At 62.7% G+C, this 110,158-nt stretch carries 114 protein-coding genes and 1 pseudogene (1 of these 115 cut by a window edge); 58 read left to right on the forward strand and 57 right to left on the reverse strand.

The window, feature by feature from the left end; genetic code table 11:
- Nucleotides 1–537: 537 nt before the first annotated feature.
- Nucleotides 538–1,830 carry an MFS transporter gene (locus tag AC0C6X_RS00005; protein WP_173515970.1) on the forward strand — a complete coding sequence of 431 codons (1,293 nt, stop codon included), beginning with the start codon at nt 538–540 and terminating at the stop codon, nt 1,828–1,830.
- A gap of 34 nt (nt 1,831–1,864) precedes the next feature.
- On the opposite strand, the gene AC0C6X_RS00010 is transcribed toward AC0C6X_RS00005, so the two are convergent.
- Nucleotides 1,865–2,803, reverse strand: coding sequence for a DMT family transporter (locus AC0C6X_RS00010; protein ID WP_472951231.1), 939 nt, complete (start codon nt 2,801–2,803; stop codon nt 1,865–1,867).
- Between the two features lie 428 nt (nt 2,804–3,231).
- Here AC0C6X_RS00010 and pepN point away from each other — a divergent pair, with 428 nt between their 5' ends.
- Nucleotides 3,232–5,880: an aminopeptidase N gene (gene pepN, locus AC0C6X_RS00015; protein ID WP_472951233.1), complete on the forward strand. Its 2,649-nt coding sequence runs from the start codon at nt 3,232–3,234 to the stop codon at nt 5,878–5,880.
- Nucleotides 5,881–6,167: 287 nt separating this feature from the next.
- Nucleotides 6,168–8,498, forward strand: coding sequence for a PAS domain-containing sensor histidine kinase (locus AC0C6X_RS00020; RefSeq protein ID WP_247957907.1), 2,331 nt, complete (start codon nt 6,168–6,170; stop codon nt 8,496–8,498).
- Between the two features lie 9 nt (nt 8,499–8,507).
- Here AC0C6X_RS00020 and AC0C6X_RS00025 read toward each other — a convergent pair whose 3' ends face one another.
- The 12 genes from AC0C6X_RS00025 to AC0C6X_RS00080 form a co-directional block, all read right to left on the reverse strand.
- Nucleotides 8,508–11,462, reverse strand: a complete 2,955-nt coding sequence (locus AC0C6X_RS00025) for a bifunctional [glutamine synthetase] adenylyltransferase/[glutamine synthetase]-adenylyl-L-tyrosine phosphorylase (RefSeq protein WP_247957908.1) — start codon at nt 11,460–11,462, stop codon at nt 8,508–8,510.
- 81 nt (nt 11,463–11,543) lie between these two features.
- The gene (locus tag AC0C6X_RS00030) at nt 11,544–12,950 is read right to left on the reverse strand and encodes a sensor histidine kinase (RefSeq protein ID WP_173515965.1); all 1,407 of its coding nucleotides are present in this window, start codon (nt 12,948–12,950) and stop codon (nt 11,544–11,546) included.
- Nucleotides 12,947–13,645 carry a response regulator transcription factor gene (locus tag AC0C6X_RS00035; protein ID WP_472951236.1) on the reverse strand — a complete coding sequence of 233 codons (699 nt, stop codon included), beginning with the start codon at nt 13,643–13,645 and terminating at the stop codon, nt 12,947–12,949. The genes AC0C6X_RS00030 and AC0C6X_RS00035 overlap by 4 nt, the downstream gene beginning before the upstream one ends.
- 233 nt (nt 13,646–13,878) lie before the next feature.
- Nucleotides 13,879–15,438, reverse strand: coding sequence for a Do family serine endopeptidase (locus tag AC0C6X_RS00040; protein ID WP_472951238.1), 1,560 nt, complete (start codon nt 15,436–15,438; stop codon nt 13,879–13,881).
- Between the two features lie 326 nt (nt 15,439–15,764).
- Entirely contained in the window at nt 15,765–16,220 is a 456-nt protein-coding gene (locus AC0C6X_RS00045; RefSeq protein ID WP_247957911.1) for a cytochrome c-type biogenesis protein, read from the reverse strand.
- Entirely contained in the window at nt 16,217–18,205 is a 1,989-nt protein-coding gene (locus AC0C6X_RS00050; protein WP_247957912.1) for a heme lyase CcmF/NrfE family subunit, read from the reverse strand. Before AC0C6X_RS00050 ends, AC0C6X_RS00045 begins: the two co-directional genes overlap by 4 nt.
- Entirely contained in the window at nt 18,202–18,654 is a 453-nt protein-coding gene (ccmE, locus tag AC0C6X_RS00055) for a cytochrome c maturation protein CcmE (protein ID WP_173515960.1), read from the reverse strand. Before ccmE ends, AC0C6X_RS00050 begins: the two co-directional genes overlap by 4 nt.
- Nucleotides 18,651–19,793, reverse strand: a complete 1,143-nt coding sequence (ccmI, locus tag AC0C6X_RS00060) for a c-type cytochrome biogenesis protein CcmI (RefSeq protein ID WP_247957913.1) — start codon at nt 19,791–19,793, stop codon at nt 18,651–18,653. Before ccmI ends, ccmE begins: the two co-directional genes overlap by 4 nt.
- 128 nt (nt 19,794–19,921) lie before the next feature.
- Nucleotides 19,922–20,365, reverse strand: coding sequence for a hypothetical protein (locus AC0C6X_RS00065; RefSeq protein ID WP_246304272.1), 444 nt, complete (start codon nt 20,363–20,365; stop codon nt 19,922–19,924).
- A 217-nt stretch (nt 20,366–20,582) separates the two neighbouring features.
- The gene (locus tag AC0C6X_RS00070) at nt 20,583–21,968 is read right to left on the reverse strand and encodes a sensor histidine kinase (RefSeq protein WP_173515958.1); all 1,386 of its coding nucleotides are present in this window, start codon (nt 21,966–21,968) and stop codon (nt 20,583–20,585) included.
- The gene (gene feuP, locus AC0C6X_RS00075; protein ID WP_472951241.1) at nt 21,958–22,629 is read right to left on the reverse strand and encodes a two-component system response regulator FeuP; all 672 of its coding nucleotides are present in this window, start codon (nt 22,627–22,629) and stop codon (nt 21,958–21,960) included. The genes AC0C6X_RS00070 and feuP overlap by 11 nt, the downstream gene beginning before the upstream one ends.
- A 139-nt stretch (nt 22,630–22,768) precedes the next feature.
- Entirely contained in the window at nt 22,769–23,023 is a 255-nt protein-coding gene (locus AC0C6X_RS00080) for a hypothetical protein (protein ID WP_472951243.1), read from the reverse strand.
- 833 nt (nt 23,024–23,856) lie between these two features.
- Between AC0C6X_RS00080 and AC0C6X_RS00085 the strand changes: the two genes are divergently transcribed.
- Complete coding sequence (locus tag AC0C6X_RS00085) at nt 23,857–23,997, forward strand: hypothetical protein (RefSeq protein WP_472951245.1); 141 nt, start codon at nt 23,857–23,859, stop codon at nt 23,995–23,997.
- A gap of 219 nt (nt 23,998–24,216) precedes the next feature.
- Nucleotides 24,217–24,555, forward strand: coding sequence for an MmcQ/YjbR family DNA-binding protein (locus AC0C6X_RS00090; protein WP_173518101.1), 339 nt, complete (start codon nt 24,217–24,219; stop codon nt 24,553–24,555).
- 181 nt (nt 24,556–24,736) lie between these two features.
- On the opposite strand, the gene AC0C6X_RS00095 is transcribed toward AC0C6X_RS00090, so the two are convergent.
- The gene (locus AC0C6X_RS00095; protein WP_472951823.1) at nt 24,737–25,204 is read right to left on the reverse strand and encodes a YcgN family cysteine cluster protein; all 468 of its coding nucleotides are present in this window, start codon (nt 25,202–25,204) and stop codon (nt 24,737–24,739) included.
- Between the two features lie 163 nt (nt 25,205–25,367).
- Between AC0C6X_RS00095 and AC0C6X_RS00100 the strand changes: the two genes are divergently transcribed.
- The 3 genes from AC0C6X_RS00100 to AC0C6X_RS00110 all read left to right on the forward strand — a co-directional run bounded on the left by AC0C6X_RS00100 (nt 25,368) and on the right by AC0C6X_RS00110 (nt 28,839).
- Nucleotides 25,368–27,566, forward strand: coding sequence for a transglycosylase domain-containing protein (locus AC0C6X_RS00100; RefSeq protein ID WP_472951247.1), 2,199 nt, complete (start codon nt 25,368–25,370; stop codon nt 27,564–27,566).
- A gap of 147 nt (nt 27,567–27,713) precedes the next feature.
- The gene (locus tag AC0C6X_RS00105; protein ID WP_173515955.1) at nt 27,714–28,301 is read left to right on the forward strand and encodes a DUF1214 domain-containing protein; all 588 of its coding nucleotides are present in this window, start codon (nt 27,714–27,716) and stop codon (nt 28,299–28,301) included.
- On the forward strand, nt 28,294–28,839 hold the full coding sequence (locus AC0C6X_RS00110; protein ID WP_472951249.1) for a DUF1254 domain-containing protein: 546 nt from the start codon (nt 28,294–28,296) through the stop codon (nt 28,837–28,839). Before AC0C6X_RS00105 ends, AC0C6X_RS00110 begins: the two co-directional genes overlap by 8 nt.
- Nucleotides 28,840–29,004: 165 nt before the next feature.
- On the opposite strand, the gene AC0C6X_RS00115 is transcribed toward AC0C6X_RS00110, so the two are convergent.
- The 3 genes from AC0C6X_RS00115 to AC0C6X_RS00125 form a co-directional block, all read right to left on the reverse strand.
- Nucleotides 29,005–29,175 carry a hypothetical protein gene (locus AC0C6X_RS00115; protein ID WP_173515953.1) on the reverse strand — a complete coding sequence of 57 codons (171 nt, stop codon included), beginning with the start codon at nt 29,173–29,175 and terminating at the stop codon, nt 29,005–29,007.
- A 315-nt stretch (nt 29,176–29,490) separates the two neighbouring features.
- The gene (locus AC0C6X_RS00120) at nt 29,491–29,772 is read right to left on the reverse strand and encodes a hypothetical protein (RefSeq protein ID WP_173515952.1); all 282 of its coding nucleotides are present in this window, start codon (nt 29,770–29,772) and stop codon (nt 29,491–29,493) included.
- A 151-nt stretch (nt 29,773–29,923) separates the two neighbouring features.
- A complete protein-coding gene (locus AC0C6X_RS00125) occupies nt 29,924–30,589 on the reverse strand; it encodes an SH3 domain-containing protein (RefSeq protein WP_472951251.1) in 666 nt (221 codons plus the stop codon).
- Nucleotides 30,590–30,886: 297 nt separating this feature from the next.
- Between AC0C6X_RS00125 and AC0C6X_RS00130 the strand changes: the two genes are divergently transcribed.
- Nucleotides 30,887–31,957 (forward strand): DUF2336 domain-containing protein, encoded by a 1,071-nt coding sequence (locus AC0C6X_RS00130; protein ID WP_472951253.1) that lies wholly within the window; start codon nt 30,887–30,889, stop codon nt 31,955–31,957.
- Between the two features lie 120 nt (nt 31,958–32,077).
- On the opposite strand, the gene AC0C6X_RS00135 is transcribed toward AC0C6X_RS00130, so the two are convergent.
- The 3 genes from AC0C6X_RS00135 to AC0C6X_RS00145 form a co-directional block, all read right to left on the reverse strand.
- Nucleotides 32,078–32,437 carry a DUF1491 family protein gene (locus tag AC0C6X_RS00135; RefSeq protein WP_472951255.1) on the reverse strand — a complete coding sequence of 120 codons (360 nt, stop codon included), beginning with the start codon at nt 32,435–32,437 and terminating at the stop codon, nt 32,078–32,080.
- Nucleotides 32,438–32,502: 65 nt separating this feature from the next.
- Nucleotides 32,503–33,474 (reverse strand): peptidoglycan-binding domain-containing protein, encoded by a 972-nt coding sequence (locus tag AC0C6X_RS00140; protein ID WP_472951257.1) that lies wholly within the window; start codon nt 33,472–33,474, stop codon nt 32,503–32,505.
- Nucleotides 33,446–35,014 (reverse strand): sensor histidine kinase, encoded by a 1,569-nt coding sequence (locus tag AC0C6X_RS00145; RefSeq protein ID WP_173518099.1) that lies wholly within the window; start codon nt 35,012–35,014, stop codon nt 33,446–33,448. The genes AC0C6X_RS00140 and AC0C6X_RS00145 overlap by 29 nt, the downstream gene beginning before the upstream one ends.
- Before the next feature lie 641 nt (nt 35,015–35,655).
- Between AC0C6X_RS00145 and AC0C6X_RS00150 the strand changes: the two genes are divergently transcribed.
- The 3 genes from AC0C6X_RS00150 (at nt 35,656) to AC0C6X_RS00160 (ending at nt 37,335) form a co-directional block, all read left to right on the forward strand.
- Nucleotides 35,656–36,123, forward strand: a complete 468-nt coding sequence (locus AC0C6X_RS00150) for a DUF5330 domain-containing protein (RefSeq protein WP_173515947.1) — start codon at nt 35,656–35,658, stop codon at nt 36,121–36,123.
- Between the two features lie 122 nt (nt 36,124–36,245).
- Entirely contained in the window at nt 36,246–36,731 is a 486-nt protein-coding gene (locus AC0C6X_RS00155; RefSeq protein WP_472951259.1) for a hypothetical protein, read from the forward strand.
- 181 nt (nt 36,732–36,912) lie between these two features.
- Nucleotides 36,913–37,335 (forward strand): SufE family protein, encoded by a 423-nt coding sequence (locus AC0C6X_RS00160; RefSeq protein WP_173515945.1) that lies wholly within the window; start codon nt 36,913–36,915, stop codon nt 37,333–37,335.
- A gap of 129 nt (nt 37,336–37,464) precedes the next feature.
- On the opposite strand, the gene mucR is transcribed toward AC0C6X_RS00160, so the two are convergent.
- From mucR to AC0C6X_RS00200, 8 genes are all read right to left on the reverse strand, one after another.
- Nucleotides 37,465–37,896 (reverse strand): exopolysaccharide biosynthesis transcriptional regulator MucR, encoded by a 432-nt coding sequence (gene mucR, locus AC0C6X_RS00165; protein ID WP_043620098.1) that lies wholly within the window; start codon nt 37,894–37,896, stop codon nt 37,465–37,467.
- A 403-nt stretch (nt 37,897–38,299) separates the two neighbouring features.
- Nucleotides 38,300–38,659, reverse strand: a complete 360-nt coding sequence (gene mnhG / locus AC0C6X_RS00170) for a monovalent cation/H(+) antiporter subunit G (RefSeq protein WP_376741622.1) — start codon at nt 38,657–38,659, stop codon at nt 38,300–38,302.
- Nucleotides 38,656–39,021 (reverse strand): cation:proton antiporter, encoded by a 366-nt coding sequence (locus tag AC0C6X_RS00175; protein ID WP_472951262.1) that lies wholly within the window; start codon nt 39,019–39,021, stop codon nt 38,656–38,658. Before AC0C6X_RS00175 ends, mnhG begins: the two co-directional genes overlap by 4 nt.
- The gene (locus AC0C6X_RS00180; protein WP_173515943.1) at nt 39,018–39,494 is read right to left on the reverse strand and encodes a Na+/H+ antiporter subunit E; all 477 of its coding nucleotides are present in this window, start codon (nt 39,492–39,494) and stop codon (nt 39,018–39,020) included. Before AC0C6X_RS00180 ends, AC0C6X_RS00175 begins: the two co-directional genes overlap by 4 nt.
- Nucleotides 39,491–41,053 (reverse strand): Na+/H+ antiporter subunit D, encoded by a 1,563-nt coding sequence (locus AC0C6X_RS00185; RefSeq protein ID WP_472951264.1) that lies wholly within the window; start codon nt 41,051–41,053, stop codon nt 39,491–39,493. The genes AC0C6X_RS00180 and AC0C6X_RS00185 overlap by 4 nt, the downstream gene beginning before the upstream one ends.
- A gap of 7 nt (nt 41,054–41,060) precedes the next feature.
- Entirely contained in the window at nt 41,061–41,438 is a 378-nt protein-coding gene (locus AC0C6X_RS00190) for a Na+/H+ antiporter subunit C (RefSeq protein WP_173515941.1), read from the reverse strand.
- A complete protein-coding gene (locus tag AC0C6X_RS00195) occupies nt 41,438–41,857 on the reverse strand; it encodes a Na(+)/H(+) antiporter subunit B (RefSeq protein ID WP_173515940.1) in 420 nt (139 codons plus the stop codon). The genes AC0C6X_RS00190 and AC0C6X_RS00195 overlap by 1 nt, the downstream gene beginning before the upstream one ends.
- The gene (locus AC0C6X_RS00200; protein ID WP_173515939.1) at nt 41,854–44,214 is read right to left on the reverse strand and encodes a putative monovalent cation/H+ antiporter subunit A; all 2,361 of its coding nucleotides are present in this window, start codon (nt 44,212–44,214) and stop codon (nt 41,854–41,856) included. Before AC0C6X_RS00200 ends, AC0C6X_RS00195 begins: the two co-directional genes overlap by 4 nt.
- A 459-nt stretch (nt 44,215–44,673) precedes the next feature.
- Here AC0C6X_RS00200 and AC0C6X_RS00205 point away from each other — a divergent pair, with 459 nt between their 5' ends.
- The 3 genes from AC0C6X_RS00205 (at nt 44,674) to AC0C6X_RS00215 (ending at nt 47,395) form a co-directional block, all read left to right on the forward strand.
- Entirely contained in the window at nt 44,674–46,266 is a 1,593-nt protein-coding gene (locus tag AC0C6X_RS00205; RefSeq protein ID WP_472951267.1) for an EAL domain-containing protein, read from the forward strand.
- Nucleotides 46,267–46,352: 86 nt separating this feature from the next.
- Nucleotides 46,353–46,760 carry a peptide-methionine (R)-S-oxide reductase MsrB gene (msrB, locus tag AC0C6X_RS00210; protein WP_472951269.1) on the forward strand — a complete coding sequence of 136 codons (408 nt, stop codon included), beginning with the start codon at nt 46,353–46,355 and terminating at the stop codon, nt 46,758–46,760.
- A 110-nt stretch (nt 46,761–46,870) separates the two neighbouring features.
- Nucleotides 46,871–47,395 (forward strand): hypothetical protein, encoded by a 525-nt coding sequence (locus AC0C6X_RS00215; RefSeq protein WP_173515937.1) that lies wholly within the window; start codon nt 46,871–46,873, stop codon nt 47,393–47,395.
- Nucleotides 47,396–47,402: 7 nt separating this feature from the next.
- Here AC0C6X_RS00215 and trhA read toward each other — a convergent pair whose 3' ends face one another.
- Nucleotides 47,403–48,059 carry a PAQR family membrane homeostasis protein TrhA gene (gene trhA / locus AC0C6X_RS00220; RefSeq protein ID WP_173515936.1) on the reverse strand — a complete coding sequence of 219 codons (657 nt, stop codon included), beginning with the start codon at nt 48,057–48,059 and terminating at the stop codon, nt 47,403–47,405.
- Nucleotides 48,060–48,304: 245 nt separating this feature from the next.
- On the opposite strand from trhA, the gene AC0C6X_RS00225 reads away from it, so the two are divergent.
- The gene (locus AC0C6X_RS00225; RefSeq protein ID WP_173515935.1) at nt 48,305–48,760 is read left to right on the forward strand and encodes a GNAT family N-acetyltransferase; all 456 of its coding nucleotides are present in this window, start codon (nt 48,305–48,307) and stop codon (nt 48,758–48,760) included.
- Nucleotides 48,761–48,804: 44 nt separating this feature from the next.
- Here AC0C6X_RS00225 and AC0C6X_RS00230 read toward each other — a convergent pair whose 3' ends face one another.
- Complete coding sequence (locus AC0C6X_RS00230) at nt 48,805–49,149, reverse strand: TraR/DksA family transcriptional regulator (protein WP_173515934.1); 345 nt, start codon at nt 49,147–49,149, stop codon at nt 48,805–48,807.
- Nucleotides 49,150–49,211: 62 nt separating this feature from the next.
- Nucleotides 49,212–49,634: a universal stress protein gene (locus tag AC0C6X_RS00235; RefSeq protein ID WP_173515933.1), complete on the reverse strand. Its 423-nt coding sequence runs from the start codon at nt 49,632–49,634 to the stop codon at nt 49,212–49,214.
- A gap of 337 nt (nt 49,635–49,971) precedes the next feature.
- On the opposite strand from AC0C6X_RS00235, the gene AC0C6X_RS00240 reads away from it, so the two are divergent.
- Nucleotides 49,972–50,802 carry a VOC family protein gene (locus AC0C6X_RS00240; protein WP_472951825.1) on the forward strand — a complete coding sequence of 277 codons (831 nt, stop codon included), beginning with the start codon at nt 49,972–49,974 and terminating at the stop codon, nt 50,800–50,802.
- A gap of 133 nt (nt 50,803–50,935) precedes the next feature.
- On the opposite strand, the gene AC0C6X_RS00245 is transcribed toward AC0C6X_RS00240, so the two are convergent.
- A complete protein-coding gene (locus AC0C6X_RS00245) occupies nt 50,936–51,208 on the reverse strand; it encodes a DUF2798 domain-containing protein (protein WP_472951273.1) in 273 nt (90 codons plus the stop codon).
- A gap of 148 nt (nt 51,209–51,356) precedes the next feature.
- Between AC0C6X_RS00245 and AC0C6X_RS00250 the strand changes: the two genes are divergently transcribed.
- Complete coding sequence (locus AC0C6X_RS00250; protein ID WP_247957929.1) at nt 51,357–52,277, forward strand: LysR family transcriptional regulator; 921 nt, start codon at nt 51,357–51,359, stop codon at nt 52,275–52,277.
- Nucleotides 52,278–52,280: 3 nt separating this feature from the next.
- Here the strand turns inward: AC0C6X_RS00250 and AC0C6X_RS00255 are convergent, their stop codons facing one another.
- Nucleotides 52,281–52,688, reverse strand: a complete 408-nt coding sequence (locus tag AC0C6X_RS00255; protein ID WP_173515929.1) for a winged helix-turn-helix transcriptional regulator — start codon at nt 52,686–52,688, stop codon at nt 52,281–52,283.
- Nucleotides 52,689–52,825: 137 nt separating this feature from the next.
- On the opposite strand from AC0C6X_RS00255, the gene gstA reads away from it, so the two are divergent.
- The 5 genes from gstA to AC0C6X_RS00280 all read left to right on the forward strand — a co-directional run bounded on the left by gstA (nt 52,826) and on the right by AC0C6X_RS00280 (nt 56,909).
- Nucleotides 52,826–53,440: a glutathione transferase GstA gene (gene gstA, locus AC0C6X_RS00260; protein ID WP_173515928.1), complete on the forward strand. Its 615-nt coding sequence runs from the start codon at nt 52,826–52,828 to the stop codon at nt 53,438–53,440.
- Complete coding sequence (locus AC0C6X_RS00265) at nt 53,437–53,832, forward strand: nuclear transport factor 2 family protein (protein ID WP_472951276.1); 396 nt, start codon at nt 53,437–53,439, stop codon at nt 53,830–53,832. Before gstA ends, AC0C6X_RS00265 begins: the two co-directional genes overlap by 4 nt.
- 10 nt (nt 53,833–53,842) lie before the next feature.
- Nucleotides 53,843–54,055 (forward strand): tautomerase family protein, encoded by a 213-nt coding sequence (locus AC0C6X_RS00270; RefSeq protein WP_472951278.1) that lies wholly within the window; start codon nt 53,843–53,845, stop codon nt 54,053–54,055.
- Nucleotides 54,056–54,201: 146 nt separating this feature from the next.
- Nucleotides 54,202–56,310 carry a S9 family peptidase gene (locus tag AC0C6X_RS00275; RefSeq protein WP_472951280.1) on the forward strand — a complete coding sequence of 703 codons (2,109 nt, stop codon included), beginning with the start codon at nt 54,202–54,204 and terminating at the stop codon, nt 56,308–56,310.
- A gap of 80 nt (nt 56,311–56,390) precedes the next feature.
- Entirely contained in the window at nt 56,391–56,909 is a 519-nt protein-coding gene (locus AC0C6X_RS00280) for a DUF1697 domain-containing protein (RefSeq protein WP_247957934.1), read from the forward strand.
- 77 nt (nt 56,910–56,986) lie between these two features.
- Here AC0C6X_RS00280 and AC0C6X_RS00285 read toward each other — a convergent pair whose 3' ends face one another.
- Complete coding sequence (locus AC0C6X_RS00285) at nt 56,987–57,604, reverse strand: TetR/AcrR family transcriptional regulator (protein ID WP_173515923.1); 618 nt, start codon at nt 57,602–57,604, stop codon at nt 56,987–56,989.
- Between the two features lie 238 nt (nt 57,605–57,842).
- On the opposite strand from AC0C6X_RS00285, the gene AC0C6X_RS00290 reads away from it, so the two are divergent.
- From AC0C6X_RS00290 to AC0C6X_RS00320, 7 genes are all read left to right on the forward strand, one after another.
- On the forward strand, nt 57,843–58,799 hold the full coding sequence (locus AC0C6X_RS00290) for a homocysteine S-methyltransferase family protein (protein WP_173515922.1): 957 nt from the start codon (nt 57,843–57,845) through the stop codon (nt 58,797–58,799).
- Between the two features lie 233 nt (nt 58,800–59,032).
- On the forward strand, nt 59,033–60,538 hold the full coding sequence (locus AC0C6X_RS00295) for a protein adenylyltransferase SelO (RefSeq protein WP_472951283.1): 1,506 nt from the start codon (nt 59,033–59,035) through the stop codon (nt 60,536–60,538).
- Nucleotides 60,539–61,047: 509 nt separating this feature from the next.
- Nucleotides 61,048–63,381, forward strand: a complete 2,334-nt coding sequence (locus tag AC0C6X_RS00300) for a glucose/quinate/shikimate family membrane-bound PQQ-dependent dehydrogenase (RefSeq protein WP_210266416.1) — start codon at nt 61,048–61,050, stop codon at nt 63,379–63,381.
- A 104-nt stretch (nt 63,382–63,485) separates the two neighbouring features.
- The gene (locus tag AC0C6X_RS00305) at nt 63,486–63,650 is read left to right on the forward strand and encodes a hypothetical protein (protein WP_173515920.1); all 165 of its coding nucleotides are present in this window, start codon (nt 63,486–63,488) and stop codon (nt 63,648–63,650) included.
- 55 nt (nt 63,651–63,705) lie between these two features.
- On the forward strand, nt 63,706–64,119 hold the full coding sequence (locus AC0C6X_RS00310) for a MerR family transcriptional regulator (protein WP_173515919.1): 414 nt from the start codon (nt 63,706–63,708) through the stop codon (nt 64,117–64,119).
- A 215-nt stretch (nt 64,120–64,334) separates the two neighbouring features.
- Nucleotides 64,335–64,838 (forward strand): GNAT family N-acetyltransferase, encoded by a 504-nt coding sequence (locus AC0C6X_RS00315; protein WP_057250477.1) that lies wholly within the window; start codon nt 64,335–64,337, stop codon nt 64,836–64,838.
- A gap of 10 nt (nt 64,839–64,848) precedes the next feature.
- Nucleotides 64,849–65,436, forward strand: a complete 588-nt coding sequence (locus tag AC0C6X_RS00320) for a DJ-1/PfpI family protein (protein ID WP_472951286.1) — start codon at nt 64,849–64,851, stop codon at nt 65,434–65,436.
- 58 nt (nt 65,437–65,494) lie between these two features.
- Here the strand turns inward: AC0C6X_RS00320 and AC0C6X_RS00325 are convergent, their stop codons facing one another.
- From AC0C6X_RS00325 to AC0C6X_RS00335, 3 genes are all read right to left on the reverse strand, one after another.
- Complete coding sequence (locus AC0C6X_RS00325; protein ID WP_247957939.1) at nt 65,495–66,409, reverse strand: c-type cytochrome; 915 nt, start codon at nt 66,407–66,409, stop codon at nt 65,495–65,497.
- A gap of 205 nt (nt 66,410–66,614) precedes the next feature.
- Nucleotides 66,615–67,061 carry a c-type cytochrome gene (locus tag AC0C6X_RS00330; RefSeq protein WP_173515916.1) on the reverse strand — a complete coding sequence of 149 codons (447 nt, stop codon included), beginning with the start codon at nt 67,059–67,061 and terminating at the stop codon, nt 66,615–66,617.
- 238 nt (nt 67,062–67,299) lie between these two features.
- Nucleotides 67,300–67,932 carry a LysE family translocator gene (locus tag AC0C6X_RS00335; RefSeq protein WP_173515915.1) on the reverse strand — a complete coding sequence of 211 codons (633 nt, stop codon included), beginning with the start codon at nt 67,930–67,932 and terminating at the stop codon, nt 67,300–67,302.
- Nucleotides 67,933–68,063: 131 nt separating this feature from the next.
- Between AC0C6X_RS00335 and AC0C6X_RS00340 the strand changes: the two genes are divergently transcribed.
- Nucleotides 68,064–68,756 carry a helix-turn-helix transcriptional regulator gene (locus AC0C6X_RS00340; RefSeq protein WP_173515914.1) on the forward strand — a complete coding sequence of 231 codons (693 nt, stop codon included), beginning with the start codon at nt 68,064–68,066 and terminating at the stop codon, nt 68,754–68,756.
- 84 nt (nt 68,757–68,840) lie between these two features.
- Here the strand turns inward: AC0C6X_RS00340 and AC0C6X_RS00345 are convergent, their stop codons facing one another.
- Together AC0C6X_RS00345 and AC0C6X_RS00350 are read right to left on the reverse strand one after the other, a co-directional pair.
- Nucleotides 68,841–69,443 (reverse strand): superoxide dismutase, encoded by a 603-nt coding sequence (locus AC0C6X_RS00345; RefSeq protein WP_173515913.1) that lies wholly within the window; start codon nt 69,441–69,443, stop codon nt 68,841–68,843.
- A 320-nt stretch (nt 69,444–69,763) separates the two neighbouring features.
- Nucleotides 69,764–69,919, reverse strand: a pseudogene (locus tag AC0C6X_RS00350) (glycoside hydrolase family 19 protein); the annotation flags it as partial.
- 169 nt (nt 69,920–70,088) lie between these two features.
- On the opposite strand from AC0C6X_RS00350, the gene AC0C6X_RS00355 reads away from it, so the two are divergent.
- A complete protein-coding gene (locus tag AC0C6X_RS00355) occupies nt 70,089–71,324 on the forward strand; it encodes a hypothetical protein (protein ID WP_472951289.1) in 1,236 nt (411 codons plus the stop codon).
- Nucleotides 71,325–71,935: 611 nt separating this feature from the next.
- Here AC0C6X_RS00355 and AC0C6X_RS00360 read toward each other — a convergent pair.
- Complete coding sequence (locus AC0C6X_RS00360; RefSeq protein ID WP_472951291.1) at nt 71,936–72,364, reverse strand: hypothetical protein; 429 nt, start codon at nt 72,362–72,364, stop codon at nt 71,936–71,938.
- Nucleotides 72,365–72,379: 15 nt separating this feature from the next.
- Between AC0C6X_RS00360 and AC0C6X_RS00365 the strand changes: the two genes are divergently transcribed.
- The 3 genes from AC0C6X_RS00365 (at nt 72,380) to AC0C6X_RS00375 (ending at nt 74,189) form a co-directional block, all read left to right on the forward strand.
- Nucleotides 72,380–72,718, forward strand: coding sequence for a hypothetical protein (locus tag AC0C6X_RS00365; RefSeq protein ID WP_472951293.1), 339 nt, complete (start codon nt 72,380–72,382; stop codon nt 72,716–72,718).
- Nucleotides 72,719–72,874: 156 nt separating this feature from the next.
- Nucleotides 72,875–73,462: a TetR/AcrR family transcriptional regulator gene (locus AC0C6X_RS00370; protein WP_173515912.1), complete on the forward strand. Its 588-nt coding sequence runs from the start codon at nt 72,875–72,877 to the stop codon at nt 73,460–73,462.
- Nucleotides 73,463–73,673: 211 nt separating this feature from the next.
- Nucleotides 73,674–74,189 carry a hypothetical protein gene (locus AC0C6X_RS00375; RefSeq protein WP_472951295.1) on the forward strand — a complete coding sequence of 172 codons (516 nt, stop codon included), beginning with the start codon at nt 73,674–73,676 and terminating at the stop codon, nt 74,187–74,189.
- Between the two features lie 93 nt (nt 74,190–74,282).
- Here the strand turns inward: AC0C6X_RS00375 and AC0C6X_RS00380 are convergent, their stop codons facing one another.
- Nucleotides 74,283–75,164: a branched-chain amino acid aminotransferase gene (locus tag AC0C6X_RS00380; RefSeq protein WP_173515910.1), complete on the reverse strand. Its 882-nt coding sequence runs from the start codon at nt 75,162–75,164 to the stop codon at nt 74,283–74,285.
- A gap of 152 nt (nt 75,165–75,316) precedes the next feature.
- Here AC0C6X_RS00380 and AC0C6X_RS00385 point away from each other — a divergent pair, with 152 nt between their 5' ends.
- The 6 genes from AC0C6X_RS00385 to tam all read left to right on the forward strand — a co-directional run bounded on the left by AC0C6X_RS00385 (nt 75,317) and on the right by tam (nt 79,980).
- Nucleotides 75,317–75,850 carry a GNAT family N-acetyltransferase gene (locus AC0C6X_RS00385; protein ID WP_472951297.1) on the forward strand — a complete coding sequence of 178 codons (534 nt, stop codon included), beginning with the start codon at nt 75,317–75,319 and terminating at the stop codon, nt 75,848–75,850.
- Complete coding sequence (locus AC0C6X_RS00390) at nt 75,847–76,887, forward strand: zinc-dependent alcohol dehydrogenase family protein (protein ID WP_173515908.1); 1,041 nt, start codon at nt 75,847–75,849, stop codon at nt 76,885–76,887. The genes AC0C6X_RS00385 and AC0C6X_RS00390 overlap by 4 nt, the downstream gene beginning before the upstream one ends.
- A gap of 111 nt (nt 76,888–76,998) precedes the next feature.
- Complete coding sequence (locus tag AC0C6X_RS00395) at nt 76,999–77,682, forward strand: YoaK family protein (RefSeq protein ID WP_472951299.1); 684 nt, start codon at nt 76,999–77,001, stop codon at nt 77,680–77,682.
- Between the two features lie 101 nt (nt 77,683–77,783).
- Entirely contained in the window at nt 77,784–78,344 is a 561-nt protein-coding gene (locus tag AC0C6X_RS00400; protein WP_472951301.1) for a phosphatase, read from the forward strand.
- A gap of 191 nt (nt 78,345–78,535) precedes the next feature.
- Nucleotides 78,536–79,198 (forward strand): haloacid dehalogenase type II, encoded by a 663-nt coding sequence (locus AC0C6X_RS00405; protein ID WP_173515905.1) that lies wholly within the window; start codon nt 78,536–78,538, stop codon nt 79,196–79,198.
- Between the two features lie 11 nt (nt 79,199–79,209).
- A complete protein-coding gene (gene tam / locus AC0C6X_RS00410) occupies nt 79,210–79,980 on the forward strand; it encodes a trans-aconitate 2-methyltransferase (RefSeq protein ID WP_472951303.1) in 771 nt (256 codons plus the stop codon).
- 12 nt (nt 79,981–79,992) lie between these two features.
- Here tam and AC0C6X_RS00415 read toward each other — a convergent pair whose 3' ends face one another.
- Nucleotides 79,993–80,886, reverse strand: a complete 894-nt coding sequence (locus AC0C6X_RS00415) for a LysR family transcriptional regulator (protein WP_472951305.1) — start codon at nt 80,884–80,886, stop codon at nt 79,993–79,995.
- A gap of 144 nt (nt 80,887–81,030) precedes the next feature.
- On the opposite strand from AC0C6X_RS00415, the gene AC0C6X_RS00420 reads away from it, so the two are divergent.
- Entirely contained in the window at nt 81,031–82,212 is a 1,182-nt protein-coding gene (locus AC0C6X_RS00420; protein WP_472951307.1) for an MFS transporter, read from the forward strand.
- 103 nt (nt 82,213–82,315) lie between these two features.
- Nucleotides 82,316–83,152, forward strand: a complete 837-nt coding sequence (locus AC0C6X_RS00425; RefSeq protein WP_472951309.1) for an aldo/keto reductase — start codon at nt 82,316–82,318, stop codon at nt 83,150–83,152.
- A gap of 126 nt (nt 83,153–83,278) precedes the next feature.
- Here AC0C6X_RS00425 and AC0C6X_RS00430 read toward each other — a convergent pair whose 3' ends face one another.
- Nucleotides 83,279–83,671 (reverse strand): DUF2780 domain-containing protein, encoded by a 393-nt coding sequence (locus tag AC0C6X_RS00430; protein WP_173515900.1) that lies wholly within the window; start codon nt 83,669–83,671, stop codon nt 83,279–83,281.
- 361 nt (nt 83,672–84,032) lie between these two features.
- On the opposite strand from AC0C6X_RS00430, the gene AC0C6X_RS00435 reads away from it, so the two are divergent.
- The gene (locus tag AC0C6X_RS00435; RefSeq protein WP_173515899.1) at nt 84,033–85,604 is read left to right on the forward strand and encodes a helicase HerA-like C-terminal domain-containing protein; all 1,572 of its coding nucleotides are present in this window, start codon (nt 84,033–84,035) and stop codon (nt 85,602–85,604) included.
- 153 nt (nt 85,605–85,757) lie between these two features.
- Here the strand turns inward: AC0C6X_RS00435 and AC0C6X_RS00440 are convergent, their stop codons facing one another.
- A complete protein-coding gene (locus AC0C6X_RS00440; protein WP_173515898.1) occupies nt 85,758–86,180 on the reverse strand; it encodes an organic hydroperoxide resistance protein in 423 nt (140 codons plus the stop codon).
- Nucleotides 86,181–86,295: 115 nt separating this feature from the next.
- Between AC0C6X_RS00440 and AC0C6X_RS00445 the strand changes: the two genes are divergently transcribed.
- Entirely contained in the window at nt 86,296–86,772 is a 477-nt protein-coding gene (locus AC0C6X_RS00445; RefSeq protein ID WP_247957946.1) for a MarR family winged helix-turn-helix transcriptional regulator, read from the forward strand.
- Nucleotides 86,773–86,842: 70 nt separating this feature from the next.
- Here AC0C6X_RS00445 and AC0C6X_RS00450 read toward each other — a convergent pair whose 3' ends face one another.
- On the reverse strand, nt 86,843–87,631 hold the full coding sequence (locus tag AC0C6X_RS00450) for a L,D-transpeptidase family protein (protein ID WP_173515896.1): 789 nt from the start codon (nt 87,629–87,631) through the stop codon (nt 86,843–86,845).
- Nucleotides 87,632–87,776: 145 nt separating this feature from the next.
- The gene (locus AC0C6X_RS00455) at nt 87,777–90,110 is read right to left on the reverse strand and encodes a putative bifunctional diguanylate cyclase/phosphodiesterase (RefSeq protein ID WP_173515895.1); all 2,334 of its coding nucleotides are present in this window, start codon (nt 90,108–90,110) and stop codon (nt 87,777–87,779) included.
- 287 nt (nt 90,111–90,397) lie between these two features.
- Here AC0C6X_RS00455 and AC0C6X_RS00460 point away from each other — a divergent pair, with 287 nt between their 5' ends.
- Nucleotides 90,398–91,057 carry a glutathione S-transferase family protein gene (locus AC0C6X_RS00460; protein WP_472951312.1) on the forward strand — a complete coding sequence of 220 codons (660 nt, stop codon included), beginning with the start codon at nt 90,398–90,400 and terminating at the stop codon, nt 91,055–91,057.
- Between the two features lie 36 nt (nt 91,058–91,093).
- Here AC0C6X_RS00460 and AC0C6X_RS00465 read toward each other — a convergent pair whose 3' ends face one another.
- Nucleotides 91,094–92,032 (reverse strand): LysR substrate-binding domain-containing protein, encoded by a 939-nt coding sequence (locus AC0C6X_RS00465; protein ID WP_472951314.1) that lies wholly within the window; start codon nt 92,030–92,032, stop codon nt 91,094–91,096.
- 89 nt (nt 92,033–92,121) lie between these two features.
- Between AC0C6X_RS00465 and AC0C6X_RS00470 the strand changes: the two genes are divergently transcribed.
- The 3 genes from AC0C6X_RS00470 (at nt 92,122) to AC0C6X_RS00480 (ending at nt 93,841) form a co-directional block, all read left to right on the forward strand.
- The gene (locus tag AC0C6X_RS00470) at nt 92,122–92,331 is read left to right on the forward strand and encodes a hypothetical protein (protein WP_246304271.1); all 210 of its coding nucleotides are present in this window, start codon (nt 92,122–92,124) and stop codon (nt 92,329–92,331) included.
- Between the two features lie 30 nt (nt 92,332–92,361).
- A complete protein-coding gene (locus AC0C6X_RS00475; protein WP_173515892.1) occupies nt 92,362–92,715 on the forward strand; it encodes an MmcQ/YjbR family DNA-binding protein in 354 nt (117 codons plus the stop codon).
- 208 nt (nt 92,716–92,923) lie between these two features.
- Nucleotides 92,924–93,841: a bestrophin family protein gene (locus AC0C6X_RS00480; protein WP_173515891.1), complete on the forward strand. Its 918-nt coding sequence runs from the start codon at nt 92,924–92,926 to the stop codon at nt 93,839–93,841.
- A 70-nt stretch (nt 93,842–93,911) separates the two neighbouring features.
- On the opposite strand, the gene AC0C6X_RS00485 is transcribed toward AC0C6X_RS00480, so the two are convergent.
- Nucleotides 93,912–94,532: a glutathione S-transferase family protein gene (locus AC0C6X_RS00485; RefSeq protein ID WP_173515890.1), complete on the reverse strand. Its 621-nt coding sequence runs from the start codon at nt 94,530–94,532 to the stop codon at nt 93,912–93,914.
- 229 nt (nt 94,533–94,761) lie between these two features.
- Between AC0C6X_RS00485 and AC0C6X_RS00490 the strand changes: the two genes are divergently transcribed.
- A complete protein-coding gene (locus tag AC0C6X_RS00490; RefSeq protein ID WP_472951316.1) occupies nt 94,762–95,493 on the forward strand; it encodes a DUF4198 domain-containing protein in 732 nt (243 codons plus the stop codon).
- A 162-nt stretch (nt 95,494–95,655) separates the two neighbouring features.
- On the opposite strand, the gene AC0C6X_RS00495 is transcribed toward AC0C6X_RS00490, so the two are convergent.
- Nucleotides 95,656–96,027 (reverse strand): DUF4406 domain-containing protein, encoded by a 372-nt coding sequence (locus AC0C6X_RS00495; RefSeq protein ID WP_173515888.1) that lies wholly within the window; start codon nt 96,025–96,027, stop codon nt 95,656–95,658.
- Nucleotides 96,028–96,119: 92 nt separating this feature from the next.
- Between AC0C6X_RS00495 and AC0C6X_RS00500 the strand changes: the two genes are divergently transcribed.
- Nucleotides 96,120–96,872, forward strand: a complete 753-nt coding sequence (locus AC0C6X_RS00500) for a DeoR/GlpR family DNA-binding transcription regulator (RefSeq protein ID WP_472951318.1) — start codon at nt 96,120–96,122, stop codon at nt 96,870–96,872.
- A 64-nt stretch (nt 96,873–96,936) separates the two neighbouring features.
- Here the strand turns inward: AC0C6X_RS00500 and AC0C6X_RS00505 are convergent, their stop codons facing one another.
- The gene (locus tag AC0C6X_RS00505; protein ID WP_247957952.1) at nt 96,937–97,944 is read right to left on the reverse strand and encodes an asparaginase; all 1,008 of its coding nucleotides are present in this window, start codon (nt 97,942–97,944) and stop codon (nt 96,937–96,939) included.
- 71 nt (nt 97,945–98,015) lie between these two features.
- Here AC0C6X_RS00505 and AC0C6X_RS00510 point away from each other — a divergent pair, with 71 nt between their 5' ends.
- Nucleotides 98,016–98,753 (forward strand): DUF3750 domain-containing protein, encoded by a 738-nt coding sequence (locus AC0C6X_RS00510; RefSeq protein WP_472951320.1) that lies wholly within the window; start codon nt 98,016–98,018, stop codon nt 98,751–98,753.
- An 83-nt stretch (nt 98,754–98,836) separates the two neighbouring features.
- Nucleotides 98,837–99,322: an NUDIX hydrolase gene (locus tag AC0C6X_RS00515; protein WP_472951322.1), complete on the forward strand. Its 486-nt coding sequence runs from the start codon at nt 98,837–98,839 to the stop codon at nt 99,320–99,322.
- Nucleotides 99,323–99,692: 370 nt separating this feature from the next.
- Here AC0C6X_RS00515 and AC0C6X_RS00520 read toward each other — a convergent pair whose 3' ends face one another.
- Genes AC0C6X_RS00520 through choX form a run of 3 tightly spaced genes read right to left on the reverse strand, consistent with a single transcriptional unit; the run spans nt 99,693 to nt 102,495 of the window.
- Nucleotides 99,693–100,691, reverse strand: coding sequence for an NAD(P)H-quinone oxidoreductase (locus AC0C6X_RS00520; RefSeq protein ID WP_472951324.1), 999 nt, complete (start codon nt 100,689–100,691; stop codon nt 99,693–99,695).
- 32 nt (nt 100,692–100,723) lie between these two features.
- Nucleotides 100,724–101,584 (reverse strand): alpha/beta fold hydrolase, encoded by an 861-nt coding sequence (locus AC0C6X_RS00525; RefSeq protein WP_472951326.1) that lies wholly within the window; start codon nt 101,582–101,584, stop codon nt 100,724–100,726.
- On the reverse strand, nt 101,581–102,495 hold the full coding sequence (gene choX, locus AC0C6X_RS00530; protein WP_472951827.1) for a choline ABC transporter substrate-binding protein: 915 nt from the start codon (nt 102,493–102,495) through the stop codon (nt 101,581–101,583). Before choX ends, AC0C6X_RS00525 begins: the two co-directional genes overlap by 4 nt.
- 123 nt (nt 102,496–102,618) lie before the next feature.
- Between choX and betI (AC0C6X_RS00535) the strand changes: the two genes are divergently transcribed.
- The gene (gene betI / locus AC0C6X_RS00535) at nt 102,619–103,206 is read left to right on the forward strand and encodes a choline-binding transcriptional repressor BetI (protein WP_173515882.1); all 588 of its coding nucleotides are present in this window, start codon (nt 102,619–102,621) and stop codon (nt 103,204–103,206) included.
- A 122-nt stretch (nt 103,207–103,328) separates the two neighbouring features.
- Here the strand turns inward: betI (AC0C6X_RS00535) and AC0C6X_RS00540 are convergent, their stop codons facing one another.
- The 3 genes from AC0C6X_RS00540 to AC0C6X_RS00550 all read right to left on the reverse strand — a co-directional run bounded on the left by AC0C6X_RS00540 (nt 103,329) and on the right by AC0C6X_RS00550 (nt 106,218).
- On the reverse strand, nt 103,329–105,125 hold the full coding sequence (locus AC0C6X_RS00540) for an EAL domain-containing protein (RefSeq protein WP_472951328.1): 1,797 nt from the start codon (nt 105,123–105,125) through the stop codon (nt 103,329–103,331).
- 205 nt (nt 105,126–105,330) lie between these two features.
- Entirely contained in the window at nt 105,331–105,780 is a 450-nt protein-coding gene (locus tag AC0C6X_RS00545; protein WP_210266414.1) for a DUF3995 domain-containing protein, read from the reverse strand.
- A 36-nt stretch (nt 105,781–105,816) separates the two neighbouring features.
- Entirely contained in the window at nt 105,817–106,218 is a 402-nt protein-coding gene (locus AC0C6X_RS00550; protein WP_173515880.1) for a hypothetical protein, read from the reverse strand.
- Between the two features lie 83 nt (nt 106,219–106,301).
- Between AC0C6X_RS00550 and AC0C6X_RS00555 the strand changes: the two genes are divergently transcribed.
- Nucleotides 106,302–106,883 (forward strand): TetR/AcrR family transcriptional regulator, encoded by a 582-nt coding sequence (locus AC0C6X_RS00555; protein WP_472951330.1) that lies wholly within the window; start codon nt 106,302–106,304, stop codon nt 106,881–106,883.
- A 41-nt stretch (nt 106,884–106,924) separates the two neighbouring features.
- Here the strand turns inward: AC0C6X_RS00555 and AC0C6X_RS00560 are convergent, their stop codons facing one another.
- Nucleotides 106,925–107,473: an HdeD family acid-resistance protein gene (locus AC0C6X_RS00560; RefSeq protein WP_472951331.1), complete on the reverse strand. Its 549-nt coding sequence runs from the start codon at nt 107,471–107,473 to the stop codon at nt 106,925–106,927.
- A 146-nt stretch (nt 107,474–107,619) separates the two neighbouring features.
- Between AC0C6X_RS00560 and betI (AC0C6X_RS00565) the strand changes: the two genes are divergently transcribed.
- The 3 genes in view from betI (AC0C6X_RS00565) to betB are tightly spaced (at most 1 nt apart) and all read left to right on the forward strand, a layout consistent with a single transcriptional unit that may run on beyond the window.
- Nucleotides 107,620–108,237 (forward strand): transcriptional regulator BetI, encoded by a 618-nt coding sequence (gene betI / locus AC0C6X_RS00565; protein ID WP_472951333.1) that lies wholly within the window; start codon nt 107,620–107,622, stop codon nt 108,235–108,237.
- Nucleotides 108,234–109,769: a choline-sulfatase gene (gene betC / locus AC0C6X_RS00570; protein WP_472951335.1), complete on the forward strand. Its 1,536-nt coding sequence runs from the start codon at nt 108,234–108,236 to the stop codon at nt 109,767–109,769. Before betI (AC0C6X_RS00565) ends, betC begins: the two co-directional genes overlap by 4 nt.
- A gap of 1 nt (nt 109,770) precedes the next feature.
- On the forward strand, nt 109,771–110,158 hold the 5' portion of the coding sequence (betB, locus tag AC0C6X_RS00575; RefSeq protein WP_472951337.1) for a betaine-aldehyde dehydrogenase. It continues 1,076 nt past the right edge of the window; the window shows 388 of its 1,464 coding nt (coding positions 1–388); it begins with the start codon at nt 109,771–109,773; its stop codon lies off the right edge, out of view.

Here is a 110,158-nt window from a genome sequence, read left to right on the forward strand (position 1 = left end):
CAAACCGTTCCGATGGACCAAATCGGCAGACGATATCCTCGCCACCATCAAACGCTTTTGCCTGGCAACCCTGCAAATCGCCGATGTGCAAAACAAATCGGCAGAAACTTCTGAATCAGGACACTAGAACGCCGTGCGTTCAGATGAACGCACTAAGGTCGCTCTAGCACCTCGTTTCCAGAGCATCTTTCCGCTTCAAGCGATTCCACTTGAAAAGCGGGATGCTCTAGGTGCTGCCGACAAAGAGGCGTACCGCCTTTTTGCCATCGGCTGTCGCAATCGACAGCGCCCGAAAAACTGGATAGAGCCACACTCGTCCCGACCTGCTGCATGTCTTCGTCCTTAAATCGGCCTCGATTTAAGGACGAAGACATGCAGCAAATCAAAGTGCTACAGCGACCTTCGCGCGTCTGATAAGACGCGCGGCGTTGTAGGAGTGTCAGGCTCATCCGGCCCTTGCCAGACCGTTCCTCGCTCCACCTGCGCTTTGCTCGTCATCGGCTTCGATGGCGAAGTGCCACGTTTTCAGGAGCGCCGATGCTGGCCAGCCTCGCTTCCGTCTTCAGCCTGATGGTATCGACCCTGCTCATGATGGTCGCCTTCGGCCTCCAGAGCTATGTGATCCCCGTGCGCTCCGTCGCCGAGAACTGGTCGACGCTGACCGTCTCGGTCATCGCCACCGGCTATACGGTCGGCTTTACGCTCTCCTGTGTCGTCACCCCGAAATTCGTACTGCGGGTCGGCCATGTACGCGTCTTCACCGCGCTGATCACGCTGCTATCGATCGCGATCCTGCTCTGCGGTCTCATCGTCGACTGGCACGCCTGGATCGTGTTTCGGGCGATCTCCGGCTTCGCCATCTCGGGCAGCTATCTCGTGATCGAGAGTTGGCTCAACGAACGCGTCACCAACGAAAACCGCGGTCTGTTGTTTTCGCTCTACTTGATCACCACGATGGTCGGCACCATAGGCGGCCAATACATGGTGCCGCTCGGCGACCCGACCAATACGTCGCTCTTCATGCTCTGCAGCGTGCTGTTTTCCCTGGCGCTGCTGCCGACGGCGCTCTCCTCCTCGCCGATGCCCGCGCCACCAGCGCAGGCGAAGTTCGATATCCCTGCGCTTTTCCGCCGTTCTCCGGTCGCTGTCGTTGGCGGCTTTCTTGCCGGCGCACTGTCCGGCGCATGGCTCAATCTCGGCGGCGTCTTCACGCAGAAGATCGGTCTTTCCACCGCCGAGGGTGCGACACTGCTCGCCTCGCTCCTGACCGGCAGCGCGATCTCACAGATCCCGATCGGCCGCCTCTCCGACAAGATCGACCGGCGTATCGTCATGGTCGGCTGCGGTATCGTCGGCGTCGTCTCCTGCCTGGTGATGTCGGCGTCGATCGGCAGCCAACCGGCGGTCCTCTACGTCATCGCCGCACTCGTGGGCTCGGTGCTGTTTCCGATCTACGCGCTGAATGTCGCGCATGCGAACGACCTCGCCAAACCGAACGAATATGTCGAGACGTCTTCCGGCCTGATGATCACCTACGGGCTCGGCACGATCTCCGGCCCGCTTATGGTCGGCCCGGTCATGGACCGTTTTGGCCCGGCGGCGCTGTTCCTCGTTCTCGCCGTCTATTTCGCCCTTTATGGCGGCTATGCCGCCTGGCGTATCCTTCAGCGCGAACAGCACAAGGGTCTGGTTGCCAAGACCGATTTCCAGGCAACGAGCGTGGTGCCGACACCCGGGCCTGACGTGACGAGCCCTGTTGCCCAGCAGATGGCGCAGGAACCGCTGATCGATGACGACACGGTTCCGGCCTGGGAGAAACAGCACTCGTAAGGGCCACAGACGGAAGATGAACGCGCGCTTCGCCTCAGCCCTGCGGCGTCATGTGCTTGCGGGCGCCCTGGCGCTCGAGGTCGAGCCGATGTTCGCGGAAGATGATGAAGATGCCGGCTCCGACGACGATGGCGGTGCCGATCAGCATGGTTGCCGTCGGAATATCGTCGAACAGAAAATAGCCGATGATCAGGCCGAGCACGATCGAAGTATATTCGAACGGCGCGATCGTCGACATGTCGGCATGGCGATAGCTCTCGGTCAGAAGAATCTGCGCCACACCGCCACAGAAGCCGGCGACCATCAGGAGCAGAAAGGCCTCGCGCGAGATCGACGGCCAGCCGAAGGGCAGCGTCGCCAGCGAGAAGACCGAGGCCGACAGCGAAAAATAGAGCACGATCGTATGGGTCCGCTCGTTCTTGACGAGTTTGCGCACCAGCACCATCGCAACCGCGCCGAGGGCTGCCGAAATCAGCACCGATGCAGCACCCAGCGCCTCCAGTGAACCGAAGCCGCCTTCGCGGAAAAGGGTCAGCCGCGGCCAGGTGATGATCATCACGCCGACCAGCCCGATGACCACCGCCGACCAGCGATAAAGCCGCACCGTCTCGCCGAGAAACAGCGCAGCGAAGGCAACGGCAATCAGTGGCATGGCGTAGCTGATGGCGATGGCTTCAGGCAGCGGCAGGTGCACGAGCCCATAGAAGCCGAAGCTCATCGCGAGAATGCCGACGAAGCCGCGCGCGATATGGCCGGTGAAATCCGCGGTCTTGAAGGCATCGCGCAACTGTCCGCGGAAGGCGAGATAACCGAGGATCGGCACCATGGCGAAGGCCGAGCGGTAGAAGGTGATCTGGCCGGTGGCGATCTCGTTTCCGGCCGCCTTGATCAGCGTCGACATGCAAACGAAAATGACGACGGAAAGGACCTTGAACAGGATCCCCTTCATCGGGCTTTCGACTTCCGCATCCATTGAGGGCACTTTTCGAACAGCCTCCGCCGGCCAGAGCAGACACGAGGGCTGGTTTGGAGATTTTTCAGCGGAGAACCCCGCCGCAGGACTTCGTCACCTTAGCGACGCTCGGTAACAAAGTCGGATCAAACTTCGTGATGAATGGCGTTTTTTCTTGATCGATTGACGTTTGGCAAAACGACGTCAGGCCTTTCTTTAGCCGCGGCGAAAAAAACCTTTCCAATTCATGTCTTGTTAGTCCCACTTCGATACACGTCAATCCGATAAGGGAGCGGGAAGACCATCGGAAGCCATGCCTTTTCTGTCGAAAGTGCGGTCGCCGGCATCACAATCGTGTGGCATTATCCGACTTTTCGCCCCTTGGCCTTTTCACCATCACAGGCGCCCACTACAAATTCTCCAGTAGAACGGCGCAAGCGGGACTGACCATGCGGACAAATACTGGCCAGATCATTCATCTGGAAGACTATCGGCCGACCGACTTCGTTCTGGAGAGAGTGGATCTGACCTTCGAGCTCGACCCGAAGGAAACCAAGGTCGAAGCCCGATTGATCTTCCATCGTCGCGAAGGTGTCGACGCGTCGGCGCCGCTGCTGCTCGATGGCGACGAACTGAAGATGACCGGCCTGCTGCTGGACCAGGAAGAGCTCGCGACCTCCCTCTACGACGTTACCGACGATACGCTGACCATCCGCGGCCTGCCGGAAGCCGCCCCCTTCGAAATCACCATCACCACGCTGCTTTCGCCCGAGACGAACACGCAGCTGATGGGGCTCTACCGCACCAACGGCATCTACAGCACCCAGTGCGAGGCCGAAGGCTTCCGCCGCATCACCTATTTTCCCGATCGTCCCGACGTGCTTGCCGTCTACACGGTCAACATCATCGCCGACAAGGCATCCGCTCCGCTCCTGCTGTCGAATGGCAATTATCTCGGCGGCGCCGACATGGGCGACGGCCGTCATTTCGCCGCCTGGTTCGATCCGCATCCGAAGCCGAGCTACCTCTTCGCCCTCGTCGCCGGTGATCTCGGCGTCGTCGAAGACACGTTCACGACGATGTCCGGCCGCGAAGTCGCACTGAAGATCTATGTCGAACACGGCAAGGAACCACGCGCGGCCTACGCCATGGACGCGCTCAAGCGCTCGATGAAGTGGGACGAAGACACCTTCGGCCGTGAATACGACCTCGACATCTTCATGATCGTCGCCGTCTCCGACTTCAACATGGGGGCGATGGAGAACAAGGGTCTCAACATCTTCAACGACAAATACGTGCTCGCCGACCCGGAAACGGCGACCGATGCGGACTATGCCAATATCGAGGCGATCATCGCGCACGAATACTTCCACAATTGGACCGGTAACCGCATCACCTGCCGGGATTGGTTCCAGCTCTGCCTCAAGGAAGGCCTGACGGTCTACCGCGACCACGAATTCTCCGCCGACATGCGCTCGCGGGCGGTCAAGAGAATTGCGGAAGTGCGGCACCTGAAGTCGGAGCAGTTCCCGGAGGATGCCGGCCCCCTCGCCCATCCGGTGCGACCGACGAAATACCGCGAAATCAACAACTTCTATACGACGACCGTCTACGAAAAGGGATCGGAAGTCACCCGCATGATCGCCACCATCCTCGGCCGCGATCTGTTCAAGAAGGGCATGGACCTCTATTTCGACCGGCACGACGGCCAGGCCGTGACGATCGAGGATTTCGTCGCCTGCTTCGAAGCGGCAAGCGGTCGCGACCTCCGCCAGTTCGCCCTCTGGTACCATCAGGCGGGAACACCACTCGTCACCGCTTCGGGCGCCTATGACGCCGCCAAGCAGACCTTCACCCTATCGCTCGAGCAGACCGTTCCGGCAACGCCGGGACAGGGTGCCAAGGAGGCGATGCACATTCCACTCAAGATGGGTCTGCTGCTCGAAGGCGGCAGCGAAGCCGACCTTTCCGCGGTCTCCGGCGCCGACATCACCGGCGACGTCCTGCATCTCACGGAGCGCAAGCAGACGGTCGTCTTCTCCGGCATTCCGTCGCGCCCGGTGCCGTCGTTCAACCGCGGCTTTTCCGCGCCGATCAACCTACACATCGAGCAGAGCGACGAGGATCTTGCGCTGATCGCGCATCACGAGAGCGACCTCTTCGCCCGCTGGCAGGCGCTCAACGCCATCGCACTCAGCAATCTGGTCGAGGCGACGGCGAATGTTCGCGCCGGAAAGCCGGTCACCTGCGACAAGGCGCTCATCGACGGCCTGATCCGCGCTGCCGCGGATGAAACGCTGGAGCCCGCTTTCCGCTCCCAGGCCCTGGCACTGCCGAGCGAATCCGACATCGCGCGCGAGATCGGCACCAACAACGATCCGGATGCAATCCACGCCGCGCGTCAGCAAATCCTGACGGCCGTTGCCGCCGCCGGGCGCGACACGTTCCTCAACTTGGCCGACGACCTCGTCTCCACGGCCGCTTTCAGCCCGGACGCCGCAAGCGCCGGTCGCCGGGCACTGCGCAACAGTGCGCTCACCTACCTCGTCCAGGGCGACGAAGGACCGGGGCGCGCCGCCGAGACCTTTGCCGCCGCCAACAACATGACCGATCTCAGCCATGCGCTGGCGCTGCTTGCGCACCGCTTTCCGGATGCCGCCGAGACCGCGGAAGCGCTTGCGGCCTTCCGCGCGCGTTTCGCCGACAACGCACTGGTCATCGACAAGTGGTTTGCCGTTCAGGCGACGATCCCCGGAGCCGGCACACTCGACCGCGTCAAGGCGCTGATGGCGGAACCGCTGTTCAATGGCAACAACCCGAACCGCGTGCGCTCGCTGGTGGGCACCTATGCCTTCGCCAACCCGACCGGCTTCAACCGCGCCGATGGCGAGGGCTATCGCTTTCTCGCGCATCAGATCCTCGACATCGACCCGCGCAACCCGCAGCTTGCGGCGCGTATCCTGACCTCGATGCGCTCCTGGCGCTCGCTCGAGGACAAGCGCGCCGGTCATGCCCGCAAGGCGCTGAAGGAGATTGCCGGAGCGCCGAGGCTTTCGGCCGATGTCGGCGATATCGTGGAGCGCATGCTCAAGGCCTGAAGCCTACTGCATGTTTCCTTAAATCGTCGCCGATTAAAGGACAAAAACATGCAGTACTTCCAAAGTGCTACAGCAACCTTTGCGCGTCTCATAAGACGCGCGGTGCTGTAGAACCCGTTGATTTTCTTCAGGGCCGGGCCGCTTGCGCGGCCCGGCCTATTATTTCCCAACGATAAGAAATGGTTAAGAAATCTTTACCAGCGCCTCTGGACAAGGCGAATCGCCCTGTGATTCATTGAGTCAGATTCGGGCGAGCGGCGCGCCGAATCATCAGAGGGTTTTGAGAATTGGGAAAGATGGCGGACGCGCGACAGGCGAGCGCAGCCGACGGGCGGTTGCGACTCAAGTTTCCGGGGCTTGCCGGCCGCCTGGAGCAAGAGTTCATCTCGCATGCGAAGATCTTTGCCGGACCGACCTCGCGGCGACTGGCAAGCGCAGAGCCGATTCTCAAGCGCTCCATCCCGATCCTCATCATCGCATTCCTGATCATCGTGGCGGTCTCGCGCATGTCCAGCATCATGGACGAGCATGCCCGCATGGAAGAGAGTTCGCGCCAGACGGTCGGGCTTGCGGCGGCAACCGCCGTTGCGGCCTTCCAGACGGACGGCGCTGTCCTTTTTGACCAGAGCCGCCGCTCGGACGTGGAGCAACGCTTCAGCCATTATCTGCCCACCGGCATGCTCGATCCCGGCACGTTCATCCTTGCAGTCCGCAGGGACGGCCGGATCTTCGCCAGCACCCAGGAGGACGGGCCGCTCATCGGTCGGACGCTCGCGGCCGTCGCACCCGACATCGCGACGCTGCAATATTTCGGCGAGCACTCCAGCGTCATGAAGACGCCGATCGTCGGCGTCGACCATATCGTGGCACTGGCGCAATTGCCTGACGCGGCCGGAGTGGTGCTGGCCGCAACGCCGGTGACGCAGCTCGAAACCACCTGGCGCGATGAAGTCTCGCTCAACGTGACGCTCTTTGCCGGCATCTCCGCCATCCTGCTGATGGTGCTCTATGCCTATTACATCCAGGCCAAGCGGGCTCGCGACGCAGACTCGGTCTTTGCCGAATCCAACCTACGCGTCGAGACTGCGCTGTCGCGCGGCCGCTGCGGCCTCTGGGATTTCGACCTCGCCAACCGTCGGCTGTTCTGGTCGCGCTCGATGTACGAAATGCTCGGCATGCCCGGAGAAAACAGCGTGCTCTCCTTCGGTGACGCCGCGCGGCTGATGCATCCGGATGATCGCGGCATCTATGGCGTGGCGCGGACCATAGCGCGTGGCGACGCGCGCCAGATCGACCAGGTTTTCCGCATGCGACATGCGGACGGCCACTATGTGTGGCTGCGTGCCCGCGCGGAAATCATCCGTACCGTTTCCGGGCGGGCGCACCTGATCGGCATCGCCATGGACGTGACCGAGCAGCACCGACTTGCCCAACGTTACGCCGAAGCAGACCAACGGCTCGCCGACGCGATCGAATGTACGTCGGAGGCCTTCGTCCTCTGGGACAAACATGACCGCCTCGTCATGTGCAACACCCACTTCCAGGAAGCCTACAAGCTTCCCGATCACGTGCTCGTTCCGGGCACCGAGCGCATCGCCGTCCAAACGGCCGCGGCGCGGCCGGTGGTGGAACGGCGCATCGCCGATCCCGATCGCAGCAACCAGTCGCAGACGACCGAGGTTCAGCTTGCCGACGAACGCTGGCTGCAGATCAACGAGCGACGCACGCGCGACGGAGGTCTCGTCTCGGTCGGCACCGATATCACCCTCCTGAAGCGGCATCAGGTACGCCTGCGCGAATCCGAGCGGCGGCTGATGGCGACGATCGGCGACCTTTCGGCGTCGCGCATGACGCTGGAGCGACAGAAGACCGAACTGTCGATCGCCAACGCCAACTACCAGGCGGAAAAGGAACGCGCCGAGGCGGCCAACCGCGCCAAGTCGGAATTCCTGGCGAACATGTCGCATGAGCTTCGCACGCCGCTCAACGCCATCCTCGGCTTCTCGGAAATCCTGCAAAACCAGATGTTCGGACCGCTCGGCTCGGAGAAATACAACGAATACTCGCGCGACATCCACGAGAGCGGCAAACATCTCCTCAACGTCATCAACGACATACTCGACATGTCGAAGATCGAGGCCGGGCACATGCGCATCAGCCGCGAGACGATCGATCTGGCGCCGCTGATCGAAGAGACGCTGCGCTTCACCACAATACCGGCCGAACAGAAGAACATCCATGTGGTGCAACAGATCTCGTCGGGTCTCACCATGATTGCCGACCGCCGCGCCATGAAGCAGATATTGCTCAACCTGCTTTCGAATGCGGTGAAGTTCACCAATGAAGGCGGGCGCATTTCGCTTCGTGCCCGCAAGGTGACCGGCGCCGTGACGCTGACGATCGCCGATTCCGGCATCGGCATACCGCGCGACGCGCTTCAGAAGATCGGGCAACCCTTCGAGCAGGTGCAGAGCCAATATGCCAAGAGCAAGGGTGGCTCGGGCCTCGGGCTGGCGATATCGCGCTCGCTCACCCGCTTGCATGGCGGCAGCATGAAAATACACTCGACGGAAAACGTCGGTACGATCATCTCGGTCAGAATCCCCGACCGAGCCTGAGGCACTCCATCACGCCGAAACGACCGATTGGAAGACACGCCGCGCGGACTTCGACAGCCGCCGGATATCTCCCTCCAGTGTCTTCAGGTCGGGATAGTCCCCTGCCCGGCAGACGAGATCGATCAGCCCGGCCGGCGCTTCCTTCGGCTCGAACTCTCCTTCGATGCACAGCCGCACGATCTGCGACAACTCGGTAAAGAGGTGCAGCGCCTCCAGAGCAACATCGAGATCATTGGGGTTCATCAAGGAGTCGCCGAGCAGCTTCAGTGCATCGGCCGTATTCGTGCCTGATGTCAGCGGTTGAATGCCCTTCGCGGGCGCAACGAGCGCCAGGTACTGGCTGATGAACTCGATATCGACGAGACCACCCGGGATCAGCTTGAAATCCCAGATATCGCTCGGCGGCTTCTCGCTGTCGATCATCTCGCGCATGGAGATCACGTCGGCGCTGACCTTGGCAACATCTCGCTTACGGCCGAGGATTTCGGCAAAGATTGCATTGGCCTCGGCGATCAGCCTTTCGTCGCCAGAGATGCAGCGCGCCCGCGTCAGGGCCAGATGCTCCCAGGTCCAGGCCTCTTCGCGCTGATACTTGGCGAAGGCATTGATCCTCGTCGCGACCGGCCCCTTGTTACCGGACGGACGAAGCCGCATGTCGACCTCGTAGAGAATGCCCTCTGCCGTCGGCGCGGAAAGTGCGGCGATCAGGCGCTGCGTTACCCGCGTGAAATAGCGCGTCGGGTCGAGCGGCTTGGGGCCGTCGGACTCGGTCGCCGCCTCATCGTAATCGTAAAGCAGGATCAGATCGACGTCAGAGCCCGCGGTCAGCTCGTGACTGCCGAGCTTGCCCATGCCGACGACGGCGATGCGGCCGCCGGGGAAATCGCCGTGTACCGAGCCAATCTCGTCCTGCACCGCCTTCACCGCCGCGGCGATGATCAGGTCAGCGAGATCGGTAAAGGCGCGGCCGGCCTGTGCCCCCGAGATGGCGCCGGTCAAAAGCCGGATGCCGATCAGGAAGCGCTGCTCGGCGGCAATGATGCGCAGGCGGTCGAGCACTTCCTCATAGTGTCGCGCGCCACCGACGAAATTGGCAATACGCGGCGCGAGATAGTCCCTCGTCGGCAATTCGGCAAGGAGGCCCGGATCGAGCATGCCGTCGAAGACATGCGGGCGCGCGGCGATGATTTCGGCAAGCCGCGGCGCCGACGACATGACGTTGACGATCAGCGACAGGAGGCCCGGATTGTTGCCGAGCAGCGAAAAGAGCTGGATGCCCGCCGGCAGGCCGGAAATGAAATTGTCGAAGCGCAGCAGCGCTTCGTCGGCTCGGCGGCTTTCGCCGAAGACGCGCAGAAGCTCCGGCGTCAGTTCGGTCAGGCGCTCGCGCGCTTCCACCGATTGCGTCGCGCGGTAGCGGCCATAGTGCCAGGTGCGGATCGTATGGGAAATGTCCGACGGCCGCTGGAAGCCGAGCTTCTTCAGCGTCTCCAGCGTATCCGGGTCGTCGCGCTGGCCGGTGAAGACGAGATTGCCGGTCTCGGTCGAAAGCTTCGCCTCCTGCTCGAAGAGCTGGGCGTAGCGGCGCTCGACCGTCTTCAACACGCGCGAAAGCGCCTTCGAGAAGGCGGCCGTATCGTCGAAGCCAAGCATATAGGCGATGCGCTTCAGCTCCGCTTCGGTCTCGGGCAGCACATGGGTCTGTTCGTCGCGTACCATCTGGATCCGGTGCTCGACGTCGCGCAGGAACCAATAGGCCTCGACGAGTTCATCCGCCGTCTCCTCGTCGATCCAGCCGGCCTTGACCAGGGCGCGCAGCATCGGCTCGGTGGCGCGCTGGCGTAGCTCCGGCATGCGACCGCCGGCGATCAACTGCTGCGTCTGCACGAAGAATTCGATCTCGCGGATGCCGCCGCGGCCGAGCTTGATGTTGTGTCCCTTGACCGCGATTTCGCCGTGGCCCTTGTGGGCGTGGATCTGCCGTTTGATCGAATGAATGTCAGCGATCGCCGCATAGTCGAGATATTTGCGGAAGACGAAGGGGACCAATTCCCTGAGGAACCGCTCACCGGCTTCGATATCGCCGGCGACCGGCCGCGCCTTGATGAAGGCGGCCCGTTCCCAGTTCTGCCCCCTGCTCTCGTAATAGAGCATCGCCGCCTCGACTGGAATCGCGAGCGGCGTCGAGCCTGGGTCGGGGCGCAGCCGCAGGTCGGTGCGGAAGACATAGCCGTCGCCGCTGCGCTCCTGCAGGATGCGGATCAGCCGGCGCAGCAGCCGGCCGAAGGTCTCCGAGGCATCGTCGCGGTCGACGATGACGCCGGATTGCGGATCGTAAAAGACGACGAGATCGATATCGGAGGAATAGTTGAGCTCGAAGGCGCCGAGCTTGCCCATGCCAAGCACGATGACCCCGGAACCGATGCTGGGGTTGGCGACGTCCTTGACGATCAGCTTGCCGCTCTCGTGCGCGCTCAGCAGCAGGTGATCGATGGTTGCGGAGACGGCAGCACCAGCAAAATCACTGAGCCAGCGCGTGGTTTCGCGGCCGTCGAAGTGCCGGGAGAGATCGGCGAGCGCCACGGCAAAGGCGAGCTCGCGTTTGGCCCGCCTCAGCCGCGCCATGATCTCCGTGTCCGGCAGGGCCGCGCCGCCTTCGTTGGGCTTCCAGGCATCGCGGGCGCGGCGCACCCGTTCGGCCAGGAAGGCCGTCAGATCGGTGGACAGGAGTTCTTCGAGAATGGCCGGGCGGCTGTCGCCCGTGTCGCGCAGGAAAGGCGACAGCGCGAAGGCTGCGACCACGAAGGTCTTGAACGGGCCGTCGGAAGCCAGCAGGCTGGCGATCCTGTCATGGCCCTTCGCCATGTCCTTCAGCACCGAGAGCGCTGCCTTGGCGTCGGCCTGGCTTGGCGCCCGGATCGGCGCCGTCTCGATCTCCCAGCACTGCTGCACCTGGTCCTGCATGCCCTCTCCCCTTGCCTACAGCCTGCACATCCAAAGCAGCGGCAAGCCGCGCTCGTCTCCTGTTCTCAAGGAACCGGTCTATCAGGTTGCAGCCGCAGGGAAAACCATCTGCACCGTCAGACCCTTGCCACCATCCCCCGCCGCCGGATCGGTATCGGCGAGACGCAGCGAGCCGTGATGCATCTCCATGACCGCCTCGACCAAGGACAATCCGAGGCCCGTGCCCGGCTTGGACCGGCTCTCATCGAGGCGAACGAAGCGCTTGACCACCTCGTCATGCATTGCTGCCGGTATGCCGGGCCCGTGATCGGCGACGGACAAGAGTACATGGCTATCGCGCTTTTCCAGCGAGACCCTGATCAGCGGATTGTCGGCGCCATCGGCATACTTGATCGCGTTGTCGATAAGGTTGCCGAGCGCCTGGCCAACCAGTTCTCGGTTGCCGGAGATTGTGATGTTTTGCGCGACTGCGGCTTCCAGCGTCAGACCGACATCCTCCGCAACAGGCTCATAGAGCTCGACGCAATCGGCAACGATCTGCGAGAGGTTGATCTCGCTCATCTCGGCGGCGGACGAGCCGGCCTCGACGCGCGAGATCATCAGGAGCGCATTGAAGGTCCGGATCAACTGGTCGGACTCACCGATGATCTCTTCGAGCGCGCCACGCTGGCTCGTGCCCTTGCGGGCGAGTGCTGCTTCGGCCTTGTTGCGCAGCCGCGTCAGCGGCGTTTTCAGGTCGTGGGCGATGTTGTCGGAGACCTGGCGCAGACCTTCGTTCAGTTTCTCGATACGGCCGAGCATCGCGTTCAGCGATTCCGACAGCCGGTCGAACTCATCGCCGGAACCGCTCATCGGCAGGCGCTGCGAGAGATCGCCGGCCATGATCTTGGTGCTCGCCTCCGACATGCGGTCGATGCGCTTCAGGGCATTGCGGCCAATGCCGAACCAGATGACGAGCGCGCCAAGCCCCATGACGCCGAGCGCTACCATGAGCGCCTGACGCACCAGAGCGCGAAACTTCTGCGGCTCCTGAAGGTCACGGCCAACGAGAATGCGCAGGCCATTGTCGAGCACCAGCACATGGGCGAGCGCCACATGACTGTCCTTCTTCGTCTCGTCCGTATAGCGCTGATAGGCAAAGGGTCGTTCGGTCCAACCTTCGCTGTCGAGCAGTCCGGGCTCGAGGCTCGCGACGTTGCCTGCAAGGATCTCGCCGCTCGGCCCGGCGATAACATAGAGATTGGCGCCCGGCTGCCGCGCGCGCCGCTCGAGCGAGCGCAGCAGGCCGTTCATGCCGGCCCGCGTGTAGACCTGCTCGATCTGCGTCACCTCCGCGGTGATGGCGTCACGGGTCTGCTGCTGCAGCAACCGCTCCGACATGCCGGTGACATAGAACACCAGAAAGGCTGCACAGAGCGAAAAGAGAATGAGATAAAGGGCGGAAAGCCGAACCGCGGTCGTTCTGAAGAGAACGCGAAGCTTGCTCATGCGGAGGCCCGGTCATCCTTGATCATGTAGCCGGCGCCGCGCACGGTGCGCAGCAGCGGCACGTCAAAGTCCTTCTCGATCTTCGAACGCAGCCGCGACACATGCACATCGATCACGTTGGTCTGCGGGTCGAAGTGATAGTCCCAGACATTTTCGAGCAGCATGGTACGGGTGACGACCTGGCCGGCATTCTTCATGAGATATTCGAGCAGGCGGAACTCGCGCGGCTGCAGCGGGATCTCCTTGCCCTGTCGGCGCACCGAATGCGACAGGCGGTCGAGTTCGAGATCGCCAACGCGGTAGACCATATCCTGTTCGGGCGTGCCCTTGCGGCGGCCGAGCACCTCGACACGCGCCAGCAGTTCGTTGAAGGCATAGGGTTTCGGCAGATAGTCGTCGCCGCCGGCACGAAGCCCCGTGACACGGTCATCGACCTGCCCAAGCGCGGAGAGGATCAGCACCGGTGTGTGGATGTCCTTGCGCCTGAGCTCGGTGATGACGGACAGGCCGTCGCGGCGCGGCAGCATGCGATCGATCACCAGAACGTCGTAGTTGTTCTCGCTGGCCATGAAGAGACCGCTCTCGCCGTCACTGGCGTGGTCGGAAACGATACCCGCCTCACGGAAGGCCTTCGCCAGATAAGCTGCCGCCTCGAGATCGTCTTCAATGATAAGAATCTTCATACGCGCGACCATAGTCCCGGACCCCTGTCTGTCTCAACCGGTTTCGGCTTTCCGCCACCGGATTGGCGAGTGCCCTCGATCACGATGGTATCGGCCGGATCGGACCAAACTCATGGTGATCGATTCTCGTCGGTGAGAGCGGGATGCGGGCGGAACACCGCACACAGTTTTCCCGCTCGAAACGGCGAGCGCCGCGAAATCACGTGGAAATCGCGGCGCTCCGGTCATTCATTTGACTGCCGCGATCAGCCCTGATCGATCGGGAGGGCCACGAAGCGGCTGCCGTTTTCTGCCTCGATCTGGAAGAGCGCCTTGCTACGGCCGTCCTTCTTGGCAGCGTTGATGACCTTCAGGATATCGTCGGCGGACTTCACTTCCTGATTGTTGACGGAGACGATCTTCTCGCCCGTCTTCAGGCCACGATCGCTGGCATCGGAGTCCTCATCGACCGAGGCGATGGTGACACCCTTGCCGTCATCGGACGGGACGACGGTGACGCCGAGGTTAGCCAGGGCCTGCTCGCTCGAAGGCTGCGTTTCCTCGGACTGGCTGTCCTGGCTCTTGGCGGCCTCCTTGTCATCCTTCGGCAGCGTGCCGATCTCCAGCTTGACGCTTTCGGACTTGCCGTTGCGCCAGAGGCTCAGGTCAACGGTCGTGCCCGGGCGGATGGCGGCAACCTTGCGGGCGAGATCGCGCGGATCCTTGATGGTGTCGCCGTTCAGCGCAGTCACCACGTCGCCCTTTTTGATGCCGGCCTTTTCACCCGGCGAACCCGCCTGGGGTTCGACGACCAGCGCGCCGCTTGCTTCCGCAAGGCCGAGCGATTCAGCGATGTCTTTGGTGACGGGCTGGATCTGTACGCCCAGCCAGCCGCGGGAAACCGAACCGTCCTTGATCAGGTCGGTAACCACATCCTTGGCAACGGCCGCGGGGATCGCAAAGGCAATGCCGACATTGCCGCCCGACGGCGAGAAGATCGCCGTGTTGATGCCGACCACTTCGCCGGAGAGATTGAAGGTCGGACCACCCGAGTTGCCGCGGTTCACGGCAGCGTCGACCTGCAAGTAATCGTCATAGGGGCCGGAGCCGATGTCGCGGCCACGGGCGGAGATGATGCCCGAGGTCACGGTACCGCCGAGACCGAACGGATTGCCGACAGCAACCACCCAGTCACCGACGCGGACCTTGCTGTCGTCGGCCCAGCCGACATAGGTGAACTTGCGCTTGTCATCGACCTTGAGCACGGCGAGATCGGTGCGGCTGTCCTTGCCGATCAGTTTGGCATCGAGTTCGGTGCCGTCGTTGAGGATGACGGTGAAGGCCGCGCCGTCGGAAACGACGTGGTTGTTGGTGACGAGATAGCCGTCTTCGGAGATGAAGAAGCCCGAGCCCTGGGACGTCGGACGCAGGCGACCTTCGCCATGCGGGCCACGGCGACCCGGGCCGCCGCGCTCGCTATGGTCATCGCCGCGCGGGCCGAATTCCTTGAAGAAGCGCTTCAGCGGGTGATCGTCCGGCAGTTCGTCGAAGCCACGGCCGCCGAAGCCAAAGGTGAAGTCGCTGCCATCTTCGGTAACCGGATTGATGCGCGACTGGACGCGAACCGAAACGACGGCGGGCGAGACCGCGTCGACGACATTAGCAAAGCTCGGCACCGAGGGCGCTTCCACCTTGACTGCTTCCGCAAAGGATTGGGAAACGCGCGCCGGCAGACCGGAGCTCAACATGACGGCAGCAAGGCCGGCAACCGTCGAGGCCTTCAGAACGGTCTTGAGGGAGGGACGCAGGGATTTGGTCGTAATCATCCGTTTTGCCTTTTCTCTTCCTTGATGCCGCCAAGCGGCAGCATCGAACCTGACTGCGCGCCCGTCTCGATGAAGACGGGTTCGTTTTTTTGGCTGACTGGAGGAACAGCCGATGACGAAACATGTAACGGATGGGACCTTACTGAGTTCTGTCCGGAAGATGAATTTTTGGTAATGTTGCGAGACGCGATGCTAAACGCATGGATTGCCGGCCGACGGGAGACAACACGCGCCGTCACCTTTGGTGCCCGCCACGGACAATCTTTCAGCGATTTCAAAAGATTATTGGGCCAGGGCGGCAATTGTCATCGACCCCGGACCGACCGTCAGGGCTGAAGCAGCTTCTTCAGCTTTTCCTTTTCATCCTCGGAAAGCGGAGTCCCCTTTGCTTGGGTGCCGCGACGGCGGGCCGCGACGACGAGGGTGATCGCCCCGACGAGAAGCAGGGTTGCGGGCATGCCCCACAGGATCAGTGTCTTCGTTTCGAAGCGCGGCTTCAGCAGCACGAATTCGCCGTAACGGGACACGACATAATCGATCACCGCCTCGTCGCTGTCGCCATTGGCCAGGCGTTCGCGCACCAGCACACGCAGGTCCTTGGCAAGCTCTGCATTGGAATCGTCGATCGACTGGTTCTGACAGACCATGCAGCGGAGCTCGGCCGAGATCGCCCGCGCCCGCGCTTCCAGCGCGGGGTCTGCCAACACCTCATCCGGGTTGACCGCGAAGGCCGCGCCAATCGGCAGGACGAACAGCAGGAGTGCCAGCAGCAGACGCATCATTCGGCAGCTCCCACCGGCACCGTCTTCGGCCGCTTGGCCCGCGCAGGCGCGCCGACCCGCAGGCGGCGGTCGCTCAAGGACACGAAACCGCCCGCGATCATGAACAGCGTTCCGCCCCAGATGCACAGGATCATCGGCTTCCACCAGATGCGCACGACGATGCCGCCTTCGCCGATCTGGTCGCCGAGTGAAACGTAGAGCTGGCTGAGGCCGAAGGTGCGGATGCCGGCTTCCGTCGTCGGCATCCGGCGCGCCTGGTAGAGGCGCTTCGACGACCAGACCTCGGAGACGGCAACACCGCCGCGGCTGATGGTGAAGTGGCCGGATTCTTCCGTGTAATTCGGGCCGCTGCCGTTGCGCATGCCGTCGAAGCGCAGGGTGTAGCCGCCGGCTTCGACTGTCATGCCTGGCTTCATCTCGACGACGGTCTCTGTTTCAAAGGCCGTAACGGCGACGATGCCGATCAGGGTGACGCCGAGACCGATATGGGCGAGCGCAGTGCCGAAGGCCGAGCGCGGCAGGCGGGTGAAGCGCCGCCAGGCGACATTACCCGCAACCTTGCCGAGGCCGGAACGCAACGCGACATCCGTCACGGAACCCACGATCAGGTAGACCCCGAGAGCGATGCCGAAGAGCGCCAGCACCGGGCCGCCATTCATCGCGTAAAAGTAGCCTGTGCCGAAGACGAGACCGATCGCGACCGCAGCGAAGAGCCGCTGGGAGACGCCGACGATGTCCCCGCGCTTCCACGCGAGCAAGGGACCGAACGGCACCGCGAAGAGCAGTGGCAGCATCAAGAGGCCGAAGGTCATGTTGAAGAACGGCGGACCGACGGAGATCTTGTCGCCGGTGAGCGCCTCCAGCACCAGCGGATAGAGCGTACCGGTCAGGACTGTCGCCGCGGCCGTCGTCAGGATGAGATTGTTGAAGACCAGCGAACCCTCGCGTGAAATCGGCGCGAATATGCCGCCGGCTTTCAGGTGCGAGGCCCGCAAGGCGAAGAGCGCGAAGGCGCCACCGATGAAAAAGACGAGGATGGCGAGAATGAAAATGCCGCGGGTCGGATCCGTGGCGAAGGCATGAACCGAGGTCAAGACGCCCGAACGGACGAGGAAGGTGCCGAGCAGCGACAGCGAGAAGGTCATGATCGCGAGCAGCACGGTCCAGATCTTCAGCGCCTCGCGCTTCTCCATGACCAGAGCCGAATGCAGAAGGGCGGTGCCCGCCAGCCAGGGCATGAAGGAGGCATTTTCCACCGGATCCCAGAACCACCAGCCGCCCCAGCCGAGCTCGTAATAGGCCCAGTAGGATCCCATGGAAATGCCGGCAGTAAGGAAGGTCCAGGCGGCAAGCGTCCACGGGCGGACCCAACGCGCCCAGGCGGCATCGATCCGGCCCTCGATCAGTGCGGCGATCGCAAAGGAGAAGCAGACGGAGAAGCCGACATAACCGAGATAGAGCAGCGGCGGATGAATGGCGAGGCCGACATCCTGCAGGATCGGGTTCAGGTCCTTGCCCTCGCCCGGCGCCGGGACCAGCCGCGCGAACGGGTTGGACGTCAAGAGAATGAAGAGAGCAAAGGCCATGGCGATCCAGCCCTGCACGGCGAGCACGTTCGCCTTCAGCGTTTCCGGCAGATTGCGCCCGAAGGCTGCCACCAGCGCCGAGAAAAATGTCAGGATCAGCAGCCACAGAAGCATCGAGCCTTCGTGGTTCCCCCAGACGCCCGAGATCTTGTAGATCAGCGGCTTCAGCGAATGGGAGTTCTCCCAGACGTTGCGGACCGAGAAGTCCGAGGTCACATAAGCGAAGGTCAGCACCGTGAACGCGAAGGCGACCAGCAGAAAACAGGCGACCGCAGCGCTCGACGCCAACTCCATCAAGCCGCGATCATTCAGCCGCGCACCGAGGATCGGCAAAGCGGCCTGGATGACCGCCGTCGCCAATGCCAGGACCAGCGCGTAATGTCCGAGCTCGATGATCATTTGATGGTTTCCTTCCCGCTGAGCTCAACGCCCTGGGCCTTCAAGCGGTCGGCGACATCCTTGGGCATGTAGGTCTCGTCATGCTTGGCGAGAACCGTATCCGCCACGAAGACCGAGCTCCCTTGAACGAAGGCTCCCTCCGTTACCACGCCCTGCCCCTCGCGGAACAGGTCGGGCAGGATGCCCGTGTAGGTTACCGGCACGCCGGCAAGCGTGTCGGTGACGGTGAAGGTGACGGTCTTACCGTCGCCGCGCTTTACCGATCCCCCTTCGACAACGCCGCCGAGGCGGATGCGCGTACCCGGCGACAAGTTGGCCTTGGCGAGATCGCTCGGCACGTAGAAATAGGCAATCGCCTGGCTGAAGGCGAACATCACCAGGAAGGCTGCGAGAACCAGGAAGCCGACACCGCCGCCGATGATCGCCAGTCTTTTTTGTTTGCGCGTCATTGCGTCACTCCATCGGTCGCAATACCGAGTTCACGAGCAAGCGCCAGGAGCTGCTTGCCCCCGTCGCCATCGGCCGGGAAGGTCTTCAGCCCCTCCTTTAGCGCTGCCGCCGCCTTGTCTCGTTGATCGAGGACAACGTGGGAGCGGATCAGCCGCGCCCAGCCTTCGAGGTTGTCAGGATTTGCCTTGAGGCGGCTTTCGAGGCTTTCGACCATGCCGCGGATCATTTCCTGCCGATCACCGCTGCTCATGTTCTCCGCGGCCGCGACATCCTCGGCGCTGGGATTGCCGGGTGCCGCTGCGCTGCCGGCGGCGGCGCCCGTCAACTCGGCGACATGCTGCTTGACCAGCGGCAGCCAGGGCGCATCGGCAGGCGACGTCGCGACCAGCCTATTGAAGGCGGTCAGGGCCTCGTCCTTCTTGCCTTCCTGCTTGAGGCCGAGGGCAAGGTAGAATTCCGAGCGCGGGTCATTGGGATCGAGCGCCAGCGCCTGCTGGAGTGCCTCCTGGGCCTTCGTTGTCACGAGACCATCGGACTGCACGACGAGCGCCTCCGCATATCCCCCGAGGCGCGCCGGCGTCGGTCCGAGCAAACGTATCGCCCGGTCATAGGCGTCAACCGCTTCCTCGATACGTCCGTTGCGCATGTAGATCGGCGCGAGCAGGTCCCAGCCGGCGCCGTCGTTCGGGTTCACCGCAAGGTGGTTTTCAGCCTTGGCGATCAGGACATTGATGTCGCCATTGGGATCGGCAAGACGAGCGGCAAGCGGCTGCGCCGGCACGCCCGGGCTACCCGTCAGCAGGTAAAGACAAAGGCCGACGACGGGAAGACAGAGCAGCACGAAGGCCTGGGCCAGACGATTGGCCCCGCGCCGCGGCGAAACGGCCGGCGTCACTACCCGGTCGCTCTCGCCGGCTGCCAGCAATCGGCGCGCCACCTCGGCCCGCGCAAGCTCGGCATCATCACTCGAAATCAGGCCGCTGTCCTGATCGCGTTTCAGTTCGTCGAGCTGGTCGCGATAGACCTCGATGTCATGGCTGTAGGGAGACGAAGGGGCTTCCCCTGCCCGCATCAGCGGCAGGATCAGCACGACGGCAACGGCCGCCGTCAAAATGGCGACGAGGATCCAGAACAACATGCACGCTCAATACTATGAGGCCCATGCCATTCCAACTCGAAAACCCGCCATGACGGAGATTTGAGGCGTTTCGCCGCAACAGCCGATGAAGCCGTCTGGCAACGCTTCGGACGCCCGAGAAGGCGCGCTCAGGTGAGCGGCGTCCAACTGCCGTCGGGATTGCGGCAGGCAGCGCCGCGTGCCGTCTTCGCCTGGCTCTTGATCGTCACGGTATGGCTGTATTGGCGGCAGTTCTGTGATCCGACCTGATAGGGAGCGGCCGCAACGACGGAGCCGCTGACGCCGCGTCCGTCCCAGGTCACCGGCTGGCCGCCCGGCGCTGCCTCGAGCGCGCGATACTCCGCCTCGAGCGCGCGCTGGCGGTCGGACGAACCGATATCGAGATCGGCAATACGACCGATCACTCCGCCCTGAAGCGCAGCGATGTAGGTCGTCGAGGAAACCCCACGGGTGGCGGTCGAGCCAAGGCCGGCGACAGCCCCCTTGCTGCCGCCCGGGGTGCCGCAACCGGCAAGAGCCACGGCCGACGCGATCACCGCGATCCTACCGCCAACGACAAAAGTCCGTGTCATTTCTGCCTGGTTCCTCATGATCCGCGACACTCAACCATTCCTATCCGAAGCCGTATTCGTGAACCCCGTGCATTCGGGTCAAATGACGACTTGTCCTTGATTTTCTTTTGGCATTCCCCGCTTGCCGAGGCAACGGCGCGCCCTGCCGCCGTGACATTTTCGAGCACGGGTGTGACACCTTGATCACGAACGCCCGTGCACTCTTCGTCATCCCGCCCTACGCTGCGGCCGGCAACAGGAGCTGCGCGCGCAGTCCCCCTTCGTCCCGCCGCGACAGCGTGATGCTGCCCTGGTATTCCCGCACGATCTCGCTGACGATCGAGAGTCCAAGCCCGGTTCCAGGCTTGCTTTCGTCAAGCCGCTTGCCGCGCTTCATCGCCAGCGCGATCTGGTCGGGGTTGAGCCCAGGACCATCGTCATCGATGTCGAGCACGATCCACTGTCTACCGGGCTCCTTCGCATGAAGCTCGCTCGGCGCCGGCCGCACATTCAGCCACACTTCGCCACGGGCGTGGCGGGCAGCGTTTTCAAGCAGGTTGCCGACGGTTTCCTCGACGTCCTGCAATTCCATCGCAAGCACCAATGCCGGCGGATTGATCGACAGGTGAACCTGTTTTTCCGGGTTGAGCTTGCGCATCACCCGAACGAGACGTTCGAGCGCCGGCTGTGCCTCGGTTCTCGCCAGGACGGATTCCCGCTGCGCCGCGATCCGCGCGCGGCTGAGATAGGATTGAACCTGCGTCTGCATCGCATCCACCTGGTTCCGCACCAGTTCGCCATGCGGCGCATCGAGCACGCGGGCTTCGTTGAGCAGAACGGCGATCGGCGTCTTCAGTGAATGCGCAAGGTTGCCGACCTGCATACGGGCACGCTCGACGATACGGCGGTTGCTGTCGATGAGCGCGTTGACCTCGTTGGCCAGCGGCTGGATCTCGCGCGGGAAGGCCCCGTCAAGCCGCTCGCTCTCACCGGTGCGGATCTTCTCCAGCGAGCGACGAACCTGATCGAGCGGATGCAGGCCGAAGAGAATGGTGAGCGCGTTCACGCCGAGTCCGCCGAGACCGAAGATGGAGAGTGCGATGGTCAGGTTACGGGTGAAGCGATTAATGTCAGCCTCGAGCACGTCACGGTTGCCGGCAACGCGAAAGCGCGCGGTGTGGCCCTGGATGTCGAGCACGACCTCGGTCTCGGAGACCTCGACCTCGTTACCGAACGGATCCTTGGTGGTATAGAAGCGGACGTAGCCGGTGTCGAACGGAACCTCATCGACGCTGGCGATCGGCAGCTTGCCGTTGCCGAGAGACGTCGAGATCAGGGGTGGCGTGTCGAATTCGCCGATCGGATCGACGATCCAGTACCAGCCGGTCTGCGGCTGCGAAAAGCGGAGATCGCCGAGCTGCGGACTGCCTGAAAGCACCGTCTTCTCGTTGACGGAAATAGAGTTGACGACGTTGAAAAGCTGCGCCCGCAGCAGGTCCTTGAAACCGCGTTCGGAACCCTGGCGATAGAGTTCGGAAATGACCACACCGATCACGACCAGGGCGACGACCGCCCAGACGGTGGAAACCGCCAATACGCGTGCTGTGAGCGATCTAATTGCCATTGCTCGGCGCTTGCATTCGGTATCCGAGACCGCGCACCGTTTCAATCAGATCGTTGCCGATCTTCTTGCGCAGCCGGCCGATGAACACTTCGATCGTATTGGAATCGCGATCGAAGTCCTGATCGTACATATGTTCGACCAGTTCCGTGCGCGAAACGACCTGACCCATGTGGTGCATGAGATAGGAGAGCAGCCGGAACTCGTGCGACGTCAGCTTCAGTGCCGCGCCATCCACGGTTGCCTTGGAACCCTTGGTATCGAGGCGCACCGGGCCGCAGACGATCTCCGAGCTTGCATGCCCGGCAGCACGGCGGATCAGGGCGCGGATGCGGGCGAGAACCTCTTCGACATGGAAGGGCTTCGCGACATAGTCGTCGGCGCCGGCATCGATGCCGGCGACCTTATCGCTCCAGCGATCGCGCGCCGTCAAGATCAGGACCGGCATGGTCTTGCCGTCGCCGCGCCACTTCTCCAGTACCGTGATGCCATCCATCTCCGGCAGGCCGATATCGAGGATCACGGCATCGTAGGGCTCGGCATCGCCGAGATAATGTCCCTCTTCGCCGTCATAGGCCTGGTCGACGACGTAGCCGGCCTCCTTCAGCACCTCGGCGAGCTGCCGGTTCAGGTTGGCGTCGTCCTCGACAATCAGAATGCGCATTCGTCTCTACTTCCTCTCGCGGCCATCCGGCTGCATGCTTCGGCTCAATCCTAGCCGATTTACGATAGAAACATGCAGGCTTTCAAAGCGCCACAGTGACCTTTGCACCTGGTAAGACGCATGGCGCCACAGGGATGGCTTACATCGGCACCTTGACGGTCACCTTTTTCGGTCGCCCGCCATTACCGGGAACGAGCACCGTGATCACACACTGGCCATCAGACGTCGGCTGCGCCGACAGCAATTCGCCGCCGGTGTCGGCGACCACCTGTGCAGCGGCCGCACTGCAATCGCCGGACACGCGGACGACGTTATCCGACGGCACACCGATCGCAGGCAGGCTGAAGCCCGCGAGGCCTGCAGCAAGCGCGGCTATGATCACTGGTGAAGACATGAACGCACTTTCAACTTGGGAAGCATCATAGCAGAAGCAATAACCGAACGAGGCTGAATGGCAAATGAATGTCGGCCTTCCGACCCGCCGGGCGCCCATCGCGGAACCCATCGACCTCACCGGAAATCCGACCCTAGATTGCAGCGATTCCGTTCCCGACGGAACCCGGTTGAAGGCCGCAATCGCCACTTCATGCGGCAGTTTCGCCTCGAGGGGCGCCGTGAGGATATGGTCTCATGCTCTGCGGCATTGCTCGCGGCAGGCGGAAATCAGCCTTTTGTTAAGCATGTTCCGCTAGGGTTGAGAGGTCGGCAAGGCTCTCGCGTCGCGTCACCGAAGGTATCCGCCATATCCTGAACGCTGGGATATCGCATCCAGCAGGAAGCGATTCGCAATTCCTTTGAATCCCTTGGCGGCGATCGTTCAAAAGTTGAGTCACCATCCTGCAAGGTTGATTCAAGATGATCGCATTTCGATTCCGAAAGCCAGACTAAGCCACTGACACGCTTCGATTTCGTCGCCACGGTTTCCCCACCGAGGGCGCGAGCGTCCCTCGCGTTCGGCACATGCATCAGCCGCTGAACAGCGCCAAGATTGGCCTGCGCGGCAGAAAAGATGTCCGCGAAATTACTTCAAAAGAATGCCTAATTTTGACATATCGACACCGGCATGCATGCGCACCGACGGACGGCTGTGGATCAACCAAAAATTAATCGATTTAAATATTTTCTAATCGTTTAAATGATTTAAGCCACTGATTTACAAAGCCTTTACGATGTGAAATTGTCCGCCCCGTCAAACGTCATGAAACCGTCATAGGCCCGGAGGATCGGATGCAGACGCTCGCGAACAACCAGCCCGCATCTCAGCAGTCCACAGTACCGCAATCGCTGCTCGACCGTTTCGAAAACGAATGGCGCGCCATGCGCGCTGCCGGCGAAAGCACCCCGAAGCCGATCCAACCGGCCGAGTAAAGCCGTCGGTGGCGAGCTGGTTCTCGCCACCACCATCCCGAGCTATGCAAGACGCAACACGAAGTTGAACCTTGAGTGCCAGGATGGGCCGCATCCTGCAACGCTTGTGTCGTGTCATTGCGCAAACGGATAGGGCTGTGGCAGAAGCTGCGGCCCTTGAATATTTGTGGCTATTTTCAGCCTTTTGGCCATTCGGAAAAACCATGTTACTCTTTCCGTATGCTGACCGAAGAGATTGAAAAACTCGCGCTAAGCTTGCCGGGAACGGAGGAGAACGCGCATTTCGGCACACGGGACTTCCGCGTGGGCAAGCGCATTTTCATGACCTTGCCGGAGGCCGGTCGTGCGGTCTTCAAACTCACGCCTGACCAACAACGCATGCTCCTGGAAATGGAGCCTGGGGTCTGCGCCGCCGTGCCCGGCGGCTGGGGCGATCGTGGCTGGACCTCATTCTACTTCGTCGAAGCGGACGAAGGCCTCGTCCGTCAGTCGATGGAAACCGCCTGGCGCAACGTCGCGCCGAAAAGCCTCGTCAAGAAGAACGGCGGCAGCCACTAAGGCACATCGCGATCTTCGAGATTCGCTCCTTGCGCTTTAAGCCATTGATATTTCGCATATCGTTGTCGCAGTACCGCTGCGCACATTTGCGCGACATGCTTTGGGCTGCCTCAAGAGGAAGTGGATTTCCGGTTCGCGCGGTACCGGCGCACATCGATCCCGAACGCCGGCCAATCCCCTCTTATTCCACGCTTTCCTGCCCCACTTCCAACGGCCAGGTGACGATATAGTCTTCATAGTCTTCGATATCGACGTCGTCCTCGGCGACGGTGCGGCCGCGCACCGAAATGCCGGCAGCATGAACCGTTTCCGGATCGCCCGAAATCAGCGGGTGCCACCAATAGAGATCGCGCCCCTCGGCGACGAGCCGATAACCGCAGGTCGGCGGCAGCCAGGTGATCTCGCGCACGGCCTTGGGCGTCAGCTGGATGCAGTCGGGCACCGTCGCCTGCCGGTTTTCATAGTCCCTGCAGCGGCAGCTCTCGCCATCGAGAAGCGTGCAACGGATCGCGGTCCAGGCGATCTCGCCGGTATCCCAATCCTCCAGCTTGTTCAGACAACAGAGCCCGCAGCCGTCGCAGAGACTTTCCCACTCCGTATTGGTCATGTCCTCAAGGCTCTTCGCCTTCCAGAAAGGCATTTCGCCCATCGTCATCACACTTTCGTCAAATAGCCTGCGATACAGAAATTTCGCAGAAAATTGCCGGTTTTTTAAGGCCGCCGGCGCGATATGCAAGTAGATTGGAATTTGACGCCGTGCAAATATTACACGGCGCCGGCATGATGCCGCAGAGCCTTCAGGACGTCGAGACGTGCGGGAACCGAGGAAAGACGATAACCGGCCGAAAAAACGGCACATCTTTCTCAGAATCGACTCCTGGATCGATTCCACGGTCTGGAATGCCGGCTTCAAACTGGCGCAATGGTGGGAAGACACCACCATCTTCTTCCGCCGGTTTCGCGTCACGGGCTGGAAAAGGGTCGTGTTCGAGGTGCTCGGCGAAGGCATGACCTGGGGTACCGTCGGCTCGGTGCTGATGCTGGCCTTGGCGCTTCCGGCCTTCGAGGAGACCAAGGGCAACTGGCGCGCCCAGAGCGACTTCGCCGTTACCTTCCTCGATCGCTACGGCAATGAAATCGGCCACCGCGGCATCATTCACGAAGATTCCGTACCGATCGACGAGCTGCCCGACCATCTGATCAAGGCGGTGCTCGCGACCGAAGACCGCCGTTTCTTCGACCATTGGGGCATCGATTTCCTCGGCCTTGCCCGCGCGATGACCGAGAATGCCCGCGCCGGCGGCGTAGTCCAAGGCGGCTCGACGCTGACGCAGCAGCTTGCCAAGAATCTCTTTCTGTCGAACGAACGCACGATCGAGCGTAAGATCAAGGAAGCCTTCCTGGCGGTCTGGCTCGAATGCAATCTGTCGAAGAAGGAAATCCTCCGGCTCTATCTCGACCGCGCCTATATGGGCGGCGGCACCTTCGGGGCGGCTGCGGCCGCGCAGTTCTATTTCGGCAAGTCGATCACCGATGTGAACCTTGCGGAGTCGGCTATGCTCGCCGGGCTCTTCAAGGCGCCGGCCCGCTACGCGCCGCACGTCAACCTGCCGGCCGCGCGCGGACGCGCCAACGAGGTTCTGACCAACCTCGTCCAGGGCGGGCTGATGACCGAGGGCCAGGTGATCGCCGCACGCCTCAATCCAGCCAGCGTTATCGACCGCGCGCAGGTAAAAGCGCCCGACTTCTTCCTCGATTGGGCCTTTGACGAGGTTCAGCGTATCGCTCGCCCCTTTGCGCAGCATTCGCTGATCGTGCGCACCACGATCGACATGGGCCTGCAGAACGCTGCCGAGGACTCGGTGGAATCGAGCCTGCGCCAATATGGCGAGAGCTTCCATGTGAAGCAGGGCGCCATCGTCATGATCGAGAATGGCGGCGCGGTGCGGGCCATGGTCGGCGGCCGTGACTATGGCGAGAGCCAGTTCAACCGCGCGACCCGCGCCCTGCGGCAGCCGGGCTCCTCTTTCAAGGTCTACACCTACGCTGCGGCGATGGAGAAGGGCATGACGCCGGAAACGGTCGTCGTCGATGCGCCGATCACCTGGCGTGGCTGGTCGCCGCAGAATTACGGCCGGAGCTATGCCGGGCGCATCACGATCCTGACGGCGATCGCCAAGTCGATCAACACCATCCCCGTGCGCCTCGCCAAGGACAAGCTCGGCACCGATCTGATCGCCCAGACCGCCAAGGCGATGGGTATCGAGACCCCACTCCGTACCGACAAGACCATGCCGCTCGGAACATCGGAAGTCACCGTGCTCGATCAGGCGACGGCTTACGCGGTGTTCCCGGCGGGCGGTGTACAGTCGCGCCGTCATGGCATCAGCCAGATCCTCAACTATGACGGCGATATCCTCTACGACTTCGGTCGCGACGAACCGCCGGCGCGGCGCGTGCTTTCGGAAGCCGCGAATACGTCGATGAATTCGATGCTGACGCAGATCCCGATCATCGGTACCGCGCGCAAGGCCGCCCTCGACAACGGCATCGTCGTCGGCGGCAAGACCGGCACGACGCAGGCCTATCGCGACGCCTGGTTCGTCGGCTTCACCGGCGACTATACGACCGCCGTCTGGTTCGGTAACGACGACTACACCTCGACCAACAACATGACCGGCGGTTCGCTGCCGGCGATGACGTTCAAACGGCTGATGGACTATGCCGAGCAAGGCATCGAGCACCGCGCGATCCCCGGTGTAGTCGCGCCGACGGCGCCGGCGAAACAGCCGCAGGTCGCGACGGCGAAGCCGGATGAGAATGCCCTGCCGCCACTCGTCCGTCCACGCTCGTTGTCGGCCGAGGTTACCCGCCTGCTACGCACGATCGGCGAGACCTTTGAAAAGGCACCGGCCCTGAAAGCGCCGGAGAGCGGCGGCAAGCTCGCCGCCCTCGGTACTGCCGAAGAAAAACGCTCCGGACAGACGAATCCCAATGCCGCCAGCAACTAGATTCTCCCGCGCAGACCTGCGGCAACGATCTCGACAGGAAGCCGCACGCGCCGCGTCGGCGGCCGTTGCACCGGTCGCCGATTTCGGCGAGATATGGGGGCAAACTCATCTTGCCCCGCCGCAGAACGATTTCCGATAGAGCCGCCCTTGTTCCGAATCCCCTTCCTCGTCGCGCTCGCCCTTGCCATCGCCTTCGGCGGCGGCATTGCCTCGGCCGTATGGGCGCTGAAGGCGACCGTCGGCTTCGGTTCGATCGCGATCGGCCCGTGGGTCGCTTTCCCGGAGGCGCAGACGATCAACGCCGATCCCTATGCCAAGGCGCACCGGGCGCGCGCCGGAGAACTTCTTTACGGCGGCGCCGAAGGACTGATGTTCAGCGCGCAGACCGACGACAAGGGCCAGAAGCTCCAGGCTTCCTGCTCCTATGACGTCACGGGGCTGACGCCACAGGCTCGCTTCTGGACGCTCTATGCGGCGAATGCCGACGGCCTGCCGTTGCGTCCCGGCTCCGACCTGCCCTCGGCCGTCAATTCCTGGACGGTGCTGCGCAGCGAAAACAGCAATTTCACTATCCATGTGTCGCCGAACGCCCAGCCGGACAATTGGCTGGCCTTGCGTCATGCAGGCACCTTCCGACTGGTTCTGACGCTGCTCGACACGCCGACGGCAGGTTCGTCGGGGCTGCTCGACCTCGCCATGCCAATCATCACCAAGACCGGGTGCGGCGATGCGTAAGGTTCTCTTCGCCACGGTCCTCGGCCTCGTCGGCGCCGCCCTGCTGCACATCATCATCATCCTGGCGCTGCCGCAGTTTACCGGCCGCGACGCCTATACCCGCGTGCTGGGATTGTTGGAGATGGACAGCTTCTTCGCGCTGACGAGCACGCCGGGGCCGACCGGCCTTGCCAATGACGACCCCTATCTCAGGACGGCCGTTTGCAGCTTCTCGATCTCGGACGGACCGGCGCGCTTCCTCGCTAGCGGCAATGTGCCGTTCTGGTCGCTTGCGGTCTTCGACAGCAATTCGAATGAAGTCTTCAGCATGAACGACCACACGGCAGTCAACGGCAAGCTCGATCTTGTCGTCGCGACGCCGATTCAACTGGTGGAACTGCGCAAGTCGCCGCCGCCGGCGCTGGCGCAATCGATCATGGTGGAGATGAAGGAACAGGACGGCTATGCCGTTCTGAGGGCGATGGCGCCGGTCGACAGTTTCGAGGAGCAGGTCCGCAACTTCCTTGCGGAATCAAGCTGTGAGCCATTTCGGCGCTAAGTGCTTCGGACGCGAGACGGATTGCCGCGCAGTCGCTGCCGCGCTCGGCAGATAGCCAAGGCAAAGATTACGTTCAGTGCAAGAATTATGCTGAAGAGGCCCTGATGTTTCGGGCCAAGGACAGGCGCCCGGCCGTCGCCGGTCGTCGACGCGGGAACGCGAACGCTACTGCTTCTTGATCCGGCGTCCATCCGGGGCCGTCGGCTGCGGGTCACGGTCGAGGCGCTCGTAGCGGATGCCGGTGAACAGAAGCACTTTGGCTCCGCTCGATATGGCCGGTGGTCTACGCGGCGGTACGCGAACCTTTCGGTCCTGAATTCTGATCACGTCTGCCATGCTCGTCTCCACAAAGTCTTGAGACGGATGAACTACCGTACAGATTTCACCCTGCCCTCTCGGGCCAGCGCATTTTTCCAGGCTTGCCTGGACAGGCGCGCTTTTCTCGTTTGCTCCTTCTTCCGGTCGCCCGGATGTTGCTCTTCTGGTTCACACGACACAGCCCGATGATAACGGGTCCGCCCCGATTGAGCCATAGGCTGGTTAACAGAATGCTAATACACCACTACGGCACCAACCTTACACTCATTATCGCGCCAGACGATCCCTCGAGATGTATCCGCGGTAACAATCCGGAGCGGCATCAAACCGCAGTCAGCGTCGCGATATCAGACCAAGCAGGAACGACACACCGGCAACCGCCACCAGCGTCGACAAGGGCTCCTCGCGTACCCGCTCGCGGACGCGTTCCGCCATCAGTTCCGCCTCCCCCTGAACAACCGCCTTCGTACCGCTCCCGATCGCCGAGACAGCTTCGGTCAGTCGAGCGATTTCCGCCCGCAGTTCGGCGATCTGAACGTCAACCTCGGCACGCGCTTGCACCTGCGAAACGTTTTCACCGACTTTCTGCACGGCCTCCAGTTTCTTTTCCACCATTGCAACGCTCCCTTGTCTGCGCGGTCTCAACGCTCCGGATGGCGTTTGGTTCCGCCTGAGACCACAGAAACCGAGCCCACCAAAAGCAAACGGGCGGTCGCGCCGCCCGTTTTCTGTTCACCGGAATAACGCCGAAGCACGGCGCTTCACGTCAATCGTCGCAGTCTGGATCGTCGAACTCGCACCGAACAAACGGCGCCGGGCGGGCGCCTTCGTAGATGCCGCCATCGTCCTGGCGAATACGGACGCTGCGACGTTCCCATTCTCGGCGATCTTCACGCACCGTCAGCTCGCGGTTCCATTCGCTCTCGCGGCTACGCCACTCCTCTTCACGCTGGCCGGTTTCCCAGTCGCGGCGGTCGCGCTCGCGCTGCCGTTCCCAGTAGCGACGATCCCGGCTGTCATCGACCCAATCCGGTCCCCGGCGCCACCGATCGCGCTCACGATAGAAATCGCGGCCACGGTAGTTGCGGTCCCAATAGCTGTCGAATTGGAAGACGACCGTCGGAATGCCGAGCGGGCGATAATAGCGAGGCTCGACATACACGCGATTGCGGCGATAGTCGGCCTGGACGTAACGCCCGGCAACCCAGCCGCGCCCGCCATAGAACGAGACGTCGCACCACGGCAGATCCGCCAGGCATCCGTGAATTTCGACGGATTCGCCGACCGGAATCAGCGATACCGCCGGATAACGGGTGCTCGGACCGGAGCGCATGTTGACATTGGCAGTGGCAAAGCCTTCCGCGGCTTCGGCGATCGCCGGGGCCGCAAGCAGCGCGCAGACCGCCGCTGCGCGCAGGATAAATTTCTTCACAGTTCCATATCTCCCATGGAGAGGCCCCTCTTCACTTGGCCTCCAGGCGTCGGCGGGCGTCCGGAGCCCTTGACCGTCGCCGCGATAACTCGTGACCGCATGTGGATTTTTTATGGCTGATGCCGCGAATGTCCCCGGGAAATGCCGGGGCCCATCGGCAATCTGTCGGCCTTGCCGGGCGCCACGCATGTGCCGCAAGCCTGAATAAAGCTCCAACATCCATAGTTAACAGTACGCTAACGCTTTTCTTCTAATTTTTGCGACGTGTGCCTTTCCGGATCACCGGAAACGGCGATCATGTTTTGCGTGCAGGGAATTATCGTGACGGATCGCTTTCGTGAGTTGGAAAGGCCACAGACCGGCCGCTTGAAGGACGTCGTCCTGATGGCGACGGTCACCGGTTTCGAAAGCCTGCGCATCCCCGGCAAGTCCGACATGAAGCAGTTTGCCGAACTGTTCGAGCCGCTTTTTCTCGGTTCCAGCAACGAAGCCCGCCGTCAGGCGGCGGCAGCGCTTTCCCAGTGTCCACAGATCCCGGAGCCGGTCGCCGCACTGATCGGCGGCATGCCGATTTCGATTGCCGCGATTTTTCTGACCCGCTCGAAGGCGATCACCGACCGCACCCTGATCGCGGTCATCCGCGACCGCGGGCCGGAACATGCCGCGGCGATCGCGCGCCGCCCGAACCTCTCTCCCCTTGTCGTCGATGCCCTGGTCGAGCATCACAATCCGCCCGGGCTCGCCGCACGCAACGCAGCAAGGCAGGTGGTGGCCGAGCGGGCGAACCCGGAGGCCGAGGCCGCTTCGGTGCGCGCGGCCCGCGAAGAGGCGCTGCGACACGAGATCAAGACGCTGGCACGAGCGGGGTCACGCAGCACCGCATCGACGACCTCAACCGACGCGATCGGCGACGTGCATGCGGCGCTGCTCGCGCGCTTTGCCCGCAGCGGCGAGATCATCCTGTTCTCACGTGTCCTCGGCCAGGCACTCGGCACCAATGACGCGCAAGTCGAACGCATCCTGCTCGACATCTCCGGACAGCGGCTCGCGACGAGCCTCATCGCGCTCGATGTCGAGACATCCGATGCCGGCTTCGTGCTCAAGGCGCTATATCCGCATCTTCGCGAGCCTTTCGGCGAGACGACCCATGCCGAAGCGTTGATCGGCGCCATGAACCGCGCCGCCTGCCGCGAACAGCTCGACGCCTGGATCGAGGCGGAGGCCGGGGAATCGACCCCGGCTGCAAGGCACGAAGCATACTTCGCTGAAAATCCCGCCAACGATGCGCGGCAGATCGGTCCTCGCAGGATCGCAGCGGCCGCCGGCAATGTGCAGCCACTGCGACTTTTCGGCCGGCGACGCGGCTAGACGCAGAAATCTCTCATCTTGCGCCGCCTTGATGCAAGTCGATTTGATCGTCCGTGAGCGCGTCCTGCGGCCTCCGCCAAGTGGAGAGGCAAGCAGGTTCGCACGTTCGGCAAATCGGTGTCAGGACCGGCTTGCGCCATCCTGCGGAACGACCTCAAACAGTTCGCCATGGTCGTCCAGCTCGATTTCCACGATCCAGCAATCCGGATCGAACCGGATCTCGCTCGCAAGGGCTGCATCGACCCCTTCGGCGTCGCTGTCACGCAACCTCACTTCAAACTTGCGGCCGACATCGACTTCGTCGGCGAAGAAATTCTGCGGTGCCGGGGCAAAGAGCGTCTCGGTCCCGAGCCGCGTGCGTTGGCGGATGAAGATCGCGCCGGCCTCCTCCGCTCCCTTGCGCAGCACGGCCGCATAGCCGCCGAGCGAAAACGCGCGGCGCAACAGGGACGAGACGAAGATGTGAGACTTCAAGCGCATGGAAGGCTGATACACGTGCCGGCTGGCGCAGGCAAATCGGCGATGCGGTCAAACCCGACCATCGATCAGAGTGCGCCGATTTCCTTGAGCTTTTTCAAGACCTGCGCATTCGGCTCGCCGGTCTGCGGCAGGCGGTAGTGTTTTTCAAAGTGGCGGATCGCTGCCCGCGTCTGCTCTCCAGCGACGCCATCGACCGCAACATCCGCATAGGCGAGATTGCTCAGCCCCTTCTGGATGTTCAGCACCAGGTCGCTCGAAGCCGGGATTTCGGCACGCGGAATGAAATTACCTTCCTTCTCGGAGGAACGAATGGCGGCAGCGACCGGATCGATCTCCACGCCGTTGCCCTTTGTCTCGGCGAGAGGCCTTCCCGCCGGCGTGACCTGAGCAGCCTTGTCGCTCGGTACGGCTCGCAGCGCCTGCAGCAACTCGGTGCTTGCCAAGCCCGTCTCGGCGCGGCCCGCCTGCGCTTCGAAGCGCAGGATCGCTGCCGCCGTCCGCGGGCCGCTGCGGCCGTCCGGTGCGCCGTCGTAAAGTCCGATCCGGTTCAATTCCTTCTGGATGTCGGCGACGAGCTTCGAGGTTGCGCCGCCGGGCACGCTTGCCACGCGCTCGGGCGACGGCTTGTCCGCCGGCAGGTCCGCGGAAGCAGCGGCGATCACGTCCTCGACATTGTCCGCCTTGGCCTTGGCCTCGCCCTCGCGTTCGATGACGAAGGTGGTCACGTTGCGCTGCTCGACCTCCTCACCCTTGGCGATGGCGATCCGCTGCGCGGTTTCGGCACTGACGAGCGGCACGCGGGTGCGCAGGAGCGGCGACGGGTGCACGCCGTGCTGATACCACATGGCATTGGCGGCCACGAAGGAGAACACGACCAGGAAGGCGGCCGAGCCGCCCGAGACCAGCGGATGACGCGCCATCAGGCGGCCGGCAAGTCGAACACCCTGTCCGGCAAGAGCCAGCCCGCGCACGGCCAGGCCGGGCGCACGCCGCGCGACCTTCTTCCGTTCAGGCTGTTTTCGCTTGCGCGGCGCCATATCCCCGTTCCTCGTTCAAACCGACGTCTTCGGGCCGCCCCCCTTCGGCAACCGGTTTCGTTTCTCCATCGCGCAGGCGTGGCGGAAACTCCACCGTTACCGACGAACGCTGTTCCTGGCGCTCGGCAACGGCGATGCCGGAGCCGTCGCGCGGTATCGTCACGACGATGATGGTTCCCTCGCCCTCGCGGCTGCGAATCGTCAGGTCGCCACCATGAAGCGCAACGAGGCCCTTGACCAGCGAAAGGCCGAGGCCGGTGCCCTCGTAGCGGCGCGTATAGTCGTTCTGGATCTGGACAAAAGGTTGACCGAGCAGTTCCAGCTTGTCGGCGGCGATACCGATGCCGGTATCGCTGACAGAGAGCTTCAGCATCGCACCATCCACCTCGGCGTCGATCGTCACGACACCGCCATGGTCCGTAAACTTCACGGCGTTGCCGATCAGGTTGATGAGAACCTGTTGGAAGGCGCGCTGATCGGCATTGATTTCGCCGATGCCGCGGGTGACGCGGCTGACCAGCTTGACGCCCTTTTCCGCGGCCTGGTGCGACAGCATCGCCTCGCAGGCGGCAACCGCCTCGGCGACGCGGAAAGGCTCGGGCAGGAGTTCGTAGCGCCCCGCCTCGATCTTGCTCATGTCGAGCATGGTGTTGACGACGGAGAGCAGATGTTCGCCCGACTTGTGGATGAGGCCTACATATTCGCGCTGGCGATCGTTCTCGAGCTTGCCGAAATATTCGCCGGCCAACACGTCGGAGAAACCGAGGATGGCGTTGAGCGGCGTGCGCAGTTCGTGGCTGACGGCAGCGAGGAAACGGGTCTTGGCGTCGTTCGCAGACTCAGCCTCGGCCGTCCGGGCAGCGGCCTCGGCGCGCAGACCGGCCTCCTGGGAGACATCGCGCGACTGGGCAAGGATCCCCGTCAGGTTGCCATCGCGATCGCGTAGCGGCGCCAGTTCGCAGGACATGTAGACGAACTGTTCGCCTTCAATCGGCAATGTCCGCCGTTCGATGCGGATATCGACCGTCGCCCGGTCGCCGCCCTGGCGGAGGATGTCGATCGCGCTCAGGAAGGTGATGCGGTCGGAGACGTGAATCTGCTCGATGAATCCGCGGCCTGCGGGGTCGCGCATCAACGTCAGGTGCTCGGCTGCATCGCGCCCATGCACGGAGAGAACGTTGCCGCGCAGGTCGTGCACGGTGACGATACCCGCAAAAAGATCATAGGCGGCCGAGAGGTCCGGGAGGGCGGGATCGGACGGAGCCGGCGCACCAGCGTCCGGCGCCCGACCGCGAGCGATCGCAACGGCCGCCGCCAGCAGCGAAGCGGAAGCCCAAAGGGCGGTGCCGAGCGGCAGGGCCGAGGACACGGGCATGGCGAGCGACAGGGCGAGCGGCACCACCGGCAGCGTCGTCAGCGAGACGGCCGCGACGGCACGCAGGCGTTTCGTATCGCGGCGTCCGGCGAGCGAGGAAGCTTCACGACGGGGCAGCCACAGGGCCGCGACCTCGTCCACGCGGGACGCCCATCTGCCAGCCATGTTACGCAATACGCTCACGCTTTACCCTGCTACATTTGTTGTTCTTGCGAGGCTGGCGCGACCGAATTCCCCTACCTGGGAATCGCGATTCAGACTGCCTCGTGACATGTCGGAATCTCGCACCCCCGGCTTAATGAAAGAATAAACGCGCCCGTGTCGGAACGGTGCGAAACGGCTGAAAAATCCCGTTTTGAAGCAAATCGAGCGACCTTCATTTCTTGTGGTTAACGGGGCGTAAGCAACGGATTTCTGTGCATTTTCTGGACACTGTTAATGATTGTGGCGCCCCCACCGGCACGCCATTGCCGACGCTTCCGGGCTTCGCGCCAAGAGGTTCGCCACGAACCTTAACGGTGAAAGCTAAAATGCGACACAAATGCGCGGCAAAGCAGCCGACGGCGGCATTTCATTAAAAATTGAAGCAAATGCCGCTCGATTTTGAAAAGCCGTCTTGTGATTCCCGTCCTAGTGTCGGTGTCAACAAAGGGTCGACGCTGCATCGAAGGCAGCGGGTTCCCCGAGGAAACGACGGCAGCGTGAGCGGGTATCAGGGGATACGGCGGCGCTGCGGGATGCCGAAGGCGCACAAGCCGGCTAGAAGACCGGTGAGCTCAGGCAACTGAACGAAGGATGGGCAGAACATGTGGTTTCTCATCAAGGCGACATTCTGGTTCTCGCTGGTGCTGGTGCTGCTGCCGTTCCTCGATCCGTCGAGTTCGCAGAAGCTGGAGCACGCCCCCAAGGTCGAGCTTGGCGACACCTTCGCCGCCGCCAATGAGGCTTTCCAATACATCAGCGCCATCTGCATCCAGAAGCCTGAGATCTGCGAGAAGGGTGCCGAGACCTTCGTCGCCCTCGGTCATCGGGCTCGCGAAGGCGCTCGTATCGCCTATGAATTCCTGGATACCCAGTTTGCCGAAACCGATGCCCAGCCCGATGCCAAGGTGACGACCGGAACGGTCGCACCGGCGATGACCGGCACGGTAAAGCCGCAGGCCGATGTGGCCGCTCCGACCACCGAGGTCAGCACCATCGACGCAGAGCCCGTCTTCAAGCGCACGCCGGTTCCGGAAAAGCGCCTCGATCCCAAGGCCGCGATCATCCAGTAATCACGCCAGGCCCTCGGTCGGGGCCGGCGGGCCGCCATTCACCCATCCGCAACTTAACTGCCTGACTTGCCGCCCTGTCGTGGCCGCCGCGAGGATCCCATCCCCTCGCGGCGTTTTCTTTTTTGCTGGCACAACCCTGGATCGCGCCCGAGCCAGCCACGCACAAGGCGTCGCTGCTTAGGTCCGCCGCCCAGCAATTGGCCGGCGCAGGCGGTATCGAAGCGGCAGATGGTGTTGCATCTGCCGCAGCCGCGGCTGCCCTGCCAGAGGCCGGCAATGCGCAGACGGAAGGTGCTGCGACAGGCGACGATGCAGTCGCGCCCTCCGAGCCGGCAAACTTCGCCGAGCGCGCCTATCGCGAATTCAGCGACGGAGATCGCGAGTCCGGTTCCACCGTGAAAGTGGTCGCCGAACTCAAATCGGTTGCCGAACAGGTAAAGCAACTGTTGCGAAGGGCCGAGCAGGAATTGCGCAACGATGGATCTGCCCGCGGCGCTGACGATGCGCGCGCGGCCGGCCATGTCTTGTCGGCCACCATCGGCAAACTCGGCGGGATCGACGCAAGCGTCGGAAATGCCTTCACCTTTCCGTCAAGCGTTTCGATCTGACCTGCCTGCGAAATGCCGCCGATGCCCAAGACAACCGTTATTGACGGTTCTCAATGGCCTTTCGATCCCCTATATGAGGGCTGAAAGCCTGCGTGCCCGACAGCAAAGGGCATGGCAGGGACGAACCTCGTTCGCGGCAAGGGCCGGCGGGGGTATAATATTCTGACAACGGACCCGGATCATGACGACGCTTGAGCAGATTATCGACGATTTCGCCTTCCTCGACGAGTGGGAGGATCGCTATCGCTATGTGATCGAACTCGGCAAGGCGCTGCCGGAGATGCCTGAGGCCAAGCGGACCCAGGAAAACAAGGTTCAGGGCTGCGCCAGCCAGGTCTGGCTCGTCACCCAGACGACGGGCGATCCGGAGGACCCTGTCCTGACTTTCGAAGGTGAATCGGATGCGCATATCGTGCGCGGCCTTGTCGCAATCGCGCTCGCCATCTTTTCCGGCAAACATGCCTCGGAGATCGCCGAGATCGATGCCATCGATACCTTCGGCAAGATCGGCCTGATCGAGCATCTCTCGACGCAGCGCGCCAACGGCCTGCGCTCGATGATCCGCCGCATCAAGAACGAAGCGGAGCTTCGGCTGGCCGCCTGACGGACTGTCAGGACCCGACAGCACAAAGCACAAGAGCCGGACGCTCAGGCCCGGCCCTTCGTGATCAAACCAAATGCCGTCAGGTACTCGCAGCAAACAGCCGCAATGCTTCACCAGACGGTTGAAGCCTTACTTGCCGCGGCGCTTGCGGCGCTGGCCGAGGCCCATTTCCTTGGCGAGGCGCGAGCGTGCTTCCGCATAGGCGGGCGCGACCATCGGGTAGTCGGTCGGCAGGTCCCACTTCTCGCGGTATTCTTCCGGCGACAAATTGTGGTGGGTCATCAGGTGACGCTTCAGCGACTTGAAGGTGCCGCCGCATTCGAGGCAGGTGATCTGGTCGTCCTGGACGGACTTGCGAACCGACACGGCCGGCTTCGGCTTTTCAACCGGGATGACAACCGGTGCCGGCGCCGCGGTGTTGTTGAGGGCCGAGTGCACGTCTGCGATCAGCGTGGGAAGCTCGGCGACGGGAACCACATGATTGCTGACGTAGGCGGCAACGATTTCCGCCGTCAGTTCAACCAGAAGTTCATGGCTCGCGCCAAGCGCTGTTTCAGTCATTTCTTTCTCCTATCGGACTTCAGCACAACCCGAAACGACGTCTCGGGGGAGGAACGCTTGCAAGAGCCGTCAGGAAGCCTTCGCTGCCTTGGGATGGACCATCAAACGCGGCGAAGACAAACGCCGGCCACGATATCAAGAGTTGGAATTTTGATTACGAAACCTGCTGCCGAGTCACCGGGACGACCGAACTCTCAAAGCAACAACCAAACATTCACAACTCAAGCTGGAATTTCAGATCAAAGTATTTTCCGCGACGACACTTTACATTTACCCGATTAACATCGAAGCGTGAAATGTCCAAACATAAATTTGCCGACACTTAGCAACTTTATCTCCAAATTGCTAAAATGGCCACACTGCATCGCAAAGTTCTGAAATACAGATACAGAAATGTCATCGATCAGCGACGACGTGGCTCTTCCTTTTGCGGAAGCTGATCTACGACTGACAGTTTCGTAAGTTTGTAACCGGCCTGATGTGCGGCTTTTGCCAAGAGATGAGCCGAAATTGGTGCAGTCAGCACGAAGAAGAAGAAGCCTGCAAGCGCCCGAATCAGTATTGCCGCATCCAGAGAATGGACGCCTGCAGCCAGCAGCAACAGGCCGGAACCTATGGTGCCGGCCTTCGACGCCGCGTGCATCCGCGTGTAAAGATCAGGAAACCGCAAGATGCCAATTGCCGCAAGCAGCGAAAAGACCGCGCCGACGATCAACAGGGCGGCAACCAATACGGCGATGGCCATGTTCAGGACAGGGTTCATCGGCGGCCTCCCTTGTGCTTGCGCCGGACCGCGTTGGATCGCGGTGTGGAGACGCGCGTTGCTTCCGGCGCGCTTTCCGGCGAAAGCCCGCGGGCCAGCACGAAACGAGCAAAGGCGACCGTCGCCAGGAAGCCGACCAGGCCCAGGGCGATGGCAATGTCGATGTAAAGGTTAAAACCGGTGCGGATCGCAACGACGGCAATCAGGCCGATGGCGATCGCCACCAGCATGTCGAGGCCGAGCACGCGGTCCGGCAAGGTCGGACCGCGGATGATGCGCCAGACGGTAATCAGAAGGGCGATAGACAGCGCGATAAGTGCGAAGCCCGTGGCAAAGGCTTCGATCTGGTCTGGCAGGCTCATTCGAAAGCCTCCTTTATCCGCCGTTCGAAGCCGTTGGCGATGTCGCGCCGCAAGCCGCCGGGATCGGCGCAATCGAGCGCATGGACGTAGAGCGTCCGGCGGTCGTCGGAGACGTCGACCGAAAGAGTTCCCGGCGTCAGCGTGATGAGATTGGCGAGCAGCGCGATCTCGAAATCGCTCTTGACCGTCAGCGGAAAGGCAAAGATGCCGGGCTTCAACACCATTTTCGGCTGGATCACCATGAGGGCGACCTTGGTTGCCGAGATTGCCAGCTCCTTGAAGAACAGAGCCGTCAGCAGGAACAGTTTGAGCGGTCGCACGGGATAGGTGACGGGCTGGAGCTCGCGCCGTATCAGCCACAGGGACAGGGCTCCGACGGCGAAGCCGAGGATCAGATTGGCCAGCGAGAAGCTGGCGCTGATCGCACCCCAGATCGCCGTGAACACCAGGTTGATGGTGAGGAACTTGGTCACGGGGCACCTCCCGGGAAAACCGAGTTCAGGTAGGCCGAGGGCTCGGCGAGCCCGGTCGCCGCAGTTTGAATGGTCGCAAGCAGCGGCTCCGGATAGAGGCCGATCGCCAGGGCGAGGACGGTCAATGCGGTGAGCGGCAGGAGTGCCGCGGGCGAGATCGTCGCGGACGCCGTCGCTCCCTCGCCGGCGCCAGCATCGCGCCAATAGGCCAACAGGAAGAACCTCCCGGTGACAACAGTCGTCAGGAAACCGGTGAGAAGCAGGGCCCCTGCCAACCACCAGGCGCCGATATCGAGCGCCGCCTTGACCAGCATCACCTTCGGCCAGAAGCCGGAGAAAGGCGGCAGACCGGAAACGGCGAAGGCGAGCATCAGCGTCAGCGCCGCGAAACCGGCATGGCGACGATAAAGGCCTGCAAGCGACGAAAGCGAGAAGCTGCCGCCGAGCCTGGCCGCAACGCCGGATGCGAAATAAAGCGCGGTCATCACCAACATCGAGTGCAGCGCATAGAAGATCGCGCCGCCGATACCTCCCGGGCCACCGACGGCAATACCGGCGAGGATCGAGCCGATGCCGGCGACCACGAGATAGCCGAGCATGCGGCGGAAATCCGATTGCGCCAGCGCCCCGAACGCGCCGACGAGCATGGTCAGCGCGGCGGCCAGGGCAATGACGAAACTCAGTTCCTCGCGCTGGAGCGGCAGCAGCATCACGGTGACGCGGATCAGGGCGTAGATGCCGACCTTGGTCAGCAGGCCGGCGAAGAGCGCCGACACCACGACGCGCGGCGTGTGATAGGAAGCCGGCAGCCAGAAATTGACCGGAAAGGCCGCCGCCTTCATGCCGAAGGCGAGCACGAAGAGCGCCGTCAGCGTCATCAGCGGCGCAGTACCGGCAAGACCTTCCGCCTTGCGAGCGATATCGGCCATGTTGAGCGTGCCGAAGCTCGCATAGAGATAGCCTGTGGTGATCAGGAACAGCGTGGTCGCGATCAGGTTGAGGAAGCCGTACTTCACTGCGCCGTCGATCTGCTCCCGCTCGGAGCCGAGTACGATCAGGCCGAAGGAGGAAATCAGCAGCACCTCGAACCAGACGTAGAGGTTGAAGATGTCGCCGGTCAGGAAGGCGCCGGAGACCCCCGCCATCAGGAGCATCAGGAACGGATAGAAGCCGTAGCGCCGGCCGCTGTCATTGATATCGGCCAGCGAATAGATCCCGCCGGCAAGCGCCACCACCGAGGCGGCCAGCGCAAAGAGCGCGCCGCTGAGATCGACGGTGAAGGCGATGCCGAAGGGCGGCAGCCAGCGCCCCATGACCATCGTCAACGGACCGCTTGCGAGTACATGCCGGAGCAGGAAAACGTCGATGAGAACGAGGCCGGCAAGACCAAGGACCGCAATGTAAGGGTGCCAGTCGATCTTTCGGCGCAGCATCACCAGCAGTGCGCCGATCGCCAGGCACCAGGCGACAGGCAGGATCACCAGCCATTCGGCAGAGGCGACCGGATCGAGAACGAGCGCGGCGGAGAGATCTGCGGGGGGAGAAGTCGAAGCGGCCATGGGTCGGTCAGTATCCAAGCGGCGGAGCCGGCTCGTCCTTCGGCTCGGCTACGCGCATCTCGTCGGTATTGTCGGTTTGCAGTTCCTCGTAGGCGCGCCAGGCCAGAACCAGCAGGAAAGCGAAGAAGGAGAAGGAGATGACGATTGCCGTCAGGATCAGCGCCTGCGGGAGAGCGTTTGCGGCCGGTCCCGTGAGCGTATCCTGGTGGCCGGGAATAACCGGCGGCACGCCGCGCGTCAGCCGCCCGCCGGTGAAGATCAACAGGTTGACCGCGTTGCCGAGGATGGCGACGCCAAGCAAGACGCGGATGATGGACTTCGACAGCAGCAGATAGACCGCCACCGTGAAGAAGATGCCGACGAGCAACGCAAACCAGGCTTCCATCACTCGCCTCCCCGCTCTTCGAGCGAAAGCGCAACCGAGCTGATCGCGCCAACGACGACGAGATAGACGCCGCAATCGAACAGCATCACGGTCGACAGCGGGATCTCCACACCGAGAACCGAGGGATAGATCCAGAGACCGGTCATGAACGGGACGCGTGCGGCAATCGAGATCAGTCCAGCGACCGCCGATGCGAAGAGCCCCGCGCCGGCGATTGCCATCGGATGGAAATAGATCGCGCGGCGCACGGTCTCGACCCCGCAGGCGATGCCGTAGATCGCCAGCGCCGATACTGCGATCAACCCGCCGATGAAACCGCCACCGGGTTCGTTATGGCCGCGCAGCAGCACGAAGATCGAAAACAGCACCATCAGGCTGGCGAGAAACGGGGCGACGGCCCGGAAGATCACCGACTTCATGCGCGCTCCTCCGCATCCGGATCGTTGTCGGCGATACGGCGAAGCGAACCGGCCCTCAAGCGGACCAGCGACAGGATGGCAAGACCGGTGACCATCAGCACGGCGATCTCGCCCAGCGTGTCCGTGCCGCGGAAATCGACGATGATGACGTTCACCACATTGGCCCCGTGCGCGATCGACTTCGAATAGAGATTGAAGAATTCGGTCAGCGTGGCGTCGAAGGGAACACCCGTCGCCTTCAGCAACATCAAGCTGAAGCCGACGCCGCAGGCGAGCGCGATGGCGAAATCCGGGACCTTCTGTGCGAGCGGCCGATGGTCGGACGGCGAGAGCCTGAGCCTTGTCATCACCAGCGCCAGAACGACGACCGACAGTGTCTCGATCATGAACTGCGTGAAGGCGAGGTCCGGCGCGCCATAGAGCAGGAAGATGACGGCCACGGCAAAGCCCTGGATGCCGAGCGAGACGATCGCCGTCAGCCGATCGGGCGCGAGTACGACGGCAAGGAGACCGATGACCGCGATTGCCATAATCGCGAGTTCGTGCAGCGGTACGTCGGGTGCGAAGAACGGCGCGCGCGGCAGTTCGCCATAGATGAGCGGAACGAGCAGCAGGACGAAGGCAACCAGGATGAAGGTCACCGTCATGTAAACGTCGAGCCTGCCGGATTGCAGCCGGCGCGTCAGCGCCCCGGAAAAACGAACGAGCCCGCGAATGAACTGGTCGAAACCACGGTCCGGCCCCCAGCCGATATCGGCAAGGATCGTGGCGATGAAGTCACGCAGGCGATCGAGCTTGAGGTAGAAGACGATCCCGATCAACGCGGTCGCGATCGACATGGCCAACGGCATCCCGACGTGCGGAACGACCGATATCGCGACCGCACGCGGTTCGCCTGATATCGCCGATGCCATCGGCGTCGAAACGAGTTCATGGGTCAGCCCCGAGAGCAAGGCCGTCGAAAGCCCCTTGGCGGCGAGCAGCGCCGGCCCGAGCCAGAGCAGCACCGGCGCCTCGTGCGCTGCCTTCGGCGTCTCGACCTTCGCACCGACGAATGGCTTGAGGGCTACGGCGAAGGCCACCGCAAACATCAGCGCATTGCCGAAGATCGCGAGCGCAGCAAAGACCATCGAGCGGCGGTCGAAGCCGGAGAGTGCGTAATAGATTTCCTCCTTGGCGATGAAGCCAAAGAAGGGGAACAGCCCGCCCATCGAGAATGCCGCGGCAAGCGCAATGACGAAGGTGAGAGGCATGGCCGAGCGCAAGCCCCCGAGCCTGGTCACGTCGCGCGCGCCGGTCTCATGGTCGATGATGCCGGCGACCATGAAAAGCGCGCCCTTGAACAGGGAGTGTGCGACGAGATAGAGCGCCGCCGCCTCGATCGCATGCGGGGCGCCGAGACCGGTCAGCATGACGAGCAGGCCGAGCGACGCCATCGTCGTATAGGCGAGCATCAGCTTCAGGTCGGTCTGACGGCAGGCAAGGGCTGCACCGATGACGAGCGTAGCACCGCCAAAGAGCGGCAGCAGGATCTGCCATTCAGGCGTACCGCCGAAAACGGGATTGAGCCGCATCAGCAGATAGACGCCAGCCTTCACCATGGTCGCCGAATGCAGATAGGCCGAGACGGGTGTCGGTGCTTCCATCGCGTTCGGCAGCCAGAAATGGAAGGGGAACTGCGCCGACTTCGTAAAGGCGCCGCCGAGAACGAGAAGAAGTGCCGCCAGATAGAACGGGCTTTCGCGCATCTCCGTGCCAAAGGCCATGAGCAGCGAAAGCTGGGTGACGCCGCTGACGTTCCAGATGATCAGAAGTCCTGCGAGCAGGACGAGCCCGCCTCCTCCGGTCACGACCAGCGCCTGAAGCGCCGCACGCCGGGCCGCTTCGCGCGAATGGTCGAAGCCGATCAGCAGGAACGACGTGATCGAGGTCAGTTCCCAGAAGACGAAGAGCATCAGAAAGCTGTCGGACACGACGAGGCCGAGCATCGACCCCATGAACATCAGGATGAACGAGAAGAACCGCCCCTGCTGCGGATGGCCTTTCAGGTAACCGCCGGAATAGAGCACGATCAGCGTGCCGATGCCGGCGATCAACAGGGCGAAGGTCAGCGACAGACCGTCGATCAGCCAGGAAAAGCTGACATTGAACGACGGGATCCAGGCATAGCCGCCGGTGACCACCTCGCCTTTGGCCACTTCCGGCCAGAAGCGGGTGAAATGCAGGACAATGGCCGCGGGGAAGAGTGCCAGAACCCAGGCCGCCTTGTGCCCGAGCAGGCGCGTGAGCAGCGGCGCGACCAAAGCCCCCACGAAAGGGAGTGCGAGGGCCAGAAATGTCAGGGCCGCAACATCCATCGTCCTGGCCTGCTCCTTTATATTTTCACCATGCAATCAATCGAAGACCCGACATAAAAGAAGGGTTATGGCGCCTCAAGCCTTATCCAGATAAAAACGACGTTATGTGCCGTAAAGTCGCTTCGGAGATCGGATGCAGCAGTCCAAGCACTATCAGATTCGTTCGTTTCATGCGGCGGCCACCGACTACAATTAAAATGCTGTTAGCATAATATTCACTTGTCGTCGCAGCAGGATCGAACGCCCTGGAATCGGGACAATAAGACGTGGTAGTTGTACGTAAAGGCTTCTTCAATTCAAAATAATACGAAGCCTGGATCGCCGGGCCGGCGAAAACCGACGGCTGCTCGCAACGTCTGCCTTCGACGATATCTGCCAACCCGCAGGCTCGCTCATCGACCGTCTTTCTGCCGCAAGCAGCATGAACTGAAGAACACAACGATCACGGGCGAGGCCTGCTTGGAACGATCTCGCATAGTCGTCATCGCCAGTATCCTGGCTGCACTCGGCGCGATCCTGCCGATGCTGGCGGCCTATTATCTTTCCTGGTCGATCGCGGTGCGCAGCGAGCAGATGCGGCTTTCGCGCCTTGCCGACTACGCCATCATGCGCGCCGATGCGGCGCTCGAGGAGGCCTCCCGGGCGCTGAAGGTCGCCGACCGGTTCGACATGCCGCCGTGCATGTCGACGCACATCGCAGCGCTGCGCTCGCTCGTCGTCAACACGACCTCCATCGAGGATATCGGCTACTTCGAGAACGGGCTGCTGAGGTGCACGTCGTGGGGCTACCCGCCGCGCCGTCTCACCCGCTCTCCGTCCGCCGATTTTTTCGCGAGCAACGGCGTCGAAGTCATCCCGCGGATGTATCCGACGATCAGTACCGGCACCCCCATGACGGCGTTTCGATATCGCTCCTACACCGTGCTGACCAATCCGGCTCGATTCGTCGACGTGATTGCGGAGCCCGGCACCCGGCTTGCGGTGGCCACGAAAAACGGTGTGCTGATCAGCACTCTGAACAATCCGAACGCGTCGCTTACAGCGCGGCTCGCCGATCTTCCCAAAACCGGCAGTGACGGCGACGACCTGTTCGCAACCTCACGGGGCGCAAACTGGATTGCCGTTGCCAGCGCCCCCGGTATCTCCATTCTCAACGACATGGACCGGGAGCGGCTGCTGCTCCTGCCGGTCGGCGCCCTGGTCGCAGCACTCATGGTCGGTCTCGTCGTCTGGACGTCGCGGCGCCGCCTTTCGCCGCTCGGAGAGCTCTCGATCGCCGTCCAGCGGCGCGAGTTCATCGTCCACTATCAGCCGCTGATCGAACTAAAGACCGGCATCTGCGTCGGCGCGGAAGCGCTCGTGCGCTGGCGGCGGCCCGATGGGCAAATGGTCCGCCCCGATCTCTTCATCCCGTTGGCGGAGGAGAATGGCCTGATCGAAGAAATCACCGACCAAGTCATCCATGCCATGGTCGCCGAACTGAGAACGATGCTCCTTGCGGATCGCTCGCTGCACATTGCCGTCAACCTCGCCGCCGATGACATCAAATCAGGGCGCATCCTACCGGTGATAGAGGCAGCACTGGAAAACACCGGCATAGTGACCCAGCAGATCTGGCTGGAAGCGACCGAGCGCGGCTTCATGGACGTGAAATCGGCTCGCGCGACGATCGAGGAAGCCCGCCGGCGCGGCCACTCGGTGGCGATCGACGACTTCGGCACCGGCTACTCGAGCCTGCAATATCTGCAGGAGCTTCCGCTCGATGCACTGAAGATCGACAAGTCCTTCATCGACACAATCGGAACGGATTCCGCCACCAGCTCGATCACGCCGCATATCATCGACATCGCCAAGTCGCTCGACCTTTACATCGTCGCCGAGGGCATCGAGCGGCAGGAGCAAGCCGATTATCTCATCGAGCGCGGCGTGCAGTACGGCCAGGGCTGGCTGTTCTCCAAGGCGTTGCCGGCATCGGAATTCATCGCCTTCTACAACAACAGCAAACGCCGGCGCGGGGCCGGTCCGACGGTGATCCGCAGGGAGATCGCCTGACCTACGCCGCGTCGCCTCCGAGACACGTCAATTGCGCGCTTCCGGCAGCATTCCTATATAGTCGGCGCAACGACAGGAGATCTTTCATGACGACCGTAAAGACGCCCAAGGTGGTGAAGACCGATGCGGAATGGCGGGCCATGCTCTCGCCGGAACAATACCGCATCACCCGGCAGCAGGGTACCGAGCGTCCGTTCACCGGCCCTTTCCTCAACAACAAGCGGACCGGCACCTATGAATGCGTCTGTTGCGGCCGGGCCCTTTTCCGCTCGGACACCAAGTTCGATTCCGGCTGTGGCTGGCCGAGCTATTTCGCAGCGATCGACGACCAGGCGATCCGGGAAATCGAGGACCGCTCGCACTTCATGGTGCGCATGGAGATCCGCTGTGCCGACTGTGACGCCCATCTCGGACACGTGTTCCCGGATGGCCCGCCGCCGACGGGACTTCGCTATTGCCTCAACGGCCATGCGATGACGTTTACCGAGGATTGACACCGACGCGCGGAAGGAGTGGCATGGGGTCTGGTGTTCCATCAGGGACAGGCCCTGAGCCGAGGCCGCGCTATCTAGACTATCTGTCAAGCAAGCGAGAGGAGGTCCGCATGCTGCGCATACTGACAGCACTCACTCTCCTGCTCTCGTCGGCCCTGGCAGCGACGGCCGCCGACGACTGGGTACCCTATGCCAATGCGCGTTTCGGTTACGTGCTCGACATACCGCCTGGCTTCGAGTTGCAGAGCCAGGGAGACAATGGCGACGGCGCCAGCTTCCATGCCAACGACAATGGCGCGACCCTTTCGGTCTTTGGCAGCACATTGCTGGATGGCGACTTCGAAACCGACGTCAACGACCGCATCGGCTACGAGCGCGAGGGCGACTGGCGCATCGCCTATTCGCGCGTGACGACCGCCTGGGCAAGCTTTTCGGGGGTCCGTGGCAAAGAGGTGTTTTATACGCGCGCCATCGCTCTCTGCGACGGCAGCGCCGCCTATTTCCGCCTGCAGTACCGCAAGAGCCGGCTCACCAGTTTCGACGGCGTGATCTCACGCATGGCGGAAGCGCTGAGGCCATCGGAAGGCTGTCAGCATCCGCCTGTCGCTGCCGTTGCGGGCGAAGCGCCAAACTGACCACGGTTCAGGATGCGGCGCTATAGCAGGTCAGCACGGCCGAATAATGCACGGCCGCACCGGTCACGACGAAGCCGTGCCAGATCGCGTTCTGGAAGCGCAGCTTTTCCCAAACATGGAAAATGACGCCGGCGGAATAGATGATTCCGCCGATCAGGATCAGTACCAGCGTCGTTGCCGTCAGCGTCGACAGGAGCGGCCCGGCGGCGAGTACGCCGCTCCAGCCCATGGCGAGATAAAGCAGGATCGCCAGCCGGTCGAACCGGCCGGGAAACAGACACTTGATCGCAACGCCGAGGGCGGCGATCGCCCAAATGCCGATCAGCATCACGAACAGGAACGGGTCGTCCACGCCGCGCTGCAGGAACGGCGTATAGGTTGCCGCGATCAGGATGAAGATGGAGGAATGGTCGACACGGCGCAGGAACCATTTGGTGCGCGAAATCGGATAGAGGTTGTAGAGAAACGAAATCGAGAGGGTCGCAAGCAGCCCCGCCCCGTAGACGGCGGCGGCGGCAAGCTGGCCACTGGTGCTCCAGAGCGTCGCATAGAAGATCAACGCGGTGACACCGACCAGCGCGGCGGCAAGGCCGATGCCGTGCACGATGCCGTCGGCAATCAGTTCCGAGCGGTCATAGTTCCATTTGACGCCAGCAAATTCCACGCAGTCCCTCTCCCCGGGTCTCTGTCCTTCTTTCCGTCGCACGCCCCGTAGCTGTCGCGCCGCCATCGTCATCCTGCCACAGCCCCGAGCTGCCGCAAAGATAGGGTGGCGTGCCGAAAGCATCAACTTTTGCAACGTATTACAACAATCGCATGACATGTTTGCGAGGTGCTGGAACCTTGTTTGCGCGCCCGGTCACGACCACATGGGGCGCGCAGGATGACGTGCCGATCGGGAGGAGGACGATGCCAATCTTACGCACCCCGCAGCCGCAACTGGCGGCCGCGCTCAGCGACCTCTGCCTGCGGTCGAAAGCCGTATGGGGATACGACGCCGCCTTCCTGGAGGCGTGTCGTCCGGCGTTGACGCTGACGGCCGAAGACTGGAAGGTTTCCGATCTGCAGATCGCCGTCGATGGTGAACGGATCCTCGGTCTGGCGCAGGTTCGCTCCCATGGCCAGATCGCCGAACTCGACAAGCTCTTCATCGAGCCGGACGCCCGCGCCGCCGGCATTGGCCGAAGCCTTTTCGACTGGTGTGTCGAGGCGGCGATCAACCGTGGCGCCACGGTCATGACGATCGACGCCGACCCGGGCGCTGCCGATTTCTATCGCCACATGGGCGCCGTCGATGACGCCGTCATCGCATCGACCGTCATCCCGGGACGCTTTCTGCCGAGACTGAAGCTGGAACTAAGATGACGATCGGAAGTTCGCCGCCGCTGGCGCGGCGATCGTTCGATGGATCATCTTGCACCGCGGGTAACTTCCGCCGCACATTCCTGACAGAGCGGCGCATGGGGAACGGCCTGCAGGCGCGCTGACGAAATCGGCAGGCCGCAGCGGACGCAGGTGCCGAAGGTGCCGGCGGCGATCCGGTCGAGGGCCGCATCGATCGCGCGGATCTCTTCCTGGCCGGCAAGACCGAGGCCCTCCAGAACCTCATCGTCTTCCCGCTCGGTCACGCGATCCGGTACATCGGCGTTCATGGGCTGATCGAGATCGTGCTCGATCTTGACCAGTCGCCCCTGCAGCTCCTCCTTGCGGTGAGTGAGGCGGCTGCGAAAATCGTCAAGCGCAAACTTGTCCATCTGAAGACTCCTCGGCGGTGGCGGCGCAAGATCGCGCCGCAGCCGCTCTTATTGTTGGCAGATTACCGGTCGACGAGTACGGCGCAGGGGCAATGGCTGACCACGCGGCTGGCGGTCGAGCCGATGAAGTAATCAATCAGACCCGGCCGGTGGGAGGCGATGATCACCAAATCGGCATTCTCTTCGCTCGCGAAGGCGTTGATGGTGCCAGCAGCGCCGCCGGTGCGAATTTCGACACGCCCGCTGATCCCGTGCTTGGTCTTCATGTCCTCGAGCGTCTTCTTTGCCTGCTTGCGGGACTCCTCGACCATCTCCAGCGGGAAATCGACGATCATATAGCCCTGCGCATAGGCGTTCAGATCCTCAACGACATTGAGCAGAACAATCTCGCCCCCTTCGTCAATCAGCTTCTCGGCAATGCCCAGCACAGATTCACCGTGCTCGAGCTGGTCCATGGCAATCGGGACGATGATCTTCTTGTACATGCTGCACTCCTTCTGTTGCCCTCACGGATCGCCGCACCGGATGTGGCGGGCGAATCCCTCGTCTGGAGATTGCGCCCCGACCGCTTTCCCGGCTTTGATTGAAATCAAATCGAAAGCGCCGCGCTCGCGTGACCCTACTCAAATGGAGGTAGGGCGACGGCAACCACTGTCAACGCTCATCGAACACAACATCAAGCGACTGACGGGCTTCCGTGAACGGACGCGCCGGCCCATATTCCGGGCAACAGTTTCAACGCAACTGGGCCGGCAGACCGGCTGCAGTTCGACGCCCGAGGAGGCAGATTTGACAGCTATCCCGACCGACCACGCCATTGCCATGCCGGCGCATGTCGACTGCGCACATCTGGTCGTCCAGGATCTGCCCGTCGTTTCGGCCTGGTACCAGAAGATCATCGGTTTGAAGCCGATCGAAACGAGCAAGAGCGGCGAGACACTCGGCGTTGCCGGCCGTCCGCTCCTCAGCCTGACGACCGAAGGCAACGCCGCCAGGGCACCCCGCAATGCGCCGGGTCTCTTCCACAACGCCTTTCTCCTACCGAGCCGCGAAGAACTCGCTCGCTGGCTGGCCCACGCCGCGCACAACAACATCCGGCTGCAGGGCGCCTCCGACCACCTGGTCAGCGAAGCCATCTATCTCGCCGATCCCGAAGGCAACGGCATCGAGGTCTATCGTGACCGGCCTCGCTCCGAATGGAGCTTCAAGCCCGACGGCACCGTCGGCATGGACACGCTGCCGCTCAATCTCCAGGCACTCTACGATGAAGCGCCCAAGGGCGACTGGGACGGCATGGCCGATGGAACCGCCATCGGCCATATCCACCTGCAGGTCTCCGATATTCCTCAGGCCGATGCCTTCTTCCGCGACGTATTGGGTCTCGGGCTGATGGCCCGCTATCCGGGCGCCAGCTTCTTCGGCGCGGGCAAGTACCATCACCACGTCGCCGCCAATATCTGGAATTCGCGCGGCGCCCCGAAGCGCGAAGGCCACATGACCGGGCTTTCGGACTACACGATCCAGTACAAGGACCCGGCGGAACGCACGGCGGCGCTGGTCAAGCTCGATGCGCTGGAAATTCCGGTCAGCCGCGCCGGCGATGGCTACAGCCTCATCGACCCCTGGGGCATCGGCCTCAAGCTGGTCGCCTGACCTCTCTCCCGGACCGCAGACGAATGGAGTTTGCGGCAACGCGCCGGCCGCAGCCGCTTCGGGCGCTGCGGCCGCTTCATCCGATCGCGATGTACAGGCCTGCCCGTCCCGGCTTTCCGGGACGGTGCTTTGCTCAGCCGGGCAGGTGGCAGACGACGCCGACGAGCCTGGCAACCAGCGGTCGCACGAGCAGCACGCAGATGAAGGCGACGGGCATCGCCAAGCCGTAGGAATTGAGCACGCGGGCCGGATAGCCGGCATCAATCCCCGTATTGGCGACGACGATGACGCAGCACATCAGAAACGCCATGATCGCCGACATGAAGAAGGCAAAGGCGACGGGCGCCGCCCGGGGCGGCAGCTTGCGGCGACGCGCGATCCGCGGAGCCGATAGGGTATCTTCCATCAGAAGCTCTCCCGAGATGACCGAGAGGACCATCCCCTCGCTTCGGAGCGCACTATACGGATAGCGGATTAGCGAAGTAGGCCATTGCAGCTTCCTTCAGAAATAGGCAAAACTATCGAATAGACGCAAGCATTCGATGGATGGGCTTATGGACACGTTGCGCGGAGTGGAGAGTTTCGTCAGAAGCGTCGAGGAAGGCAGCATCGCCGCGGCCGCGCGTAAGCTCGGGATCACCCCGGCCTCGGCAAGCCAGAACATCGCGCGCCTGGAGCGAACGCTCGGCAGCCGGCTTCTCAGCCGAACCACACGCCAGCTCGGTCTCACCGAGAGCGGCCGGCTCTATTACGAGCGGGTGCGCGGCGTCGTTCATGAGCTGGAGCTCGCCGCAGCGGCCGTCTCCGCGCTCAACGCCGAGCCGCGTGGCTCGCTCAAGATCGCCTCCTCCGTCGCCTTCGGTCGCCATGTGGTGGCGCCATTGGTGCCGTCCTTCGCTGCAAAGTATCCAGATGTCTCGATCGAACTCGTCGTCACCGACCGCGAGATCGACCATATCGGCGAAGGTATCGACATCAGCGTGCGTTTCGGCCTGCAATTGGAACCGGGCCTGATCGCGCGCAAGCTTGCGTCAGTGCCGATGATGATCTGCGCAGCGCCGTCCTATCTAGAGCGACGTGGCCGTCCGCAACGGCCGGAAGACCTCATCCACCACGATTGCCTCGTCTATCGCTATGCCGGGCATGGGCGCATCTTTCGCTGGGCATTCACCCGCGACGGCCTGCGCTTCGAGCCGGAACTGAAAGCGACGATCGTCAGCAACGACATCGATACGCTGGCGGAAATGGCGATCGCCGGCGCCGGCATCGCGCGGCTCGGCGCCTTCATCGCAGCGCCGCTGATCGAGCGCGGTCAGCTCGTGCCGCTGTTCGGCGGCCTTCCACGCGAGGGGGTGGCCAACACCGACCACGAGCCCTTCGACTTCTATGCCTGCTTTGCCGACCGCCAGGCGGAAACCCCGAAGGTCCGGGCATTCATCGAGCACGCCGCGCAATCGCTGAAAGGGCGTTGGTAGCTTTCACGCGCCACCGGTAGCGGGTGCGGCACTTGGCGCCGCGGCTTCGGCAGGCAACTGTTCGGCCGCACGCCGCTGCTTCAGCCGGTAGCCGACCTCGACGATGGCGTGGATTGCTGGAATGAACTCCTGGCCGAGATCGCTGAGGCTGTATTCCACCGAGGGCGGCGACGTCGGGACAATCCGCCGGTCGATCGCCCCCTTCTCCTCGAGCTCCTTCAACCGTGTGCTCAGGACTTTTGCCGAAATGCCGGGAACGTCGATCCTGAGCTCGCTGAAGCGGCGCGGGCCTGCGCTCAAGGACCAGAGGATGTTCGGCGTCCAGGCGCCGCCGAGCAGCACCATGCACTCGCCCACCGGGCAACTGGGCGGCAGGGCCGGGGCCCGATTTTTCCGAATTTTCAAGCTCATCGACAAAATTTTCCAGTTACCGACGGGAAACCGGAAAAGGAGGTAACATAAGGTTATCTAATATACAAAGGTTATCGCTTCCGCTTAGGTTCCGCCGTCCCCGACAAGGGGCAGTCATTTCAGGAAGGAACTTGCTCATGAAGCTCTATTACGCCCCCGGCGCTTGCTCGCTTTCCCCTCATATCAGCCTGCGCGAAGCCGGCGCCGACTTCGAGATCGTCAGGGTCGATACGAAGACGCATCTCACGGAAGCCGGAGCCGATTTCAAGGCAATCAACCCCAAGGGCTATGTACCGGCCCTGGTGCTGGAGAGCGGCGATGTCGTCACCGAGGGTGCGGCCGTGGTGCAATACATCGCCGACCGCTTTCCGGAGGCAAAGCTTGCGCCGGCTAACGGCACGCTGGAGCGCACCCGCCTGCAGGAACAGCTGAACTTCATCTCGTCCGAACTGCACAAGGCGTTCTCGCCGCTGTTCAACGGCGCGGCAGGCGCTGAGGCAAAGGAGGCAGCAAAGGAGCAAGTGGCCAAACGCTTCGGCAATATCGAAAGCCTGCTCGCCGACGGGCGCCGCTATCTGCTCGGTGCGGAATTTTCGGTCGCCGATGCCTATCTCTTCACCGTCGTCAACTGGAGCGGCACCACCGGCATCTCCCTCGCCCCCTGGCCGCATCTTGAAGCCTATATGCAACGGATCGGCGAACGGCCGGCAGTGCGTGCCGCCATGCAGAGCGAGGGGCTGATCGCGGCATGAGCGGCCCGTCGACCGATCCCCAATTCGCCGCCGTCGTCGAGGTGCTTTACCACTACTTCGACGGACTCTACCGGAGCGACACGAGCATTCTCCGACGGGTCTTCCATCCGAAGGCGCTCTACGCCACGGCAACGGACGATATCCTGCTCGAGCTTGACATGGACAGGTACTTTCCGATCGTCGACGGACGCCCTTCGCCGGCCAGCCGTGGCGAGGAGCGCGCCGACCGTATCCTTTCGATCGAATTCGCAGGGCCGGTGACGGCGCTCGCGAAAGTGCAATGCGCCATCGGCGACAAGGCTTTTATCGACCTGCTGTCTCTCGTCTACGTAGACGGCCGGTGGCAGATCATCGCCAAGGTCTTCCACTACGACATCAAACCCGTGCAATAAGGGAGGCCACATGCCGTATGTGAACATAAAGATCACCCGGGAAGGTGCAACGGCCGAACAGAAGGCGGCCCTGATCAAGGGCGTCACCGACCTGCTTGCCACCGTTCTCGACAAGAACCCGGCCACCACCTTCGTCGTCATCGACGAGGTGGCGCTCGAAGACTGGGGCATCGGGGGATTGCCGGTCGAGGAATATCGTCGAAAGATCAAGGCTCCGACGTAAGAGGAAATGCCTTCTCCCCACGACATGGGGAGAAGGCAATCCGCAGACAACGGCGAACAGTCGGCCGCTGCTGCCTTTGCGCTTGATCGCTATCGCCAGGCTCTCTATCTCATTGTCTCCCGCCGCATCGATCCCGGAGACGCATCTTGTCCGTATTCAGCAACCTCCCCAAAGCTCCCGTCGCCGCGAAAAAGCCGGTGAGCGATACGCGCCACGGCATTACCCGCACGGACAACTACGCCTGGCTGCGCGCGGACAATTGGCAGGCGATGTTCCGGGATCCCTCGATCCTCGACCCTGAAATCCGCAAGCATCTGGAAGCCGAAAACGCCTACATGAACGCGGCCATGGACGACACGAAGCCGCTGCAAAAGACCCTGTTTGCCGAGATGCGCGGCCGGATCAAGGAAGACGACAGTTCGATACCGGTCAAGGACGGCCCGTTTGCCTATGGCCACGCCTATGTCACCGGCGGCGAGCAGCCGCGCTACTTCCGCATTCCCCGCGACGGCGACCACAAGGATGAGGCGATCCGGCAACTGCTGCTCGACGGCGACAAGGAGGCGGAAGGCAAGGCCTATTTCCGCCTCGCCGGCCTCGACCATTCGACCGACCACAGCCTCGGCATCTGGGGTTACGACGACAAGGGCTCGGAATACTTCACGCTCAGGGTCCGCGATCTCGCCACCGGCCAAGATCTGGCCGACGTGATCGAGAATACCGGCGGCGGCGGCGCGTGGGCGCCCGATGGCAAGAGCTTCTTCTACACCGTGCTCGACGACAACCATCGCCCGTCGAAGATCTTCCATCACGTGCTCGGCACCAGCCAGGCGGACGACCGGCTGGTCTACGAAGAGGACGATCCGGGCTTCTTCATGTCGGTCGGCGGTTCGCTGCTCGACGATTTCATCTATATCGACATCCACGATCACGAGACCAGCGAATACCGGCTGCTCTCGACCAGCGACCTGACGGCCGAACCGAAGCTCGTCGCCGAACGCGTGACCGGGCTCGAATATTCGATGACCGAAGGCGGCGACGTCTTCTACATCCTGACCAATGCCGACGGCGCCAAGGACTTCAAGATCGTCGAGGCACCGGTCCATGCGCCGGGCAAGGAAAACTGGCGCGAGGTCGTACCGCACAAGCCGGGGACGCTCATCCTCAGCCACATGGCCTATGCCCGACATCTCGTCTGGCTGCAGCGGCGCGAGGGCCTGCCGGAGATCGTCATCCGCGACCGGCAGACCGGCGAAGAGCATGCGATCGCCTTTGCGGAAGAGGCCTATTCGCTCGGCCTTTCCGGTGCCGCCGAATACGACACCAACGTCATCCGCTTCTCCTATTCGTCGATGACGACGCCATCGCAGCTCTTCGACTACGACATGGCGACGCGCGAGCGCACGCTGCTCAAGACCCAGGAGGTGCCCTCCGGCCACAACCCGGACGACTATGTCACCCGGCGCGTCTTCGCCCCGTCCTGGGACGGCACCGAGGTACCGGTGACGTTGCTCTACCGCAAGGACACGCCGCTCGACGGCTCGGCGCCGTGCCTGCTCTACGGCTACGGCGCTTACGGCATCACCATTCCGGCCGGCTTCAACACCAATTGCCTGTCGCTTGCCGACCGCGGCTTCGTCTATGCCATCGCCCATATCCGCGGCGGCAAGGATCGCGGCTTTGCCTGGTACGAAGACGGCAAGATGGCCAAGAAGACCAACACCTTCAAGGATTTCATCGCCGCCGCTGACTATCTGAATCAACAGAAGTTCACGTCCTACGCGAAGATCGTCGCCGAGGGCGGCTCGGCCGGCGGGATGCTGATGGGCGCGATCGCCAACATGGCACCGGAGAAGTTCGCCGGCATCATCGCCGCCGTGCCCTTCGTCGACGTGCTCAACACCATGCTCGACGACACCCTGCCACTCACCCCGCCGGAGTGGCCGGAATGGGGCAACCCGATCGAAAGCCGTGAATTCTACGACATCATCGCCGGCTATTCGCCCTACGACAATGTCGACGCAAAGTCCTACCCGGCGATCCTCGCGCTCGGTGGCCTGACCGATCCGCGCGTCACCTATTGGGAGCCGGCGAAATGGGTGGCGCGGCTGCGCGAAAAGACCACCGGCAGCGAGCCCATTCTGCTGAAGACCAATATGGACGCCGGCCACGGCGGTGCCTCGGGACGCTTCCAACGGCTCGAAGAGATCGCCTTCGAATATGCCTTCGCCATCAAGGTCGCCGGGAAGGTGTAACCGGAGGGGGATGAGGAAAAGTGTTCGCGGTTTTCCGCCCGCATCCCGCTCTACCCCATGAGATTCCAGGAGGTCCCGCCATGCCCGTCCATGTTGCCCTGCTCCGTGCCGTCAATGTCGGCGGCACGACACCGCTGGCGATGGCCGACCTCAAGGCGATCTGCGAGGGGCTCGGCTTTGCCGACGTCAAGACCTACATCCAGAGCGGCAACGTGCTGTTCCGCTCGGATCTGCCGGCAGAGAAGGTAGCAGCGATGCTCGACGGCGCCCTTCAGGAAAAACTCGGGAAGGCGCCGGGCGTGATGATCCGGACCGGCGCGCAATTGCAGGCGATCGCCGATCGCGCGCCGTTCCCGGGCGCCCAACCCAACCTGCTTCACGTCGTCTTCCTTTCGCAGCCCGCACCAGCGGACGCACTCGACAAGCTCGTCGCGCCGGATGGCGAGGAAGCGCGGTTGGCTGGGAGCGAAATCTACATCCATTTTCCGAACGGTTCCGGCCGTTCGAAGTTCAAGCTGCCGGCTGCGAAATCCGGCACTGCCCGCAACCTGAACACAGTGCGCAAGCTCGCTGCTCTGGCGCTCGAAATGGAAAGATAAGGCATCCGTTTCCTCAAGCCGATTGAGGCGTTCTTTCTGTTGTCGGAAAACCGCTGCGCTCTTTTGCGCGGCATGACTCAGGCGGTCGCCGGCTGGAACAGCAGCCGGAGAAGGGATCTAAGCACGAGCAACTGCTGCGGCAGGCTCTCCGGCTGCTTCAGCGCCTTGGATAAAATGATGCCGCCTTCGAGCACCGTCGAAACCATGTCGGCGAGTTGATCGACATCCAGCGGTTCGCGCGGCCGATAAACGCGCATGATCTCCTCGAACATCGCGCCGAAGCGCCGGCGCCACATCAGCGCCGCCTGCCGGTTGATCTCCTGGATCTCGCGATCGAAGGCGCGTTCCTGGGTACACATCACCGCGACCAGACAACCGGGGTGGCCGTTCGGCAGGTCGGACAGCGTTTCGGACAGCAGTTTCAGTCCGAGCAGGAGAGCCTGCAGCGGATCGTCGGCCAATTGATGGGCCCGGCCAAAGATCTCGTCGTAGATGCGCTCGTCATTCTCGATGTAGCGCTCGAGCAGCGCCCGCGCGAGCTCGTTCTTGTCGCGGAAATGGTAGAAGAAACCGCTCTTGGTAATGCCGATCTCGGCGATCAGTTCATCGATCGAGGTCGCGCCGAAACCCTTCGCCAACACCGCCGCCTCCGCGATGTCGAGGATCCTCGCCCGCGTTTCCTCACCCTTTCGCATTAGCCGGTGCCCTACCATTGGTGCGGTTTCCGACAACGAAGGGGCCACCAGCCGGCGACGCCGTGACGGAACCAACGCAGTAAGTTACTGATTTCGCTACAATATGCGGATATATTAGCAATAGTATACCTTAAGTCGTCTAGTTTAGAAGATGATTAAAGGGCAGTAATTTACTTGGTTCTACGGGATAGGAGGCGTCCCCGGACCCATCAGCAAGACTGAAACGGTGGAGACCGACATGGCCAAATACCGACGGAGCCTGCCACTCTTGAACGGTGGGCTGTTCTTAAGCGACGGCGGCATGGAGACGACGCTGATCTTCCACGAAGGCGTCCCGCTTCCGCATTTCGCAGCCTTCGTGTTGCTTGCGACCGCCGATGGGCGGCGGCGGCTGCTCAACTACTACGCACGCTATCTCGCGATCGCCCAACAACATGGCACCGGCTTCGTGCTCGACACGCCCACTTGGCGGGCAAGCTCGGACTGGGGCGTCAAGCTCGGCTACAATGACGAGGCGCTGGCCGTCACAAACCAGAATGCCATCTACATCCTCTCGGAACTGCGCTCCGAATACGAGCGCCCGCAGGCACCGATCGTGCTCAGCGGAGCGATCGGTCCGCGTGGCGACGGCTACCGTCTCGGCCGCATGAGCCCTGACGAGGCCGAAGACTATCATTCGGCGCAAATCTCGGCCTTTGCGGCCAGCGAGGCGGACATGGTCAGCGCCTATACGCTGACCAGCATCGACGAAGCGATCGGCATCGCCCGGGCCGCTCAGAGCCACGGCATGCCCTCAGCCATCTCCTTCACGGTGGAGACAAATGGTCGGCTGCCGGACGGCCGCACGCTTCAGGCTGCGGTCGAGACCGTCGACGCCGCGACCGGCGGCTATCCGCATTACTACATGATCAACTGTGCCCATCCGAGCCATTTCGACACGGTCCTCGACGCCCGAGCCAGCTGGACGCAACGCATTGCCGGGATCCGGGCCAATGCCTCGATGATGAGCCACGCCGAGCTCGACGACAGCGAAACGCTCGATGCCGGCGATCCCGCCGACCTTGGGCGGCGGTACAGAACACTGACGGCGCATTTGCCACGATTGCGCATCCTCGGTGGCTGCTGCGGCACCGATCATCGCCATATCGCGGCAATCTGCGAGGCCTGCCTTCCACCGACGGCGCTCAGCGCCTGAGGCACGGGGCCTCGCCCTCCCGGCCCTCTCGCGAGTGATCGCGGGAGGGCGCCGCCGCTCTCGCGAAAAGCCATGGTGCCGGAGCGTCTTCCGCCCGCATCCCGCTCCAACTTCCAAGAATCGATCACGATGATTTTTGCTCGGGTCGGCGCAAAATCATCGTGATCTCGTGTAGACTTGAGCGGAAAGGACGGCCCCGGGCAATCCCGGCAGACGCCGTTGACCGCTTGATCATGAACTATGCTCCCCCCTCACCGACCGGAAATGCCGAAGCCTTTGCCTTCGACAACAGCTATGCGCGGCTGCCGCAGCAGTTCTTTGCGCGCGTCGAGCCGACGCCCGTCGCGGAGCCCTGGCTGATCAAGCTCAACAAGCCGCTCGCCGAGGAACTCGGGCCCGACGTCGCCGTGCTCGAGCGCGAAGGTGCCCAGATCTTCTCCGGAAACCGTGTGCCCGCTGGCGCCGAGCCGCTTGCCATGGCCTATGCCGGGCACCAGTTCGGCACCTTCGTGCCGCAGCTTGGCGACGGCCGGGCGATCCTGCTCGGCGAGGTGATCGACCGCAACGGAACGCGGCGCGACATCCAGTTGAAGGGACCGGGCCAAACGCCCTTTTCGCGGCGTGGCGACGGGCGCGCGGCGCTCGGGCCGGTGCTGCGCGAATATATCGTCAGCGAGGCGATGTTTGCCTTGGGTATCCCAACGACACGGGCGCTTGCGGCCGTGGTCACCGGCCAGCCCGTCTATCGCGAGCAGATCCTGCCCGGCGCGATCGTCACGCGCGTTGCAGCGAGCCACCTGCGCGTCGGCACTTTCCAGTTCTTCGCCGCGCGCGGCGACATGGCATCCGTGAAGATCCTCGCCGACTACGCGATCGACCGGCACTATCCCGAGATCAAGGACCATGAGCGGCCCTATCTCGCCTTCTTCAAGGCGGTGGCGGCGCGCCAGGCGGAGCTGATTGCCCGCTGGCTGCATGTCGGCTTCATCCATGGCGTGATGAACACCGACAACATGACGATATCCGGCGAGACGATCGATTTCGGCCCCTGCGCCTTCATGGATGCCTACGACCCCAAGAAGGTATTCTCCTCGATCGACCATATCGGCCGTTATGCCTATGCGAGCCAGCCCGGCATCGGCCAATGGAACCTCGCGCGCCTCGCCGAGACGCTGGTGCCACTCTTCGACGACAATGCGGACACGGCGGTGGAACTGGCCAACGATGCGCTCGGCGAATACGGCGCAATCTTCCAGCGCCATTGGTTGGACGGCATGCGGGCCAAGATCGGGTTGGCCACGAGCGAAGAAGGCGACCTTGATCTCGTGCAGGCACTGCTGACGGCCATGCACAAGGGCGGGGCCGATTTCACTCTCACCTTCCGGCGGCTGTGCGACAGTGCTCGCGATCCGGCAGGCGATGCGACGTTCAGCGCTACTTTCGCCGCGGCCGAGACGGTCCAGCCATGGCTTCAGGACTGGCGCCAACGGCTTTCCCGCGAAACGGCGACGCCCGAGGCGCGCTCGAACGCGATGAAGGCGGTGAATCCGGCCTACATCCCCCGCAATCACCGCATCGAACAGGCGATTGCAGCAGCAACCAACGACGGCGATTTTTCGCTGTTCGAGGCGCTCGTCGAGGTCACCGCAAAACCCTACGAGGACCAGCCGCACTTTGCTGCCTACCAGGAGCCGCCGAAGCCCGAAGAAGAAGTCCTGCAAACCTTCTGCGGCACGTGACAGTCATCTGAAGCTTTCCCACCTCGACGCGATCCGGCCGGCTGCTTCTCGTCCTGAATCACCGAAACGTTCTAACTTCTTGTTTTTTCATGGCGTGATGGCACGGCTCGCCAGCAGATGAGTCCATACCCATCGGCCTTGTGTTCATTTATCGCTGCAGCTTGAGCGCAACCCCATCGCACACCCCTAAATTTCCGCGCTGCGGAATTGTGGCTATTGAAAGGCATGTGCGGCGCGTTAGGTGCTACTGCGTGTTTCCTTAAATCGTCTCTGATTTGAGGACGAAAACATGCAGCAACTCAAAGTGCTACAGCGACCTTTGCGCGTTTGAGAAAACGCGCGGGCTGTAGCGGTAAGGGTGCCAGGCGCGCCTTTCCACACCCGGCTGCCGCGACGTCGCTTGCGGCCGCCAACTCCGAAACCGACTTGTCTCACGCGGCCCCGAACGGGACCGGCGTTATGGAAAAAACCGTGCCGCGGCACCTTTCTTCAATGCGGGAGTTTCCATCATGCTCATCCTGACGGCCATCGTCTTCGCTCTCATTGGCCTCGTGCTCGGCGGTGGCGGAGCCAAGCTGCTGATGCTCGGCGGCAGCCCCTACTACCTCGTCGTCGGTATCGGCTTCCTGCTGACGGCCGTGCTCATATTCATGCGGAAATCGGCGGCGATCTGGCTCTATGCGTTCATCGTTCTCGGATCGCTCGGCTGGGCGGTCTCCGAGGTCGGCTTCGACTGGTGGCAACTCGGCCCGCGCGGTGGTGTCATCGTGCTTCTGGGGCTCTGGCTGCTGCTGCCGTCCGTCCGTCGTCCACTTGGTTTCGAGAGCCCAACGGGCGAGCGTTACGCGGTGAGCGCCTGGCCGCTGGCGATCGCCGTGCTGATCTCGATCGGCGTGGCCGGCTATGCCCTGACGCAGGACCCGCACGACATTCGCGGAGATCTGCCAAGCGATGTCGTTGCCGCCAATCCGCCGCTCGGAGGCTCGGTGCCTCCGGCCGAATGGCACCAGTACGGGCGGACGCCGTTCGGTCAAAGGTACTCGCCGCTCAACCAGATAACGCCGGACAATGTCGGCACTCTCAAGCTTGCCTGGCAGTACCAGACCGGCGACGTCAAACGGCCCGACGACGTCGGAGAGACGACCTATCAGGTCACGCCGCTCAAGGTGAAAGACACGCTCTATGCCTGCACGCCGCACAATTGGGCGATCGCGCTCGATGCGGCGACCGGTGAGGAGAAATGGAAATATGATTCCAACTCGGGCATGAACCCCGACCGCCAGCATCAGACCTGCCGCGGTGTCACCTATTGGGCCGACCCGGCCGCAGCTCCCGGCAGCCCCTGCGCCGAGCGGGTCTACCTGCCGACCTCCGATGCGCGCCTGATCGCGCTCGACGCGGCGACCGGCTCCGTCTGCACCAGCTTTGCCGACAACGGCGTGCTGGGGCTCGAAACGGGCATGAAGTACAATCCGGCCGGCTACTACTATTCGACGTCACCGCCGGTGGCAGTGGCCGGCAAGCTCATCATCGGCGGCGCCGTCAACGACAACTATTCGACCCAGGAACAATCCGGCGTGATCCGTGCCTTCGACATCAACACGGGCGCGCTGATCTGGAATTGGGACAGCGGCAACCCGGACGTGACGACGCCCCTTCCCGAAGGCCAGACCTACACGACCAACTCGCCGAACAGCTGGTCGGTGTTCAGCTATGACGAGGCGCTCGGCATGGTCTACATCCCCATGGGCAACCAGGTGCCGGACCAGCTCGGCATGGGTCGAAGCGAGCACGTCGAGAAATATTCGTCCTCGATCGTCGCGCTCGACATCAACTCCGGCGCGGTGCGCTGGGTCCGCCAGACCGTGCATCACGACCTCTGGGACATGGACGTGCCGGCGCAACCGGCCCTGCTCGACATCACCAAGGACGACGGCACGGTGGTCCCGGCGCTGGTCGGACCGACGAAACAGGGCGATATCTACGTGCTCGACCGCAGAAACGGCGAGCCGATCATCCCGGTCGAAGAGGTTCAGGCCCCGGGCGGAGCGATCCCCGAGGATTTCAGCGCGCCGAGCCAGCCGGTCTCTGGCCTCACCTTCATGCCTGCGCCGCTGCAGGAGAAGGACATGTGGGGCATCACGCTCTTCGACCAGCTGGCCTGCCGCATCGCGTTCCGGTCGCTGAAATACGAGGGGCGCTACACGCCGCCGTCGATCGAAGGGACTCTCGTCTACCCCGGCAACTTCGGCACCTTCAATTGGGGCTCCGTCGCCGTCGATCCGGAACGGCAGGTGATGTTCGGCATGCCGACCTACCTCGCCTTCACCTCGCGTCTCGTGCCTCGTGATCAGATTCCGCCAAGGGGACAGGACGAGAAAGGGTCGGAACAAGGCCTCAACCGCAACGAAGGCGCGCCCTATGGCGTCTTCATGGGTCCCTTCCTCGGGCCGCTCGGCATTCCCTGCCAGGCGCCGCCATGGGGTTATGTCGCCGGAGCAGATCTTCGAACCGGCAAGATCGCCTACAAGCACAAGAACGGCACCGTCGAAGACATGACGCCGCTGCCGTTGCCGTTCAAGGTGGGCGTGCCGGGCATCGGCGGACCGATGATCACCAAGGGCGGCGTCGCCTTCCTGGGTGCTGCGGTCGACGATTATCTGCGCGCCTACGACCTGACGACCGGCCGCCAGCTCTGGGAGGCACGCCTGCCCGCCGGCGGCCAGTCGACACCGATGAGCTATGCGGTCGGCGACAAGCAATATGTGCTGATCGTCGCCGGAGGCCACGGTTCGGTCGGCACCAGGCCGGGTGATTACATCATCGCCTACACCCTGCCCTGATGCGCGAGAAGCATCCCTAATTCTCGCTAGAAGGTTGCAGGAGCAAGCACCACGCAAGCCCGCAAAAGCAGCGTCCCCCGGACGACAGATTCCGGGGGATTCCGATGAAGATCGACAACTGCATCTCGAGCTACTACGTCTCCGAGCGCCGCCAGCAGATGGGTACGGTTTCGCCGATCGAAGAGACCGGCACCAACGCGCGCCCGCGGCTTGCCCCGACAATCGCAACGAAGGTCCCATACGAGTTCTTCCCTCGCCCCCGCCATTGACACCCAACAGCGCGCAACTATCTATTGCTCCAGAAGCTATAGGTTTGAGGCAACCATGTACTCCATCGGCGAACTCTCGCGGCGCACCGGCGTGAAAATTCCGACCATTCGCTATTACGAGCAGATGGGGCTGATCGCGGCGCCCGAGCGTTCCGAAGGCAACCAGCGGCGCTACGAGAAAAGCGAACTCGAGCGACTGGCCTTCATCCGCCACGCGCGCGATCTCGGTCTGTCGATCGATTCGATCCGGGATCTGCTCGCCCTCAGCCAGCACCCGGAACGCCCGTGCGGCGAAGCCGACCGGATCGCAAGCGAACATCTGGCGACCGTTCGCGAGAAGATCGCCCGGTTGAAGAAGCTGGAGCAGGAGCTGGAACGCATCGTCGCCTGCGACGGCAATCACACGGTGGGTGACTGCTATGTGATCCGGGCTTTGGCTGACCACTCCATGTGCGAGAGCGAACACTGAGATCGCAGCGGATAATCGACTGCGCGAAAAATCCCCGTTGACAAAATTGCGAAAACGAACAATCTAGCGCCCATGATCAAGAACGCACCCATTTGCCGCGTGTATTTTTGGCTGTTCCGATAGGAGCGGCCTGCTGATCATATTCAACAAGGCCGCCATCAGGCGGCTTTTGTTTTTCCGGCTCCTGATGGCGAGAGAACCCGAGGAGCCGAGACATGCTACAGACCGCCATCCCCACACTTCATCCTGTCCCGTCGACGCGGCCGCCGATGGTCACGATCCGCTGCGCCAAGCAGCGCGACCTGCCGGAACTGCGCGAGATGATCGCCGAGCTGGCCGCCCACCATGGCGACGCCGCGCCGATCACGCCGGAACAGCTCGAGCGCGACCTCTTCGGCCGCACGCCCTGGATCACCGCACTCGTTGCCGAGGCAGGCAACCGGCTGATCGGCTACGCGATCCTGGTGCCGATCTACCGGGCTGCCGAGGGCGCACGCGGCATGGAACTGCACCATCTCTTCGTTCGTCCTGAAAGCCGCGGCACCGGCATCGGCCGTCACCTCGTTGCCAAGGCGCGCGAGCAGGCGAAGATGGCCGGTTGCGACTTCCTTTCGGTCAGCGCCGCCACCGGCAATTTCCAGGCGCATCATTTCTACGAATCCGAACGCTTCGTGCCTCGTCCGGTGACCGGCATGCGCTATATGCAGAAGCTTGGATGAGGATGGAACGATGCGCCTTGCAATCGTGCTCTGTGAAGGCTTCGCCGATTGGGAATGTGCGCTGTTGATGGCGGCGGCGCGCACCCATCTCGGCGTAGACATCGACGTTGCCACCGCCGACGGTGCCCGCGTGACGTCGATGGGTGGCCTCGACGTCTCGGCACATCTGTCGATCGACTCGCTCGATCCTGCGGGTTTTGACGGGCTGGTCATTTGCGGCGGGTCGATCTGGGAGACCAATGAGGCTCCTGATCTCTCAGCAACGATCCGCGCTTTCGATCGCGACAAGCGCGTGGTCGCGGCCATATGCGGCGGCGTCAACGCGCTCGCCGCAAGCGGTCTTCTCAACGGCATCGACCACACCGGCAACAGCGCCGAAAGCCTTGCGGCGCTGCCCCGCTATCACGGCAGGCCGCACTATCGCGATCAACCGCAGGCGCTACGCAGCGGCCATGTCGTCACCGCCGCAGGAACCGCGCCGATCAGCTTTGCCGCGGAGATCCTGCGCGGCCTCGGCCTTGGCTCACCCGAGCTCGACGGCTTTCTGGCACTCTACGGACACGAGCATCGGATGAACGGAAGCGCCAGCGTCGGCTGAGAACCGCCACCGCTGCGGCGACCTTTGCGTGTCTGACAAGACGCGCGGCGCTGTGGCGTCAGAGCGCCGGAACCGCCTTGAGATAGGCGGCAATCGCCTCCCGCTCGGCCGGCGTCAGCTTCGCCATGTTCTTCTGCACCTCGACCATCGAGCCGCCGACGGAATCGAATTCCGGGGTGAAACCGGTTTCCAGATAGGAGGCGATGTCCGAGGCGCTCCAGCTACCGATGCTCTTGGAGCCGGGCGTGATGTTGGGGATGCGGCCCTTACCTTCCGGGTTCGGCGCACCTGCGAGCCACTGCTCGGGCTCGAAACCGCCAAGCGCATTTCGGGGCGTATGACATTCGCCACAATGGCCCGGCCCCTCGACGAGATATTGGCCGCGCGTGAGCTTCGGATCGCTACCGTCGACGCTGACGCGCGGCTTGTCGGTGAGGAACAGCAGCTTCCAGCCACCGAGCGCCATCCGCATGTTGTAGGGGAACGGCAGGTCGTGCGGCGGCGCCACCTCGGCGCTCTTCGGCAGGGTTTTCATGAAACCCCAGAGGTCGTTGACGTCCTTCGCCGTCATGCGCGCATAGGAGCCGTAGGGGAACGAGGGATAGAGGTGCTCGCCGTTACGCCCCACCCCGCGGGTCATTGCGTTGCCGAATTCGGCAAGTGTCCACCCACCGATCCCGGCGGTCTCATCAGGCGAGATGTTCGGTGCATGGAAGGTTCCGAACGGGCTCTTCAGCGGCGCGCCGCCGGAGAGAACGAGACGGGCATCACCTTCGGCGCCTGGCTTGGCATGACAGCTCACGCAGCCGCCGGCCCAGAAGACCTGTTCGCCATTGGCGAGATCAGGCTCGCCGACCCCCTCCCAATGAGAGGCACTCCACGGCGCCGGCTTCGTCAGCCACCAGAGGGCTGCCCCGCCGACAACGCCCAGCACCACAAGACCCGAAATCAGCTTTCTCGTGCGACGCCCCATTGTCACCCTCATGCCTACTGCACGTCTCCCTAAATCGACCTCGATTTAAAGACATGCAGCCAATCAAAGTCCTGCAGCGACCTTTGCGCGTCTCATAAGACGCGCGGCGCTGCAGCCGCAAGCGGACTAGCCCTAAAACAGATCGAGGCACGCGGCTCGAAGTCGCGTGCCTCCCTTGTCAAACGTGGTGCGACGTCGCCGCCCATCAATCCTTCTTCAGGCGATAGCTCTCATGACAGCTGCCACAGTCCTTGCCGATGCCGCCGAGAGCCGTGCCGACGGCCGCCTGGTCAGCGGGAAGCTGTGCCAGAACCGTCGCAGCATCGGTGTCGAGCTTGGCGGCCTTGGCCTTGAAGTCGTCCATGTTTTCCCAGATCTTCGGGCTCGCCTCGGTCTCGTGACCCGTCTCGGAACCGGCCGGGAAATGCGAGGGGAAGGTCTTCATCGTTTCGCTGATCGTCGTCAGCGACGCCTTGACGACCTCCGCGTCATAGGGCTTTTCACCCTTGGCGATCCCGGCAAGTGCCCCAGTTGCTGCACCCACCTTCTTCATCGCCTGCTGGCGAACCACCTGCGGCTCGTCGGCTGCCGTCACGGCAGTAACACCCAAGCCCGCAAGAGCGGCTGCCAACATGAGTGCGCGTATTTTCATCAGGATCTCCCGGTCAAATCAAATCGGTTTGGCAAATCTGCCTGGCTGGCCTTCATGTCCAATGCGGCGGCATGATGTCATTTTGAGTATTCTGCGGAAGTAACATTTTTTTGATGTGCTTGTTACGACAACAGAATTTCGACTGGCCGCTTTGTTTTTCCGGGCTTTCAACCGATCAATCGAATAAACATGACTTTAGAATTCATATTTATACTTCGGCCGTTCGGCACGATGAACGTCAATTCGCCCAGCCCTGCCAGATGGTGAAGACCGCGACCAGAATGAGCACGACACCAGCGGCGCGACCGATCCACACCGTTGCGCCGGGGCTGCCGACCAGGAAATCGCGGCCGCGGCCGGCGGCGAGCGCTAGGCCACCATATATCGCGAGCTGCGTCGTCGCGATCATTGCGGCCATGACCAAGGCCTGCGACCAGATCGGCCCAAACTGCGGTTTGAGGAACTGCGGATAGACCGCCAGCATGAAGAGATAGGCCTTCGGGTTCATCAGGCTCGTCAGCGCACCCTGCCGGAAGCTCGCCCAGCGGGAGAGCCTCCCCGAGCCTTCTATTCCGCCAATGGTGATCGAACTCTTGACGAGCGAAAAGCCGATCCAGGCGATATAGGCAGCACCCGTGACGAGCAGCACGTTGAAGAGCCCTGGCACGAGGTGGAGGATGACGCTGACGCCGAGCGCCGCATAGAGCGTGTGCAGCACGCCGCCCGCCATGATGCCTGCCGTCGCCGACAGGCCTGAGGCCCGCCCACCCGTCAGCGAGTTGGCCAGAACGAAGACCATATCCATGCCCGGCACGATGATGATGCCGAAAAGCAAGGTGAAGAAGAGCCAGAGATTTTCCGTGTATGTCATGTCAGTTGTCCATCGCCCGATTTTTCATATCACTAGACGAATTGCTGTTTTTTCAACTCGTTGGCTGATGGTATAAATCCGGGCAACTGACAAGGGTCTGTCAGGAGCGTTGATGACGGGAGCGGTTTTCGATGCGCAAGGCGGCACGGCTATTCGAGATCATCCAAATCCTCAGGCTTGCGCGAAAACCGGTGACTGGAGCGGCGATGGCCGAGACGCTGGAGGTGACGGTGCGCTCGATCTACCGGGATATCGCGGCACTCCAGGCGATGCGGGTGCCGATCGAGGGCGGCCGCGGCATCGGCTATATCCTCAGGCCCGGCTTTGACCTGCCGCCGCTGATGTTTTCGATCGAGGAAACGGAAGCGATTGCCGTGGCGCTGGCGCTGCTGTCGCGGACCGGCGACGAGGAACTGAAGGCGGCGGCCGTCAGGGTCAACCAGAAGATCACCGCTGCAGTGCCCGAGCCGCTCAGGCTCGCCTTCCGCTCCCAGGCGCTGCACGCCTGGGGAACGATTGCCCCCTCGCCCGCCGGCATCGATCTTGCCCTGGTGCGCCGGGCAATCCGCGATGAACAGAAGCTCGAACTCAACTATCGCGACGAGCTCGGCCGAGCGACGGAGCGAACGATCCAGCCGGTAGCGCTGATCTACTATTCCGAAACCGCCAACATCGTTGCCTGGTGTGAGCTGCGGAAGGCGATCCGCAACTTCCGGGCGGATCGCGTCGAACATTGCGAAGCGGCAGACGCCTATTTTCCGGGTGAGGGAAACCGCCTCCGGGAACTGTGGATCAGCGGCTGGCAGACACCGCCGGCAGCCTGACCGGCACGCGGCAGCAGGCCGCCGCAAACGAAAAGACCCGGCGCAAGCGCCGGGCCCAAACGTGATGCATTGAAGACGGACGGCTTACTTGGCAGCCGCTTCGTACATTTCGAGCACGTAGTCCCAGTTGATCAGGCTGTCGACGAAGGCTTCGAGGTACTTCGGACGGGCGTTGCGGTAGTCGATGTAATAGGAGTGTTCCCAGACATCGACGCCGAGGATCGGCGAAGCACCGTGAACGAGCGGGTTTTCGCCGTTCGGGGTCTTGGAGATTTCAAGCTTGCCGTTCTTGACCGAGAGCCAGGCCCAGCCCGAGCCGAACTGGCCGGTGCCGGCGGCGATGAAATCGGCGCGGAACTTGTCGTAGCCGCCGAGATCGGACTTGATGGCCGCCTCGAGCTTGGCCGGCAGGCTGGTGCCGCCGCCGCCCTTCTTCATCCACTTCCAGAAGTGGATGTGGTTGTAGTGCTGGCCGGCATTGTTGAACAGCGGCTGGTTGGTGCCGTAGGACTTCTTGACGATTTCCTCGAGCGACAGGTCGGAGAGGCCGGCTTCTTCAGCGAGCTTGTTGCCGTTGGTCACGTAGGCAAGGTGGTGCTTGTCATGGTGATATTCGAGCGTCTCGCGCGACATGTAGGGCGCCAGCGCATCGTAGTCATAGGGAAGGTTCGGCAATTCGAAGGCCATGTGGGCATCTCCTCTTGGCATGGGATTTCGTGAGGGAAATCTGTGAGCGGGAACATAGGCACCAGCCCCCATGGAGGCAACCGATGCAATGCCATTTTTTCCTCAACCCACGGAATATACTTTCAATATCATTTTGAAAGCATGACACTTTCGAGCACAATCGTGCCACCGTTTGCGTGCAGCTTTGTGTAGCGCGCAAAATCGAATGGCGCTGCGCGCAAGATCAGTTGGCAGCAACTGGGTCGTCGATTTCAATCCGCCCTTGAAGCAAACAGCGGGCTAAGGCGGGAATTTCGCGTCGATATGACCCGTGCTATCTTCCAGCCGTCGCCCGGCTCGGTATTCCCCATCCGGCCGCCATAAACCTTGTTCGCCAGCGCCTCCGGATTGTGGGCGTAGGGCGCGGCGCTCTCGATCGTCGGAAACCGCTTCGGCCACACCTGCGTCAGCCGCTTCGCCGAGTAGGAAAGATCCTCCTCGGCATCGGTAGACAGCATCGTATGCTTCGCGGCTGGCGCGAAGCGCTTCAATTCAACGATTTGCATGGGAATATTCCCCGTTAACTAACTAGAAAGGACGATCTTGCCGCGAACCGCGAGCGGTGGTTCAATCGAAAGCATTAAGTGCGCGCGGAGGGGACCACATTTGTCAGAAGTAGTTTCCCGAGCAGACGACGCGCGCGCCCGCGAGGCACTGCTGCCGACAATCATCATCATATCCGCGACCATCGTCGGTCTTTGGATCCGGTGGCAATTGCGGGAGCACACCACCCCGGACACATTCAAATACCTTTTGCCATGGTACGAATTGGCCAGATCAAGCGGCGCCGACAGCCTGCGCCAAGGGCTCACCAATTACACTCCGTTCTATAGCTACCTGCTTCTGCTCGCGACCAGGTTCGACGGGATCCTGCCGCCCTTGGTCCTCATCAAAGGGATCTCCTTCGTTTTTGAGTTCGGCTGCGCGATCCTCGGCTATAGGCTTGTGGGCACTGCACGCACGCACGCCCCTCTTCGCCCGGCATTTGCCTTCGCGATCATCTGGCTCGCACCCAATGCGTTATACAACGGAGCTATGTGGGGTCAGGCGGATGCGATCTGGACGTTCTTCGTCCTTCTGGCGGTCTACTTGATCTGCAGGCAATCGTTCCGCTGCGCCATGCTCGCCTTTGCAATGGCGGTGAGCGTCAAGCTTCAGGCTGTCTTTTTAGGCCCGTTGATCTTCGCCGTCGTGCTGCAACGGCGATTGCATTGGGCGTGGTTGGGTGCGCTACCGGCCGTCTACCTGATCGTAGCTCTGCCGACGCTCGCACTTGGCCGACCTTTGCTCGATGTCGTCGCGATCTATTTGCGCCAGGCGGAGTTCTTCCGCGCGCTTTCCATGTCGGCGGCAAATCTATGGCTGTTCGTCCCGAAACAATTCTATGGGCCGGGCGTTGCTGTCGGTCTGTCGCTCGGTGCGGCGGCTGGGCTCGCTTTCTCGATCTTTGCGGCACGACAACGCGAGTGGTCCCCCAAGTTTGTCGTTCTCGCCGCCGCGGTGACGCTGCAGCTCATGCCGTGGATCCTGCCGAAGATGCACGACAGGTATTTTTACGCCTTCGAGACGACGGCGATCGTTCTAGCCTTCCTGGAACCGCGGTTGGCTTTGATCGCGGTTTTGGCTCAGATCAACGCGGTGCTCTCCTATCTGCCGTTTGACTTCCGCACTGGCTTGGCGATGCTGGCGACTCCCGTCGCCGCGTTCCTGAACACTTTGATACTGGCTCACATGGTAAGGCGTTTCGCGACGGGATCATTCAATCCCTTTGCCTTTGCGGTTTCAGCATCCGTTATCGCCCTCTCTTACCTGATCGGTTTGCTCGCATTGCTCTATCTATAAGTTCATGGCGCGGCGCCCGCACTTCCCGGCGCCGAGAGGCTTCGCCATTTCCGCCCAGATGATGGGGGATATGCAGAAGATAAATCCCGAACGACCATTCTTCGCCGAGTGCCAGCATCGGCTTCGATCCGAGCAAACTCGCGATATGAACTTCTCTTGCCGGGAACCGCGTTCGGTGGTTCAATTTGCGCGGCATGAAGGGAGGGGAGCGATGTTTCGCAGCGCTATCATCACCACGCTTGAAAGTGCGGCGGTATGATGCGTAAGTTCTTGCGATTAATCGAACGACTGATCATGCCTAGGCGCGATGAGATCCTGCACGGTGGCCCGCTCAATCAGTGGGGTTGGTGCGGGATCGATGACAAACTCTGGATGCGCCGTCTAAAGGCTGATGGTGAGTGGGAATATCGGCTACCTACGGAAGCTGAGATCGCGAAGTACAGAGACCATGTAGAAGCCCACGCGTGGTAACCCCTCGCCAAACTGATTTGTGGTTGGGGCCACGGGGGCATGACTTCACGCTGGCAAAGTTCCCTCAGCGTTCCCCATCCGCGAAACGATATCCTCAACCGTTGCGTTCATCAATTGCCTGCCGCAACATCTCGTTCCGGTCAAGCAGCCACTTCAGCGCCAATCGAATAGAAGCCACTCGGGGTGTTCAGGTTCGAGTATTCCGCGGCAATCCACGAGTCGGACAGAATGCCCATGCGCAGGTACGTGAAGCCGACTACCCCTCGCCAGTCGAAAGACGACGGGTTGTATGTGTTGGAACCGATAACAAGATGCTCGAAGGTCGACCCCTTCGCTACGATGGTTGGATCGACCGCCTTGTTCCCGCCGTTGTGGAACACTGATCGTTCCGCCGCCGCCACTCGCCAGGCGCCGCCCCGCCGCAACCCGATCTTGCGCGCCGTTCCGCCGGCGTTACTCCCCATTCCCACCGCAAGCCTTTGTTTCTCAAGGCCTCTCGGCTGTTCCCGGATATTCCCGTCTAACGCCATCTGAACTTGCGGGTCACACTTTGCAACCGCCACAACCATGCAGAAGGACTGCCCATGCCGTCGCGCCTGATCCACGCCCTCGCCCTTTCCGCAGCCGCGGCGCTGCTCGCGTCCAATGCCGCAGCCTCCTCCGGCGACGCATGGGAGACTTTCCGGGCCGAGGTTTCGGAAAGATGCCTCGCCGCTGCCTCGTCGCTCGAGAAGGCAAGCGCGGTCGTCGATCCCTTCGGCTTGGAAAGCTTCGACCTGGCGCTGGTGATCGGCACGCCCAAAGGATCCGACACGGCCGTGACCCGGATCTGTGTCTTCGACAAGCAGAAGAAGACGGTCGAGCTCGGCGGCGAACTGGCGCCCGATAGAGTGATCATCAAGGCACCGGAAAAGGCCAAGTGAGCAGCCGGCGCTGACACCCGACGATCACCACGCTCTTCGCAGCCTGACGATCGACCTGCCGGATGATTTTGCCAGCTCGAACGTCTTGCGCCGCCCCTACGCTCGGGCACCGCTTATAGCTTGAGCTCCAACCGACCAGTTGGTAGAGCTTTCGCCATGGTGAGCGAGACCTACGAAAAGATCCTGGATGTCGCGGAACGCCTGATGGTGTCGAGGGGCTACAACGCATTCAGCTATGCGGACATTGCGCCCGAAGTGGGGGTTGGCAAAGCAACGATCCATCATCACTTCGCGACCAAGGCGGATCTGGCGGCGGCGGTGCTTGCGCGTTACCGCAAGAACAATCGCCGCCACGTCGAAGGGCTGCTGGCGGCTGTCGCCGATCCGGCGGCGCGGCTTGACGCCTATATCGGCTTTTGGGAGGACTGCATTCGCCGGCAGGACATGCCGTTCTGTATCGGCGCGTTGCTCGCCTCCGAGATCCCGTCATTGCCGGAAATCGTCGTTCAGCAGGTGCGTGGCCATTTCGCCGATCTCGCCGGCTGGCTCCGCGCAGTGATCGACGACGGCGTCGCCAAAGGCGTGCTTAGGGCTGAACATGGATCGGCAGTGGCGGCCGACTCCTTGATTGCCTCGGTCCACGGCGCCATGCTGGCCGCGCGCGTCGCCGGCTCCGATCCAAGCGTATTTTCCGCTATCGCCCGTCGCGCAATGAATCAGCTTCTGACCACCAAGCCACTGTGATGACGGCTTCGCCCGCGTTGTTGCGACGTCACAAAGCCGCAACAATGACGACGCAGACTTCGCGAGGGCTGTTCCCACGGTAACGCCAGGCAGCCCGTAGCCGGTATAAGTTCAGCGTGAAGGCCCGATGCGCCGGCATAAAGCAAGCGCATCTCTTTTTTGCAGTTGAGTCGACCAACTAGTCGGTCGGCCACATGGAAGGAGCAAGATCATGGCAAATCCGCTATCCACCCTCGGCATCATACATACGGCAATCAGCCTGGCGCCCGTCATCGCGGGGCTTTACGGCTTCGCCCGCTATGGCGCGATCGATCCTGCGACGCGCTCTGGCAAGATTTATCTCGCCACTCTCGTTCTCGCCGTGCTGACAACGGCGGGGCTGTCGAGCACCGGCGGCTTCAATGCAGGGCATGCGCTTGGCATCGTCACGCTGCTCGTGATCGCCGGAAGCCTTGCCGCTGCGCGCGTCGACTTCTTCGGCCGCCTCAAACCGTATCTCACGACGCTCGGCCTCTCCTTCACTTACTTCCTGCTGATTGTGCCGGCGGTCGCCGAAACGCTGAAACGTCTGCCGGCCTCGCAACCGCTCGCAAGTGGACCGGAATCGCCGATCGTGCAAACGACGTTGCTCGTCTGGCTGCTGATCTTCCTGTCGGGTATTTCAGTGCAGGCCTATCTGATCCATAAGCGCGCCGCAGTCACGTCGCGCGCTTCCCTCTCTCGCTGATGGCGGGAAAGCAAGCGACCGGGAACGCACTCCGGGTGTATACCGTCCGAGCGCGGCAGACCTCGCGCTCGGTGCCGGGACCTTCGGATTGTTTCAGACGTCGCGCGCCGCGTGCGCCCAATCCATGTAGAGATCGCGCGCCTTGGCGGCGATCGGGCCCGCCTGCAGGTCGCGGCTTTCGAGGCGTGTCACCGGCAGCACCTTGGAATAGTTGCCGGACGTGAAGATCTCGTCGGCCGCTTCGAAATCGGCCATGGTCAACGTTGCCTCGACCACGTCGAAACCGGCTTCACGCAGCAGCGTCATGACGCGGAAGCGGGTGATGCCGGCGAGGAAGGTGCGGTTGGCGGCCGGCGTGAAGACGACACCGTCCTTGACCAGGAAGACGTTGGAAGAGCCGGTCTCGGCGATGTTGCCCAGCATGTCGCGCACGAGCGCGTTGTCGAAGCCGCGCGAACGGGCCTCGGTCAGGATTCGCGCATTGTTCGGATAGAGGCAGCCGGCCTTGGCGTCGGTCGGCATCGATTCCAGCGTCGGTCGGCGGAAGGGCGAGAGCGTCAGCGACGAGCCGCCATGACCGTTGCCCATCGGCGCTTCGAACAGGCAAAGCGCGAAACGAGTCGATTCCGGATCGATGGCAACGACGCCGGCGGCGCCGTGTTCGGCCCAGTACATCGGCTTGACGTAAAGCGCGGTCTTGCCATCGAATTTCTTGGCGCCTTCCCAGGTCAGCGCCTCGATCTCTTCGGCCGCCATGGTCGGCTTCAGGCCAAGTGCGGTCGCCGAGCGATTGACGCGCTGGCAATGCAGATCAAGGTCGGGCGCGACGCCGTCGAAGACGCGGGCGCCGTCGAATACCGTCGAACCCAGCCACATCGCGTGCGAGGTCGGGCCGATCAGCGGCGGGTTGCCCGAGAGCCATTCACCATCGACATAGGTCCAGGTCACTGAGCGGGGGGATGTATCGACGGCCATCGGCGTCTCCTTCACTTTCCTTGTTCCGTTCGTTCCGCATAGCCCAAAAAAGCAGCATCGGGGTGAATGGGTATATCAAAAAATGTCATGGCGGCCATTCTGGCACCGGGACGGCGTCTCGCTTAGTCTCTTGCGCAAAGGAAGGGAAAGCCATGCGTATCAAGCATCTCGAAGAGGACGACGTCGACCTCTTCCGCCGTATAAGGCTGGAGGCGCTCACCCGCGAGCCCCAGGCCTTCGCTTCGACAGCGGCGGACTGGGCGCGGCTTTCGACGGCGGAATGGCAGGCGAGATTGACCGCCAACGCCGTCTTCGTCGCGCTCGACGGGGACGAGCCGCTCGGCATCATGGGCCTGATGCGGGAGCGCGCGAGCCGGCTGGCGCACCGGGCCACGATCATCATGGTCTATGTGCGCGACGAAGCACGAGGGTCCGGCGTAGCGCACCAACTTCTCGCGCATCTGACCGAGCATGCCCGCTCGGCCGGTATCCGGATGCTGGAGCTCGTCGCCCGCGCCGACAACGAGACCGCGATCCGCTTCTACGAACGCGAAGGGTTCCGAGCAATCGGGCGCGTTCCGGGCGGGTTGCTCGACGGAGACGCAGAAGTCGACGAAATCCTGATGGCCCGCCACATCGATGGTCGCGCCGCATCTGTTCAGACATCGCAAGGAGTGCCCCGATGAAAGCCATGTATTACGACGCGTTCGAGAAGACGCCGGAAATCCGCACGCTTCCCGATCCGACTCCGACGGAAAATGGCGTGGTCATCAAGGTCGAGGCGACGGGGCTTTGCCGGTCCGATTGGCACGGATGGATGGGCCATGACGCCGATATCCGGCTGCCGCACGTGCCGGGCCACGAACTGGCAGGCGTGGTCACCGCTGCCGGCCGCGGCGTGATGCGCTACAAGGTCGGCGACCGGGTCACCGTGCCCTTCGTTTCCGGCTGCGGCCGCTGCGGCGAGTGCCGCTCGGGCAACCAGCAGGTCTGCGAGGCGCAGTTCCAGCCGGGCTTCACCCATTGGGGGTCCTTCGCCGAATATGTCGCGCTCGACTTTGCCGACCAGAACCTCGTGCACCTGCCCGAAAGCATGGACTTCACCACGGCCGCGAGCCTCGGCTGCCGCTTCGCCACCTCGTTCCGCGCCGTCGCCGACCAGGCCAAGGTCAAGGGCGGCGAATGGGTGGCCGTGCATGGCTGCGGCGGCGTCGGCCTGTCGGCGATCATGATCGCGGCCGCCCTCGGCGCCCAGCCGATTGCGATCGACATCGCCGAGGACAAGCTTGCCTTCGCCAAAAAAATCGGCGCGGTCGCGACGATCAACGGCCGCGAGGTCGAGGACGTGGCGGCGGCCGTGAAGGACATCACCGGCGGCGGCGCGCACGTCTCCATCGACGCCCTCGGTAATCCGGTGACCTGCTTCAACTCGATCAAGAACCTGCGCCGGCGCGGGCGCCACGTCCAGGTCGGCCTCATGCTCGGCGACCAGGCGACGCCGCAGATCCCGATGGCCCAGGTGATCGGCCACGAGCTCGAGATCTACGGCAGCCACGGCATGCAGGCCTGGCGCTACGACGCCATGCTGGCGATGATCGCCGACGGCAAGCTGAAGCCGCAACAGCTGATCGGCCGAGAGATCTCGCTTGCGGAGGCGATCCCTGCGCTGACTGGCATGGATCGTGCGACCGACCTCGGCATCAGCGTCATCACGCGGTTTTAATGCGGACATGGACAGCCAGATCGGAACGGTCGACGCAAGAACGCCGAACACACCCATTTCGACTCACCTGCAGCATGGGCTAAACCTCGTTCCCGACAGGGGGCAAGGCAGATGACCATTGCGAGACGACGAAGATTGATCAAGCGGCAGCGCACCGGCACGGCGCTGGCCATTGCTGCGACGATCTCGTTCCTCGCCGGCATGACCGACGCGATCGGGCTTTTGAGTATCGGCGATTTCGTCTCCTTCATGAGCGGCAATACGACCCGGGCGGCGATCGCACTCGGTGAAGGCAATTTCACCGGTGCGCTGCAGCTCGTCGGCGCGCTCGGGGCGTTCATCATCGGTAACGCGCTTGGCGTGATCGTAGCCGCGCGCCTCGGTGTCGTCGGCGTTCTCTCGACGGTCAGTCTCGTGCTGATGCTCTGCGCCGGTTTCGGCCCCCTTATGCCGCGCCCCTTCTACTTCTACGGCGTCGTGCTCTCCATGGGCCTGGTCAACGCGGCGGTCGAACATATCGAGGGGCTGCCGATCGGGCTCACTTATGTCACCGGGGCACTCTCCCGCTTCGGGCGGGGTCTTGGCCGCTGGCTGCTCGGCAACAAAAACCGTCAATGGTTCGTGCAGATCGTGCCGTGGCTCGGCATGTTCTCAGGTGCGGTTACCGGCGCTCTGTTGCAGCACCGCTTCGGCGCGCCCTCGCTCTGGGCGTCCTTTGCGCTCAGCACCGGGCTCGCGCTTGCGACCGTCCTCGTGCCGTCCCACTGGTCGCGGCGCTATATCCATTCGGGCTGATGCCTGCCGGCAGCTTTTCGCCCTATCCCATGATTTTGCCCTTAAGCCGCGACCGATTTCAGGGCAAAATCCGCTCGGAAGAATCACAGCGAGGTCCTGTCATGGCGCTTGCGGCAGCCGTCACCGGGGATGAACTCTACCATCCTGTTCTCGAGGCCAATCCGGCGCATCCATCCGGCTGGCCGGTGCGGGCGATCGTCAGTTCGCAAACAGAAGCGCGGCACAACCGGGCGCTCTGGGCGCCGACGCACCTGATCTCGATCCGCGCCCCCGGCAGCCGGTTGCTCTCGATGATCGAGCTGCCGCCGGAGCGGCACCTGGAACTCTTTTTTGGCGACAGCACCGATCCGGACGAACCGGATGCGGCCCGTCCGGAGACGATCGAGGCTGCCTTCGCTTTTGTCGACCGCCTGCCCGAAGACGCACATCTGCTCGTCCACTGCCTGAGGGGGATCGGCCGCGCGACCGCGCTCACCCTCGGCATCCTGGCGCGCTACATGCCGCCGGAAGACGCCGCGGCCGCGCTCCATGCGCTGAGGCCGGAGGCCAAGCCGAACCGGCATGTGGTCAACCTTTGCGACACGGCGCTCGGGCTCAAGGGCAAGCTCGCCAAGCAGGCGCTGCGCTTCCCGGCGAAAGTCTGGAAGCCAGGCAAAAGCTGATGCGAGAACTCTGCAGCCGTCCCGCCGGCCGTTGTGCATTGCACAAAGATTTGACATGATCCCACGAAAGAACGGTGACAGTTGGCTGCCTGATCAGGCATGATGCTGTAAGCCTTTGTTTTCGGATGGGCTTTGACGGGGCGATTCGACCTTGTCCCGCCAGTGCCGAAGACAAATGACGGGAGGAAAAGATGTCCCACGCGGCCTATGTGTTTGACGCCTACGGCACGCTCTTTGACGTGCATGCGGCCGTCAGGCGCCACGCTGAGGAAATCGGGCCGGACGGGCAGGCTTTTTCCGAACTCTGGCGCGCCAAACAGCTCGAATATTCCTGGGTGCGCTCGCTGATGGGCAGCTATCAGGATTTCTGGCAACTGACCGAACAGTCGCTCGACTACGCCTTCGCACGGTTCCCCTCCGCCGACCCGAAACTTCGCAAGCGGCTGCTCGACGCCTATTGGGCGCTCGATTGCTATCCGGAAGTGCCGGCGGTTCTGAAAGGGCTCAAGGAGCGCGGCGCGCGCATCGCCATCCTCTCCAACGGCTCGCCGGCCATGCTTGCCTCTGCGGTCCGCAACGCGGCGCTCGACATCATCATTGACGACGTCTTTTCCGTCGACGCGGTCAAGGCCTTCAAGACCGCGCCTGCCGTCTACGACATCGTCACAACCGGGTACCGGCTCTACCCGCATGCCGTCTCCTTCCAGTCGTCGAACCGCTGGGACATTGCCGGGGCGACGAAATTCGGCTTTCGCACCGTATGGATCAACCGAGCTGACATGCCGGACGAGTATCGTGATCACGGGCCGGCGCTGATCCTGCCCTCTCTCGAAAGTCTGCAGTTCGGTATCTGAAGGATCTCCTGATGGCCTGGTCGCCTGCGCTATATCTGAAGTTCGAAGACGAACGCACCCGGCCAGCCAGAGACCTTCTTGCCCAAGTGCCAGACCTGCCCGATGGCGTCGCCTTCGACCTCGGCTGCGGCCCGGGCAACTCCACCGAACTCATCCGCGACCGGTTTCCCGAGGCCACGCTTTCAGGCCTCGATAGCGACGAGAACATGCTCGTTGCGGCGGCGAAGCGGCTGCCCGGCGTCACCTTCGAGAAGGCGGATCTCGCAAACTGGGTTCCGCCTGCCGGCGCGGCGCTGTTTTACGGCAACGCTGTCTTCCAATGGCTTCCGAACCACCTGACGATCTTCGAAAGACTGATGGCGGCACTCGCATCGGGCGGCACGCTTGCGGTCCAGATGCCGGACAACCTTGGAGAGCCGAGCCATTTGCTGATGGAGGCGACGGCTCGCAGCCCGGCTTTCGCCGACGTCTTTGCCGGCAAGACCATCCGCCGCAATCCCATGCCGAGCCCGGCAACCTATGTCGAATGCCTGGCGCCACAGGCGGCCGGCATCGAGGTCTGGCACACGATCTACTACCATCGACTCGCCAATGCCGAGGCTATCGTCGAATGGGTGAAAGGTACGGGCCTGCGCCCCTATCTCGACGCCGTGCCGGAAGACAAACGTGACGCCTTCGTTACCGACTACACGGACCGGATCCGCGCTGCCTATCCGGCGATGAGCGGCGGCAACGTCCTTTTGCGCTTCCCGAGATTTTTCATCGTCGCGGTGAAGGCGTAGCGCCGGCCGACGCTACATACGTTCGACCAGAAAATCGATGAAGGCGCGGATACGGGCGGCGAGATGCTCATGGCCGGCATAGACGGCGTAGACCGTCTCGATCTCGCCCGACTGATAATCTTCGAGCAACGGTACGAGCGTTCCGGCCTTGAAATCCGGCTCGACGTGGAAGCGGCCGATACGGCCAATGCCGATGCCGGCAAGGCAAAGCTGGCGGACGATCGATCCGCTCGAGACCTGCATGTTGCCGAAGACCGAGCGCAACTCCGCGGCCGGCTGCCCGGGCATACGGAACGCCCATTCGTCGACGCTGCGACGGAAATTGAAGCGGATGCAATTGTGGCCGTCGAGTTCATCCGGCGTTTGCGGTGTCCCATGCCTTTCCAGATAGGCGGGCGATGCGATCACCACCGGGCGGCTTTCCATGAGCTTGCGTGCCTTCAGCGATGAATCCCGCAACGGACCGGTACGGATCGCCACGTCTGTCCTCTCGCCGACCACGTCGATCATGCTGTCGGTCAAGGTCAGATCCAGCCGCACCTCCGGGTAGCGGGCGAGGAACTCCGGCGCGAGCGGCATGATGTAGCGCTCGCCGAAGCCGACGGCGGCATTCACTCGCAAAAGCCCCCGCGGTGTCATGCGGCCACCGGCGGCGACGAGCTGTTCGGTTTCGACGATCTCGGTCAGGATTCGCTGCGCCCGCTGAAGGTAGACCTCCCCCTCCGGCGTCAGTTGCAGGGTCCTGGTCGAGCGCACGAGAAGCCGTGTGCCGAGCCGGTCCTCGATCCGCGTCACCAGTTTGCTGATTGCAGACGGCGACAGCTTCAGGCGTCGCGCCGCGGCCGAGAAGCTGCGGGTCTCCGAAACGGCAACGAAGACCTCCATCTCACCCGCCCGATTGTCCATGGGTCGTCACCTTTGAAATGAATTCACAGCCCTTTGTCAGATTATGCTTATTATCTTGCGGAGTGCAAAGGCTCATATTCCGCTTCGATTTCATCAACAACCAACGCGCCCGGCCCCTCCCAGCCGGGTGGGAAAGGTCTCGTCGTGCCCATTGCTATCCTTGCGCTGACGATCGCGGCCTATGCGATCGGAACAACGGAATTCGTGATCGTCGGCCTGCTGCCGACGGTCGCCACCGACCTCAATGTCACCCTGCCGCTCGCCGGCCTGATCGTCAGCGTCTATGCGCTTGGCGTCACCTTCGGCGCGCCGGTGCTGACGGCACTCACCGGCCGGATCGAGCGCAAGCCGCTTCTGATCGGGCTGATGGCACTCTTCATCGTCGGCAACGCCGCCGCCGCACTGTCCCCCAGCTATGAGCCCCTGCTCGTCGCGCGGGTCATTTCCGCCTTTGCCCATGGCGTGTTCTTCTCGGTCGGCTCGACCATCGCCGCCGACCTCGTCCCGGAGGATCGCCGCGCCTCGGCCATTGCCATGATGTTCATGGGTCTCACGGTCGCGATCGTCACCGGCGTGCCGCTCGGTACCTGGATCGGCCAGACCTTCGGCTGGCGCGCCACCTTCTGGGCCGTGACCGGTCTCGGCGTCATCGCGCTCACCGCGATCGTTGCCCTGCTGCCGAACACGCTCTCCAAGGCGCCGCCGGCCAAGCTCATCGATCAGGTGCGTGTGCTCGGTTCCGGCCGCCTGCTGATCGTCTTTGCCATGACCGCGCTCGGCTACGGCGGCACATTCGTCGCCTTCACCTTCCTCGCGCCGATCCTGCAGGACATCACCGGCTTCTCTGAAGGCGCCGTCAGCCTGATCCTCGTGCTCTATGGTGTCGCCATCGCCATCGGCAACATTGCCGGCGGCAAGATCGCCAACCGCGATCCTGTGAAGGCGCTGGTCGGCCTGTTCCTGGCCCAGGCGGCCGTGCTGGTGCTCTTTACTTTCACCGCTCCAGTGCCGGCGCTGACGCTGGTGACGCTTGCCGCGCTCGGCTTCCTGTCCTTCGCCAATGTGCCGGGCCTGCAGCTCTATGTGGTGCAACTTGCCAAGCAGTACCGTCCGGGTGCTGTCGATGTCGCCTCGGCGCTCAACATCGCAGCTTTCAATCTCGGCATTGCCGTCGGCGCGTGGCTCGGCGGTGTGGTCGTCGCCTCACCGCTTGGTCTCGGCATGACGCCGGTCATCGGTGCCCTGCTCGTCGCGGCCGCCCTGATGCTCACGCTCTTGAGCGGCGTTCTTGATCGTCGAGCAGGCGCCGCCTACCAACCGGCTTGATCCGCCGCCCTCGAGGACCACCTATAGATCGTTCCTTTCTCGCCCGGCCATGCGGCCGGGCGCTCGCCAAGTACGGCAGGTCAAGTACAAGGAGTTACCCACCATGCATTCCGTCAATTCAAACGGCGCCAACATTCCAGCGCTCGGCTTCGGCACCTTCCGCATGCCTGGCGCCGACGTGCTGCGGGTGCTGCCGGAAGCACTCAAGCTCGGCTTCCATCACGTCGACACGGCGCAGATCTACGGCAACGAGGCCGAGGTCGGCGAAGCCATCCATAACTCTGGCGTCTCGCGCGCCGACATCTTCCTCACCACCAAGGTCTGGGTCGACAACTATGCGTATCGGGACTTCCTCACCTCGGTCGACGAGAGCCTGAAGAAGCTGAGGACCGACCATGTCGACCTGCTTCTCTTGCATTGGCCGGGCGGCAGCGACGTACCGATGGCAGAGCGCATCGGCGCCCTCAACGACGTGCGGAAGGCCGGCAAGGTCCGCCACATCGGCGTCAGCAACTTCAACACGGCGCAGATGGAAGAAGCCGTGAAGCTCAGCGATGCGCCGATCGCCACCAACCAGGTCGAGTATCACCCCTATCTCGACCAGACCACGGTCCTCGGAACCGCACGCAAGCACGGCATGTCGATCACCGCCTATTACGCAATGGCCAACGGCAAGGTCCCGAACGATCGGCTGCTCAGGGAGATCGGCGAGCGCCACGGCAAGACGGCCGCCCAAGTGGCCCTGCGCTGGCTGGTGCAGCAGAAGGACGTGGTCGCTCTGTCCAAGACTGCGACGATCGATCGGCTGAGGGAAAATTTCGCGATCTTCGACTTCGCGCTCGGCGATGGCGAGATGGTGGAGATCAACGCCCTTGCCCGCCCGGATGGCCGGATCGTCAATCCGGACGGCCTCGCACCGGTCTGGGACAAGGCTGCTTGATCTGCAAGCGAAAGCAGCCGGGCGCGACCGTAGGATCGGTTCCAGCTCAGGCCGGCACTGCGGGAATCAAAACACCCGCCGGATCGCTCCGGCGGGTGTTTTGTCGGCCCGCAAGGACACCGCGGATCAGACGAACTGGCTGAGGCCCGGAACCGAGGCGACGACTTCGTCGACCACTTCGTCGCCGGCCTTTTCCTTGGCGAAAGCAATGGTTTCCTTGGCGAGCGAGGTGATCTCGCCCATGCCGAGGCCCTGGCTCATCAGCTGCTGGCCGAGCGCCATGACGCCGCCGCCGCCGATGGCCGACATCAGGCCGCCAAGCAGGCCGCCGCCGCCCGAACCTTCGCCGTTGTACTGGGCGATCAGCTCGGATGCGCCCGGGATCGCTTCGATCATCCTGGCAACCGGGCCGTCGGCGGCTTCGCGCTGCAGAAAACCGAGGATCATGCCGACAGCCTTTTCGGCCGTTGCCGGCTCAATGCCAACGTTTTCCGCGACGCGCGTGACCAGTTCATTCATGGACTTAACTCCCTCATTGGGTTTTTGACGTTGACGTCAAGGTAAATGATCACTTCGAAAATGACAAGCGGCGACGGCTGCCGGCGCCGGACAAACTCACGGATTTCGGCCGGCATCTGCAGGCCCCTTTCAATGGCGCCCAGCCCGCGAAAAGCCGATGGTTTCACGGCGCCGCAGGCTTCGCAAGGCGTCGAGCCGAGCACTGTTCACCCATCCGCTTTCCCGTTCCTTGGACAGGAACAGTCCAGTTGCCGGGCGTGACTGCACCACCTATAACAGGAGCGAGCCACACAGCGATGACGGGCGCCGGCAAAAACCGCGAACCGCCCGCTTTCATTGACGAAACGGAGATGAAGCCCACATGTTGGAAGAAGGCAAGCTCTTTATCGGCACCAGCCGCAAGCCTGATGATTCGATCAACAAGGGCGAGTATCTGGAACTCAAATTCGGCAACCGCCATGGCCTGATCACCGGCGCTACCGGCACCGGCAAGACGATCACCCTGCAGGTCCTCGCCGAAGGCTTCTCCAACGCCGGCGTCCCGGTTTTCTGTGCGGACGTCAAGGGCGATCTCTCCGGCATCGGCGCCATCGGCGAACCCAAGGACTTCATCCTGAAACGCGCCGAACAGATCGGCCTGCCGACGAACCCCTACGAGTTCCAGGAATTCCCGGTCATCTTCTGGGACCTCTACGGCGAGAAGGGCCATCGCGTCCGCACCACCATGTCGGAGATGGGACCGCTGCTGCTGTCGCGGCTGATGAATGCGACCGACGCACAGGAAGGCGTGCTCAACATCGCCTTCAAGATCGCCGACCAGGGCGGCCTGCCGCTGCTCGATCTCAAGGACCTGCAGGCGCTGCTCAACTACATGGGCGACAATGCCAGCGCGCTTTCCAACCAGTTCGGCTTCATCTCCAAGGCCTCGGTCGGCTCGATCCAGCGCGAGCTACTGATCCTCGAGCAGCAGGGCGCCGAGCATTTCTTCGGCGAGCCGGCGCTGAAGATCACCGACATCATGCGCACGACCAACGACGGACGCGGCGCGATCTCGGTGCTGGCGGCCGACAAGCTGATGATGAACCCGCGGCTTTACGCGACTTTCCTGCTCTGGCTGCTTTCGGAGCTCTTCGAAGAGCTGCCGGAAGTGGGCGACCCGGACAAGCCGAAGCTGGTCTTCTTCTTCGACGAGGCGCATCTGCTCTTCAACGACGCGCCGAAGGCGCTGATCGAACGCGTCGAACAGGTCGTGCGCCTGATCCGCTCCAAGGGCGTCGGCGTCTACTTCGTCACCCAGAACCCGCTCGACGTGCCGGATACCGTTCTCGGCCAGCTCGGCAACCGCGTCCAGCATGCGCTGCGCGCCTATACGCCGCGCGACCAGAAGGCGGTGAAGACGGCCGCCGATACCTTCCGTCCGAACCCGGACTTCGATTGCGCCACCGTCATCACCAATCTCGGCACCGGCGAGGCGCTGGTCTCGACGCTCGAAGGCAAGGGCGCGCCCTCGATGGTCGAGCGCACGCTCGTGCGTCCGCCGCAGTCGCGCGTCGGCCCGCTGACCGAGGCCGAGCGGCAGAAGGTGATGGACGTCAGCCCCGTCCGTGGCCTCTACGACGAAGACTTCGACCGCGAGTCGGCCTACGAGCTTCTGGCGGCACGCGCCAAGAAGGCAGCCGACGCGCAGGCAGAGGCGCAGGAACGGGCCGAGCAGCAGACGACTGAAGCCAATACCGGCGGCAGCCGCTGGACGCTGCCGGGCTTCGGCGACGACGAGCCGGAAGCGTCCGGCAAGCAGGCGCGTCCGCGCAGCTCCGGCTACCAGCGCGAGACGGTCGTCGAAGCCGCAATGAAATCGGTCGCCCGCACCGTCGCCACCCAGGTCGGCCGCGCCCTGGTGCGCGGCATCCTCGGCAGCCTCAGCCGGCGCTGACCACGACCGTGAGGGCAAGGGTACCTCGACGACGCTGAGGCGCGGCGGCCGCCGCCTCCTGCAGCGGGGCTGGAGGGAGCATCATGCCCCTGAGAACACAAAAGCCCGGCGGAAGAACCGCCGGGCTTTTGGATTCCTATTGGAATTGAGATCTCAGGCAACCGTCAGCTTGACGTCGATATTGCCCTTGGTCGCGTGGCTATAGGGGCAAACGATATGCGCCTTCTGGACGAGGTCTTCGAGAACCGCCTTGTCGACGCCAGGCGACGAGATCTCAAGCGCGGCATCGATGCCGAAGCCGGTACCATCGTCGCGCGGGCCGATACCGACGGTTCCCGTCACCTTCGTGTCCTCCGGAAGCTTTACCTTCTCCTTGCCGGCAACGAACTTCAGCGCGCCGAGGAAGCAGGCCGAGTATCCGGCGGCGAAAAGCTGCTCCGGGTTGGTGCCGCGGGCGCCGTCGCCGCCGAGCTCCTTCGGCACGGTGAGGGTGACATCCAGAACGCCGTCAGCGCTCTTGGCCTGGCCAGCACGGCCACCGGTTGCGGATGCAGTGGTGCGATAGAGAATAGGCATTGGCGGGTCTCCTTTGCGTTTCCGAGTGGATGCGAATTAGATAGCGCGAAATTCAATTGTGCACAAATTAATTTTGCAAATTGCATTTTTGGCGTGTTTTTGCGAAGATGCGACGATGACTGACAAGGCGACACATAACGATACCATCCCCGAGGAAGCGCTGGCGCTCGGCCAGCAACTCTGCTTCGCCGTCTATTCGGCGGCGCATGCTTTCAACCGTGCCTACAAGCCGTTGCTCGATCGTTTCGGCCTTACCTATCCACAATATCTCGTTCTGCTCGCGCTGTGGCAACAGGACGAGATGACGGTAAAGCGCATCGGCGAGGAAATCGGGCTCGATTCCGGAACGCTGTCCCCGCTTCTCAAACGCCTGGAGGTGGCCGGATATGTCGCACGCCAGCGCGATCCGGGTGACGAGCGGCAGGTGATCGTCCGCCTCACGGAAAAGGGCCGCGGCCTCAAGCGCGAAGCCTTCGGCATTCTCATGGATATCGGCAAGGCTTCAGGCTGCAGCCTGGAGGAAGCGGGCGAAATCCGGGAAACGCTGCATCAATTGACGCGGCAGCTCAATTCCGGTCACAGCGCGGACTGATCGCAGCGGAACTAGCGGAGGCACCCACCGCATGAGCGATGGGACGCAGTGAGCTACGACATCAGCGGTTTCAGATGACGAGGATCGGCGCCTTGCCGCGCACGCGATCGTAAAGGTCCATGACATCCTGGTTGAGCATTCGCACGCAGCCGGACGAAACGGCCTTGCCGATCGACTTCCATTCCGGCGTCCCGTGGACGCGATAAAGCGTGTCCTGACCATTCTGAAAGATGTAGAGCGCGCGCGAACCCAAGGGGTTGTTGAGACCCGGCGCCATGCCGCCGTTCTTGGCCGAATATGGTTTCAGCTGCGGCTGGCGGGCGACCATGCTGTCCGGCGGGGTCCAGCGCGGCCACTTCTGCTTCCACTGGATGACGCCGCGGCCCGACCAGGCGAATCCCTCGCGACCGAGGCCGACGCCATAACGCAGCGCCCTGCCCCCCGGCTGGATCAGATAGAGGTAACGGTCGCCGGTATCGACGACGATCGTTCCCGGCTGCTCGCCGAAGGGATCGCTGACCTCCTGGCGATAGAAACGCGCGTCGATCTGGCGGAAGGGAATGGCCGGCACCTGATAGCCGCCGTCATTCACGGAGGCATAGATGTCCTCGACGTAGAGGTCCTGCGGCGGAAGGCCGGTCGGCAGCGGCCCCGGGCCATCCTGCCTCTCATAGATGCCTTCGGCGCGCGGATCGGTAAAGCGTCCCTCGAGCGCGGGATTGCGGAACACCGGCGCCGTCTCATAGCGGAAGACATCCGTGTTCATCGAGGAGGTGCAGCCTGCAAGGCCGGCAGAGGCAAGCGCCAATCCGGACGAGCGGAGAAACTGACGGCGGGAGAAGAGAACTGAAGAGGACATCGAACTCTGGAGGGCTTGAGTGCGGCCTGAGGAGTGCTGCATGAAATTGCTTAACGAAATACTACGCACAGCCCCTCGAAATGGGGGCGATGCTTGCATTTGCGGCTGGACCGAAGCTTGCGTCGCGGCGTGAAGCGGAGGGAACTTAGACGCTATGGGCACTGAAACGCGGCTGGCGCATCAATGCTTCAAAATCAGGCGCGGCGAGTGGCCGGCTGAAGAAATAGCCTTGGATCTCGTCGCAACCGCTCCGGCGCAGAAACTCGACCTGGGCCTGGTTTTCCACACCTTCGGCGATGACGCGCAGGCCGAGGTTTTGGGCGAGCGAGATGATCGCCGCCGTGATCGCATTGTCGTCGAGATCGACGGGAATGTCCGCAACGAAGGACCGGTCGATCTTCAGGCGGCGCACCGGAAAGCGTTTCAGGGCGCTGAGGCTCGAATAGCCGGTACCGAAATCGTCGATTGCCAGGTGCACGCCGATCGCCTGCAGTTCGTGCATGGTGGCGATTGCGCCTGGCACGTCCTGCATGATCAGGCTTTCCGTGAGTTCCAGTTCGAGACAGCAGGGCTCAAGTCCGGTTTCGGCAAGGATGGCCGCCACGTGGCCGGCCCAGTTGCGCTCGCGGAACTGGCGCGCCGAAACGTTGACGCTGACGATCAGCGGCGGCAGACCGGCATCCTGCCAGCCCTTGGCCTGGCGGCAGGCGGCACGCAGCACCCAGTCGCCGATCGGCACGATCAGCCCGGTTTCTTCGGCGAGCGGAATGAACGCGGCCGGAGAGACCGTGCCCCGATCGGGGTGACGCCAACGCAGCAGCGCTTCGGCTGCGAAAACGCGGCCATTCGCAAGGTTCATCTGCGGCTGGAACTGCAGGAAGAACTCGTCACGCGCCAGTGCCCTGCGCAGTTCCTCCTGCTGGCGCAGCTTTTCGTGCGCCTTGGCAGCCATTTCCTCCGTGAAGACCTGCAGATTGTTGCGACCGAACTCCTTCGCCCGATACATCGCCATGTCGGCATTGGCGAGCAGTTCGCCCACCGTCTTGCCCTGATTGGGAAAGCAGGCGACGCCCATGCTACAGGTGACCTGCAAGCTCCGGCCTTCGATCTCCACCGGTGCGGCGATGGCGCGGCGAATATCCTCAAGCCTCGCCAGTACGACATCACGCTCGCAGGGAAGGCCGTTCAACAGCAGGATGAATTCGTCGCCGCCGACACGCACGACCATGTCGGACTTGCGCACCGACGAACGCATGCGCGATGCCGTGACCTTCAACAGTTCATCGCCGGCCGCATGGCCGAGCGTGTCGTTGACCAGCTTGAAATTGTCGAGGTCGAGGAAGGCGAGCACCGCCCATTGACCGGTGCCGCGCAGGGCCTCCAGCGCCTCGGCGACCTGTTCCTCGAACAGCGCCCGGTTCGGCAGGCCCGTCAGCGCATCATGATGCGCCATGAAACTGATACGGTCCTCTGCCTGCTTGCGCTCGATGGCGATACCCGCCAGATGCGCCACCATCGCGATCAGCTCCCGCTGCCCGTCGTCGGGAACACCAACCGAGCCGGAATAGAGCGCGAAGGTACCAAGCACCTTGCGGTCGCGCGAATGGACCGGCGTCGACCAGCAGGAGCGGAAACCATAGGGTCGAACGAACTCGCGATATTCGTCCCAGAGAGGATCGGCGAGAATATCCGAGACGATCACCTGCTCGCCGCGCCAGGCGGCGGTACCGCAGGAACCCATGCGAGGACCGATCTCGACACCATGGATGGTGGCACAATAGGCCTCGTCGAGGCTTGGCGCTGCGCCGTGGGAGAGATAGCGGCCATCGGCAGACAACAACAGCACCGACCCTTTGATCCCGGGCATCAGCGCCTCGATCAGCAGGATCATGTCCCGGAAGAACTCGTCGAGCGGCCGGCCGTTGGCGATCATTTCCAGGAGGCGGGCTTGCCCTTCGAGCAAGCGCTCGGCGGCCTTGCGGTCGGAGATATCGCGCGACACGCCGACGACGCCGACGATCTTGCCGCGCTTGTTGCGCAGCGGCACCTTGGAGGTCATCAGCCAGCGGTCGCGGCCCTTGCTGACGATCGCCCGTTCCTCGATGCCGAAAATCGGCTCTCCGGTCTCGATGACGCGGCGCTCGATGTCGGCGATCGCCTTTGCCATATGCGGCGGATGGAGATCGAAGTCGGTCTTGCCGACGATATCACTCAGCGCCGCCAGCCCGTTGTCGGCAACAGTCACCTGGTTGGCGATGAGGAACCGCCCTTCGACATCCTTGGCATAGATGTAGTCGGGCACATGGTTGATCATCGTTTCCAACCAGTAGTGGCGGTCGGCGATGTCGGGTTCGGTAGGAAAGATGCGCGCCACTTCTTCGGCCAGCCGGTGGCTGGCATCGATTAGGCGACGTGTATCCTCGTTGCCGCCGCCGTTTATGGCGGCATATCGCGGATTGCGGGACGTGTTCTTCGCCAAGCAGCCCTCCCGACGCGTTTGGTCACGTCGCTGGTCGATCTTTTCCCCACTTCACGTTAGACGAGCAAGAGTTAGCCCTTCCTAAATAACTTGTAGAGAAATCGTGTAGAGGTTGCAATCTCGAAGTCGCGCCGCCCGCAGCGGCCGGACCAACGGCGCGAACGACACGTCGACAATCGGCCGCATGGCCTATCAAAAGATTTCATGCGTGATATCAGCGGCCTGGGCTTCCGCCCTCCCTCGCGCTTACCTAAGACAGGGGCACGCAACGACGGGAGGAGTTCGACATGCTGACGATCTACGGGGTCTATCGCTCGCGCGCATCGCGCAACTACTGGATGGCACGGGAGCTCGGCATCCCCTTCAAATCCGTGCCGGTCATCCAGGCGCGCCGGGTCGCCGATCCGCTTGCCGCCAATGCGCCCATCAACACCAAGTCGCCGGCCTTCCTCGCCGTCAACCCGATGGGGCTGATCCCGGCGATCGACGACGACGGCGTCGTGCTGACGGAATCGCTTGCCAACAATCTCTATCTCGCGCGCAAATATGGCGGCCCTTTGGCGCCGGCCGATATCCGTGAAGAAGGACTGATCGGCAACTGGACGATGTGGGCGGCGACCGAGGTCGAGCCGCATGCCGTGCAGATCGTGCTCACCTACGACTACGGCAACGAGGAAACTGAAGAAGGCAAGGCAACGATCGCGAGATGCGCCAAGGCCCTCGACAAGGCCTTCGCCCGCCTGGAGGGCCACCTCGACGGGCGGGACTATGTGGTCGGCGATCGCTTCACCGTGGCCGATCTCAACCTTGCGGAAGTGTTCCGCTACACAATGAGCCAGAAGCAGCTTTTCGACAGATATCCGCGCGTGGCCGCCTGGCTTGCCCGTTGCCACGACCGGCCGGCGTTCAAGGCGATGATGGACATGCGCCTGGCGGAACCGGAATAGACCGCCGCGAACGGCTCGACGGCTGCCCGGGTATCGTCAAGTCATGGTCGCCGCGTCGAAGCGAACGCGCGGCGCCCTGAGATCGAGCAGGCGCATGCCCTCTTCCACCTCGTCACGAACCCAGCGCTTGAAGGCGGCCGCGGCCTTGCTTTCCCGCCGCGATGGCGAGCTGACGAAGTAGTGGCCGTAGCCCGTCTCGACACGAATGCCGAAGGGCACGACCAGACTGCCCTGGCTGATCGCGAAACCGGCCAGCGTCTGCCAGGCGAGCATGACACCCTGCCCCGAGATCGCCGCGTCGAGCACCAGCGACGCCTCGTTGAACGTGTGGCGCACGCGCATTTCGGCGCCGGAGAGGCCGACTTCGCGAAGCCACACCTCCCAGCTGAACATCGAGTGACCGTCGATCACGGCAGGGAGCTTTAGAATATCTGCAGGTACACGCAGGTTCTCTGCCATGGACGGCGAACAGACGGGAAAGACCTCCTGCTGCAACAGCAGTTCGGATTTCACACCGGGCCATTCGCCGGAGCCGACTCGGATGCCGACGTCCACATCGGACGTGTCGAGATTGACGAGCTTCGTCGTGGCATCGATACGCAGGCGAATGTCCGGGTGACGCTCGGCGAAGCGGTTGAGCCGATAGACCAGCCAGCGGGCGGCAAAGACCGGTGCCACCGAGATTGTCAACACTGACTCGTCGCGCCGCCGTGCCGAAGCCACGGCCTCCGCCAGTTCCTGAAAGGCGTTGCCGAGGCGCGCGAGGAACCGCTGGCCAAAGTCGGTCGGGACGAGGCCCCGCGACGTTCGCTCGAACAGGACGCGGCCGAGCTGGGCCTCCGCCTTGGCGATCTGCTGGCTGACGGCGCCGGAGGTCACGCCGAGTTCCTCTGCCGCTGCGGCGAGCGAGCCCAGTCGACCGGCAGCTTCGACCGCGCGCAGTCCGTTCAGATGGACGGAGTTCAGATCCCTCATATAGTTTTTCTAAACTCGTTCGGTGCCATTCTCAATTGAAAAGAGAGCGGGACAGGCAGATCATCCAACGAACGAAAGGATGGTCCGCCATGTTGAAGCTTCTCTCGACGTTGACCGCATTCGCCACTTCGGAAAATCGGAAGCAGGATACGCCACTGGCCTGGGCGCGCGACCCGCTGCAGCACCCGGATCTCGAGCGCATGGACGAACGCGAACTCGGTGATCTGCCCTTCCCCGGCTGGCCCTGGCCGCGCGCGACCGAATGCGGCGGCGACTACCTGCAGGCCGGGGGCCGGTGACGAACAAGGGCCTTGTGATAAGCTGACGGGATGAGCGAGGACCTCGACCGCAATTTCGCGCGCATCGTCAAGCTGGCGGAAGCCGCCGGCCTGCCGGACGTTTCGGTCGGCACCTCCTACGGCACGCCGGCGCTGCTGGTGAAGGACAAGAGCTTCGCGCGCATGAAGGATGACGAGACGCTCGTCGTCATGTGCGCGCTTGAAGAAAAGGAGATGCTGCTGGAACTCGATCCGCGGCTCTATTTCGAGACGGACCATTACAAGGGCTGGCCTGCCATGCTCCTCCGGCTCTCGGAGATCGACGATGGAAGTCTAACCGGGCGGCTGATTGCCGCCTGGCGGGAAAAAGCGCCGAAGAGGCTTTCTGCAAGCTTCGGCAGCTGAATTCTGCACTACTTCACGTGAGCGGACACCGGGCGGCGCCCTACGGTGTCGGTCGGTGTCTGCTGACCTTTTCGACCAGGGAGGCTTTGCCGTCGACATCCGGGGCGAAAATCTCGATGCTGCAGCCGGCGCGATCGAATGATGCGCCCTTCCATTTCGGAGCCAGCGCCTATACCGGTGGAAACGATAGCCGCACAGGTGCTCTTCCATGATCGTTCGCGACCGCCCCAGCCTTCTGAAACTGTTCTTCATCCTCAGGGGATCGGTCATTCAGCGGATATTTCCGCAGGTGCTGTTCGTCTTCGGACTTTCCGCCCTCGTCGTCTGGGCGCACCGCTTCGATCCGCAAATCGTGCCAAGCGTCAACAGTGGCCCGTTCGCGCTGCTCGGCATCGCGCTTTCCGTGTTTCTCGGCTTTCGCAACAATGCCTGTTACGACCGCTGGTGGGAGGCGCGAAAGGATTGGGGGCAGCTGATTTTCACGTCGCGCGATCTTGCCCGCCAGACGCTGATCCTGGACGAGACGTCGGGGAAAGCGGCGCGGCGGCGCCTGCTCAATCTGACGATCGCGTTTGCCCACGCCCTGGTCTGCCACCTGCGGCCGGGCAACCATGTCGCCAGGACGCTCGAGTGGATACCTGGCGATCTGGTTCCAGGCTACAAGGCGAGCCGCAATCCGCCGGACTTCCTGTTGCGCGCGATGGGCCGCGACCTTGCCGGTCTTCGTGCATCCGGCACGATCAGCGACTTTCAGTGGACACTGCTGGACGGTACGGTCGGCAAGATGTCGGCGACGCTCGCTGCGTGCGAGCGAATCCGCAACACGCCAGTGCCCTTCGGCTACACGCTGCTTCTCCACCGCACCGCCTATCTATTCTGCTTCCTGCTGCCCTTCGGCTTTGCCGATGCGCTCGGCTGGGCGACGCCCTTCGTCACCGCGCTGGTTGCCTACACGTTCTTCGGCCTCGACGCGCTTGGCGACGAGCTAGAGGAGCCGTTCGGCGTGCTGCCGAACGACCTGCCGATCGTGGCACTCGCCGAAACGATCGAGATCAACCTGCGCGAGGCGCTGGGCGAAGCCGACCTTCCGCCCCTGCCGCAACCGAAGGACTACATGCTGATGTAGCCAGGACGGCCCGTGGCCCAAGGCGCGTCGTAAGTAATAGCAAGACCGCTGCGCGCTTTTGCGCGACAGGTCAGAGCTTGACCGCCGCCAATACTCGGGCAACGGCCGGGCGCGTCGTCATGCGATTGCGGTGATCCAGCACTTTCGGAAAAAGAGCGGGATCGACGCCATCCGATTCCAGCCAGCCGGCAATGGTGAACAGGTAGGGATCGGCGACTGAATAGGCCTCGCCCATGACGAAGGGCCCTTCGAACATCCTGTTTTCGATCAGTTCGAAGCAGGCCGTCATGTTGGATGCGACCTTGGCCCTCATCGCCTCGTGCGCGGCGGGATCGTCCGCCCAGCGCGCACCGCGGCGACCATGGGCATGGGCGACATGCACCGTCGAGCACAGATAGTTCATGAACGACTGCAACTGCGCAAAAGCAAACGCATCACCCCTTGGTGCCAGGTTCGCCGCCGGATGCGTCTCAGCGATATAGGTGAGGATCGCCGGCGTTTCGGTGACGACGCCGCGGTCGGTCAGAAGCGCCGGCACCCGGCCCTTCGGGTTTACCGCGAGATAATCGGGCTTGGTCTGTTCGGCGGTCGAGAAATCGACGCGGCGCGCCTCGTAGTCAGCACCAGCCTCCTCGAGCGCGATATGCGAGGCCAACGAGCAGGTCCCCGGTGCGTAGAACAATTTCAACACTTTAACTCTCCTCTGCGGTCAGGTGGATCGAATGACTTAGCGTCGATCGAGCCGAGCCGACAGTATCAATACTCGCGAATTCAAGCGAATTCGGGCGAAGCCCAAAGGGTTTTCTCCACTCCTATTCCCGCGTGTGACCCGCAGAAGGAAGGATATCACCCGGATTGACAAGCCGGAACGGATTTCAATACAAGCTGACTGTTACGTTATAACATTGTCGGAGTTGCTTATGAAGACGCTCTTTTCAACCTTCATCGCCGCCAGCCTGTTTGCCGCCGCTGCGACACCCGCCTTTTCCCATGGCGCATGGATCGGCGAGCGGTGGGGAACGCTCGCCGTCATCTACGGCCACGGCCCGGCGGACGAAGCCTATGATCCGGCCAAAGTGAAATCGGTCTCGGCGCTTGACGAGGACGGCAAGGCATTGCCGGTGACGATCGTGCCCGCCGACAACCACGCCTTATTGAAACTCGACGGCGAACCCGCAGTCGTCGCTCTCGAGTTCGACAACGGCTATTGGAGTGAAGACGCCGACGGCAAATGGGTGAACAAGCCGAAGAACGAGGTTCCCGGCGCCAAGCAGGCGAGCCATTCCATCAAATACAGCATCGCGCTGGTGCATGCGCATGGCGATCTGCCGGACTTCCCGGCACAGCCGCTGCAGATTGTTCCTCTCGACAACCCCATCGGCCTGAAGGCTGGTGAAAGATTTCGCGTCCGCCTGCTGCTCGACGGCAGGCCGCTCGAAGGCAAGGAAATCACCCTGGACTACGCCGGACTGCCCGAGTTCGTCTCCGAAAAGACGGACGCGAATGGCGAAGCCGAGGTGACGCTGCGCAATGCCGGCGTCAACATCCTCGCCGTCAGCCACGCAATCCCGCTCGAAGGCAATGCCGCAGCCGACAAGAAGGGGCTGACGGCGACGCTGACCTTCGTCGCCGAGCCGCACGTGCATGAGTAGACTCACCTCCCCGGTCATGCCGTGGCCCAACCGGAACATCCACCCTCTGCTTGAGGGCGGCGTGAAGGACTGAACCGCGCATCGGTCCCGAGGATGACTTGCGGAGGCGTGTGGAAACCTCATATTCGGCCCGGCAGGCTATCTCTGCCGGGCCGTTTTCGGTCACGCAACGAGCGCCTCGCCGCAACCGGGCACATCTACCAGGCGATGGTAGACGGGTATGCCGCGCTCGCGGGCAATGCGCACATCGTTGTCGGCTCCCTTACTGTCACCCGGCAAGCGCAACACAGCATCGCAAAGCGCCAGCAGGCGTCCGGCCACCGGGTGGAAGATTTCCTCGTAGAGCCCATCCCCCACCCGCTCGCCGCCCGCCGCATTCCACACCGGCAGCGCCACCCATTCGCCGATCATCGGCACGTGCCCGGCTTTAAACAGCGCATAGGACGGCTCTTCCAATCGCTTCAGGTTGGCGGCCATCTTGTCCGGATCGTCTTCCGTTCCCGAGCGATAGGGGCCTGCGATCAAAATCAGCATGATTTTCTCCACTTTTTTGCACGAAATATCCAGATCATTCTGGATATTTCTCGATATTTCGTGCAATATCGTGAAGAGTCAAGGAGGCATTCATGCTGACAACACAGAGACGGGCTTTGATTTCCGCACGACTGGCGCGCGACGGCGAGATCGTCGCCAAGCGTCTGGCGGACGAATTGGACCTCTCGGAAGATACGATCCGGCGCGATCTCCGCGAGATGGCGGCGGAAGGCCTGTTGAAGCGCGTCCATGGCGGCGCGCTGCCGCTGGTGCCGCCGCTACCGAACTTTGCGGCACGGCAGGAGATCGCCGGCGACGTCAAACGTCGGCTTGGGCGCAAGGCCGCGACGATGATCGAGGCGGGCCAGACGATCTTTCTCGACGGCGGCACGAGCAATGCGGAAATCGCGCGGTCGCTGCCACGCGAGATGCGGCTGACCGTGGTCACCCACAGCCCGACGATCGCCGCCGAGCTCGAACGCCACGAAGCCGAGGTGATCCTGATCGGCGGCCGCCTCTACAAGCATTCGATGGTTGCGACGGGAGCGGCCGCCTTGGCCGCCATCGCCAGCATTCGCGTCGACCTGTTCTTTCTCGGCGTCACCGCCATTCATCCGGCCCATGGCGTCTCGACCGGCGACTTTGAAGAGGCCGCCGTCAAGCGCGCGATCCTGAAGCAGGCCGCAGATACCTATGTGCTTGCGACGGCTGAGAAATTCGGCGCGGTCTCGCCACACCGCGTAGCCGGGATCGCCGATCTGGCCGGCTTCATCGTGGCTGAGGAAATCGAGGACGGGGTGCTCGCGCCCTATGACGACGCGAACATCGCGATGATCAAGGCCTGATGTCGCCGGCGGATTGATTCGACCGGGATGCTCGCAGACGCGTGGACTCCTCGGCTCGCACGTCTCAGGCGGCAAAAGCCTCCGTCACCCTGACATCGCCGACATGGATGCCGTTCCAGTTCCGCATCGAGTGGTTGGCCTGCGCCATCAGGGCTGCATGCAGCTCCGGCTCGTCGCGGAAGAAGCGAGCAAGCGTTGCCGCAATCATGGCCTCTGCCGCCCGCGTCGTGCCGTCCTCGCATTTCAAGGCGATCGCGATGCCCTTCTCCGGAATGGCGGCGCAGAAGACACCCTCGGCGCCGGTCTTGGCGAAGATGCGACCAGGCGCCGTTTTCATGAGCCGTGTGCAGGCGCGCTTGGTGCCGGCCACGAAGAAGGGCTCTGCCATGCAGGCCTCGATCAGCCGCTTGGAGGCGCGGGCACGTTCCGGCCCAAGGCCGGCGCCGGTCGCCATCTTCGCAAAACCATGCGCCAAACCCTTGAGCGGCACGGCATAGGTCGGGATTGAGCAGCCGTCGACGCCGCAATTGTCCTTGGCGAGGATCGCACCCGTCAGGCTTTCCATCGTACCGCGGATTTCCCGCTGCAGCGGGTGGTCGTAGCCGACATAGCCCCTTGCTTCGGTACCCGAATGGCAACAGGCGCAAATGAAACCCGCGTGTTTGCCGGAGCAATTGTTGTGAAGCGCGGTCGGCGCATCGAGGCTGCGGACCTGGGCGATCAGCGTCTTCTGGTCGGACGACCAATGGGCGCCGCATTCGAGCGCCGAGACATCGCGGCCAGCTGCTGCAAGCATCTTGGCGGCAAGTTCCACATGCTCCGGCTCGCCGGAATGGGACGAACAGGCAAGCGCCAGTTCCTTGTTGCCGAAGCCGTAGGCGTCAGCGGCGCCGCTTTCCATCAATGGCAGCGCCTGCATCGCCTTGCAGGCAGAGCGCGGGAACACGGCGGTGTCGGTTTCGCCGAGCGAAAAGACGGTGCGGCCGTCGCCATCGACGGCGATCACAAGGCCGCGATGGCGGCTTTCGACGAGGTTTCCACGGGTGACTTCGACGAGAACGGGATTCGACATGCCTTGCCCTCAAATATCCGAAATTGCTCCGTGCATTTAGCAGGATTCCAGCGTCAGGAAACGGAGTTTTCATGAAATTCGTCCGCAGGCTCGCCGCCGTCTTTCTGGTCATCTACCTGTTGCCGGCGCTGGCCTCGGCCGGCTGGTGGTACATGCAGGACCGGCCGCAGAGCTGGCGGGATGCGGATTGGTCTTCGGCCGGCATCCTGCCCAAGGCGGCAGATAGTTCGGATGCAGCGATCTATGTGTTCTCGGCAACGACGGGCGGCATGAAGGGCGCTATCGCCAGCCACGCCTGGATCGTCACCAAGGAACAGGGTGCGCCCGCCTACAACCGCTACGACAAGGTCGGCTGGGGCAAGCCGATCCGCCGGAACGGCTATCCGGCGGACGCCCGCTGGTACTCCAACGAACCGCGGCTGGTCGTCTCCGTGACTGGCACCGAGGCCAGCAGACTGATCCCGAAAATCGAGGCGGCGATCGCCGGCTATCCCTATGCTTCGCCCGGCGGCTACCGGATCTGGCCAGGCCCGAACTCCAACACCTTCGTCGCCCACGTGTTGCGCTCGGTGCCGGAACTCGGCGCGGTGCTGCCGCCCGACGCCGTCGGCAGGGATTATCTGCCGGAGGGCAAGCTGTTCCAGATCGATGCCGATAGCCGCGACATGCACGCAACGCTTTATGGTCTGGCCGGCATTTCAGCCGGGGTGCGCAGCGGCCTCGAGCTGCATTTCTTCGGCCTCGTCGCCGGCTTCGACTTTGCCAGGCCCGGCATCAAGATCCCGGCACTCGGGCGTTTTGGGGTCTAGCTAGTCTGCGGGTTCACGACACCAGGGTTGATGGCCCCTACCCAACATTGCATGGTCCACCGATCGAATCAGGAGGACGCCACGTGCATGAGATCCCGATCAGGTGCTTTGCCGTTTCAGTCGTCATCTTGCGGCCCGCAGGGAGTGCCTTTGAATTTCTCCTTCTTCGGCGCACCGGAACGCTGGCCGGAACCTGGTGCCAGGTTGCGGGCGCGATCGAGGCTGGAGAAACGGCCTGGCAGGCCGGCTTGCGTGAAGTCGAGGAGGAAACGGGCCTGCACCCCGACCGCTTCTATTCCGCCGATATCTGCGAGCAGTTTTACGAGGCCGACCGCAACGCGATCAGCCTGCTGCCCGTCTTTGTCGGCTACGCGCCGCAGGAGGCACCCGTCCGCCTGAATGCCGAGCACAGCGAATTCCGCTGGGTGAGCTTTGCCGAAGCGCTGCGCATGGTTCCCTTTGCAGGGCAAAGGAAGGTCCTGAGGCATATTCAGGACGAGTTCATTGATAACACGCCAAACCCCTGGCTCCTGATCCAGGAAGCGGCGTCCGCCGGAGCAGCCGGCTAGACCAAGCCTGGCACCGCACGCATTGTGCGGGAAATGGAAAAGGGCCGCCCGAGGCGACCCTTCCATGAGTTCTGGCCAAGTGAGTGGCCCGGGCTTTAGGCCCGAAGGAAGGCGGGGATCAGGCCGAGGGCTGCCTCGACACGTTCACCTCTCCCATGCCCTTCACCAAGACCGAAATCTCATTAGACATTGGATCACCTTCCTTTCTGTTCGTTGCTGATCAGTCGAAGGTAAGCGATCCGTCTCCAATTACAAGATCGACGATAGTCGGAGATCGTCGCAATGCTCGCGATCACAAGAACCGCATGATCGCCGCGATCACCGGGGCCTGATGATCGTTCCGATCACAGGGGCATGATGATCTTGCCGATCACAGGGACATGATGATCTTGCCGATATGGTCGCCCCCTTCCATCTGGCGATGGCCGTCGGAAACCGCGCTGAAGGGCAGAACCGAATGGATGACCGGCGCGACCTTGCCCGCCTCCAGCAGCGGCCAGACCTTCTCCCTAAGGCCGTCGCGGATCACCTGCTTCTCCGCCGCCGTGCGCGGACGAAGGGCCGAGCCCATGACATGGAGCCGTTTCGTCAGGATCGGCGCGATGTTTGCGGCTTCCACCTTGGCGCCGCCGAGGAAGGCGATGATCGAAAGGCGTCCGTCTTTCGCAAGCGATGCAATGTTACGATCGAAGTAGCGCCCGCCAACCATGTCGAGAATGACGTCGACGCCGCGTCCGCCTGTTTCCTCGAGCGCGACGACCTTGAAGTCCTCGTCGCGATAGTTGATCGCGCGCCTGGCACCCAGCGCCTCGCAGGCCCGGCATTTCTCGGCGCTGCCGGCGGTGACGAGAACCTCGGCACCGAAGGCCTTGGCGAGTTGGATCGCCGTCGTGCCGATGCCGCTCGAGCCACCATGAACGAGGATCGTCTCGCCCGCCTTAAGACCGGCCATGTCGAAGACATTGGCCCAGACGGTGAAGAATGTTTCCGGCAGCGCGGCCGCCTTCACCGCGTCATAGCCCTTCGGCCAGGCGAGCGCCTGGGTCGCGGGTACTGCCGCGTATTCCGCATAACCGCCGCCATTGGCGAGCGCGCAGACCTTGTCGCCGATCCGAAAGCCCTCGGCCCCCTCGCCCAACGCCACGATCTCGCCCGCCACCTCGAGGCCGAGGATCGGGCTTGCGCCCGGCGGCGGCGGATAGTCGCCCTTACGCTGCAGGACATCGGGGCGGTTGATGCCGGCCGCCTCCACGCGAACCAGGATGTCGCCGGGCTTGACCTCGGGCAACGGCCCCTTCTTCAGGACCATGTTTTCCGGTCCGCCCGGGGCCGGAACATCGACGAAATTCATTTCTGACGGAAGGGACATGGCATTACCTCATGCTCACTGATGTGCCCCATCTAGCGCTGGCGATGCGTCGCGGAAAGAGCTTCCGTCGTACCGATAGAGCCGTCCTCGGCCGACAGGAAGGAGAGTATGTGTTCGGCCACAAGGGCGGGACTCTCCCAGTGCGGATTATGACCGTGCCCGTCCAGAGTGATCAAGCGGGCCGCGACGAGGGTGGCGGCAAGCTGCTGGCGATGTCCGGCATCGAAAAGCGGATCCTCGCTGCCGGCGATCGCCAGGACCGGCATCCGCAGGTGCCGCGCGCTGGTGCGCAGGTCGGTAACGGCCAGGCCATCGAGGACGGTGTGCCATATCCGTGTCGGTATGTCCGCGGCCTCCTCGCGCATGCAACCCAGAAATTCGCCATCGACCGGACGGCTGCAGGCGTGCCAGCTGTTGAAGAACGCATCGTCCCGATGAAGCGGATCCTTCAACGCGCGGATCGCCTGCGCCATCGGATTGGTCGCGTCGAGCCCGGGCTGCAGGCTGCCGGACAGCAGGACGAGCGTGCGGACCAGATCCGGCCGCACGGCGGCAAAGGCGATTGCTGTCATCGCGCCCATGGAATGGCCGACGACAACGACGTCGCTGAGCGCCAGCCGGCCTGCCAGGCAATCGAGGTCCCGGGCAAAATCGGCAACCGTCGCCCCTTGCCCCGCTTGCGAGGCGCCGTGTCCGGCAAGATCGGGAATGATGAGGCGATGACCGACCAGATGAGGCGCGATCAGCGAGAAACTGCGGCTGCTGTCAGAATAGCCGTGCAGGAGCAACAGCACCGGACCTTGGCCCTGATCGACATAGGCGAACTGACGCCCGCCTGGTAGTTCGAGCCGCTTCTTCAGTGAACCCCAATGCCGTTGGTCGATGCCGGTCACAGCCCGAGCGCGGCCTTGACCGCGGCAGAACCCGGCTGCCCATCGAACGTCGTCACGCCGGCGAGCCAGGCGTCGAGCCGCTGCGGTTCCTCCTTGATCGCCTTTTGCCCGGCCTCATCCGGCGCCAGCCCGTCGTTCATCAGGTAGCCCATGCCGCGGTTCTCGAAGTCGATGTCGAACACGAGATTGTTGAGGAGTTTCGCCACGTTCGGGCACTCCTGCAGGTAGCCCTTGCGCACCTGGGTGGAGACGGTCGCGGCGCCGAAGTCCGGCCCGTAGAACTTGTCGCCGCCGGTCAGATACTTGATCGAGAGCGTCGTGTTCATCGGATGTGGCGCCCAGCCCTGAAACACGATGAAAGATTTGTCGCGCACCCGGCGGGTGACCTCGGCCAACATCCCCTGTTCGCTCGATTCGACCACTTCCCAGCCATCGAGCCCGAGGCTCGGGTCCTTGATCGCATCGAGCATCAGCTGATTGGAGCCCGGCTCGATGCCGTACATCTTCTTCTCGAACCTGTCGGCGAAAGTTTTCAGGTCGGCGAAGTCCTTGACCCCGGCCTCCCAGACATAATCGGGCACGGCGAAGGTATATTTCGCGCCCTTGAGGTTGGTGCGCACGGTCTCGACCGAACCGTCGTCCTTGTAGGGCTTGTAATAGCTCACCATCGCGGGATCCCAATAGCCGAGAAAGACGTCGAGATCGCCGCTGCGCAGGCTGGTGTAGATGACGTCGATGCCGAGCAGCTTGCTCTCCGGCTCATAGCCAAGCGCCTTCAGCACCGTCAGCCCCACGCCCGTGGTGAAGGCCAGATCGTTCCATCCGGGCTCTGCCAGCCGCACGCGCCGACAGGCCTCGGGGTCGCCGGCAAGGACCGGGTTGGTGGCAGCAATGAGCGCAATGGTGGACATCAAGAGTTTCAGATCCGGCATAGCTTTCTCCCAACTTGTCCATATGGACTAAAAATTGTCCCACGGGACAACAATTGATCTTTCCGGAAAGTTTGTCAATCTGAGAATCGTTTGGAGGCGACTATGCGATTGACGAGGATAAGTGAGATCAGGCGACGCGAGCTGCGCCGGGCGGCCTTCGAGGTGCTGCAAAAAGAAGGCATGGCCGGCGCGACGCTGGAGAAGGTGGCGATGCATGCCGGCGCCTCCAAAGGCATCGTGCTGCATTATTTCGCCAACAAACAGGAGCTCTTCGAACATGCGATGCGCGAGGCGAATGCCGCGCTGAAGGAAGCGGTGGTCGAACGGCTGAACCGGGCGCGCACGCCCCGCGAGCGGCTGGAGGCAATCATCGAGGCGAATTTCGAGGAACGCTTCTTCCAGCCCTCAGTCTGCCATGCCTGGCTTTCCCTCTGCGCCGAGGTGCCGCGCGAACCGCAACTCGCCCGAATCCAGAAGGTCATTCACGCCCGTATGCGCTCGAACCTTCTCTCCGCGCTGGCTCATCTGTTGCCGGAAGACGAATGCGAGGCCGCGGCGCTCGGCATCACATCATTGATCGACGGGTTATGGCTGCGGCTCGGCTTGCAATCGGGTGGACTGACGCGTGAGATGGCGCTCGCGCAGATGCGCGATTATCTCGCTCACCGCGTGCCTGCACTGGCGGGCTGAACTGGCCTGGAGATTAGATCGTTTCACTGTTTCATGGAAACAATGAAACGATCTAATCCTCTGAAATTACGCAATCCCGACGGAAAACCGTTTCACACTTTTCCTGGGAATTGCTCCAGATCTCAGCCCCCAAGCGCGTCCAGGACGAGCCCGGCCTCGCTGGTCTTGGCGCGGCACTTGATTTCGGCGATGCGGGCGCTGACGGCCTGGGCGTCGGAAAAGACGAAGCCTTCCGGCAGCCCGAGCACTGCGATCGAACAGCGCATCAGCGGAAATTCCTTCGGCGAGCCGTCGCGGCCGTAGCCGCTAATGCGCCCTTCCGCCTGATGCTCCGGCGAATAGAGCTGGCGCACGTCGGAACGGAAGTCGTCGAGCAGGCGGTTCAGCACCGCCTCCAGTTCCTCCACCGAGCAGCCGCTGACACCAACAAAGAAATCATCGCCGCCGACATGGCCGAGGAATTTTTCCTCGCCGATGAAGTGCCGGCGCAAGAGCGCGGCGAACAGCGTGATCGCGAGATCACCCTTCTGGAAGCCGTAGGTGTCGTTGAAGGGTTTGAAGTCGTCGAAGTCGCAATAGCAGAAGTAACGCGCCTGATCACCGTCGAGGATCGCGTCCTGGACGTAGTCGCGGATGGCGCGGTTGCCAGGCAGGCCCGTCAGCGGGTTCTGCTCCTGCGCCATCTTCAACTGCTTTTCGTTGATGATCTTCAGAAGCGACGAAGCCGAGAGCGTGCCGGCATAGCGCATGTCCTCCGTCAGGATCAGGCAGTCGCTGCCGTCCATGCCGGCAAAGATCTTCAGCATCTCGTCGGCGGGCGTATCGAGATCGGCGATCGGTGCCGGGCTGACGAAATGCGAAATGCGCCGCTGGTAGATCCTGTTCTTCAGGAGATCGCGGCCGAAGGGGTGATAGATCAGCTCCTTGACGTGATATTCGTGCAGGATGCCGCGCGGTTCGCCATTGGCGTTGAGCACCGGGAAGAAGCCCTGGCGCGGGTTCCGCCGGAAGAGATCGAAGACGGAATCGAGCTCGTCGCTTTCGCGCACCGTCGGGAGCTGCTCGATCTGCTTGCGAATCAAGATGCCGTCCAGCGAGGACGAAGAGCGTCTGCCGCTCACGCTCTGATCGAGATGCGGATAGGCAGGTAGAAGCTCGCTGAGATGTGTCGTCGGCCGGGCGACGTAATAGCCCTGCACGAGATCGCAGCCGAGATCGCGGCAGGTGAGAAACTCGGCCTCCGTCTCGACGCCCTCGGCGATGACGCGCGTGCCGAGCACATGGGCGGTGTTGACGGTATGGCGGACGAGATGACGTTTGCGGGCATCCGCTTCGATGCCGGAGATGAAATGCCGGTCGATCTTCACGTAATCGACCGGCTGATCGCAGAGCAGCTTCAACCCGTTGAAGCCGGCACCGAAATCGTCAATGGCGAGCTTGAAGCCGGCGAGCCGGAGATCGCGCACGAGCGCGGAGAAGTCCGGCATCTTGCCGCTGTCGAAACGCTCGGAAAGCTCGAAGCAGAGCGACGACGGGGCAATGTTGGCGCGCTTCAGGTGATTGACGAGCCGCTCGACGATATCGCCCTCGCCGCCGACAAGCCGCGAGTCGAAGTTGAGGAACAGGGTGCGAGCGGAATAATCGGGCAGCGTCGCGAAACCGGCGACGGCGCGGCTGTTGATCATGTGCTCGAGCGCCAGCAGTTGCCCTGCCTCCTCGGCCTTGTCGAGCAGTTCCAGCGGCGAGGCAAAGCCGAGCTTCTGGAAGCCGCGCATAAGCGATTCGTAGCCGAAGACGGTGCCGGTCGCCGCTTCGGCGATCGGCTGGAAGGCGCTCTCGATCACCAGCTTGGCGAGCGTAACGATCTGGTCGTCGCCGAACCGGCGCAGCGAGAGGATTTCGGCGGGGGCGGCGGACATGCCGGGCTCCAGAGGCTTAAGAACGGACGATCGGACGTCGGCAGCATGGCCGCCAAGAGTCAACGAAGTCTTTCCCCACTATGAAGCTTTGATGAAAGCTATGTGACAGCCGCAACCGCCCAAGACCAATCAAACCACTCTAATGAAATCAGTAGTTTCATGAGCAAGTCCTGTCACCAGTCAATGTCCGGCAGAAGACCAGTCTTCAGTTGGAAACGCGCCAGGCGAGAACGAGCAACGCCAGGTATCCGGCACCGATAGCCAAGCAGAGGGGACCGTAAATGCGGCGGTCGAGAGTCGCGAAGGGTTCGGTGCCGTGGCGTCGGCGAAAGGCCGTCGTGAAAGCCAACACCCCGCGGACGACAAAGATGGCCGCAAGGACGGCAAGCCCGCTATAGGCCAAGGTCGCGGGCAACGCGCCCGCCAAGACGGGCGTCACGGACAATGGCACGAGCGCTGCGGCGAAAATGAGCGCGGCGACGAGGAGCGTCAGCCAGACCGGCGGCATTACCGAGCGATGTTCTGTCCCGACCACTGTGCGCACCAGCGATGCCTCGTCGTCACAGGGCCAAAGCCCACCCAGTGCCCAATAGGCGTGCAGCCCGGCGATACCGGCAAGAACGAGGAAAAGCAGGATCGCGATCGCCGTCAACATGACTGGTACCTTGTTCGCCTGTTTGTGGAAGCCGCCTCAGGCGGCCATGGGTGATGCAGGCCTTGTGCCCGACCGCGCGCCGATCGCCGCGAATGCGGCCATGACGGCGAAGGCCACCCATTGCGGCGTGTTCCAGAGAGAGCCGAGATAAGCAAAACCATAGCCGATGAAGAGCGCCGCGTAGGCGAGATATTGCGCGATCACCGCACCTGCCAGGGGTGCGCGATAACGTCCGTTCACGGCGGCAAACAGTAGCGCCAGACTGTTGATCAGGAGGATGGCGCTCGTCGCGTGCCACAGAAGCGAGACATAGGTCTGCAGCAGCGGCGATGGGCTGCTTGCAAGCAGAGGCACATGCACTTCCGGCCCGCCGGCGAAGAGATGGATACCCGTTGTCACCAGGGACAGAACGCCCGCCGCCAGAAGCCATCTGTTCATGAGTTCATCTCCACGCGTCACCATACGGCAGCGTATGTACGCCATTAGGTTGCATTGGTCAATACGGTGGCGTATGGAAAGCCATGGCGACAAAAGACACCCTCACGAGCGATGACTGGATCAAGGCCGCCTTCCGAGCGCTGACAGAGGGCGGCGTGCAGGCGATACGGGCTGAAGCCATTGCTCGCGACCTGAACGTGAGCAAGGGTTCGTTCTATTGGCATTTCAGGGATGTGCCGGATCTGAAGGCGCAGATGCTTAGCCACTGGGCGCGCGAAGCAACCGAGGCCATCATCGCCGAGGTGGAGTCGCACGAGGTGCCGGCAGATAAGCAATTACGACTGCTGGTGGACTCCGCCACCAACGACCGCAACCTTGCCTATGGCGGCATGCTGACCGAAGGCGCAATTCGTGAATGGGCGCGTTTCGACGCCGCGGCCGCGACTATCCTCAAATCGGTAGACGAGCGGCGCATTGCCTATGTCGCCGATCTCCTCGGCCGTTGTGGATTTTCCTCAATCCGCAGCCGCAGCGGCGCCAATGCACTCTACGGCGCCCTGATCGGTCTCGAAGCCTTGGCCGCAGGTGGGCTTGCCGATCTTCGCGGTGACCTGCTCGGGCTGTTGGAGACGCTGCTTCGCAGCTGTGACGCCGGGGCAGAATGAGAAAAGTGCGTGTTTTCCACTCGCTTTGACAGCGTACGCTCCTAGCCCTTCGCCAGCACACCGAAGGCGATCAGTGACAGTCCCTGCATCACCAGGTCGACGGCCAGGAACAGGCCGAGGATCCACAGGCTGTTGACCGGCCAGCCGGCAGCGATGATCAGGCCAGCCGCGAGTGTGACCAGACCACCGAGCGCCACCCAGCCCCAGCCCTGCACCGGCCGGAGCTTGAGACCGACCCAGACGCGGAAGCAGCCGGCGATGATCAGCGCGATCGCCATCACGAAGGTCAGGAAGGACGAGGCGAGCAAGGGATTGATGAAGGCAAAAAGGCCGGCGATCGTGTAGCAGGCGCCGCTGAGGCCCCAGTAGAGCACGCTGTCCCAGCCCTTCACCTGAAAGGCGTGGGCGAGATTGAAAAGCCCGCCGATCAGCATGATCAATCCGACGTAATAGACCGAGGCGACGGTCGCCATCAGCAGGTTGCCGAAGGCGAGACCACCGCACATGATCAACAGCACGCCGAGTGCTACGAACCATCCCCATTTGCGGGCAACCGCCGTCTTGTCGGCCGGATCGAATGCATGGGTCATTTCAACCTCCAGTCCTTCGAGTCGCAAGATCGCTACCGCGATGATTGAGCCGCATTTCTCGGCAAAAGGAAAGCAAAAACACCGCAGATTTTTATTGATTGATGCATCAATCAAAAATAAACTGACTGACGTCAAGGGAGAGACGAATGCCGAAGGTCGGAATGGAACCGGTGCGCCGCAAGGCGCTGGTGGACGCAGCACTTCGCGTGATCGGCGACCAGGGCACGCTCGCCGTCACCATGTCCGAGATTGCCCGTCATGCCGGCGTCTCCCCAGCGCTTGCCCATCACTACTTCGGCAGCAAGGAACAGTTGCTGATCGAAACGATCCGCAGCCTTCTACGGCAATTGCGCGACGACACGGTGACGGCGCTTCACGCCGTGGCGAGCCCGCGCGAAAGGCTGAGCGCCCTTATCCGCGTCTCCTTCCAGGCGAGCCAATTCGCCCCGGATACGGTCGCCGCATGGCTCGCCTTCTATTCGGAAGCACAGCGATCGGAAGAGGTGCGGCGGCTACTGGTCGTCTATGCACGGCGCCTGCGCTCCAACTTGGTCGCGAGCCTCAAAGCGCTTTGTGCAGCCGATGACGCGGAACGCATCGCCGAGGGCGCTGCTGCGATGATCGACGGACTTTATATCCGCCAGAGTCTGCGCTCTGCGCCGGTCGGCATCGAAGCATCGATCGCGCTCACGGAAGACTATGTCGCCTCGCATATCGACCGGCTCAATCGCCAAGGCCCCAGCCACAAGGGAACGGCCGCATGACCGCAAGACCGAACATCCTGATCATCATGGTCGACCAGTTGAACGGAAAGTTCTTCCCGGACGGGCCGGCTGAGTTCCTGCATGCGCCGAACCTGAAGGCGCTTGCCGCCCGCTCGGCCCGTTTTCGCAACAACTATACCTCATCGCCGCTTTGCGCGCCGGCCCGCGCCTCCTTCATGGCCGGGCAATTGCCGAGCCGAACCCGCGTCTACGACAATGCCGCCGAGTATCAGTCCTCGATCCCGACCTATGCGCATCACCTGCGCCGCGCCGGCTACTACACCGCGCTGTCCGGCAAGATGCATTTCGTCGGACCGGACCAGTTGCACGGCTTCGAGGAACGGCTGACCACCGACATCTACCCGGCCGATTTCGGCTGGACGCCCGACTATCGCAAACCTGGCGAGCGCATCGACTGGTGGTACCACAATCTCGGCTCGGTCACCGGCGCCGGCGTCGCCGAGATCACCAACCAGATGGAATATGACGACGAGGTCGCCTTCCTCGCCAACCAGAAGCTCTACCAGCTCTCGCGCGAGAATGACGACGCGGACCGCCGCCCCTGGTGCCTGACCGTCTCCTTCACCCACCCGCACGACCCTTATGTGGCGCGCAAGAAGTTTTGGGACCTCTATGAGGGCTGCGAACATCTGCTGCCCGAGGTCGGCATGCTGTCGGAGGATCAGCAGGATCCGCATTCCAAGCGTATCATGCATTCCTGCGACTACGGCAATTTCAACCTGACGGAAGACAATATCCGCCGCTCGCGCCGGGCCTACTTCGCCAACATCTCCTATCTCGACGAGAAGGTCGGCGAGCTCATCGACACGCTGACGCGCACCCGCATGCTCGACGACACGCTGATCCTCTTCTGCTCGGATCACGGCGACATGCTCGGCGAGCGCGGCCTGTGGTTCAAGATGAACTTCTTCGAGGGCTCGGCCCGCGTGCCGCTGATGGTCGCCGGTCCGGGCGTTGCACCCGGCCTGCACCTGGCGCCGACCTCCAATCTCGACGTGACGCCGACGCTTGCCGATCTCGCCGGCATTTCCATGGACGAGGTGAAACCCTGGACCGACGGCATCAGCCTCGTGCCCATGATCAACGGCGAGGAGCGCAGCGAACCGGTGCTGATGGAATATGCGGCGGAAGCGTCCTACGCGCCGCTCGTCGCCATCCGCGAAGGCAAGTGGAAATATATCCACTGTGCGCTCGATCCGGACCAGCTCTACGATCTCGAGGCGGATCCGCTGGAACTCAAGAATCTCGCCGCCAATCCGGAAACGCCGGTGCAGGCGGCGACGCTGCAGGCCTTCCGCGACATGCGCGCCGCTCATTGGGACATGGACGCCTTCGATGCGGCCGTGCGCGAAAGCCAGGCGCAGCGCTGGGTGGTCTACGAGGCGCTCCGCAACGGCGCCTATTACCCATGGGATCACCAGCCGCTGCAGAAGGCATCCGAGCGCTATATGCGCAACCATATGAACCTCGACAATCTCGAGGAATCCAAACGCTATCCGCGGGGAGAATGACATGAAAGCCCAACCGCAAGCCTCGCACTTCATCGACGGCGAATATGTCGAGGACATCGCCGGCACCGTCATCGAGAGCATCTATCCGGCGACCGGCGAAGTGATCGCCCGGCTCTATGCGGCAACGCCCGCGATCGTCGAAAAGGCGATTGCGGCCGCCAAGCGTGCCCAGCCGGAATGGGCGGCGATGAGCCCGACGGCGCGCGGCCGTATCCTCAAGCGCGCCGCCGAGATCATGCGCGAAAGGAACCGCGAGCTCTCCGAGCTCGAGACGCTCGACACCGGCAAGCCGATCCAGGAGACGATCGTCGCCGATCCGACATCCGGCGCCGACAGCTTCGAATTCTTCGGCGGCGTCATCGCCACGGCGCTCAACGGCGATTACATCC

The organism is Ensifer sp. VA4 (assembly GCF_055710065.1).

Excerpts from the sequence above, each read along its gene's own strand:
- AC0C6X_RS00005 (WP_173515970.1), top strand. The coding sequence starts at position 538 with ATGCTGGCCAGCCTCGCTTCCGTCTTCAGCCTGATGGTATCGACCCTG.
- AC0C6X_RS00010 (WP_472951231.1), bottom strand. The coding sequence starts at position 2,803 with ATGGATGCGGAAGTCGAAAGCCCGATGAAGGGGATCCTGTTCAAGGTC.
- pepN (WP_472951233.1), top strand. The coding sequence starts at position 3,232 with ATGCGGACAAATACTGGCCAGATCATTCATCTGGAAGACTATCGGCCG.
- AC0C6X_RS00025 (WP_247957908.1), bottom strand. The coding sequence starts at position 11,462 with ATGCAGGACCAGGTGCAGCAGTGCTGGGAGATCGAGACGGCGCCGATC.
- AC0C6X_RS00030 (WP_173515965.1), bottom strand. The coding sequence starts at position 12,950 with ATGAGCAAGCTTCGCGTTCTCTTCAGAACGACCGCGGTTCGGCTTTCC.
- AC0C6X_RS00035 (WP_472951236.1), bottom strand. The coding sequence starts at position 13,645 with ATGGTCGCGCGTATGAAGATTCTTATCATTGAAGACGATCTCGAGGCG.
- AC0C6X_RS00040 (WP_472951238.1), bottom strand. The coding sequence starts at position 15,438 with ATGATTACGACCAAATCCCTGCGTCCCTCCCTCAAGACCGTTCTGAAG.
- AC0C6X_RS00045 (WP_247957911.1), bottom strand. The coding sequence starts at position 16,220 with ATGATGCGTCTGCTGCTGGCACTCCTGCTGTTCGTCCTGCCGATTGGC.
- AC0C6X_RS00050 (WP_247957912.1), bottom strand. The coding sequence starts at position 18,205 with ATGATCATCGAGCTCGGACATTACGCGCTGGTCCTGGCATTGGCGACG.
- ccmE (WP_173515960.1), bottom strand. The coding sequence starts at position 18,654 with ATGACGCGCAAACAAAAAAGACTGGCGATCATCGGCGGCGGTGTCGGC.
- ccmI (WP_247957913.1), bottom strand. The coding sequence starts at position 19,793 with ATGTTGTTCTGGATCCTCGTCGCCATTTTGACGGCGGCCGTTGCCGTC.
- AC0C6X_RS00065 (WP_246304272.1), bottom strand. The coding sequence starts at position 20,365 with ATGACACGGACTTTTGTCGTTGGCGGTAGGATCGCGGTGATCGCGTCG.
- AC0C6X_RS00070 (WP_173515958.1), bottom strand. The coding sequence starts at position 21,968 with ATGGCAATTAGATCGCTCACAGCACGCGTATTGGCGGTTTCCACCGTC.
- feuP (WP_472951241.1), bottom strand. The coding sequence starts at position 22,629 with ATGCGCATTCTGATTGTCGAGGACGACGCCAACCTGAACCGGCAGCTC.
- AC0C6X_RS00080 (WP_472951243.1), bottom strand. The coding sequence starts at position 23,023 with ATGTCTTCACCAGTGATCATAGCCGCGCTTGCTGCAGGCCTCGCGGGC.
- AC0C6X_RS00085 (WP_472951245.1), top strand. The coding sequence starts at position 23,857 with ATGCAGACGCTCGCGAACAACCAGCCCGCATCTCAGCAGTCCACAGTA.
- AC0C6X_RS00090 (WP_173518101.1), top strand. The coding sequence starts at position 24,217 with ATGCTGACCGAAGAGATTGAAAAACTCGCGCTAAGCTTGCCGGGAACG.
- AC0C6X_RS00095 (WP_472951823.1), bottom strand. The coding sequence starts at position 25,204 with ATGGGCGAAATGCCTTTCTGGAAGGCGAAGAGCCTTGAGGACATGACC.
- AC0C6X_RS00110 (WP_472951249.1), top strand. The coding sequence starts at position 28,294 with ATGCGTAAGGTTCTCTTCGCCACGGTCCTCGGCCTCGTCGGCGCCGCC.
- AC0C6X_RS00115 (WP_173515953.1), bottom strand. The coding sequence starts at position 29,175 with ATGGCAGACGTGATCAGAATTCAGGACCGAAAGGTTCGCGTACCGCCG.
- AC0C6X_RS00120 (WP_173515952.1), bottom strand. The coding sequence starts at position 29,772 with ATGGTGGAAAAGAAACTGGAGGCCGTGCAGAAAGTCGGTGAAAACGTT.
- AC0C6X_RS00130 (WP_472951253.1), top strand. The coding sequence starts at position 30,887 with ATGTTTTGCGTGCAGGGAATTATCGTGACGGATCGCTTTCGTGAGTTG.
- AC0C6X_RS00135 (WP_472951255.1), bottom strand. The coding sequence starts at position 32,437 with ATGCGCTTGAAGTCTCACATCTTCGTCTCGTCCCTGTTGCGCCGCGCG.
- AC0C6X_RS00140 (WP_472951257.1), bottom strand. The coding sequence starts at position 33,474 with ATGGCGCCGCGCAAGCGAAAACAGCCTGAACGGAAGAAGGTCGCGCGG.
- AC0C6X_RS00145 (WP_173518099.1), bottom strand. The coding sequence starts at position 35,014 with ATGGCTGGCAGATGGGCGTCCCGCGTGGACGAGGTCGCGGCCCTGTGG.
- AC0C6X_RS00150 (WP_173515947.1), top strand. The coding sequence starts at position 35,656 with ATGTGGTTTCTCATCAAGGCGACATTCTGGTTCTCGCTGGTGCTGGTG.
- AC0C6X_RS00160 (WP_173515945.1), top strand. The coding sequence starts at position 36,913 with ATGACGACGCTTGAGCAGATTATCGACGATTTCGCCTTCCTCGACGAG.
- mucR (WP_043620098.1), bottom strand. The coding sequence starts at position 37,896 with ATGACTGAAACAGCGCTTGGCGCGAGCCATGAACTTCTGGTTGAACTG.
- mnhG (WP_376741622.1), bottom strand. The coding sequence starts at position 38,659 with ATGAACCCTGTCCTGAACATGGCCATCGCCGTATTGGTTGCCGCCCTG.
- AC0C6X_RS00175 (WP_472951262.1), bottom strand. The coding sequence starts at position 39,021 with ATGAGCCTGCCAGACCAGATCGAAGCCTTTGCCACGGGCTTCGCACTT.
- AC0C6X_RS00185 (WP_472951264.1), bottom strand. The coding sequence starts at position 41,053 with ATGGCCGCTTCGACTTCTCCCCCCGCAGATCTCTCCGCCGCGCTCGTT.
- AC0C6X_RS00190 (WP_173515941.1), bottom strand. The coding sequence starts at position 41,438 with ATGGAAGCCTGGTTTGCGTTGCTCGTCGGCATCTTCTTCACGGTGGCG.
- AC0C6X_RS00195 (WP_173515940.1), bottom strand. The coding sequence starts at position 41,857 with ATGAAGTCGGTGATCTTCCGGGCCGTCGCCCCGTTTCTCGCCAGCCTG.
- AC0C6X_RS00200 (WP_173515939.1), bottom strand. The coding sequence starts at position 44,214 with ATGGATGTTGCGGCCCTGACATTTCTGGCCCTCGCACTCCCTTTCGTG.
- msrB (WP_472951269.1), top strand. The coding sequence starts at position 46,353 with ATGACGACCGTAAAGACGCCCAAGGTGGTGAAGACCGATGCGGAATGG.
- AC0C6X_RS00215 (WP_173515937.1), top strand. The coding sequence starts at position 46,871 with ATGCTGCGCATACTGACAGCACTCACTCTCCTGCTCTCGTCGGCCCTG.
- AC0C6X_RS00225 (WP_173515935.1), top strand. The coding sequence starts at position 48,305 with ATGCCAATCTTACGCACCCCGCAGCCGCAACTGGCGGCCGCGCTCAGC.
- AC0C6X_RS00230 (WP_173515934.1), bottom strand. The coding sequence starts at position 49,149 with ATGGACAAGTTTGCGCTTGACGATTTTCGCAGCCGCCTCACTCACCGC.
- AC0C6X_RS00235 (WP_173515933.1), bottom strand. The coding sequence starts at position 49,634 with ATGTACAAGAAGATCATCGTCCCGATTGCCATGGACCAGCTCGAGCAC.
- AC0C6X_RS00240 (WP_472951825.1), top strand. The coding sequence starts at position 49,972 with ATGCCGGCGCATGTCGACTGCGCACATCTGGTCGTCCAGGATCTGCCC.
- AC0C6X_RS00245 (WP_472951273.1), bottom strand. The coding sequence starts at position 51,208 with ATGGAAGATACCCTATCGGCTCCGCGGATCGCGCGTCGCCGCAAGCTG.
- AC0C6X_RS00250 (WP_247957929.1), top strand. The coding sequence starts at position 51,357 with ATGGACACGTTGCGCGGAGTGGAGAGTTTCGTCAGAAGCGTCGAGGAA.
- AC0C6X_RS00255 (WP_173515929.1), bottom strand. The coding sequence starts at position 52,688 with ATGAGCTTGAAAATTCGGAAAAATCGGGCCCCGGCCCTGCCGCCCAGT.
- gstA (WP_173515928.1), top strand. The coding sequence starts at position 52,826 with ATGAAGCTCTATTACGCCCCCGGCGCTTGCTCGCTTTCCCCTCATATC.
- AC0C6X_RS00265 (WP_472951276.1), top strand. The coding sequence starts at position 53,437 with ATGAGCGGCCCGTCGACCGATCCCCAATTCGCCGCCGTCGTCGAGGTG.
- AC0C6X_RS00270 (WP_472951278.1), top strand. The coding sequence starts at position 53,843 with ATGCCGTATGTGAACATAAAGATCACCCGGGAAGGTGCAACGGCCGAA.
- AC0C6X_RS00280 (WP_247957934.1), top strand. The coding sequence starts at position 56,391 with ATGCCCGTCCATGTTGCCCTGCTCCGTGCCGTCAATGTCGGCGGCACG.
- AC0C6X_RS00285 (WP_173515923.1), bottom strand. The coding sequence starts at position 57,604 with ATGCGAAAGGGTGAGGAAACGCGGGCGAGGATCCTCGACATCGCGGAG.
- AC0C6X_RS00290 (WP_173515922.1), top strand. The coding sequence starts at position 57,843 with ATGGCCAAATACCGACGGAGCCTGCCACTCTTGAACGGTGGGCTGTTC.
- AC0C6X_RS00295 (WP_472951283.1), top strand. The coding sequence starts at position 59,033 with ATGAACTATGCTCCCCCCTCACCGACCGGAAATGCCGAAGCCTTTGCC.
- AC0C6X_RS00300 (WP_210266416.1), top strand. The coding sequence starts at position 61,048 with ATGCTCATCCTGACGGCCATCGTCTTCGCTCTCATTGGCCTCGTGCTC.
- AC0C6X_RS00305 (WP_173515920.1), top strand. The coding sequence starts at position 63,486 with ATGAAGATCGACAACTGCATCTCGAGCTACTACGTCTCCGAGCGCCGC.
- AC0C6X_RS00310 (WP_173515919.1), top strand. The coding sequence starts at position 63,706 with ATGTACTCCATCGGCGAACTCTCGCGGCGCACCGGCGTGAAAATTCCG.
- AC0C6X_RS00315 (WP_057250477.1), top strand. The coding sequence starts at position 64,335 with ATGCTACAGACCGCCATCCCCACACTTCATCCTGTCCCGTCGACGCGG.
- AC0C6X_RS00320 (WP_472951286.1), top strand. The coding sequence starts at position 64,849 with ATGCGCCTTGCAATCGTGCTCTGTGAAGGCTTCGCCGATTGGGAATGT.
- AC0C6X_RS00325 (WP_247957939.1), bottom strand. The coding sequence starts at position 66,409 with ATGGGGCGTCGCACGAGAAAGCTGATTTCGGGTCTTGTGGTGCTGGGC.
- AC0C6X_RS00330 (WP_173515916.1), bottom strand. The coding sequence starts at position 67,061 with ATGAAAATACGCGCACTCATGTTGGCAGCCGCTCTTGCGGGCTTGGGT.
- AC0C6X_RS00335 (WP_173515915.1), bottom strand. The coding sequence starts at position 67,932 with ATGACATACACGGAAAATCTCTGGCTCTTCTTCACCTTGCTTTTCGGC.
- AC0C6X_RS00340 (WP_173515914.1), top strand. The coding sequence starts at position 68,064 with ATGCGCAAGGCGGCACGGCTATTCGAGATCATCCAAATCCTCAGGCTT.
- AC0C6X_RS00345 (WP_173515913.1), bottom strand. The coding sequence starts at position 69,443 with ATGGCCTTCGAATTGCCGAACCTTCCCTATGACTACGATGCGCTGGCG.
- AC0C6X_RS00360 (WP_472951291.1), bottom strand. The coding sequence starts at position 72,364 with ATGGTTGTGGCGGTTGCAAAGTGTGACCCGCAAGTTCAGATGGCGTTA.
- AC0C6X_RS00365 (WP_472951293.1), top strand. The coding sequence starts at position 72,380 with ATGCCGTCGCGCCTGATCCACGCCCTCGCCCTTTCCGCAGCCGCGGCG.
- AC0C6X_RS00370 (WP_173515912.1), top strand. The coding sequence starts at position 72,875 with ATGGTGAGCGAGACCTACGAAAAGATCCTGGATGTCGCGGAACGCCTG.
- AC0C6X_RS00375 (WP_472951295.1), top strand. The coding sequence starts at position 73,674 with ATGGCAAATCCGCTATCCACCCTCGGCATCATACATACGGCAATCAGC.
- AC0C6X_RS00380 (WP_173515910.1), bottom strand. The coding sequence starts at position 75,164 with ATGGCCGTCGATACATCCCCCCGCTCAGTGACCTGGACCTATGTCGAT.
- AC0C6X_RS00385 (WP_472951297.1), top strand. The coding sequence starts at position 75,317 with ATGCGTATCAAGCATCTCGAAGAGGACGACGTCGACCTCTTCCGCCGT.
- AC0C6X_RS00390 (WP_173515908.1), top strand. The coding sequence starts at position 75,847 with ATGAAAGCCATGTATTACGACGCGTTCGAGAAGACGCCGGAAATCCGC.
- AC0C6X_RS00395 (WP_472951299.1), top strand. The coding sequence starts at position 76,999 with ATGACCATTGCGAGACGACGAAGATTGATCAAGCGGCAGCGCACCGGC.
- AC0C6X_RS00400 (WP_472951301.1), top strand. The coding sequence starts at position 77,784 with ATGGCGCTTGCGGCAGCCGTCACCGGGGATGAACTCTACCATCCTGTT.
- AC0C6X_RS00405 (WP_173515905.1), top strand. The coding sequence starts at position 78,536 with ATGTCCCACGCGGCCTATGTGTTTGACGCCTACGGCACGCTCTTTGAC.
- tam (WP_472951303.1), top strand. The coding sequence starts at position 79,210 with ATGGCCTGGTCGCCTGCGCTATATCTGAAGTTCGAAGACGAACGCACC.
- AC0C6X_RS00415 (WP_472951305.1), bottom strand. The coding sequence starts at position 80,886 with ATGGACAATCGGGCGGGTGAGATGGAGGTCTTCGTTGCCGTTTCGGAG.
- AC0C6X_RS00425 (WP_472951309.1), top strand. The coding sequence starts at position 82,316 with ATGCATTCCGTCAATTCAAACGGCGCCAACATTCCAGCGCTCGGCTTC.
- AC0C6X_RS00430 (WP_173515900.1), bottom strand. The coding sequence starts at position 83,671 with ATGAATGAACTGGTCACGCGCGTCGCGGAAAACGTTGGCATTGAGCCG.
- AC0C6X_RS00435 (WP_173515899.1), top strand. The coding sequence starts at position 84,033 with ATGTTGGAAGAAGGCAAGCTCTTTATCGGCACCAGCCGCAAGCCTGAT.
- AC0C6X_RS00440 (WP_173515898.1), bottom strand. The coding sequence starts at position 86,180 with ATGCCTATTCTCTATCGCACCACTGCATCCGCAACCGGTGGCCGTGCT.
- AC0C6X_RS00445 (WP_247957946.1), top strand. The coding sequence starts at position 86,296 with ATGACTGACAAGGCGACACATAACGATACCATCCCCGAGGAAGCGCTG.
- AC0C6X_RS00450 (WP_173515896.1), bottom strand. The coding sequence starts at position 87,631 with ATGTCCTCTTCAGTTCTCTTCTCCCGCCGTCAGTTTCTCCGCTCGTCC.
- AC0C6X_RS00460 (WP_472951312.1), top strand. The coding sequence starts at position 90,398 with ATGCTGACGATCTACGGGGTCTATCGCTCGCGCGCATCGCGCAACTAC.
- AC0C6X_RS00465 (WP_472951314.1), bottom strand. The coding sequence starts at position 92,032 with ATGAGGGATCTGAACTCCGTCCATCTGAACGGACTGCGCGCGGTCGAA.
- AC0C6X_RS00470 (WP_246304271.1), top strand. The coding sequence starts at position 92,122 with ATGTTGAAGCTTCTCTCGACGTTGACCGCATTCGCCACTTCGGAAAAT.
- AC0C6X_RS00475 (WP_173515892.1), top strand. The coding sequence starts at position 92,362 with ATGAGCGAGGACCTCGACCGCAATTTCGCGCGCATCGTCAAGCTGGCG.
- AC0C6X_RS00480 (WP_173515891.1), top strand. The coding sequence starts at position 92,924 with ATGATCGTTCGCGACCGCCCCAGCCTTCTGAAACTGTTCTTCATCCTC.
- AC0C6X_RS00490 (WP_472951316.1), top strand. The coding sequence starts at position 94,762 with ATGAAGACGCTCTTTTCAACCTTCATCGCCGCCAGCCTGTTTGCCGCC.
- AC0C6X_RS00495 (WP_173515888.1), bottom strand. The coding sequence starts at position 96,027 with ATGCTGATTTTGATCGCAGGCCCCTATCGCTCGGGAACGGAAGACGAT.
- AC0C6X_RS00500 (WP_472951318.1), top strand. The coding sequence starts at position 96,120 with ATGCTGACAACACAGAGACGGGCTTTGATTTCCGCACGACTGGCGCGC.
- AC0C6X_RS00505 (WP_247957952.1), bottom strand. The coding sequence starts at position 97,944 with ATGTCGAATCCCGTTCTCGTCGAAGTCACCCGTGGAAACCTCGTCGAA.
- AC0C6X_RS00510 (WP_472951320.1), top strand. The coding sequence starts at position 98,016 with ATGAAATTCGTCCGCAGGCTCGCCGCCGTCTTTCTGGTCATCTACCTG.
- AC0C6X_RS00520 (WP_472951324.1), bottom strand. The coding sequence starts at position 100,691 with ATGTCCCTTCCGTCAGAAATGAATTTCGTCGATGTTCCGGCCCCGGGC.
- choX (WP_472951827.1), bottom strand. The coding sequence starts at position 102,495 with ATGTCCACCATTGCGCTCATTGCTGCCACCAACCCGGTCCTTGCCGGC.
- betI (WP_173515882.1), top strand. The coding sequence starts at position 102,619 with ATGCGATTGACGAGGATAAGTGAGATCAGGCGACGCGAGCTGCGCCGG.
- AC0C6X_RS00540 (WP_472951328.1), bottom strand. The coding sequence starts at position 105,125 with ATGTCCGCCGCCCCCGCCGAAATCCTCTCGCTGCGCCGGTTCGGCGAC.
- AC0C6X_RS00545 (WP_210266414.1), bottom strand. The coding sequence starts at position 105,780 with ATGTTGACGGCGATCGCGATCCTGCTTTTCCTCGTTCTTGCCGGTATC.
- AC0C6X_RS00550 (WP_173515880.1), bottom strand. The coding sequence starts at position 106,218 with ATGAACAGATGGCTTCTGGCGGCGGGCGTTCTGTCCCTGGTGACAACG.
- AC0C6X_RS00555 (WP_472951330.1), top strand. The coding sequence starts at position 106,302 with ATGGCGACAAAAGACACCCTCACGAGCGATGACTGGATCAAGGCCGCC.
- AC0C6X_RS00560 (WP_472951331.1), bottom strand. The coding sequence starts at position 107,473 with ATGACCCATGCATTCGATCCGGCCGACAAGACGGCGGTTGCCCGCAAA.
- betI (WP_472951333.1), top strand. The coding sequence starts at position 107,620 with ATGCCGAAGGTCGGAATGGAACCGGTGCGCCGCAAGGCGCTGGTGGAC.
- betC (WP_472951335.1), top strand. The coding sequence starts at position 108,234 with ATGACCGCAAGACCGAACATCCTGATCATCATGGTCGACCAGTTGAAC.